This window comes from Rhizorhabdus sp. GW822-FHT03C02 (assembly GCF_058801765.1).
In genome coordinates this window covers 1-111519 of the sequence record NZ_JBXANN010000005.1, presented here as the reverse complement: position 1 = coordinate 111519, position 111519 = coordinate 1, and the positions used below count along the sequence as shown (strand labels likewise).

General features: G+C 67.2%; 105 protein-coding genes (1 of these 105 only partly in view). 49 read left to right on the top strand and 56 right to left on the bottom strand.

What is annotated here, in order from left to right:
• On the top strand, positions 1–993 hold the 3' end of the coding sequence (locus AC1RM6_RS14825; protein ID WP_493102494.1) for a TonB-dependent receptor domain-containing protein. Its footprint begins 1809 nt before the window's first position; only the last 993 of its 2802 coding nucleotides appear in the window; the start codon falls outside the window, past its left edge; its stop codon occupies positions 991–993.
• 20 nt (positions 994–1013) lie between these two features.
• Here AC1RM6_RS14825 and AC1RM6_RS14820 read toward each other — a convergent pair whose 3' ends face one another.
• The gene (locus AC1RM6_RS14820) at positions 1014–1331 is read right to left on the bottom strand and encodes a 2Fe-2S iron-sulfur cluster-binding protein (RefSeq protein ID WP_493102492.1); all 318 of its coding nucleotides are present in this window, start codon (positions 1329–1331) and stop codon (positions 1014–1016) included.
• Positions 1332–1406: 75 nt separating this feature from the next.
• Here AC1RM6_RS14820 and AC1RM6_RS14815 point away from each other — a divergent pair, with 75 nt between their 5' ends.
• From AC1RM6_RS14815 to AC1RM6_RS14780, 8 genes are all read left to right on the top strand, one after another.
• A complete protein-coding gene (locus AC1RM6_RS14815) occupies positions 1407–2051 on the top strand; it encodes a DNA-3-methyladenine glycosylase family protein (RefSeq protein ID WP_493102490.1) in 645 nt (214 codons plus the stop codon).
• A gap of 139 nt (positions 2052–2190) precedes the next feature.
• Complete coding sequence (locus AC1RM6_RS14810; RefSeq protein ID WP_493102488.1) at positions 2191–2442, top strand: DUF5818 domain-containing protein; 252 nt, start codon at positions 2191–2193, stop codon at positions 2440–2442.
• A 75-nt stretch (positions 2443–2517) separates the two neighbouring features.
• Positions 2518–4329 (top strand): ABCB family ABC transporter ATP-binding protein/permease, encoded by a 1812-nt coding sequence (locus AC1RM6_RS14805; RefSeq protein ID WP_493102486.1) that lies wholly within the window; start codon positions 2518–2520, stop codon positions 4327–4329.
• Positions 4330–4378: 49 nt separating this feature from the next.
• Positions 4379–5284, top strand: a complete 906-nt coding sequence (gene argB / locus AC1RM6_RS14800; RefSeq protein WP_493102483.1) for an acetylglutamate kinase — start codon at positions 4379–4381, stop codon at positions 5282–5284.
• 120 nt (positions 5285–5404) lie between these two features.
• Complete coding sequence (locus tag AC1RM6_RS14795; protein WP_493102481.1) at positions 5405–5701, top strand: YggT family protein; 297 nt, start codon at positions 5405–5407, stop codon at positions 5699–5701.
• The gene (locus AC1RM6_RS14790) at positions 5689–6009 is read left to right on the top strand and encodes an ACR/YggU family protein (RefSeq protein WP_493102935.1); all 321 of its coding nucleotides are present in this window, start codon (positions 5689–5691) and stop codon (positions 6007–6009) included. The genes AC1RM6_RS14795 and AC1RM6_RS14790 overlap by 13 nt, the downstream gene beginning before the upstream one ends.
• Positions 6006–6899 (top strand): bifunctional methylenetetrahydrofolate dehydrogenase/methenyltetrahydrofolate cyclohydrolase FolD, encoded by an 894-nt coding sequence (gene folD, locus AC1RM6_RS14785; RefSeq protein WP_493102479.1) that lies wholly within the window; start codon positions 6006–6008, stop codon positions 6897–6899. The genes AC1RM6_RS14790 and folD overlap by 4 nt, the downstream gene beginning before the upstream one ends.
• 28 nt (positions 6900–6927) lie before the next feature.
• On the top strand, positions 6928–7566 hold the full coding sequence (locus tag AC1RM6_RS14780) for a MarC family protein (RefSeq protein ID WP_493102478.1): 639 nt from the start codon (positions 6928–6930) through the stop codon (positions 7564–7566).
• A 9-nt stretch (positions 7567–7575) separates the two neighbouring features.
• On the opposite strand, the gene AC1RM6_RS14775 is transcribed toward AC1RM6_RS14780, so the two are convergent.
• Positions 7576–9375 carry an AcrB/AcrD/AcrF family protein gene (locus AC1RM6_RS14775; RefSeq protein WP_493102476.1) on the bottom strand — a complete coding sequence of 600 codons (1800 nt, stop codon included), beginning with the start codon at positions 9373–9375 and terminating at the stop codon, positions 7576–7578.
• Positions 9376–9524: 149 nt separating this feature from the next.
• Between AC1RM6_RS14775 and AC1RM6_RS14770 the strand changes: the two genes are divergently transcribed.
• Genes AC1RM6_RS14770 through AC1RM6_RS14760 form a run of 3 tightly spaced genes read left to right on the top strand, consistent with a single transcriptional unit; the run spans position 9525 to position 11649 of the window.
• Complete coding sequence (locus AC1RM6_RS14770) at positions 9525–9941, top strand: GtrA family protein (RefSeq protein ID WP_493102474.1); 417 nt, start codon at positions 9525–9527, stop codon at positions 9939–9941.
• Positions 9938–10912, top strand: a complete 975-nt coding sequence (locus tag AC1RM6_RS14765; RefSeq protein ID WP_493102472.1) for a glycosyltransferase family 2 protein — start codon at positions 9938–9940, stop codon at positions 10910–10912. Before AC1RM6_RS14770 ends, AC1RM6_RS14765 begins: the two co-directional genes overlap by 4 nt.
• A gap of 2 nt (positions 10913–10914) precedes the next feature.
• Complete coding sequence (locus AC1RM6_RS14760; RefSeq protein WP_493102470.1) at positions 10915–11649, top strand: class I SAM-dependent methyltransferase; 735 nt, start codon at positions 10915–10917, stop codon at positions 11647–11649.
• Here the strand turns inward: AC1RM6_RS14760 and AC1RM6_RS14755 are convergent.
• From AC1RM6_RS14755 to AC1RM6_RS14745, 3 genes are all read right to left on the bottom strand, one after another.
• Complete coding sequence (locus tag AC1RM6_RS14755; RefSeq protein ID WP_493102468.1) at positions 11577–13175, bottom strand: hypothetical protein; 1599 nt, start codon at positions 13173–13175, stop codon at positions 11577–11579. The two genes, AC1RM6_RS14760 and AC1RM6_RS14755, sit on opposite strands and share 73 nt — an antisense overlap.
• Before the next feature lie 73 nt (positions 13176–13248).
• On the bottom strand, positions 13249–15060 hold the full coding sequence (locus AC1RM6_RS14750; protein ID WP_493102463.1) for a hypothetical protein: 1812 nt from the start codon (positions 15058–15060) through the stop codon (positions 13249–13251).
• On the bottom strand, positions 15060–16586 hold the full coding sequence (locus AC1RM6_RS14745) for an NAD(P)/FAD-dependent oxidoreductase (protein ID WP_493102459.1): 1527 nt from the start codon (positions 16584–16586) through the stop codon (positions 15060–15062). Before AC1RM6_RS14745 ends, AC1RM6_RS14750 begins: the two co-directional genes overlap by 1 nt.
• Positions 16587–16717: 131 nt before the next feature.
• On the opposite strand from AC1RM6_RS14745, the gene AC1RM6_RS14740 reads away from it, so the two are divergent.
• Positions 16718–17851: a 2OG-Fe(II) oxygenase gene (locus AC1RM6_RS14740; RefSeq protein WP_493102456.1), complete on the top strand. Its 1134-nt coding sequence runs from the start codon at positions 16718–16720 to the stop codon at positions 17849–17851.
• A 37-nt stretch (positions 17852–17888) separates the two neighbouring features.
• Positions 17889–19475, top strand: coding sequence for a glycosyltransferase family 39 protein (locus AC1RM6_RS14735; protein ID WP_493102454.1), 1587 nt, complete (start codon positions 17889–17891; stop codon positions 19473–19475).
• Positions 19476–19510: 35 nt separating this feature from the next.
• On the opposite strand, the gene AC1RM6_RS14730 is transcribed toward AC1RM6_RS14735, so the two are convergent.
• Positions 19511–20731, bottom strand: coding sequence for an argininosuccinate synthase (locus AC1RM6_RS14730; protein WP_493102452.1), 1221 nt, complete (start codon positions 20729–20731; stop codon positions 19511–19513).
• 117 nt (positions 20732–20848) lie between these two features.
• On the opposite strand from AC1RM6_RS14730, the gene AC1RM6_RS14725 reads away from it, so the two are divergent.
• Positions 20849–21340: an EF-hand domain-containing protein gene (locus AC1RM6_RS14725; RefSeq protein WP_493102450.1), complete on the top strand. Its 492-nt coding sequence runs from the start codon at positions 20849–20851 to the stop codon at positions 21338–21340.
• Between the two features lie 196 nt (positions 21341–21536).
• The gene (locus tag AC1RM6_RS14720) at positions 21537–22322 is read left to right on the top strand and encodes an EF-hand domain-containing protein (protein WP_493102448.1); all 786 of its coding nucleotides are present in this window, start codon (positions 21537–21539) and stop codon (positions 22320–22322) included.
• Positions 22323–22404: 82 nt separating this feature from the next.
• On the opposite strand, the gene AC1RM6_RS14715 is transcribed toward AC1RM6_RS14720, so the two are convergent.
• Positions 22405–23853 (bottom strand): M20/M25/M40 family metallo-hydrolase, encoded by a 1449-nt coding sequence (locus AC1RM6_RS14715; RefSeq protein WP_493102446.1) that lies wholly within the window; start codon positions 23851–23853, stop codon positions 22405–22407.
• 185 nt (positions 23854–24038) lie between these two features.
• Between AC1RM6_RS14715 and AC1RM6_RS14710 the strand changes: the two genes are divergently transcribed.
• Together AC1RM6_RS14710 and AC1RM6_RS14705 are read left to right on the top strand one after the other, a co-directional pair.
• Positions 24039–25598, top strand: coding sequence for a phage baseplate assembly protein V (locus AC1RM6_RS14710; protein ID WP_493102444.1), 1560 nt, complete (start codon positions 24039–24041; stop codon positions 25596–25598).
• Positions 25599–25620: 22 nt separating this feature from the next.
• The gene (locus AC1RM6_RS14705) at positions 25621–25920 is read left to right on the top strand and encodes a PAAR domain-containing protein (protein ID WP_493102442.1); all 300 of its coding nucleotides are present in this window, start codon (positions 25621–25623) and stop codon (positions 25918–25920) included.
• 46 nt (positions 25921–25966) lie between these two features.
• Here AC1RM6_RS14705 and AC1RM6_RS14700 read toward each other — a convergent pair whose 3' ends face one another.
• A complete protein-coding gene (locus AC1RM6_RS14700) occupies positions 25967–26926 on the bottom strand; it encodes an alpha/beta fold hydrolase (protein WP_493102440.1) in 960 nt (319 codons plus the stop codon).
• 89 nt (positions 26927–27015) lie between these two features.
• Between AC1RM6_RS14700 and AC1RM6_RS14695 the strand changes: the two genes are divergently transcribed.
• Positions 27016–27915, top strand: a complete 900-nt coding sequence (locus AC1RM6_RS14695; RefSeq protein WP_493102438.1) for a LysR family transcriptional regulator — start codon at positions 27016–27018, stop codon at positions 27913–27915.
• A gap of 7 nt (positions 27916–27922) precedes the next feature.
• Here the strand turns inward: AC1RM6_RS14695 and AC1RM6_RS14690 are convergent, their stop codons facing one another.
• Positions 27923–28297 (bottom strand): winged helix-turn-helix transcriptional regulator, encoded by a 375-nt coding sequence (locus tag AC1RM6_RS14690; RefSeq protein WP_493102436.1) that lies wholly within the window; start codon positions 28295–28297, stop codon positions 27923–27925.
• 101 nt (positions 28298–28398) lie between these two features.
• Between AC1RM6_RS14690 and AC1RM6_RS14685 the strand changes: the two genes are divergently transcribed.
• The gene (locus AC1RM6_RS14685; RefSeq protein ID WP_493102434.1) at positions 28399–29517 is read left to right on the top strand and encodes an NADH:flavin oxidoreductase; all 1119 of its coding nucleotides are present in this window, start codon (positions 28399–28401) and stop codon (positions 29515–29517) included.
• A gap of 42 nt (positions 29518–29559) precedes the next feature.
• Here AC1RM6_RS14685 and mutS read toward each other — a convergent pair whose 3' ends face one another.
• Positions 29560–32211: a DNA mismatch repair protein MutS gene (gene mutS / locus AC1RM6_RS14680; RefSeq protein WP_493102432.1), complete on the bottom strand. Its 2652-nt coding sequence runs from the start codon at positions 32209–32211 to the stop codon at positions 29560–29562.
• A 93-nt stretch (positions 32212–32304) separates the two neighbouring features.
• Here mutS and AC1RM6_RS14675 point away from each other — a divergent pair, with 93 nt between their 5' ends.
• Positions 32305–34566, top strand: coding sequence for an NADP-dependent malic enzyme (locus AC1RM6_RS14675; RefSeq protein WP_493102429.1), 2262 nt, complete (start codon positions 32305–32307; stop codon positions 34564–34566).
• Between the two features lie 44 nt (positions 34567–34610).
• On the opposite strand, the gene AC1RM6_RS14670 is transcribed toward AC1RM6_RS14675, so the two are convergent.
• Positions 34611–35336, bottom strand: coding sequence for a hypothetical protein (locus AC1RM6_RS14670; RefSeq protein WP_493102427.1), 726 nt, complete (start codon positions 35334–35336; stop codon positions 34611–34613).
• 75 nt (positions 35337–35411) lie between these two features.
• Between AC1RM6_RS14670 and recF the strand changes: the two genes are divergently transcribed.
• Complete coding sequence (gene recF, locus AC1RM6_RS14665; RefSeq protein ID WP_493102425.1) at positions 35412–36503, top strand: DNA replication/repair protein RecF; 1092 nt, start codon at positions 35412–35414, stop codon at positions 36501–36503.
• Between the two features lie 80 nt (positions 36504–36583).
• A complete protein-coding gene (gene gyrB, locus AC1RM6_RS14660; RefSeq protein ID WP_493102423.1) occupies positions 36584–39061 on the top strand; it encodes a DNA topoisomerase (ATP-hydrolyzing) subunit B in 2478 nt (825 codons plus the stop codon).
• A 45-nt stretch (positions 39062–39106) separates the two neighbouring features.
• Here the strand turns inward: gyrB and AC1RM6_RS14655 are convergent, their stop codons facing one another.
• Together AC1RM6_RS14655 and AC1RM6_RS14650 are read right to left on the bottom strand one after the other, a co-directional pair.
• Complete coding sequence (locus AC1RM6_RS14655; protein ID WP_493102421.1) at positions 39107–39613, bottom strand: DUF1993 domain-containing protein; 507 nt, start codon at positions 39611–39613, stop codon at positions 39107–39109.
• A 183-nt stretch (positions 39614–39796) separates the two neighbouring features.
• Entirely contained in the window at positions 39797–40228 is a 432-nt protein-coding gene (locus AC1RM6_RS14650; protein WP_493102419.1) for a hypothetical protein, read from the bottom strand.
• A 58-nt stretch (positions 40229–40286) separates the two neighbouring features.
• Between AC1RM6_RS14650 and AC1RM6_RS14645 the strand changes: the two genes are divergently transcribed.
• The 3 genes from AC1RM6_RS14645 to AC1RM6_RS14635 all read left to right on the top strand — a co-directional run bounded on the left by AC1RM6_RS14645 (position 40287) and on the right by AC1RM6_RS14635 (position 44076).
• A complete protein-coding gene (locus AC1RM6_RS14645) occupies positions 40287–40598 on the top strand; it encodes a DUF3297 family protein (RefSeq protein WP_493102417.1) in 312 nt (103 codons plus the stop codon).
• An 8-nt stretch (positions 40599–40606) separates the two neighbouring features.
• Positions 40607–41482, top strand: a complete 876-nt coding sequence (locus tag AC1RM6_RS14640; RefSeq protein ID WP_493102415.1) for an aldose 1-epimerase family protein — start codon at positions 40607–40609, stop codon at positions 41480–41482.
• A 521-nt stretch (positions 41483–42003) separates the two neighbouring features.
• Positions 42004–44076, top strand: coding sequence for a transglycosylase domain-containing protein (locus AC1RM6_RS14635; protein WP_493102413.1), 2073 nt, complete (start codon positions 42004–42006; stop codon positions 44074–44076).
• On the opposite strand, the gene AC1RM6_RS14630 is transcribed toward AC1RM6_RS14635, so the two are convergent.
• Genes AC1RM6_RS14630 through AC1RM6_RS14620 form a run of 3 tightly spaced genes read right to left on the bottom strand, consistent with a single transcriptional unit; the run spans position 44077 to position 45837 of the window.
• Complete coding sequence (locus AC1RM6_RS14630; RefSeq protein ID WP_493102933.1) at positions 44077–44718, bottom strand: M48 family metallopeptidase; 642 nt, start codon at positions 44716–44718, stop codon at positions 44077–44079.
• A 49-nt stretch (positions 44719–44767) separates the two neighbouring features.
• A complete protein-coding gene (locus tag AC1RM6_RS14625) occupies positions 44768–45229 on the bottom strand; it encodes a YcgN family cysteine cluster protein (RefSeq protein WP_493102411.1) in 462 nt (153 codons plus the stop codon).
• Positions 45217–45837 (bottom strand): SCO family protein, encoded by a 621-nt coding sequence (locus tag AC1RM6_RS14620; protein WP_493102409.1) that lies wholly within the window; start codon positions 45835–45837, stop codon positions 45217–45219. The genes AC1RM6_RS14625 and AC1RM6_RS14620 overlap by 13 nt, the downstream gene beginning before the upstream one ends.
• Positions 45838–45909: 72 nt before the next feature.
• Here AC1RM6_RS14620 and AC1RM6_RS14615 point away from each other — a divergent pair, with 72 nt between their 5' ends.
• Positions 45910–46512 (top strand): ankyrin repeat domain-containing protein, encoded by a 603-nt coding sequence (locus tag AC1RM6_RS14615; protein ID WP_493102407.1) that lies wholly within the window; start codon positions 45910–45912, stop codon positions 46510–46512.
• Here the strand turns inward: AC1RM6_RS14615 and AC1RM6_RS14610 are convergent.
• The 10 genes from AC1RM6_RS14610 to AC1RM6_RS14565 all read right to left on the bottom strand — a co-directional run bounded on the left by AC1RM6_RS14610 (position 46507) and on the right by AC1RM6_RS14565 (position 52673).
• Positions 46507–46995 (bottom strand): MmcB family DNA repair protein, encoded by a 489-nt coding sequence (locus AC1RM6_RS14610; RefSeq protein ID WP_493102405.1) that lies wholly within the window; start codon positions 46993–46995, stop codon positions 46507–46509. The two genes, AC1RM6_RS14615 and AC1RM6_RS14610, sit on opposite strands and share 6 nt — an antisense overlap.
• 43 nt (positions 46996–47038) lie before the next feature.
• Positions 47039–47374, bottom strand: a complete 336-nt coding sequence (locus AC1RM6_RS14605; RefSeq protein ID WP_493102403.1) for a DUF1491 family protein — start codon at positions 47372–47374, stop codon at positions 47039–47041.
• Between the two features lie 10 nt (positions 47375–47384).
• Positions 47385–47867: a PaaI family thioesterase gene (locus AC1RM6_RS14600; protein WP_493102401.1), complete on the bottom strand. Its 483-nt coding sequence runs from the start codon at positions 47865–47867 to the stop codon at positions 47385–47387.
• A gap of 7 nt (positions 47868–47874) precedes the next feature.
• Positions 47875–48342, bottom strand: coding sequence for a PTS sugar transporter subunit IIA (locus AC1RM6_RS14595; protein ID WP_493102931.1), 468 nt, complete (start codon positions 48340–48342; stop codon positions 47875–47877).
• Positions 48343–48381: 39 nt separating this feature from the next.
• Positions 48382–48960, bottom strand: coding sequence for a ribosome hibernation-promoting factor, HPF/YfiA family (hpf, locus tag AC1RM6_RS14590; RefSeq protein ID WP_493102399.1), 579 nt, complete (start codon positions 48958–48960; stop codon positions 48382–48384).
• A gap of 61 nt (positions 48961–49021) precedes the next feature.
• Positions 49022–49732 carry a DNA polymerase III subunit epsilon gene (gene dnaQ / locus AC1RM6_RS14585; RefSeq protein ID WP_493102397.1) on the bottom strand — a complete coding sequence of 237 codons (711 nt, stop codon included), beginning with the start codon at positions 49730–49732 and terminating at the stop codon, positions 49022–49024.
• Positions 49693–50334: a dephospho-CoA kinase gene (gene coaE, locus AC1RM6_RS14580; protein ID WP_493102396.1), complete on the bottom strand. Its 642-nt coding sequence runs from the start codon at positions 50332–50334 to the stop codon at positions 49693–49695. Before coaE ends, dnaQ begins: the two co-directional genes overlap by 40 nt.
• Positions 50331–51209, bottom strand: coding sequence for a shikimate dehydrogenase (gene aroE, locus AC1RM6_RS14575; protein WP_493102394.1), 879 nt, complete (start codon positions 51207–51209; stop codon positions 50331–50333). Before aroE ends, coaE begins: the two co-directional genes overlap by 4 nt.
• Positions 51206–51805 carry a Maf family protein gene (locus tag AC1RM6_RS14570; RefSeq protein WP_493102392.1) on the bottom strand — a complete coding sequence of 200 codons (600 nt, stop codon included), beginning with the start codon at positions 51803–51805 and terminating at the stop codon, positions 51206–51208. Before AC1RM6_RS14570 ends, aroE begins: the two co-directional genes overlap by 4 nt.
• Before the next feature lie 46 nt (positions 51806–51851).
• Positions 51852–52673: a pyruvate, water dikinase regulatory protein gene (locus AC1RM6_RS14565; RefSeq protein WP_493102391.1), complete on the bottom strand. Its 822-nt coding sequence runs from the start codon at positions 52671–52673 to the stop codon at positions 51852–51854.
• A 303-nt stretch (positions 52674–52976) separates the two neighbouring features.
• Here AC1RM6_RS14565 and hemE point away from each other — a divergent pair, with 303 nt between their 5' ends.
• The 5 genes from hemE (at position 52977) to AC1RM6_RS14540 (ending at position 58137) form a co-directional block, all read left to right on the top strand.
• The gene (hemE, locus tag AC1RM6_RS14560) at positions 52977–54029 is read left to right on the top strand and encodes a uroporphyrinogen decarboxylase (protein ID WP_493102389.1); all 1053 of its coding nucleotides are present in this window, start codon (positions 52977–52979) and stop codon (positions 54027–54029) included.
• Between the two features lie 6 nt (positions 54030–54035).
• Positions 54036–54500, top strand: coding sequence for a CopD family protein (locus AC1RM6_RS14555; protein WP_493102387.1), 465 nt, complete (start codon positions 54036–54038; stop codon positions 54498–54500).
• Between the two features lie 231 nt (positions 54501–54731).
• Positions 54732–55988 carry a transcription termination factor Rho gene (gene rho, locus AC1RM6_RS14550; RefSeq protein WP_493102385.1) on the top strand — a complete coding sequence of 419 codons (1257 nt, stop codon included), beginning with the start codon at positions 54732–54734 and terminating at the stop codon, positions 55986–55988.
• Between the two features lie 77 nt (positions 55989–56065).
• On the top strand, positions 56066–56713 hold the full coding sequence (locus tag AC1RM6_RS14545; RefSeq protein WP_493102383.1) for a YjbE family putative metal transport protein: 648 nt from the start codon (positions 56066–56068) through the stop codon (positions 56711–56713).
• 407 nt (positions 56714–57120) lie between these two features.
• Entirely contained in the window at positions 57121–58137 is a 1017-nt protein-coding gene (locus tag AC1RM6_RS14540; RefSeq protein ID WP_493102381.1) for a choice-of-anchor A family protein, read from the top strand.
• A 121-nt stretch (positions 58138–58258) separates the two neighbouring features.
• Here AC1RM6_RS14540 and AC1RM6_RS14535 read toward each other — a convergent pair whose 3' ends face one another.
• From AC1RM6_RS14535 to AC1RM6_RS14525, 3 genes are read right to left on the bottom strand one after another with little or no spacing between them, the layout of a single operon-like run.
• Positions 58259–59227: a quinone oxidoreductase family protein gene (locus tag AC1RM6_RS14535; protein WP_493102379.1), complete on the bottom strand. Its 969-nt coding sequence runs from the start codon at positions 59225–59227 to the stop codon at positions 58259–58261.
• Positions 59224–59943, bottom strand: coding sequence for a dienelactone hydrolase family protein (locus AC1RM6_RS14530; protein ID WP_493102377.1), 720 nt, complete (start codon positions 59941–59943; stop codon positions 59224–59226). Before AC1RM6_RS14530 ends, AC1RM6_RS14535 begins: the two co-directional genes overlap by 4 nt.
• On the bottom strand, positions 59906–60391 hold the full coding sequence (locus tag AC1RM6_RS14525; protein ID WP_493102376.1) for a methylated-DNA--[protein]-cysteine S-methyltransferase: 486 nt from the start codon (positions 60389–60391) through the stop codon (positions 59906–59908). Before AC1RM6_RS14525 ends, AC1RM6_RS14530 begins: the two co-directional genes overlap by 38 nt.
• Before the next feature lie 137 nt (positions 60392–60528).
• On the opposite strand from AC1RM6_RS14525, the gene AC1RM6_RS14520 reads away from it, so the two are divergent.
• From AC1RM6_RS14520 to AC1RM6_RS14495, 6 genes are all read left to right on the top strand, one after another.
• On the top strand, positions 60529–60786 hold the full coding sequence (locus tag AC1RM6_RS14520; protein ID WP_493102375.1) for a DUF6489 family protein: 258 nt from the start codon (positions 60529–60531) through the stop codon (positions 60784–60786).
• A gap of 49 nt (positions 60787–60835) precedes the next feature.
• Entirely contained in the window at positions 60836–62113 is a 1278-nt protein-coding gene (gene mnmE, locus AC1RM6_RS14515; protein WP_493102930.1) for a tRNA uridine-5-carboxymethylaminomethyl(34) synthesis GTPase MnmE, read from the top strand.
• A 54-nt stretch (positions 62114–62167) separates the two neighbouring features.
• On the top strand, positions 62168–64018 hold the full coding sequence (gene mnmG, locus AC1RM6_RS14510) for a tRNA uridine-5-carboxymethylaminomethyl(34) synthesis enzyme MnmG (protein WP_493102374.1): 1851 nt from the start codon (positions 62168–62170) through the stop codon (positions 64016–64018).
• The gene (gene rsmG / locus AC1RM6_RS14505) at positions 64015–64647 is read left to right on the top strand and encodes a 16S rRNA (guanine(527)-N(7))-methyltransferase RsmG (RefSeq protein ID WP_493102373.1); all 633 of its coding nucleotides are present in this window, start codon (positions 64015–64017) and stop codon (positions 64645–64647) included. Before mnmG ends, rsmG begins: the two co-directional genes overlap by 4 nt.
• Positions 64644–65423, top strand: a complete 780-nt coding sequence (locus AC1RM6_RS14500) for a ParA family protein (RefSeq protein ID WP_493102372.1) — start codon at positions 64644–64646, stop codon at positions 65421–65423. Before rsmG ends, AC1RM6_RS14500 begins: the two co-directional genes overlap by 4 nt.
• A gap of 67 nt (positions 65424–65490) precedes the next feature.
• Complete coding sequence (locus AC1RM6_RS14495) at positions 65491–66375, top strand: ParB/RepB/Spo0J family partition protein (RefSeq protein WP_493102371.1); 885 nt, start codon at positions 65491–65493, stop codon at positions 66373–66375.
• Between the two features lie 21 nt (positions 66376–66396).
• On the opposite strand, the gene holA is transcribed toward AC1RM6_RS14495, so the two are convergent.
• From holA to AC1RM6_RS14475, 4 genes are read right to left on the bottom strand one after another with little or no spacing between them, the layout of a single operon-like run.
• On the bottom strand, positions 66397–67422 hold the full coding sequence (holA, locus tag AC1RM6_RS14490; protein WP_493102369.1) for a DNA polymerase III subunit delta: 1026 nt from the start codon (positions 67420–67422) through the stop codon (positions 66397–66399).
• Entirely contained in the window at positions 67419–67955 is a 537-nt protein-coding gene (gene lptE / locus AC1RM6_RS14485) for an LPS assembly lipoprotein LptE (RefSeq protein ID WP_493102367.1), read from the bottom strand. Before lptE ends, holA begins: the two co-directional genes overlap by 4 nt.
• A complete protein-coding gene (gene leuS, locus AC1RM6_RS14480; RefSeq protein WP_493102365.1) occupies positions 67952–70465 on the bottom strand; it encodes a leucine--tRNA ligase in 2514 nt (837 codons plus the stop codon). Before leuS ends, lptE begins: the two co-directional genes overlap by 4 nt.
• 18 nt (positions 70466–70483) lie before the next feature.
• Positions 70484–70936, bottom strand: coding sequence for a DUF3576 domain-containing protein (locus AC1RM6_RS14475; protein WP_493102363.1), 453 nt, complete (start codon positions 70934–70936; stop codon positions 70484–70486).
• Positions 70937–71136: 200 nt separating this feature from the next.
• On the opposite strand from AC1RM6_RS14475, the gene AC1RM6_RS14470 reads away from it, so the two are divergent.
• A complete protein-coding gene (locus tag AC1RM6_RS14470) occupies positions 71137–71847 on the top strand; it encodes a porin (protein ID WP_493102361.1) in 711 nt (236 codons plus the stop codon).
• An 81-nt stretch (positions 71848–71928) separates the two neighbouring features.
• Here AC1RM6_RS14470 and AC1RM6_RS14465 read toward each other — a convergent pair whose 3' ends face one another.
• Positions 71929–72414 carry a thiamine phosphate synthase gene (locus AC1RM6_RS14465; protein WP_493102359.1) on the bottom strand — a complete coding sequence of 162 codons (486 nt, stop codon included), beginning with the start codon at positions 72412–72414 and terminating at the stop codon, positions 71929–71931.
• 72 nt (positions 72415–72486) lie between these two features.
• Between AC1RM6_RS14465 and AC1RM6_RS14460 the strand changes: the two genes are divergently transcribed.
• Positions 72487–73155 carry a YggS family pyridoxal phosphate-dependent enzyme gene (locus tag AC1RM6_RS14460; protein ID WP_493102357.1) on the top strand — a complete coding sequence of 223 codons (669 nt, stop codon included), beginning with the start codon at positions 72487–72489 and terminating at the stop codon, positions 73153–73155.
• Positions 73152–74204: an enoyl-CoA hydratase/isomerase family protein gene (locus tag AC1RM6_RS14455; protein WP_493102355.1), complete on the top strand. Its 1053-nt coding sequence runs from the start codon at positions 73152–73154 to the stop codon at positions 74202–74204. Before AC1RM6_RS14460 ends, AC1RM6_RS14455 begins: the two co-directional genes overlap by 4 nt.
• 106 nt (positions 74205–74310) lie before the next feature.
• On the opposite strand, the gene AC1RM6_RS14450 is transcribed toward AC1RM6_RS14455, so the two are convergent.
• The 6 genes from AC1RM6_RS14450 to argH are packed head-to-tail and all read right to left on the bottom strand — an operon-like array spanning position 74311 to position 79758.
• On the bottom strand, positions 74311–75213 hold the full coding sequence (locus AC1RM6_RS14450) for a zinc transporter ZntB (RefSeq protein WP_493102353.1): 903 nt from the start codon (positions 75211–75213) through the stop codon (positions 74311–74313).
• Positions 75210–75968, bottom strand: a complete 759-nt coding sequence (locus AC1RM6_RS14445; protein ID WP_493102351.1) for a precorrin-2 dehydrogenase/sirohydrochlorin ferrochelatase family protein — start codon at positions 75966–75968, stop codon at positions 75210–75212. The genes AC1RM6_RS14450 and AC1RM6_RS14445 overlap by 4 nt, the downstream gene beginning before the upstream one ends.
• 11 nt (positions 75969–75979) lie before the next feature.
• Entirely contained in the window at positions 75980–76846 is an 867-nt protein-coding gene (gene galU / locus AC1RM6_RS14440) for a UTP--glucose-1-phosphate uridylyltransferase GalU (protein WP_493102349.1), read from the bottom strand.
• Positions 76843–78129: a diaminopimelate decarboxylase gene (lysA, locus tag AC1RM6_RS14435; RefSeq protein ID WP_493102348.1), complete on the bottom strand. Its 1287-nt coding sequence runs from the start codon at positions 78127–78129 to the stop codon at positions 76843–76845. The genes galU and lysA overlap by 4 nt, the downstream gene beginning before the upstream one ends.
• Positions 78130–78139: 10 nt before the next feature.
• The gene (locus AC1RM6_RS14430) at positions 78140–78385 is read right to left on the bottom strand and encodes a hypothetical protein (protein WP_493102346.1); all 246 of its coding nucleotides are present in this window, start codon (positions 78383–78385) and stop codon (positions 78140–78142) included.
• A complete protein-coding gene (gene argH / locus AC1RM6_RS14425) occupies positions 78382–79758 on the bottom strand; it encodes an argininosuccinate lyase (RefSeq protein ID WP_493102344.1) in 1377 nt (458 codons plus the stop codon). Before argH ends, AC1RM6_RS14430 begins: the two co-directional genes overlap by 4 nt.
• A gap of 16 nt (positions 79759–79774) precedes the next feature.
• Between argH and AC1RM6_RS14420 the strand changes: the two genes are divergently transcribed.
• Positions 79775–80326, top strand: coding sequence for a TlpA family protein disulfide reductase (locus AC1RM6_RS14420; RefSeq protein ID WP_493102342.1), 552 nt, complete (start codon positions 79775–79777; stop codon positions 80324–80326).
• On the opposite strand, the gene AC1RM6_RS14415 is transcribed toward AC1RM6_RS14420, so the two are convergent.
• The 3 genes from AC1RM6_RS14415 to AC1RM6_RS14405 form a co-directional block, all read right to left on the bottom strand.
• Positions 80310–80918, bottom strand: coding sequence for a DedA family protein (locus tag AC1RM6_RS14415; RefSeq protein ID WP_493102340.1), 609 nt, complete (start codon positions 80916–80918; stop codon positions 80310–80312). The genes AC1RM6_RS14420 and AC1RM6_RS14415 overlap by 17 nt on opposite strands.
• A gap of 153 nt (positions 80919–81071) precedes the next feature.
• Positions 81072–81908, bottom strand: coding sequence for a 2,3,4,5-tetrahydropyridine-2,6-dicarboxylate N-succinyltransferase (gene dapD / locus AC1RM6_RS14410; RefSeq protein ID WP_493102338.1), 837 nt, complete (start codon positions 81906–81908; stop codon positions 81072–81074).
• A complete protein-coding gene (locus AC1RM6_RS14405) occupies positions 81905–82576 on the bottom strand; it encodes a pyrimidine 5'-nucleotidase (protein WP_493102336.1) in 672 nt (223 codons plus the stop codon). The genes dapD and AC1RM6_RS14405 overlap by 4 nt, the downstream gene beginning before the upstream one ends.
• A gap of 211 nt (positions 82577–82787) precedes the next feature.
• Between AC1RM6_RS14405 and AC1RM6_RS14400 the strand changes: the two genes are divergently transcribed.
• Together AC1RM6_RS14400 and AC1RM6_RS14395 are read left to right on the top strand one after the other, a co-directional pair.
• Positions 82788–85016 carry a S8 family serine peptidase gene (locus tag AC1RM6_RS14400; protein WP_493102334.1) on the top strand — a complete coding sequence of 743 codons (2229 nt, stop codon included), beginning with the start codon at positions 82788–82790 and terminating at the stop codon, positions 85014–85016.
• Positions 85017–85222: 206 nt separating this feature from the next.
• A complete protein-coding gene (locus AC1RM6_RS14395; RefSeq protein ID WP_493102332.1) occupies positions 85223–87655 on the top strand; it encodes a S8 family peptidase in 2433 nt (810 codons plus the stop codon).
• 142 nt (positions 87656–87797) lie between these two features.
• On the opposite strand, the gene AC1RM6_RS14390 is transcribed toward AC1RM6_RS14395, so the two are convergent.
• The 7 genes from AC1RM6_RS14390 to AC1RM6_RS14360 form a co-directional block, all read right to left on the bottom strand.
• The gene (locus AC1RM6_RS14390; protein ID WP_493102331.1) at positions 87798–88151 is read right to left on the bottom strand and encodes a HesB/IscA family protein; all 354 of its coding nucleotides are present in this window, start codon (positions 88149–88151) and stop codon (positions 87798–87800) included.
• A complete protein-coding gene (locus AC1RM6_RS14385) occupies positions 88151–88642 on the bottom strand; it encodes an SUF system Fe-S cluster assembly protein (protein WP_493102329.1) in 492 nt (163 codons plus the stop codon). The genes AC1RM6_RS14390 and AC1RM6_RS14385 overlap by 1 nt, the downstream gene beginning before the upstream one ends.
• Entirely contained in the window at positions 88639–89841 is a 1203-nt protein-coding gene (locus tag AC1RM6_RS14380; RefSeq protein WP_493102327.1) for a cysteine desulfurase, read from the bottom strand. The genes AC1RM6_RS14385 and AC1RM6_RS14380 overlap by 4 nt, the downstream gene beginning before the upstream one ends.
• The gene (locus AC1RM6_RS14375; protein ID WP_493102325.1) at positions 89838–90914 is read right to left on the bottom strand and encodes a SufB/SufD family protein; all 1077 of its coding nucleotides are present in this window, start codon (positions 90912–90914) and stop codon (positions 89838–89840) included. The genes AC1RM6_RS14380 and AC1RM6_RS14375 overlap by 4 nt, the downstream gene beginning before the upstream one ends.
• On the bottom strand, positions 90911–91654 hold the full coding sequence (gene sufC / locus AC1RM6_RS14370) for a Fe-S cluster assembly ATPase SufC (RefSeq protein ID WP_493102324.1): 744 nt from the start codon (positions 91652–91654) through the stop codon (positions 90911–90913). The genes AC1RM6_RS14375 and sufC overlap by 4 nt, the downstream gene beginning before the upstream one ends.
• A 122-nt stretch (positions 91655–91776) precedes the next feature.
• Complete coding sequence (gene sufB, locus AC1RM6_RS14365; RefSeq protein WP_493102322.1) at positions 91777–93282, bottom strand: Fe-S cluster assembly protein SufB; 1506 nt, start codon at positions 93280–93282, stop codon at positions 91777–91779.
• On the bottom strand, positions 93279–93749 hold the full coding sequence (locus AC1RM6_RS14360) for an SUF system Fe-S cluster assembly regulator (RefSeq protein ID WP_493102321.1): 471 nt from the start codon (positions 93747–93749) through the stop codon (positions 93279–93281). The genes sufB and AC1RM6_RS14360 overlap by 4 nt, the downstream gene beginning before the upstream one ends.
• 373 nt (positions 93750–94122) lie before the next feature.
• On the opposite strand from AC1RM6_RS14360, the gene AC1RM6_RS14355 reads away from it, so the two are divergent.
• From AC1RM6_RS14355 to AC1RM6_RS14340, 4 genes are all read left to right on the top strand, one after another.
• Entirely contained in the window at positions 94123–95154 is a 1032-nt protein-coding gene (locus AC1RM6_RS14355; protein WP_493102319.1) for a quinone-dependent dihydroorotate dehydrogenase, read from the top strand.
• A 160-nt stretch (positions 95155–95314) separates the two neighbouring features.
• Positions 95315–97042, top strand: coding sequence for a gamma-glutamyltransferase (gene ggt, locus AC1RM6_RS14350; protein ID WP_493102317.1), 1728 nt, complete (start codon positions 95315–95317; stop codon positions 97040–97042).
• Positions 97043–97179: 137 nt separating this feature from the next.
• A complete protein-coding gene (locus AC1RM6_RS14345; protein ID WP_493102316.1) occupies positions 97180–98952 on the top strand; it encodes an AMP-dependent synthetase/ligase in 1773 nt (590 codons plus the stop codon).
• 92 nt (positions 98953–99044) lie between these two features.
• Complete coding sequence (locus AC1RM6_RS14340; RefSeq protein ID WP_493102314.1) at positions 99045–100097, top strand: helix-turn-helix transcriptional regulator; 1053 nt, start codon at positions 99045–99047, stop codon at positions 100095–100097.
• A gap of 17 nt (positions 100098–100114) precedes the next feature.
• On the opposite strand, the gene AC1RM6_RS14335 is transcribed toward AC1RM6_RS14340, so the two are convergent.
• From AC1RM6_RS14335 to AC1RM6_RS14310, 6 genes are all read right to left on the bottom strand, one after another.
• On the bottom strand, positions 100115–102526 hold the full coding sequence (locus tag AC1RM6_RS14335; RefSeq protein ID WP_493102312.1) for a ligase-associated DNA damage response DEXH box helicase: 2412 nt from the start codon (positions 102524–102526) through the stop codon (positions 100115–100117).
• 355 nt (positions 102527–102881) lie between these two features.
• Positions 102882–103487 carry a LolA family protein gene (locus AC1RM6_RS14330; RefSeq protein ID WP_493102310.1) on the bottom strand — a complete coding sequence of 202 codons (606 nt, stop codon included), beginning with the start codon at positions 103485–103487 and terminating at the stop codon, positions 102882–102884.
• A 130-nt stretch (positions 103488–103617) separates the two neighbouring features.
• On the bottom strand, positions 103618–104304 hold the full coding sequence (locus AC1RM6_RS14325; RefSeq protein ID WP_493102308.1) for a class I SAM-dependent methyltransferase: 687 nt from the start codon (positions 104302–104304) through the stop codon (positions 103618–103620).
• Positions 104301–105539: a BtaA family protein gene (locus AC1RM6_RS14320; protein ID WP_493102306.1), complete on the bottom strand. Its 1239-nt coding sequence runs from the start codon at positions 105537–105539 to the stop codon at positions 104301–104303. The genes AC1RM6_RS14325 and AC1RM6_RS14320 overlap by 4 nt, the downstream gene beginning before the upstream one ends.
• Before the next feature lie 106 nt (positions 105540–105645).
• Positions 105646–107526: a CocE/NonD family hydrolase gene (locus AC1RM6_RS14315; protein WP_493102304.1), complete on the bottom strand. Its 1881-nt coding sequence runs from the start codon at positions 107524–107526 to the stop codon at positions 105646–105648.
• Positions 107527–107635: 109 nt separating this feature from the next.
• The gene (locus tag AC1RM6_RS14310; protein ID WP_493102302.1) at positions 107636–109990 is read right to left on the bottom strand and encodes an FtsK/SpoIIIE family DNA translocase; all 2355 of its coding nucleotides are present in this window, start codon (positions 109988–109990) and stop codon (positions 107636–107638) included.
• A 142-nt stretch (positions 109991–110132) separates the two neighbouring features.
• Here AC1RM6_RS14310 and AC1RM6_RS14305 point away from each other — a divergent pair, with 142 nt between their 5' ends.
• Positions 110133–111353, top strand: a complete 1221-nt coding sequence (locus AC1RM6_RS14305; RefSeq protein WP_493102300.1) for an FAD-dependent monooxygenase — start codon at positions 110133–110135, stop codon at positions 111351–111353.
• The last annotated feature ends 166 nt before the right edge of the window (positions 111354–111519 follow it).

The following is a 111519-nucleotide window of genomic DNA, read 5'->3' as shown; positions in this document are numbered from 1 at the left end:
ATCGAGGTCGCGCTGGCGGGGCGGCACGAGGATTATTCCGATTTCGGCACCACCAACACCGGCAAGGGCTCGATCCGCATCGAGCCGGTCCGCGGCTTCGCGGTCCGCGGCACCGCCAGCACCGGCTTTCGCGCGCCGACCCTGCAGCAGCAGCATTATTCGTCGGCGAGCACGATCAATGTCGGCGGGGTGTTGCTGCCGGTCCAGGCGCTCCCGGTCGATTCACCCGCTGCGATCGCGCTCGGCGCGACCCCGCTCAAGGCCGAGAAATCGACGAATTTTTCCGCCGGTTTCGTCTTCAACGCGATCCCGCGACTCAACCTCACCATCGATGCCTATCAGGTGAAGATCCGCGACCGCATCCTGCTGTCCGAAACCCTGCAGGGCGCCACCGTGATCAACGTGCTGCGCGCCGCCGGCATCACCGCTTCGGCCGGCGGATTCTATTTCTCCAACGCCGCCGACACCCGCACCCGCGGCCTCGACATCGTCAGCACCTACCGCGCCGGGCTGGGCGATCTCGGCAGCGCCAATCTCAGCCTGTCGGCCAATTTCAACCGGACCGTCTTCACCCATGTCGACCAGCCGCCGGCCGCCCTCGCCGCCGCCGGACTGGTGCTGATCGGCCGCTCGAAACAGGGCGACTTCACCAAGGGCACCCCGCGCGACAAGTTCATCGCCAACATCAACTGGATCAGGAACGCGTTCTCGCTGAACCTGCGCGCGACCCGCTATGGCAGAATCACCCAGGTCCATCCGACGACGCCATCGCTCGACGCGGTCATCCACCCCAGGGTCATCGTCGATCTCGAGGCCGGAATCGATCTGACCGCGGCAATCAAGCTGTCGGCAGGTGCGAACAACCTGTTCAACACCTACCCCGACAGACTGGTGCCGGCGCTGCAGGGCAACGGCTTCTCGCTCTACAACCAATATTCGCCTTATGGCGTCAGCGGCGGCTTCTATTATGCGAAGGCGACCTTCGGCTTTTGAAGCACCGCCGCCGAAGAAGCTCAGTCTTCCGGTGCGATCGTGATCATCAGCCCGTCGAGTTCGTCGGTCATCGCGATCTGGCAGGACAGGCGCGAACGCTCGGTGCGGTGATCCGAACTGTCGAGCAGGTCGTTCTCGTCTTCGCTCATGTCGGGCAGCAGGCCGGCAAAGGCATCGTCGACATAGATGTGGCAGGTCGCGCAGGAGCAGCAGCCGCCGCACAGCGCGAGCAGCTCGTCGATGCCGTTGTCGCGGACGACCTCCATCACCGACAGGCCGGTTTCGGCCTCGATGACCGATTCATCACCGTCGCGCGTGACGACCACCAATTTCGGCATTAACTCGCTCCCCAAGCATCGACTCCTGCCGGCTATGTGTCGCGCAGAGTCCACGAAATCAAGCGGAGAACATCTATGGGCCTGTCGGCGGAGCAATTGCGCAACGGGCTGGACGCGCTGGCCCGGATCGAACCGCTGCTCGCGGACCGGCTCGACCGGATCGGCTATCCCGAACCGCGCATCCGCGATCGCGGTTATCAGACGCTGCTGCGCACGATCGTCGGCCAGCAGGTCAGCGTCGCCGCCGCCGCCTCGATCTGGAGCAAGCTGGAGGCCGCCGTCGGCGCCGGGCTGGCGCCCGAGGCGGTCGCGGTCGCATCCGATGAATTGCTGCGCGGCGCCGGCCTGTCCCGACAGAAGGCGGGCTATGCCAAGAGCCTCGCTGGCCATGTCGCCGACGGATCGCTCGATTTCGGCGCGCTGCCCGCCGACGACGAGGAAGCGATCGCCGCGATGACCGCGATCAAGGGGATCGGCCGCTGGTCGGCCGAGATCTACCTGCTGTTCGCCGAAGGGCGCGGCGACATCTGGCCGGCGGGCGATCTCGCGGTCCAGATCGAGGTCGGCCAGATCATGGGCCTGCCCGAACGGCCGAGCGAACGCGCGACCCGGGCGATCGCCGAAGCATGGCGCCCGCATCGCGGCGCTGCGGCGGTGTTCACCTGGCACGCTTATTCGCACCGGCTCAACGCGAACAAGGCCAGCAAATTGCCGCTTTAGTGTTGCTCTTGAGCAACGCGCCATACGCAATTTGCGTAGTGTAACCCCTATGCCACAAAGCCATTGCTGCGGGGCACAACAGGTATAAGCTGCGAGTCGGAGAGGGTGGCACTGAGATGAGTCTCGGGAGATCACTTGCATGGCCGACCAGATCATCAAATCCCCACCGCGGCGCGACGGCGCCGACGGCAGTTGCTCAGAAATCGGCCGGCTGGTCTGCCGCGACAGCTGCTATGCGCTCGAGGGGCTCGACGGTGTCGCCGTCTGGCTCGAGATGGACCGGATTCCGATGCACCTGATCGAACAGCAGGTCTCGATCGAAGGCCGGCGCTATGGCCGCAACCTGATCGCGGTGCACTCGATCGGCCCCGCCCTGATCGGCAATGGCTGAGCCGGCATAGCAACCCGCTCGAATAAGCGGCGGCGCCGCTTCCGCTGTGCGCCGACCATGCCTATCTAGGCGTTGATGCCACCGCAAACGCCCTCCAGTCCCGGCCACCCCGAAAAGGGCTTCGCCACCCTTCGCCGCTTCCTCCCCTATCTGTGGCCCGCGAACGAGCCGGGGCTGCGAATGCGGGTGGTCGTGGCGATGGTGCTGGTGCTGGCGGCGAAGGCCGCGACCTTCACCATGCCGTTCGCCTACAAGGCGGTGATCGACCGGATGGCGCCGGGCATGGAACCCGCGGTCGGCCTCGCGATGGCGCTGGTCTTCGCCTATGTCGCCGCGCGCTTCGGCGGGGTGTTCTTCGACAATATGCGCAACGCGGTGTTCGAACTGGTCGGCCAGACGGCCGCCCGGCGGCTGGCGGTCGAGATCTTCCGACACATCCATGCGCTGTCGCTGCGCTACCACCTCGAACGGCGCACCGGCGCACTCACCAAGATCGTCGAGCGCGGCACCAAGAGCGTCGACATGATGCTCTATTTCCTGTTCTTCAACATCGGCCCGACGATCTTCGAACTGGCCGGGGTCTGCATCCTCTTCTACGTCAAATATGGCCCGGGCCTGGTCGTCGCCACCGTCGTCACGGTCGCCGCCTACATATTGTTCACCCAGAAGATGACCGAATGGCGGAGCAGAGTCCGCCGCGACATGATGGAGCACGACACCCGCGCCGGCGCGCGCGCGGTCGATTCGCTGCTCAACTACGAGACCGTCAAATATTTCGGCGCCGAGGCGCGCGAAGCCGAGCATTACGACCATGCGGTCGCCGCTTACGCCAAGGCCGCCAGCAAGAATGAGCGTTCGCTGGCGCTGCTCAACATCGGCCAGTCGCTGATCACCAACCTGATCCTCGGCGGGGCGATGGCGTACAGCGTGTGGGGCTGGTCGGTCGGCAAGTTCACCACCGGCGACATCGTCTTCGTCAACACGCTGCTCAACCAGCTTTTCCGCCCGCTCGACCTGCTCGGCATGGTCTATCGTGAAATCCGCCAGGGCCTCATCGACATGGAGGCGATGTTCGGGCTCGCCGACACCCCCGCCGAGATCGTCGACATCGACGGCGCCCCCGATCTGGCGGTGAATGGCGGCGCGGTGCGTTTCGAGGATGTCCATTTCGCCTATGAACCCGACCGCCAGATTCTCAAGGGCATCGACCTGTCGGTGCGCCCCGGCGGCACGCTGGCGGTGGTCGGCCATTCGGGCGCTGGCAAGTCGACCCTCGCCCGGCTGCTGTTCCGCTTCTACGACGTCACCGCCGGCCGGGTGACGATCGACGGCCAGGACATCGCCCGCGTCTCCCAGGCGTCGCTGCGCCGCCAGATCGGGATCGTCCCGCAGGACACGGTGCTGTTCAACGATACGATCGCCTATAATATCGGCTATGGCCGCGACGGCGCGCGCCAGGACGAGATCGAGGCTGCCGCGCGCGGCGCCGCGATCCACGATTTCATCCTGTCGCTGCCGCAAGGCTATGCGACCCGGGTCGGCGAGCGCGGGCTCAAGCTGTCGGGCGGCGAGAAGCAGCGCGTGGCGATCGCCCGCACCCTGCTCAAGGATCCGCCGATCCTGATCCTCGACGAAGCGACCAGTGCGCTCGACAGCCGCACCGAGGCCGAAATCCAGGCGACGCTGCGCGGCGTCGAACATGGCCGCACCACGATCATCATCGCCCACCGGCTGTCGACGGTCGCCCACGCCGACGAGATCGTGGTGATGGACGCCGGCCGCATCGCCGAACGCGGCACCCACAGCGAACTCCTCGGGCGCGGCGGCCTCTATGCCGACATGTGGATGCGCCAGGCGACCGAACGCGCCGAACTCGAGGACGCGTAGCGCCCGACCACATTGTACGTCGTTCCACCCTCCGCTAAGGGCTCGCCCCATGTCGATCGATAACGCCCCCGACCCCGCCCTGCTGCTCAAGGCCGAGACGCTCGTCGAAGCGCTGCCCTTCATGCAGCGATATGCCGGCGAGGTCTTCGTCGTGAAATATGGCGGCCATGCGATGGGCGATCCCGAGGCGGCGCGCGACTTCGCCGAGGATATCGTCCTGCTCAAGGCGGTCGGCATCAATCCGGTCGTCGTCCATGGCGGCGGGCCGCAGATCGGCAAGATGCTCAAGACGCTGGGCATCGAGAGCAGCTTCGTCGACGGGCTGCGGGTGACCGACGCCGAGACCGCGAAGGTCGCGGAGATGGTGCTGTCGGGATCGATCAACAAGGAGATCGTCTCCTGGATCACCCAGGCCGGCGGCCGCGCGGTCGGCCTGTCGGGCAAGGACGGCCGGCTGGTCATCGCCGAGAAGGTCAAGCGCACGACCCGCGATCCGGATTCCAATATCGAGAAGGCCGTCGACCTCGGCTTCGTCGGCGAGCCGGTCGAGGTCGACCGGCGCGTGCTCGACACGCTGTCCAAGGCGGGCATGATCCCGGTGATCGCCCCGATCGGCATCGGCGAGGACGGCCACACCTATAATATCAACGCCGACACGATGGCCGGGGCGATCGCGATCGCGCTGGGCGCCGCCCGGCTGTTCCTGCTGACCGACGTCGCCGGCGTGCTCGACAAGGAAAAGCAGCTGATCCGCGACCTGACCCCGATCCAGATCGCGGGCCTGCGCGAGGACGGCACGATCCAGGGCGGGATGATTCCCAAGCTCGAAACCTGCGTCGACGCGGTCGAGGGCGGCGTCGATGCCGCGGTCGTCCTCGACGGTCGGATCCCGCACGCGATGCTGATCGAGGCTTTCACCAAGCGCGGCGCCGGCACCCTGGTGTGGACCGATTGAGATCGGCCGGCGGCGCCCGATCGCCGATGCCCGGGCGTCGCTGCAATCACATATGATCCGCACCGGTTGCGGCCGGGCGGCCGTTCCCGTTAGAAAGAGCGCCCTCCACAAGGAATCGTGATGCTCGTCCTGCTTCTGAACATCGTCAACATGCTGCTCGGCGTGCTGCGCTGGATCATCATCATCCAGGCGATCATGTCCTGGCTGGTCGCGTTCAACGTCATCAACACCTATAACGACTTCGTCCGGTCGGTGCTCTACGCGCTCGACAAGATCACCGAGCCGATCTACCGGCCGATCCGCCGGATCATGCCCGATTTCGGTGCGCTCGATCTGTCGCCGATGGTGGCGCTGCTGCTCGTGATCATCCTGCAGATGGTGCTCAACCAGGCGATCCTGTCGGCATCGGGCTTCTGAAGCCCTGGACTGTCCTCGCCGACGGCGTCGAGATCGCCGTCCGCGCGACGCCCAAGGCGCAGCGCGACCAGATCGCCGGCGTGATCGCCACCGACGACGGACGGCACTGGCTGTCGCTGCGGCTGGCGGCGCTGCCCAGCGACGGCGCCGCCAATGACGCGCTGATCGGACTCCTCGCGCGCGAACTGGGTGTGCGCAAGGCCGATATCGCGCTGGCCAGCGGCGCGACCTCGCGGCTAAAGAGGCTGCATATAGCAGGGCATCCGGAGCGGCTCGACGCCGCCCTCGAGAGGTTGATCGGACAATGAGCGCGGACATCATCGACGGCAAGGCATTTGCGGCGGGCCTGCGCGAGCGGGTCGCGGGCTTCGTGCCCGGATTCAAGGCGGCCGCCGGCCGCGCGCCCGGGCTGGCGGTGGTGCTGGTCGGTGAGGATCCGGCGAGCCAGGTCTATGTGCGGTCGAAGCACAAGGCGACGATCGAGGCCGGGATGGAGAGCTTCGAGCATCGCCTGCCGGCAACCGTCGGCCAGGACGAGCTGGTCGCGCTGGTCCAATCGCTCAACGCCGACCCCGCCGTCGACGGCATTCTCGTCCAGCTGCCGCTGCCCGATCAGATCAACGAACAGCTGATCATCGCGACGATCGACCCCGACAAGGATGTCGACGGCTTCAACATGATCAATGTCGGCCGGCTCTCGATCGGCCTGCACGGCTATGTGCCCTGCACCCCGCTCGGCTGCATCATGCTGCTCAAAGACCGGCTCGGCGATCTGTCGGGTCTCGACGCGGTGGTGGTCGGCCGGTCGAACATCGTCGGCAAGCCGATGGCGCAGCTGCTGCTCGCCGAAAATTGCACCGTGACCATCGCCCACAGCCGGACGAAGGACCTCGCCGATGTCGTGCGCCGCGCCGACATCGTCGTCGCCGCGGTCGGCCGGCCCGAGATGATCCGCGGCGACTGGATCAAGCCGGGTGCGACCGTGATCGACGTCGGCATCAATCGGGTGCCGGGCGCCGAGCCGGGCAAGACCCGGCTGGTCGGCGACGTCGCCTTTGCCGAGGCGCAGGCGGTCGCGGGCGCGATCACCCCGGTGCCGGGTGGGGTCGGACCGATGACGATCGCGGTGCTGCTGCGCAACACCCTCGTCGCCGCGCACCGGCTGGCGCGGGTACCGCTCGAAAAGGGCGCGATCTGATGCGGGCACCGATCGGGGTACCATCGCCATGATCGCGATGTTCCTCTCGGCGTTCGTGACCCTGTTCGTCGTCATCGATCCGCCGGGCTGCGCGCCGATCTTCGCCAGCCTGACCTCGGGCGCGTCGAATGCGCAGCGTCGGGCGATGGCGATCCGGTCGAGCGCGATCGCCAGCGTGCTGCTGCTGCTGTTCGCGCTGGTCGGCGAGGTGTTGCTGCGCACCCTCGGCATCAGCCTCGACGCGTTCCGCATCGCCGGCGGGATCATGGTGTTCCTGATCGCGCTGGAAATGGTGTTCGAGAAGCGCACCGAGCGGCGCGAAGGCCGTGCCGAGGAGATCAGCAAGAAGGCCGCCGAGGAGCATCGCGAGATCGAGGATATCTCGGTCTTCCCGATGGCGATCCCGATGATCGCCGGTCCCGGCTCGATCGCGACGACGATGCTGTTGGTCTCGCGCAGCCATGGCATAGAGCAGACGGCGATCGTTATCGCCGCGCTGATCTCGGTGCTGGTGCTGACCCTCGCCGCGTTGATGGCGGCCGGCCCGATCATGCGGGTGCTCGGCCCCAAGCTCGAAGCGATGATCACCCGGGTGCTCGGCGTGCTGCTCGCCGCGCTTGCCGCGCAGTTCGTGATCGACGGGGTGAAGGCGAGCTTCGGTCTGTAACCGGTCAGGTCACCCCACCAGCCGCCACAATTTATAAGGCGAATTCTTCGGCAGATCGACCGGCGCCAGCCAGGCCGGCACCTTGCCGCCACGCAGCTGGACATAGAAGCCCAGCGGATCCTGCGCGGCATAGAGCGTGGTCTCGGACATGCCCGGACAGACCAGCAGCAGCGTCGCATGGTGGCGGCGCATCACCTCATGCGCGACCTCGGGCGAGGTCGCCCGGAAGGCGCGGTGGATGTCGAGGATCGCGGCGCCGTTGCGGTGATAGGGCCCGGCGATCGCGCTGTGTTTGGTCATCGCGATCAGACGCGGGCCGAGATCGACATGGGTCAGGATCGTCGCCGTGGGCAGGTCGCGCAGCGCGCTGAGCGCGGGCAGGGTCGGACAGCGCCGGTTGGCGAGTTCGACCTTGTTGGTCGGTTCGACATTGGGATTGCCCTTCGCGGCGGGCTTCGCCGGCTTGGGCACCATCTCGGTCGCGAACTCGACCGCGAGTCCCGAGACGAGCAGGAAAGCGAGGGTCGGGCCGGCGATGCGCAGCAGGCTGTTGCGGGCGTTCATCAGCGCGCTCATCAGCGGCCAGCCGACCGCGGTCGCGCCGAGCACCGCCAGCATCTGCGCCTGCGGGGCATAGCGCGACTGCCACAGCATCATCGCGGTCGAGAAGAGCCCGAGCAGTGCGATCGTGCCCCAGGGCGCGCCGAGCGGGGTGCGCCGCGCACGCCAGGTCGCATAGATCGCGCCGATCACCCCGACCACCGGCAACGCCGCGATGTCGAGCGCGTCGCGCCATGGCTTGGTGTAGAGCGGCTTCACCTCGCGGATGTTGCGGAACCAGAGCTTGTCGAGCTCGGGCGAGATATGTTCGGGGCGGCCGAGGCATTGCGGGAAGAGGCCCGCGAAGCCGGCCGCGACGATCCCCCCCGCGCCGAGCGCGAGCGCGAAGCGCGCGAGCCGCCGCTCGGCCGGAACCAGCGCGATCAGGAACAGCAGCGCGGCGACCCCGAGCATCGACGAGAGATAGACCGGGGTGAAGGCATCGCAGATCAGCGCACGATTGTCGTTGGAGGCGAATCCCGCGAAGATCAGCGCGCAGCCGCCGCCGAGCGCGACCGCATAGGCGCGCAGCCGGTCGACCTGCTCGCGCTCCCACACCCAGCGCAGCACCACCGCCGCGCCCGCCATCGCCATCGACGGCAACAGTTCGAGCCCGATGCCGAGCGAGACCGCGGTCGCCAATGCGACGAGGATCCCGCCACGGCGCTGTTCGGGGTCGGTCAGCCCGGTGACCGCGAGCATCAGCATCGCCAGCTGCCAGCCATGATGGTCGATCCGCAGCGGCATCCACATGAACAGCGCGGTCTGCGCGCACAGCAGCAGCGCGAAGGCGAGCACATAGGCCAGCGGCGCGACCAGCCGGCGGACCGCGACGATCATCGCCCAGAGCGTCGCGGCGAAGGCGAGCATCGGCGCGATCGCGGTCGCGATCTGCTGACCCTTATAGGCGCCGAACAGCGGCTCGCCGATCAGCAGCAAGGCCGCGATCGGCAGGTCGACGATCCGCGACCAGTGGATGCTCGCGCCCGCCGGCGGATCGAGCTTATACTGGCGCAGATCATACCAGCCCTGGCCGTGGAGCCAGGCCTGAACCTGGGCGAGGCGCAGATTGTCGTCGGTGTCCGACAGCGCGAGCCAGCGGATCGCACCCCATTTATAGGACAGGAAATAGATGACGGACCCGGCGAGCAGCAGCCAATAGGCGCGACGCCAATGTCGTTCGAGGAACGCAATTACCCTGTCTTCCACCCGGTGCCCCGTCGCTTTGCCTGCGTCGTGGGCTAGGACGATCGGACGGCGCGGGCAAGCGGATCGGTCGGACAAGCGTGATCGAAGTCCGCCGTTCGACGTCGCGCCGCTTGAGGCGCGGACGCTTTTGTGAAAAGAGCGCAATCCACATGCGCAGTTCCCAACTATTGAATGCCGAGCGCCTGGCGCTGCTGGGCCAGCTGTTCCGCTATGGCATCAGCGGCCTGCTCGCGAGCCTCGTCAATATCGGCATCTACCATGTCGGGGTGAAGACGCTGCACCTCGATCCCAATCTCGCCTGGACGGTGGGCTTCCTGGGCGCGGCGACGGTCGCCTACATCATCCACAGCCAGTGGAGCTTCAAAGGGCATGGCAGCCGCGACAATCTGTGGCGCCAGACGACCCGCTTCTTCATCGTCTCGCTGATCAGCTTCGCGCTCAACAGCTTCTGGGTCTGGCTGCTGGTCAAGCATTTCGCGCTGCCGACCTGGTCGCCTTATCCGTTCGCGCTGTTCGTGACGCCGCTGCTGATCTTCTGGCTCAATCGCCAATGGGTTTTCGAATGACGCATCCGCTGATCTCCCTCATCGTGCCGGTGAAGGACGAGGAGGCGGCGATCGGGCCGTTCCTCGCGCGGGTCGCACCGATCCTCAAGGGACTGCACGAACCCGACGGCTCGTCGCCCGACTGGGAGATCTTGTTCGTTGACGACGGCAGCAGCGATGCGACGCTGGCGGCGATCATGCTCGCCAACCAGGCCGACCCGCGGGTCAAGGCGCTGTCGCTGTCGCGCAATTTCGGCAAGGAGGCGGCGCTGTCGGCGGGCCTCGACAATGTCACCGGGCTGACGGTGGTGCCGATCGATGTCGACATGCAGGATCCGCCCGAGGTGATCGGCGAGATGATCGCCAAATGGCGCGAAGGCCATGAGGTCGTCTATGGCGTGCGCCGCAACCGGATGACCGACAGCCTGCCCAAAAGGCTGACCGCGGACCTTTATTATCGCGCGCACAACTGGCTCTCGATGGACAAGATCCCCGAACATGCCGGCGATTTCCGATTGCTCGACCGGCGGGTGGTCGAGGTGATCAAGCGGATGCCCGAGCGCAACCGCTTCATGAAGGGGTTGTTCGCCTGGTCGGGCTTCCGCCAGACTGCCGTCGAATATGACCGCGCCGAACGCGCGATCGGCGAGACCAAGTTCAACTATTGGAAGCTGTGGACGCTGGCGATCGACGGCATCACCTCGGCCTCGACGCTGCCGTTGCGCGTGTGGAGCTATATGGGCGCGGTGATCGCGTTCCTCGCGCTGGTCTACGCGCTTTATCTGGCGGTGCGGACGATCGTGTTCGGGGCCGATGTCGCGGGTTATCCCTCGCTGATGGTGGCAATCCTGTTCATGGGCGGGGTGCAGCTGCTGTCGCTGGGGGTGCTCGGTGAATATGTCGGCCGCATCTTGGTCGAGACCAAGCACCGGCCGATCTATATCGTGCGCGAACGGATCGGCTGCACCGCGCCCGACGGGAAGGACGACTGAAGATGGACCGCGCCGTCTATGACCGCATGGCCGAGATCGATGCCGATCATTGGTGGTTCAAGGCCCGCCGCCGGATCATCGCCCGGCTGATCGAGACCTTCCGCCCGAAGCCCGGCCCGCTGAAGATCCTCGAGGTCGGCTGCGGCACCGGATCGAACCTGTCGCTGCTGCAGAATTACGGCGTCGTCGACGCGATCGAACCCGATGACGGCGCGCGCGCGCTCGCCGAACGGCGCAGCGGGCTGACGATCAAGGGCGGCTATCTGCCGCACGGGGTTCCGCTCGAGGACGGCTATTACGACCTGATCGTGCTGTTCGACGTGCTCGAACATATTCCCGAGGATGTCCCCGCGCTGTCGGCGCTCCGCGACAAGCTGGCGCCCGGCGGCCGCATCCTGGTGACGGTGCCGGCGATGCCGTCGCTGTGGAGCGCGCACGACGTCGCCCATCACCACCAGCGCCGCTACACCAGGGCGACGCTGACCCGGGTGTTCCGCGAGTCCGGGCTGACCCCGAAGCATGTCAGCCATTTCAACAGCCTGCTGCTGCCGGTGGTGATCGCGGTGCGCGCGCTCGGCAAGCTGACCGGGCGCGAAGGCGGCGACGATGCGATGCCCTCGAAGCCGGTGAACGCGATCCTGACCGCGATCTTCGGCGCCGAGCGTCACTGGGTGGCGACGGTTCCGGTGCCGATCGGGGTATCCATGGCCATGGTCGCGGAACCGACGATCCGGTAGAGCGCGCCGCGCTCGCCGCCGTTCCAGACCAGCTTGAGCGACGGGTCGTTGGCCGGCCAATGGTCGCGGGTCGCGTCAATCAGCCAGAGATAGTCGAACGCCTGGCGCGGGAAGAGCGCGATCGAGCTTTCGATGCTGCGCGCGGTACGGGCGCGGCAGCGGCGCGGCCGCATCACCTGGGTCGGATCCTCCGAATAGCCCTTGGCGGCCTTGTACTTGATGCTGAGCAGCTGCGCGCCGGGCATCGTCCACTGGCCGTTGACGAAGGCCTCGCGCCGCTCGATCGCGATTGCGCCGAGATGCTCCATGCGCGGCGATTCCCACATGCCGAGGCAGGGCAGGTCGACCAGCACGAACAGCCGCGATCCGCGTGCGACATGGTCGAGCGCCTGAAGCTGCGCCTCCTGGTGGGTGGCGAAGGCATCGAAGCGGACCGTCGACAGATAGAGCCGATAGCCGAAGACGATCAGCGCCAGGGCCGCGACCGCGTTGAGCGCGACGCGGTTGGTGAAGCGCGGCACCACCGCGATCACCCCGATCGCGACCAGATAGGGCGCGAGCCGCATGTCGGCATAGGCCGATCCGATGACGATCCGCGGCATCACGATATAGGTGATGATCAGGATCAGGGTCGCGACGCCGAGCATGCGGCGGATGCGGAAGCCCAGCCCGATCATCCCGAACAGGATCATCACGATCAGCGCCGACACCAGCCCGATGTCGAAATTCATCCAATGGTTGCGCAGCGACGAGACCAGATAGACATATTTGGCGACCCAGTTGAACCAGTCGGTGGTCTCGCCGGCGACCGCGCCGCTGCGCCAGGCGAAGTTGAGCAGCAGCGGCGGCGCGACCGGCAGGCAGTGCAGGCCGCCGTAGAAAAGCGACTGGACGACGCTGCGCCCCTGGTCGCGCATCCGGATGATCTCGGCGGCGAACACGAGCAGTCCGAGCACCCCCCAGGCGAAGCCGTGGGCGACCCAGATGACCACCCCGATCGGCACGAACATTATCGCGCGCAGGCGGATGCGATCGATCCGTGCCAGATAGAGCCACAGCGCGAAGGCGTTGAGCACCAGCGCCATCGCGAAGACATAGTTGATGAAGCCCCACTGGAACGGCCAGCAATAGGCGAAGGGCGCGACGAAACCCGCGGTGGCGGGCAGCCGTCCATGGACCTCGCGTGCGACCAGCAGCAGCCCGAGCAGGGTGAGGGCAGGGACCGCCATCACGATCAGCTTCACGCCGAGTTCGATCCCGAAGATCTTCGCCATCGGGATGATCAGCAGATCGACCCCGAGATTGCCCATCAGCGCCCATTTGAAATCGAAGAAGCGCTCGCGCAGCGGCGAGTCCCCCGGGGCCAATTCGACCGCATAGCGGCCCATATGGCCGAGCAGGTCGACCAGCGGCGGGATCTCGGGCCGGATCAGCGGGATGATACAGGCAAGGGTCAGCGCCGCGACATACCACGGGCTGGTCCACCAGCCTTCGGGTGGCGTCTGGTGCGGCGCGGATCGGAACATCGAATCCCGCCTTATTTCGCCGCGCCCCGCGCTGCAAGCGCCGCGATCAGCCTTCGTGACCGGGCGCTGCGATTCAGCTGCGCTTGCGCCAGAGCCTGAGGGTGCTGCCCGGCAGCGGCACCGGTTCGAGCCAGCCCGGCGCCTTGTCGGCGAGAAGCTGCGCCATGAAGCCGTGCGGCGCCGCCTTGCGGTAGGTCGCAGCCTCGGCGGCGTCGGGATCGATCAGCACATAGGCGGCGTCGACCTGGTCGATCACCCGGTGGGCATCGTCGGCCGATCCGAGGAAGGTCTCGATCGTACGGCGAAGCGCCGCAGGATTGCGGTGATAGCCCGCCGCCGGAAAACTGTGCGGCGTATGGACGATCAGGTCCGGACCGATGTCGATCGGTGCGAAGATATAGGATGCCGGCAGCCGGTCGAGCGCGCCATAGCGGTCGCAGCCGCCGGGGCATGCGGGTTTCGGCTTCGGCGCCTTTGCCGACGCCGCGGGTTCGGCGGGGGCGAGCATGCCGGCGACCGCCGCCGCCGCGACCGGGGTCATCCCCAGGATCGCCGCCGCCGATCCGACGACGCGAAACGCCATGCGCGGCGAGCGCGAGACCCGATCCAGAATCAGCGCGAGCAGCGACGCGATCCCCGGCAGGGCGAAGCCATGCGCCACCGTGCCGGCGCGCTGGACCATCAACGACACCGCCATCGCCGCGCCGCCGAGCAGGATCATCGTCATCCAGTTGGCCGCGGCACGCGGATCATGGCCCCGCGCGCGATGCCAGCCGAAGCCGGCGCCGGCGAGGCCGAGCAGCGGCGACAGCAGCAGCATGCCGCGCATGCCGGCCTCCTGCTCCCAGACCGGGCGGCCTTCGAGCACGTTCATATACCAATATTGGCGGGTGACCGGATCGAGCGCACCGAACGGCCCGGCGAGGCAGGCCGGCGCGCTGTGGACGAACAGCACGAGGCCGGCGGCGGTGCCGAAGGCGATGATCGCGGCATGGACCAGCCGGTTACGGCCGACCAGCGGGCCGGTGGCGACGATCGCGGCGATCGCGACCCCGCCGAGCAGCCCGAGATAGCCGACCGACATCGCGTCGCAGTCGGGCTCGCCCCAGCGCGCCATCGCATGGGTCGACGCGAACAGCGCGACGCAGCAGAAGCCGAGCGCGACGGCGAAGCCGTGAAGCCGCTCGGCATGGCGCGGATCGATCAGGAAGCGGACGATCAGCAGCCCGAACATCGCCGCCAGCAGCGGCAGCGCTTCGAGCGAGATCGAGACCCAGATCGCCGCGAACAGCCCGGCGAACAGGCCGCTGCGCAGCCGGCGCCGGTCGAGCAGCGCGGCGAGGGTCGCCATCGCCATCGCCGCCTGCCAGCCATGATGGTCGATCCTGAGCGGCAGGGTATGGAACAGGATCAGCGGGCTGCACGCGACGAGCAGCGGCGCCAGCATGGCCGCCATTTCGCCGGCCACCCGGCGGGTGACCCGCGCGACCATCGCCATGATCAGGCCAAGGGTGACCAGCGGGACGACGACCGATGCCGCGGTCTCGGCGAGCGCGGCGCCGACGAACGGACGCAGCAGCAGGATCAACCCGGCCAGCGGCAGGTCGACGAGCCGCGACCAGTGCATGTGGAAACCATGTGGCGGGTCGAGCCGATATTGGTCGACGTTGAACCAGCTCTGCCCGCCCAGCCAGTCGCGCACCTGCTGGAGGCGCATATAATCGTCGGTGTCCCACATCCGCAGGCCGTGGATATGGCCGGCCGAGAACCAGAGCATCATCGCGCAGGCGGCCAGCCAGGGGCCGAGCACCGCCAGCACCAGCCGGCGGGGAAGGGGATGGGTCCAGTCCGGACCCTGCCAGCGCTCGCCCTGGATCGAGTCCATCAGGCGGCCTTCAGCCGGGTCGGCACCAGCCGCTCGGAGCGCAGCGCCGCGGCGACCCCCTGGTCGTCGCCTTCCTCGCCGGCCTCATGATATTCGGCGTCTTCGTTGACCGACCAGACGTCATGCCGACGGTGGCCGGCGACGATGTTCTTCGCGGTCAGCATCGCGGTCATCATCGCATGGTCCTGGTTGTTGTAGCGATGCATGCCGTTGCGGCCGACGAAATGCAGCGTCGGGTAGCGCGCCTCGAGCTCCTGGCGGATCGCATCGACATTGGCGGCATAGGTCTCGTCATAGACCGGATAGGCCTTCTCCTGCCGGACGACGGTGCCGCCGACGACCTGGGCGGGGTCGCACAGACCGAGCGTGGCCAGCTCGCGGGTGGCCAGCGCGACGAGCTTGTCGTCCCCGGCATTCCACAGGCCATCGCCTTCGAAGCAGAAATATTCGAGGCCGACACAGGCCAGGCTGTCGTCGGGCACCATTTCGGGCGACCAGCTCCGGAAATTCTGGATGCGACCGACCTTCACCTTCGAATCATGGATGTAGATCCAGTTGTCGGGAAACAGATCCTCCGACCGGATCATCAGCGCCACCGTCAGGAAGTCGCGATAGCCGAGCGCCATCGCCTGCGGCATCGTCGCGGGCAGCGGATGGAGCCGCGCGGTGAGTTCGCGCATCGGCGCCGAACTCACCAGATGATTTGCGGTCAGCACGGTGATCCGGCCATCCTCGCCGGTGACCGACACCCGCCAGATGCCGGCATTGTCGTCGAAATTCGCCTGCAGCAGCTTGTGGCCCATCAGGAAGCTGCCACCCTGTTCGACGATGCGGTCGCGCGCGGCGTCCCACATCATGCCCGGGCCCTTGCGCGGATAGCGGAAGGTCTCGAGCAGGGTCTTGGCGCCCATGCCGTCATTGGGCTTCTTGTTGAGGCCCAGCGAGCGCCTGATCCCGTCGAGGACCGCGCCGCCCAGGCTCAGTCCCTTGATCCGTTGCGCGGCCCAATCGGCCGACATGTCCTCGCACGGCATGCCCCAGACCTTTTCGGTGTAGGTCTTGAAGAAAATGCCGAACAGCCGCGACCCGAACTGGTTGGTGACCCATTGGTCGAAGCTGCGCACATCCTTGTGGGGAAACGCCTTCCAGCGGAAATAGGAGAGCATGCAGCGGGTCGATTCCCACAGGCCGAGATTCCACAGCGCCTCGAACGCGCGCAGCGGATAGCTGTAAAATTTGCCCTGGTAGAAGATCCGGCTCATCCGCGGCCGCTCGATGAAATCGTCCGGCAGCAGCTCGTCCCACAAGGCGACGACCTCGCGCGATTTCGAGAAGAAGCGGTGCCCGCCGATATCGAAGCGAAAACCGTCATGTTCGACAGTGCGGCTGATCCCGCCGACCTGGACCGGGTCCTTTTCGACCAGGATCACCGAACGACCCTGTTTGCCGAGCATATAAGCGGTGGTGAGTCCGGCCGGGCCCGCCCCGATGATCGCCACGTCGACATGCTGCTGCGGCCGCGCCATATTTCCGAATCCCTGCGGTTCCTGTTCAGGGTCCGCATTTGCCGCACCAGCCGCTAATTCATGGTTAACGCGCGCCGGTTCGGCCCGCTGACGAACTAGGCTCTTGTCGGAACCGACGCTAAACCCGGTACATGACCCATGTCCTTCAGCCGGGCGAGCCGGCGCCCTGGTTTCACGCAGCCGCCTTGGGCGGCAATCCGAACTATGCCTTCTCGTCAGCGGCCGGGCGGCCGATCCTGATGCTGTTCCTTGGCAGCGCGGCGACGCCCGAAGGCCCTGCCGCGCTCGCGCAACTGGCGCTCCACCGGGCGCTGTTCGACGATCGACGCGCTTGCTTCTTCGGCGTCAGCGTCGATCCGAAAGATGCGGCGGAGGGCCACATTGCCCAGCTGCTACCGGGGGTACGGTGGTTTCTCGATCATGACGGCGCGGTTTCGCGCCGGTACGGCGCCCTCGGCGAGCCAAGGGAAGGCACGCGCCCCTATCGTCAGCATTGGCTGCTGCTCGATCCGGCACTTCGGGTGCTCGCAGCCGCGCCGATCAGCGAAGGCGCGGCGATGCTGCGCCGGCTGGCCACGCTGATCGAAACCGGCGCCGAGGAATTGCCGGCACCGGTGCTCGTCGCACCGCGCATCCTCGAACCCGAATTATGCGCACGGCTGATTGCGCTGTATCGCGAAAAGGGCGGCGAAGACTCGGGCTTCATGCGTGAGGAGGCCGGAATGACCGTCCTCAAGGTCGACCATGATCATAAGCGCCGCGCAGATCATATGATAACGGACGAGGCACTGATCGATGCCTTGCGCATACGCCTGCGCGACCGCCTCAAACCTTTGATCGCACGCGCCTTCCAGTTCGATGTAACCCGCATCGAACGCTGGCTTGTGGCCTGCTATGACGGCGAGGATGGTGGCGGCCATTTCCGGCCGCACCGCGACAACACCACCAAGGGCACCGCCCACCGCCGGTTCGCCTGCACGATCAACCTCAACGCCGGCGACTATGATGGCGGCGACCTGCACTTTCCCGAATATGGCAGCCGCCTCTACCGGGCGCCGACCGGCGGCGCGGTGGTGTTTTCCTGTTCGCTGCTCCACGAGGCGACGCCGGTAACGCGCGGACAGCGCTATGCCTTCCTGCCCTTTTTTTACGATGACGCCGCCGCGCAGCTGCGCGAACGCAATCTCGCGCATGTCGCCCCCGAGCTGAAGGGCTATCGCGCGGGGCTCGCCGACCGGCCGGCGCAGGAGGAGGCCGGGGCATGACATTGTGACACAGGCCGGCTTGCCCTAAGCGCGGCCGATGAACGTCGCTTCGCTTCTCACCCCCCGTCATGGCTGGCTGCTGCTCGCACTGCTGATCGCCACGGTCGGGATCGGCCTGCGCGGATGGGGGATCGGCCAGGAACCGATGTGGCTCGACGAGGCCTATAGCGCCTATGCCGCATCGAAGGGCTGGGCGTTCCTGTGGGAGGCGGTGCCGCGCTACGAGACCCACCCGCCTTTCTATTATTCGCTGTTGCGCGGCTGGACGCTGATCGCCGGCGACGGACTGGTGGGACATCGCGCGCTGGGCCTGGCGTGCGGGATCGCCGCGCTGCCGGTGATCGGCGCGGCGGCGCATATGGCGGCGCGGGCAGCGGGGCTGGCCCCGCGCGCGCTGCCGATCGCGGTCGCCGCGGTCGCGCTGGCGGCGGTGTCGCCGATCCTCGTCGAGATGAGCCGCGAGGTGCGGCCCTATCCGGTGATGATCCTGACTTATGGCTGCGCCTGCTGGGCGCTGCTGCGGATCGCGGCGCGCAGCACGGCGGGGCAGCCGCTCGCGGGCCGGGCCTTCGCGGCCTATCTGGCGACGAGCGCGCTGATGCTGTGGCTCCACAATATGGGGCCGCTCTACGCCTTCGCGATGGGGCTGGCGTTGCTGGTGCTGGTGATCCGCCGGGGCATGACCCGTGCCGACTGGCTGTGGCTGGTCGGCGGGCATCTGATCGTGCTGCTGGTCTGGACGCCGGCGCTGATGATCCTGCTCGACCAGGCGCCGACCTGGATCAGTTCGACCTGGCTCAAATTCCAGACCGCCAATCTGTGGCGGCGGGTGACCGTGATCTATGCCGGGCCGACCGACGAACTGCGGATCGCCGCGGCGCTGCTGCTGATTGGCGGCGTCGCCGCGCTGCGCCGGACGCCGCGGATCGCGATCGCGCTGCTGCTGCTCATGCTGGTGCCGGTGACGGTGTCGCTGATCCTGTCGGCGACGGTCGCACCCGTGTTCATCGTGCGGACGATGACCGCGCTCGCCGGCCCCGGGCTGGTGCTGATGGCGGTCGGCGCCGGCGGATTCGGCGGGCCCGGCCTCGGCAGGCTGGTGCGCTGGCCGATGCTCGCCGCGCTGCTGTGGATGGTCGGGCACCAGGCGGCGATCGATATCGGCGCGCGCCAGGGCAAGCCGATGGAGGACTGGCACAAGGTCGCCCGCTGGATCGCGCCGCGCTTCCGGCCCGGCGACCAGATCTTCACCTATCCCAATGAAAGCGCACTGCCGCTCGGTCGGGCGCTGCTCGACCTCGGGCTCGAAATGCCGATCCGGGCGATCCCGACCGACGTGCCGACGCTCGATCCGCCGCCGGGCAGCTGGTATGTCAGCGGATCGCGCGGGGTGCCCTCGCTCGACCGCGCCCATCTGCGCGCGATCGCGACCGAGCCCAGGACGCGCGCGGTGCCGACGATCTGGCTCGTGCGCGGCGGCCCCTGGGCCTATGACAAGGGCGACGTCTTCGTCGAGGAACTCACCGCAGCCGGACGGACCAAGATCGGGCAGTTCTTCCAGTGGCCGGCGGACGTGGTGGGGTTGCGGCGGATCGAACCGACAGCACCCGCACCGAAGAGATAGACGGCTCCGGCTTTCGCCGGAGCCAGGATCGGAGCTTAGCGCCCGTCGCGACGCCCCAGCAGGCGCAGGCGCAGCGCGTTGAGCTTGATGAAGCCCGCCGCGTCGCGCTGGTCATAGGCGCCGGCGTCGTCCTCGAAGGTGACGACCTTTTCCGAATAGAGCGTGTAGGGCGACTTGCGGCCGACGACATAGACCCCACCCTTGTAGAGCTTGAGCCGGACGGTGCCGGTGACCTTCTCCTGGCTATGGTCGATCGCCGCCTGCAGCATCTCGCGCTCGGGGCTGAACCAGAAACCGTTGTAGATCAGCTCGGCATAGCGCGGCGCCAGCTCGTCCTTGAGATGCGCGGCGCCGCGGTCGAGGGTGATCTGCTCGATCCCGCGATGCGCGAGATGATAGATGGTGCCGCCCGGGGTCTCGTACATGCCGCGCGACTTCATGCCGACATAGCGATTCTCGACCAGGTCGAGCCGGCCGATGCCATGGGTCTTGCCCAGCTCGTTGAGCTTGGCGAGCAGCGATGCCGGCGACAGCGCCTCGCCGTCGATCGCGACCGCATCGCCGCGCTCGAAATCGATCGTGATGAACTGGGGGGCGTCGGGCGCATCCTCGGGATTGTTGGTGCGCGAATAGACATAGTCGGGGACCTCGTCCCACGGATTTTCGAGCACCTTGCCCTCGGACGAGGTGTGGAGAAGATTGGCGTCGGTCGAGAAGGGCGACTCGCCGCGCTTGTCCTTGGGCACCGGGATCTGATGCTGTTCGGCATATTCGATCAGCCGGGTGCGGCTGGTCAGGTCCCATTCGCGCCACGGCGCGATCACCTTGATATCGGGCGCGAGCGCATAATAGCCGAGTTCGAAGCGGACCTGGTCGTTACCCTTGCCGGTCGCACCATGGCTCACCGCATCGGCACCGACCATCTTGGCGATCTCGATCTGGCGCTTGGCGATCAGCGGCCGGGCGATCGAGGTTCCGAGCAGATAGAGCCCTTCATAGAGCGCGTTGGCGCGCATCATCGGCATCACATAATCCTTCACGAACTCCTCGCGGAGATCGTCGATGAAGATATGCTCGTCCTTGATGCCCATCAGCTTCGCCTTGGCGCGGGCGGGCTCGAGTTCCTCGCCCTGGCCGAGGTCGGCGGTGAAGGTGACGACCTCGCACTGATAGGTCTCCTTCAGCCATTTGAGGATCACGCTGGTGTCGAGACCACCCGAATAGGCCAGCACGACACGCTTCACGTCATTCGACATTCGAGATCTCCAAGAGTGACCCACCGCCAGCGGGCGCGGCGCGCCTTGCCATGCAGCGTTCCACTGTTCAAGCATGAGCTGAGGGCGAGACACTCCTAAGAGCGGGATATGACGAACATGAGTAGGCGTATGGCGTTGGCGGTCTGGACCATCGCGGCGATCGCGTCGCCGGTCTGGGCGCAATCGGCTGGCACGATTCCGAATTCGCGCGCGGGCCTCGACCAGATGATCGCGCAGCGTTTCCCGACCGTCGACACCAACCATGACGGCGCGATCGACCGGATCGAGGCCGCCGAAGCGCTGGGGATCGTCGGCCAGAAGGCGCGCGGCCAGGCCAATGTCCCGATGTTCGGGGTCGAAACCGGTGCCGATGGCCGGCCGCGCTTCACGATCGATCAGCGCGCCTTCGGATCGGCGGGCGGGCTCGACATGCTGTTCGAACATGTCGACCGCAACCATGACGGTCTGATCCAGCTGTCCGAGGTCCAGGCCGCCGCGCGCCAACGCTTCGACGCCGCCGACCGCAATCACGACGGCAAGCTGAGCCAGGCCGAAATGCAGCAGGCCAAGGGCGAGATATTGCTGCTGCAGCAGTCGCTGGGGATGTAGAACGGTCCGGGAGACGATCTTCACCGGATATCCCACGGCGATATTTCAACGCCGAAACATGAATGCAGCGTCGAACTACGCAAACATGAATCACGTTGTAGAGCGATCGACAGGACGGGACGGCGCGTTCCCCTGTGTCGCCGGCCCGTCCGCCTGTTTCGCCCAAGTTTTTCGTGGTGTTTCGAGAGGATCCGACATGAATCGCAAATATCTGATGATCGGCGGTGCCGGGCTGGCGACGACGCTGGCGGCGGCGATCGCGATCGCCCAGCCGGCGCCGCCTGCGGCCCCGCCCGGCCCGCCGGTTCCCAAGACCCGCGCCGAGCTGCAGGCGATGATCGCCCAGCATTTCAAGGCGGCCGACACCAACAATGACGGCGTGGTCACCAAGGCCGAACTCGACGCCGCGCGCGACAAGATGCGCGAGAAGATGAAGGCCGAGTTCGAGGCGAAGCGCGTCGCGCGCCGCGCCGAGATCTTCGCGATGCTCGACAAGGACAAGAACGGGTCGCTGTCGAAGCAGGAATTCACCGCCCCGCCGCCGCACCCCGAGGGTGGCCCCGACATGCCGCCGCCTCCGCCGGGCGGCCCCGAGGGTGGGCCCGGCAGGGATGGGCCGGGCAGGGACGGGCCAGGGCACGAAGGTCCCGGTGGACCCGGCAAATTCGGTCATGGCGGCCCCGACGGCCATCGCATGGGCTGGCGTCATGACGGCCCCGGCCCGATGCGCGGACCCGGCATCGAAGAGGGTCTGGGTTTCGGCGACCGCTGGTTCGATCGCGCCGATACCAATCATGACGGCAAGCTGACTCTCGCCGAGGCCTCGGCCGGTCCGCTGGCGCGCTTCGACCTGCTCGACACCAACAAGGACGGCACGATCAGCGATGCCGAGCGCGATGCCTTCCGTTCGGTGGTGCGCGGGATGAACCGGGGCGACCGCGACCATGACGATCGTCGCGGGGGTCGCGGCGGCGACCGGTGATATGATGTCGTAACCTCATGCCGATCGAGGGCGCCGACGAGCCGTTCGTCGGCGCCCTTTTCGTTTCAGTCGAACGTGGCGATCACCATGGCGTGTCGGCGTAGCTCTTCACTAGTTCGGTCAGCAGGTCGCGGCCGGTATAGACCGCCCGTACCGAAGCACGTTCGTTGAGGCCGTGGGTGCCGTTGCCGTCGGGATCGCTGAACATGCCCGGCGGGCCGTAGGAGGGGATGCCGATCGCCTCGAGGAAGATGCCGTCGGTGGCGCCGGTCGACATCACCGGAACCAGCGGCACCCCCGGATAATATTTGGCGACGAGCCTTTCGGCGGGACCGATGATCCGCGGATCGAGCGGCGGCGGCACCGCCAGCGGCCCGCGCTCCTGCTCGGCCTTCACCACGACCTTCGGATCGCCGATCGCCGCGGCCAGGGCGGCGCGGGTGCCTTCGACGCTGTCGCCGGGGAATATCCGGCAATTGACATTGGCGCCGGCGCGCTGCGGCAGCGCGTTGTTGGCATGGCCGCCGTCGAGCAGCGTTGCGACGCAGGTGGTGCGCAGCATCGAATGGAAGCCCTTGTCGCGGTTGAGTATCGCCTCGGCCGCCTTGTCGGCCGGATCCTTCGATATCGCGACCATGGCCTGGCCGATCTCGTCGCCGCGGGCGGCGCCGGCCTTGGCGAAATAGGCGCGGGTAGTCGGGCTGAGCTGGACCGGAAATTCGAGGTCGCGGACCTTCACCAGCGCATCGGCAAGTTCATAGATCGCATTGTCGCGCACCGGCGCCGAGCTGTGGCCACCGGGATTGGTCGTCTCGAGCCGGTAATTCTGCGCGGACTTCTCGCCGACATGGATATTCGCGGTGAGCAGCTTGCCATGGCCGTCGGAACGGCCACCGCCACCCTCGTTGAGCGCGAACTGCGCCGCGATCAGGTCGGGCCGGTTCCTGGCCAGCCACTGCGCGCCGTTGAACGGTGAGCCCCCTTCCTCGCCGCAGGTCAGCGCGAGCTTGATCGTCCGCTTCGGCTTGTAGCCCGACGTCTTGAACCGCATCATCGCGTCGATCCAGATCGCGTCCATCGCCTTCATGTCGGCGGCGCCGCGGCCGTAGAAATAGCCGCCTTCCTCGACCATCCTGTACGGGTCGCGCACCCAGTCGGCGCGCTTGGCGGTGACGACGTCGAGATGGCCGAGCAGCAGCATCGGCTTGGCGGTCTTCGAACTGCCCGGCAGGACGACGACGAGGCCGCCTTCCTTGGGATATTCGGGAACCGAGAAGAGGGTGATCGCGCCGTCGTCATAGCCCGCCTGGCGCAGATGCCCCGCGACCTTGTCGGCAAGCGCGGTGCAGCTGCCGCTGGTGGCGCTGGTGTCGGTTTCGACCAACTCCTGATAAAGGGCGCGGAAGGCGAGCTGGTCGGGACGAAGCGCCGGCGAGGCAGACGCCTGGTTTTGCGCCTGCGCCGCCGCGATCGGCGCCAATGGCTGTGCCAGCACCGCAAGTCCGATCGCCCAGCCGCCCGTCCATTTCATGCCCCGACCTCCGCCCATGTTCCGAGACGTGGAGATGAGCATGGGATGGCGGCGATGGAAAGCCCCGGCGCCGGATATAGCCGATCCGGGTGGCGGCAATTCGCGGGCTTCGCACATTCCCACCGCCGGAAAAGGGCCTTAGCCTCGACGTAAGCGCATCCCGATCGCAGAAGGACAATCCGTTCATGGCCTCGACGCTACCGACCCCCGCTATGGATGGCCTCGTCGGGTTGACCATCCTGAGCAACGGCACCCCGATCGACACTGGATGGCGGATGATCGCGGTCGACATCCACTCGAATATCAACGAGCTGCCGTCGGCGCGGCTGGTGATCGCCGACGGCGATGCCGAGCGGGGCTATCCGGTCAGCGAAAGCGACGCGCTGGCCCCGGGGGCGACGATCGAGATCGCGATCGGCTATGGTGATCAGACCAGGCCGGTGTTCAGCGGCATCGTCCGCCGGCAAGGGCTCGACATCGAAGAGGGCGGCGCGCGGCTGATCGTCGACGTGATCGACCGCGCAACCGCGATGCTGTCCAGCGCGCGCGACAGGCTGTTCGGCGCCATGCGCGACAGCGAGCTGATGGAGCGGCTGATCGGCGCGAACGGGCTCAAGGCAAGGGTGACGCCCACCGCCACGATCCGGTCGGCGACGATCCGATATCGCGCCTCCGACTGGGATCTGATGCTGGCGCATGCCCGCGACAATGCGATGGTGGTGATCGCCGCCGGCGGCACGGTGACGGTCGCCGTTCCCGATCGCGACCAGGTGCCGGCGCTGGCGCTCACGCAGGGCGAGACGATCTTCGGTTTCCGCGCCGATTGGGACGGCGGCGACACCGATCCGCTGGCCCGGGTCCGGGGAGAAATCCGTTTCCAGGGCAGTGCCCTGGCACGTCCCGGCATGGTGGTGAGGCTCGCCGGGGTTGGCAAACGCTTCGACGGCGATGTCTATGTCGCGGGTGTCGATCATCAGATCGCCGACGGCAACTGGATGACGACCGTCCGTTTCGGCATGCCGCCTAGCCCGTCGGCGGTGGCCGTCGATCGGACGACCACGGGCGGTTGCACGGCAAATCTGCTGGTCGGCGTAGTGACGCGGAACGACGATCCCGAGGACACCGGCCGGATCGAGGTCAGCCTGCCCGCGCTGGAGGCGGACGGAGCCCGCCTATGGGCACGTTCGAGCAGCTTCCACGCGTCGCACGGCAGCGGCGCGCTCTTCCTGCCCGAGATCGGCGACGAGGTGCTGGTCGGCTTTCTCGATGACGATCCGCAGCAGCCGGTCCTGCTCGGGAGCCTGTACGGCCGGGCCAATCCGCCGCCGGTCGCGCCCGGAGCAAACAACGACCGCAAGACGGTCGTCACGCGATCGCAGTTGCGGATCGACCTGTTCGACGATGCGAAGGCGATCGAGATCGCGACCCCGGGCGGGCAGCGCCTGCGCATCGACGATGATGCGGGAACGATCCTGCTGGCCGACGCGAACGGCCATCGCATCGTCATGGGCAAGGACGGAATCACCATCGATAGCGCGAACGCGCTACGGATCGGCGCGGTCGACGACCTCATGATCGCCGCGAACGGGACATTGTCGCTCAGCGGCGCACAAGGCGTGAAGATCGCCGGCCTGAACATCGACGCCGATGCCCGGATTCGATTTTCGGCGCACGGCAATGCCGAAGCGAAACTGACCGCATCGGGCGAGACGACCGTGCAGGGCGCCATGGTGATGATCAATTGATCGTGACGAAAGGAACGGGCCGATGCCGCTAGCCGCACGACTGACCGACATGCATGTCTGCCCGATGACCACCCCCGGCGTACCGCCGATCCCCCATGTCGGCGGGCCGATCGCCGGGCCGGGCTGCCCAACCGTGCTGGTCGGCAAGCTGCCGGCCGCGGTGCTGGGCGATATGTGCGTCTGCATAGGGCCGCCCGACACGATCGCCGCCGGATCCTCGACGGTGATGATCGGTGGCAGGCCGGCCGCGCGGATGGGCGATGCCACCGCGCATGGCGGCAGCATCGCATTGGGCCTGCCGACGGTGATGATCGGAGGGTGATCGGCGGCGCCGGCGATCATCGTCGCCGGCGCCGCCGATCGAGGCCTTATCTGCGGTCGAGGAACGTCCGCACCGCCTTCACCGTCGCGACCGGCTGCTCTTCCATCAGCCAGTGACCCGCGCCCTGGATGACGCCGCCGGTGACATCGGTCGCCGCGAAACCGGCAACCGTGGCCATCGTCGTGCCGAAGGATTTTTCGCCGCCGAGCGCCAGCACCGGCATTGCCAGCTTGCCCTGCGCGAGAAAGGCATGATCGTCGATCGCGTCCTGATCGAACGCCGCGAACTGAGCGAAGCCCGCGTGCATCGCCCCGGGGCGGGCATAGAGCGCGGCATAATGCTGGCGCGACGCCTCGTCGAAATTCTTCGGATCGGCCGAGAATTCGTTCCAGAAGCGATCGAGATAGATGCGCTCGCGGCCGGCGACGAGCCGCTCCATGTCGGGCCCACCGAAGCGGAAATGCCACAGCAGCGGATTTTTGAGGATCTCCTCCCAGGGGCCGACGCCGGGCAGCGGCGCGTCCATCAGCACCAGCTTCGTCACCCGGTCGCGGTGCTGGGCGACGAACGCATAGGCGACCATATTGCCGATATCGTGGCCGACGACGTCGACCTTGCCGACCTTGAGCGCATCGAGCAGGCCGGCGATATCCTGGCCCTGGGTCTTCTTGTCATAGCCACCGGCCGGCCGGGCGGAGAGGCCCATGCCGCGCAGATCGGGAACGATCACGCTGTGGTCGCGGGCCAGGTCGGCGGCGAGCGGTGCCCACATGTCGCCGGTTTCGCCATAGCCATGGATCAGCACGACCGCCGGCCCCGAACCGCCGACGCGGACATGGAGGGTGGTGCCGTTGGTCGCAATATCCTTCACCTGGAAGGCCGTGGGAAAGGCTGGAACCTCGGCAGAGGCCGGCGTGGAGACGATCGGTGCCGCAAGGGCGATCGCGGCGGCGGCAAGAAACGATCGGAACATCGGCTTCACTCCCAGATGGAGCGGCGCCGACATGGCGCCTTCCCCCGGCAGCGGAGATGCGCCACTTGCATCGTTCGCACTAGTCGGCGAAATTCGAATCTGGTTTCCGGAAAAACCGAACGATGATCAAGCTCGACGGCCTTGCCACCTTTCTCGCGATCGTCGACGCCGGATCGATCAGCGGCGCCGCGCGGCTGCTCGGCAAACCCAAATCGGTGGTGAGCGAACGGCTGGTCGAACTCGAACGCGAACTCGGCACTCGCCTGATCCAGCGATCGACCCGCAAATTGTCGCTGACCGAGGATGGCACGACCTTCCTGCCGCGGGCGCGGACGATCCTGCGCGAGACGATCGAGGCTTCGACCGAACTCAACGACCGGCGCGGGCGGCTGGCCGGGCCGCTGCGGATATCGGCGCCGGTCGGATTCGGGGTGCTGCATCTCGGCACGGCGATCAGCCGCTTCCTCGCCGACCATCCCGAAATCGACCTGACCCTCGATCTCGACGACCGCTTCGTCGATGCCGCCGCCGACGGCTATGATGCGGTGATCCGCAGCGGCACGATCGCCGACACCCGACTCGTCGCCAAGCGGCTGGCGACGATCAGGCGGCTGATGGTCGCATCGCCCGCCTATCTGGCCGCACACGGCACCCCGACCTGCCTCGAGCAGCTCGAGGCGCATCGCGGCATCCTCTACGCCAACCGTGAGGCCGACTGGCGCTTCGCCGGCGAGCATGGCTGGAGCGTGGCGCGACCGCGCGCGGTACTGCGGGTCAATAACGGCCTGGTGATCCGCGACGCGGCGATCGCCGGGCTGGGGATCGGACTGCTGCCCCGCTTCTTCGTCGACGAGCCGCTGCGCGACGGTCGACTCGTGGCGATCGACATCGGCCGCCAAGCCGAAGGCGCCGAATTGTGCGTGGTCTATCCGCGCGACCGCACCGCGTCGGCGAAGGTTCTGGCGCTGGTCGAGAGCCTGCGACGCAGTTTCGGCGATCCGCCTTATTGGGACCGTTCATGATCGCCCGTCACGCCGCCGCCATGCGCCGGTCGAACGCGTCGCGCGCCACCTCCACCGCGGGAAGATTGGCCAGCGTCCAGGCGTAGAGCGCCTTGAACGGATCCTGCAGCGTTCGCCCCAGCGGGGTGATCTCATATTCGACCGCCACCGGGGACGCCGGGATCACCCGGCGCGACAATAGCCCGTTGCGCTCGAGCCGCCGCAGGCACTGGGTCAGCGCCTTCTGGGTGACGCCCTCGAGCTGCCGCTTGATCGCGTTGAAGCGGAGCGGCCCGGCATCGAGCACGGTGAGGACCATCATCGACCATTTGTCGGCGATCTGATCGAACAGCACCCGGCTCGGGCAGTTCGATGCGAAATGTTGCGGGTCGCACAGGTTCATGACGGTTTCCTCGAATATACCTGATGACCTTGGAGTGCCTCATTGACACCAGGTCTACAAAATATACCTACTGGTGGTTCGCCGCAATGGAGCCTTTACGAATGTCCTCCGAAGACACCGCCACGCTGTTCCGTCCCTTCCAAATCAAATCGCTCAAGCTCAAAAATCGTATCGTCATGGCGCCGATGACCCGCGCCTTCGCGCCGGCCGGCGTGCCGGGCCGGCCACAGGCCGATTATTATCGGCGGCGCGCCGAAGGCGAAGTCGGCCTGATCCTGTCCGAAGGAACGGTGGTCGACCGCCCCGCATCGCGCAACGATCCGGGCATTCCCTTCTTTCACGGCCCGGCGGCGCTCGATGGCTGGAAGCGAGTGATCGATGCGGTCCATGCCGCCGGCGGACGCATGGGCCCGCAGATCTGGCACACCGGTTCGACGAAGAGCTTCAAGGACTGGGCGCCGGATGCACCGGTCGAAAGCCCCTCGGGGCTGCTGGCCCCGGGCAAGCCGCGCGGGGTGGCGATGAGCGAGGAGGCGATCGCCGACAGCGTCGCCGCATTCGCCCGCGCCGCCGCCGATGCGAAGCAGCTGGGGTTCGACACCGTCGAGATCCACGGAGCCCACGGCTATCTGATCGACCAGTTCTTCTGGTCGGGTACCAACGAGCGCAGCGACCGGTTCGGCGGCACCACCATCGCCGAGCGCGCGCGGTTCGCCGCCGAGGTGGTGCGCGCGATCCGCGCAGCCGTCGGCCCCGACTTCCCGGTCATCCTGCGCGTGAGCCAGTGGAAGCAGCAGGACTATGCCGCGCGGCTGGCCGAAACCCCGGCCCAGATGGCCGACTGGCTGGGCCCGCTGGTCGAGGCCGGTATCGACATATTGCACTGCTCGCAGCGCCGCTTCTGGGAACCCGAATTTCCCGAGATCGACGGCGAGGACGGTCTCAACTTCGCCGGCTGGGCGAAGAAGGTCACCGGCGCGCCGACGATCAGCGTCGGCTCGGTCGGCCTGTCGGGCGATTTCCTCGGCGCGTTCGGCGGCGAAAGCTCGACCGCCACGCCGCTCGATCGCCTGATCGCGCGGATGGAACGCGACGAGTTCGACCTGGTGGCGGTCGGACGCGCGCTGATCAGCGATCCGTCATGGGTCGCCAAGATCCGGCAGGACGATCATGCCGGCCTGAAGAATTTCGACGCATCGGCGCTGGCCGAACTGGTCTGATCGATCGGGTCGGTGGCGGGCACGCCGCCACCGACCCCCGCATCATTCCTCGCTGGCCACCCGCTTGAGCCGGTAGAGCAGTTCGAGCGCTTCGCGCGGGCTGAGCGCGTCGGCGTCGATCGAGTCGAGTTCGGCGCGCAGCGGATCGGGCGCCGCCTCCGCCACCGCCGCGGCGGCGGCGGCCGCGAACAGCGGCAGGTCGTCGAGCCCGGCCGCGAGCCCGCCGGTCGCCACCCGCCCGGCCTCCAGCCGCTTGAGCACGTCCTTGGCGCGGCCGAGCACCGCCGGCGGCAGACCCGCGAGCTTGGCGACGGCGATGCCGTAGCTGCGATCGGCCGGCCCCTCGGCCAGTTCGTGCAACAGCACCAGCTCGCCCTTCCATTCGCGCGCACGGACATGGTGGAGCGAGAGCGCATCGAGCCGCTCGGCGAGGCGGGTCAGCTCATGATAATGGGTCGCGAACAGGCAGCGGCTGCGGTTGATGTCATGGACCGCCTCGACCACCGCCCAGGCGATCGCGAGCCCGTCATAGGTCGAGGTGCCGCGGCCGACCTCGTCGAGGATCACGAAGCTGCGCTCGGTCGCCTGCGCCAGGATCGCCGCGGTCTCGACCATCTCGACCATGAAGGTCGACCGGCCGCGGGCGAGATTGTCCGAGGCGCCGACCCGGCTGAACAGCCGGTCGACGATACCGAGCGTCGCCGAGGTCGCGGGCACCGGGCTGCCGGCCTGGGCGAGGATCGCGATCGCTGCATTCTGGCGCAGGAAGGTCGATTTGCCGCCCATGTTGGGACCGGTCACCAGCCACAGCCGCCCGGTTTCCGACAGGCAGCAGTCATTGGCGACGAACCGCCCGCCCTGCGCCGCGACCGCCGATTCGACCACCGGATGGCGGCCCCCGCGGACGTCGAAGCAGTTGTGATTTTCGAACAGCGGCCGGGTCCAGCCGCCCTCGACCGCGCGTTCGGCGAGCGCCGAGCCGACGTCGAGCCGGGCGAGCGCGTCGGCGGTCGCCGCGATCGGCGCGGTGCGGCCGAGCGCGGTCGCGATCAGCTCCTCGAGATGCGCCGCTTCGGCGGCGAGCGCATGGCCTCCGGCCTGGCCGACCCGCATCGCCTGCTCGTGGAGATCGGGGGCGTTGAAACGCACCACCCCGGCCAGCGTCTGGCGGTGGGTAAAGCCCGAATCCGCAGCCATCAGCGGATCGGCATGTTTCGCCTGAACCTCGATATGATAGCCGAGCACGCCATTGTGGCGGATCCGCAGCGAGCCGATCCCGGTCTGCTGGCGATAGCGCGCTTCCAGCGCGGCGATCGCGCGGCGCCCCTCGCCGCCCTGGCCGCGCAGCTCGTCGAGCGCCGGGTCGAAACCCTCGGCGATATAGCCGCCCTGCGCGGTGTCGATCGGCGGCGCGGGAACCAGCGCGCGGCGCAGCAGGTCGACCAGCTCGCCATGGCCGAGGAAAGCCGGCAGCAATTCGTGGAGCAGCGGCGGGGCCGGGGCGATCTTCGCCAGCATCTGATGGAGCTGGAAACCCTGGTCGAGCCCGTCGCGCAACTGCCCGAGATCGCGTGGACTACCGCGCCCGGCGACCAGCCGTCCGAGCGCGCGGCCGATATCGGGCAGCGCGCGCAGGGTGGTGCGCATCCGGTCGCGCAAGATGCCGTCGCCCTCGAACAGGGCGACCAGGTCGAGCCGCGCTTCGATCGCGCCGCGATCGGTGAGCGGCGCCGAAAGATCGGCGGCGAGCAGCCGCGCGCCGGCGCCGGTGACGCTGCGGTCGACCGCGTCGAGCAGGCTGCCCTTGCGGGTCCCGCTCTGGCTGAGGGTGATTTCGAGGCTCTCGCGGGTCGCGGCATCGATCATCATATGATCGGCGATCTCGCGGCGCCGCGGCGGCTGCAGGAAGGGAAGGCTGCCCTGGCCGGCGCGCTCGAGATAGGCGAGCAGCGCACCGGCGGCGGCAAGCTCGGCGCGGCCGAACGCGCCGAAGCCGTCGAGGGTCGCTACCCCGAGCAGCGATTTCAGCCGCGCCTCGCCCTTGATCGAATCGAAATGCTCGCGCGGCCATGTGACGGCGTCCTGTGGCGCATCGTCGAGATCCTCGGGGCAGACGATCTCGGCGGCGCCGAGCCGGGCGAGTTCGGCGTCGAACGCCGACGGCAGCAGCGCGACGATCTCGAACCGGCCGGTCGAGATGTCGGCGGCGGCGAGCCCGAGGCGGCGGTCCGATCCTTGTCCGACCGACCCGACCGCGACCAGCCAGTTGGCGGTGCGGGCGTCGAGCAGCGCCTCCTCGGTCAGGGTACCGGCGGTGACGACACGGACGATCGCGCGGCCGACCAGCGCCTTCGACCCCATACGCTTGCGCGCCTCGGCGGGGCTTTCGGTCTGTTCGGCGATCGCGACCCGGTGGCCGGCCTTGATCAGCCGGGCGAGATAGGCTTCGGCCGAATGGGCGGGGACCCCGCACATCGGGATCGGTTCGCCGTCATGCTCGCCGCGCGCGGTCAGCGCGATGTCGAGCGCGGCCGAGGCGATCTTCGCATCGTCGAAGAACATCTCGAAAAAGTCGCCCATCCGATAGAAGAGCAGGCAGTCGTCGGCCCCGGCCTTCAACTGCAGATATTGCGCCATCATCGGCGTCGGCTGGGAGGTTTTCGCGGGCGTGTCGGTTTTCGTGCTTCGGGCCATGCGATGGCTGATAGCGGCTTGTGATGGCCGCAGCCATGCCCCAAAAGGCGTCCGTGCAGATCAGACGCCGCGGGCGTGGCGGGGGGGATTCAGATGAGCGAGAGCAAGGTCCAGTTTTCCGATCGGGAAGCTTTGTTTTTCCATTCGACCGGGCGGCCGGGCAAGATCGAGATCATCGCCTCCAAGCCGATGGCGACCCAGCGCGACCTGAGCCTCGCTTATTCGCCGGGCGTCGCGGTGCCGGTGCGCGCGATCGCCGAGGATCCGGCGACCGCCTATGACTATACCGCCAAGGGCAATATCGTCGCCGTCATCTCGAACGGCACCGCGATCCTCGGCCTCGGCAATCTCGGCGCGCTCGCCTCGAAGCCGGTGATGGAAGGCAAGGCGGTGCTGTTCAAGCGCTTCGCCGACGTCGATTCGATCGACATCGAGCTCGACACCGAGGATCCCGAGGCCTTCATCAACGCGGTCGCGCTGATGGAGCCGAGCTTCGGCGGCATCAACCTCGAGGACATCAAGGCCCCCGAATGTTTCATCATCGAGCAGGCGCTCAAGGAGAAGATGAACATCCCGGTGATGCATGACGATCAGCACGGCACCGCGATCATCGCCGCCGCCGGCCTGATCAATGCCGCCTTCCTGACCGGCCGGGCGATGAAAGACATGACCGTGGTGGTCAACGGCGCCGGCGCCGCCGCGATCGCCTGCACCGAACTGATCAAGGCGGTCGGCGTGCCGCACGACCAGGTGCTGCTGTGCGATTCGAAGGGCGTGGTCTATCAGGGCCGCACCGAGGGCATGAACCAGTGGAAGTCGGCGCATGCGGCCAAGACCGACAAGCGCACCCTTTCCGAGGCGATGAACGGCGCCGACGTGTTCCTCGGCCTGTCGGTCAAGGGCGCGCTGACCCCGGAGATGGTCAAGACGATGGCGCCGCACCCGATCATCTTCGCGATGGCCAATCCCGATCCCGAAATCACCCCGCCCGACGCCAAGGCGGTCCGCCCCGACGCGATCGTCGCGACAGGCCGTTCGGACTATCCGAACCAGGTCAACAACGTGCTCGGCTTCCCGTTCATCTTCCGCGGCGCGCTCGATGTGCGCGCGACCGGCATCAACCAGGAGATGAAGATCGCGGCCGCGCAGGCGCTTGCCGAACTGGCCCGCCAGCAGGTGCCCGAGGAAGTCGCCGCCGCCTATGGCGGCGCCGCGCCGACCTTCGGTCGCGACTATATCATCCCGGCGCCGTTCGATCCGCGGCTGATGGAGATCGTCCCGTCGGCGGTCGCCCAGGCGGCGATGGACACCGGGGTCGCGCGCAAGCCGATCCTCGACATGGCCGAATATCGCCAGAGCCTGAAGGCGCGGCTCAACCCGACCACGTCGGTGCTGACGATGGCCTATGAGACCGCGCGCGCGCATCCCAAGCGCGTCGTCTTCGCCGAGGCCGAGGAAGAGGTGGTGCTGCGCGCCGCGATCCAGTTCAAGAACAACGGCTATGGCACCCCGGTGCTGGTCGGCCGCGACGACGTGTTCGACAAGCTCAAGGCGCTCGGGGTCGACGATCCCGAAAGCTACGAGCTGCACAACAGCCGGGTCTCGCCGCTGGTGCCGCGGATGGTCGACTATCTCTACGACCGGCTGAAGCGGCGCGGCTATCTGCGCCGCGAGATCGAGGTGATGGTCAACCAGGACCGCAACATCTTCGGCCCGCTGCTGATGGCGCTGGGCGAGGCCGACGCGATGGTCACCGGGGTCACCCGCACCTATTCGGCGAGCTACCGCCAGGTCCGCCACATCATCGATCCGGCCCCCGGCCAGCAGCCCTGCGGCATCCATCTGTTCGTCGGCCAGAACCACACCACCTTCCTCGCCGACACCACCGTCAACGAGGCCCCGACCTCCGAGGAACTCGCCGACATCGCCGAGCAGACCGCCGCGGTCGCCAAGCGCATGGGCCATGAGCCGCGGGTCGCGTTCATGTCCTATTCGACCTTCGGCAACCCGCCGGGGAGTTGGCTCGATACGATCCGTGGCGCGGTCGCGATCCTCGACGAGCGCCGGCCGAGCTTCGAATATGAAGGCGAGATGGCCCCGGACGCGGCGCTCAACCCGTCGATCATGAAGAATTATCCGTTCTGCCGCCTGTCGGCCCCCGCCAACATCCTGGTGATGCCGGGTCTGCAGTCGGCGAACATCTCCGCCAAGCTGCTGCGTGAACTCGGCCGCGGCACGATGATCGGGCCGATGCTGGTCGGGCTCGAAAAGCCGGTCCAGATCGCGACGATGTCGGCCACCGCCACCGAACTGCTGACGCTCGCCGTCCTCGCGGCATCCGGCATCGCCAAGTAGGCCTCTTTTTCACCCCTCCCTTGAAAGGGAGGGGTGATTTTTTCCTACTGGTGCGCATTCTCCACGGCTTCGGCCTTCATCGCCGCGACCAGTGCCTCGACCGTCCGCGGCTCCGCCGGAATCCGCAGCCGTGACGCCGGCACCTCAGCGGGTTCGGCACGATCGAGGCAGAAGCGGCCGCCGACGTCGATCGGGGTGCCGAGCGCGAAGATGCTGCGGGTTTCGGCGATCAGTTCGGGAACCGCCGGGCCGATCATCACCGCGGCGGGGACCAGCGCGGCGTTCATGAACTGCTCGAGCGCCTGGCCCACCGGCTTCAGCGCGGGGTCGGTGCTGATCACATAGTCCGCGGCCTTGGCGGGATCCGAATCGTCGAGCCCCCGCACATGATAGACCCGGCCCTGCCGCCCGCCCACGCTCGCCGCGCCGCCGGGCTCGATCTTCAGCCCGGCCGGCTTCATCGCGCCGCCCTTGAGCATATCCTTGAAGATCGGCGGCACCACCTGGTCGACCGCCGCGCCGACATCCTCGATCCGCGCGACCATCGGCTTGCCGTCGAGATCGCCGACGATGAAGAACGTCCCGCCGATCAGCAGGCCATAGTCGCTGGCATCGCTCTCGCCGATCCGCGCGTCGCCATTGTCGGCGACCTCGATCACCAGCTGCTTGGTCTTGGCGGCGTCGAAATAGATCGCGCGCAGCCCGGCATCGGCGGGCGCCGTCGCGGCGAGCAGGGCCGCCAGCAGAAACCCGTTCCGAAACACATGCATGGCACCCTCCGCTTTCCATCCGCATGGAGCACGGCGCATGCTTTCCCTCAACCGCAAATTCGCCCAAGAGGGGCCATGGCCGTCCTCCGCCTGACCCTCACCGATTTCCGTTCGCACCGCGCACTGGGTATCGACGCCACCCCGGGGTTGGTGGTGCTGACCGGCGACAACGGCGTCGGCAAGACAAACATGCTCGAGGCGGTGTCGTTGCTGAGCCCCGGCCGCGGGCTGCGCGGGGCGCTGCTGTCGGAGATGGCGCACAATGCCGGCGCCGGCGGCTTCGCGATCGCCGCGCGGCTCGACGCCGGCGGCGGTGCGCCGATCGAGATCGGCACCGGCACCACCTCGGCCGCGCCCGAACGGCGGCTGGTGCGGATCAACGGCGCCAACAGCTCGGCGAACAAGCTTGGCGAATGGGCATCGGTGCTGTGGCTGACCCCGGCGATGGACCGGCTGTTCGTCGACACCCCGGGCGGACGGCGGCGCTTCCTCGACCGGCTGGTGCTCGCGCTCGAACCCGCCCATGCCCAGCATTCGACCCGCTACGAGGCGGCGACCCGCGCACGCAACAAGCTGCTCGGCGAGGGCCGCACCCCCGACCGCGCCTGGCTCGACGCGCTCGAGGCGGCGATGGTCGAACATGGTGCCGAGATCGGCCGCGCGCGCGCCGATGCGGTCGCGGCGCTGATGGCGCTGCTCGACACGATGCCGGCAGGGCCGTTCGCACGGCCGGGCATCGCGATCGGCGGGTGGCACTATCGCGACGCGCAGGCGCTGGCCGACGAATTGCGCGCCGGCCGGCCGCGCGACGCGGCGGCGGGGCGGACCCTGGCCGGCCCGCACCGCAGCGACCTGATCGTCACCCATCTCGGCAAGGGCCAGCCCGCCGAACACAGCTCGACCGGCGAGCAGAAGGCGCTGCTGCTCGCGATCATCCTCGCCCATGCCGATCTCGTCGCCGGGCGCACCGGACGGCGGCCGATCCTGCTGCTCGACGAGGTCGCGGCACATCTCGATCCCGGACGACGCGCGGCGCTGTTCGACCGGCTGGCGGCGGCCGGCGGCCAGGTGTGGATGACCGGCACCGAACCGGCGCTGTTCGAGGAGGCCCCGGCGGTGCAGCGGCTGCACCTCGAGGATGGCGAAATCCGCCGGCTGATCCTGTGACGATCGGCGCGACGACGGTCCGGCCGAGTCGCATGCCCATTTTGCTTTAGTTTCGACGGGTCCGCGCCTATATAATCGGCATGACTGACGAACCGCAGAACACCCCCAACGAAAACAGCTATGGCGCCGATTCGATCAAGGTCCTCAAGGGCCTGGACGCGGTGCGCAAACGTCCCGGCATGTATATCGGCGACACCGACGACGGATCGGGCCTCCACCATATGGTGTTCGAGGTCTCCGACAACGCGATCGACGAGGCGCTCGCCGGCCATTGCGACCGGATCGTCATCACCCTGAATCCCGACGGATCGGTCTCGGTCGAGGATAATGGCCGCGGCATCCCGACCGGGATCCACAGCGAGGAAGGCGTCTCGGCGGCCGAGGTCATCATGACCCAGCTCCACGCCGGTGGAAAATTCGACAACACCAACGACGCCAACGCCTACAAGGTGTCGGGTGGCCTCCACGGCGTCGGCGTCTCGGTGGTCAACGCGCTCAGCGACGTGCTCGACCTGACGATCTGGCGAGACGATGAAGAACATTATATGCGCTTCCAGCGCGGCGACGCGGTCGCGCCGCTCAAGGTCGTCGGCCCTGCCAACGGCAAGAAGGGCACCAAGGTCACCTTCACCCCCTCGGCCGACACCTTCAAGATCACCGAGTTCGATTTCGACAAGCTCGAGCATCGCTATCGCGAGCTGGCCTTCCTCAACTCGGGGGTGCGGCTGTTCCTGATCGACGCCCGCCATGCCGAGGAAAAGCAGGTCGAACTGTTCTATGAAGGCGGCATCGCGGCCTTCGTCAAATATCTCGACCGCACCAAAATTCCGCTGATGCCCGAGCCGGTGGCGATCCACGGCCAACGCGACGATGTCGGCATCGACGTCGCGCTCGAATGGAACGACAGCTATTATGAGCAGGTCCTCTGCTTCACCAACAACATCCCGCAGCGCGACGGCGGCACCCATCTCGCGGCGTTCCGCGCCGCGCTGACCCGCACCCTCAACAACTATGCCGAGAAATCGGGCGCGCTGAAGAAGGAGAAGGTCAGCCTCACCGGCGACGACATGCGCGAGGGGCTGACCGCGATCGTCTCGGTCAAGCTGCCCGATCCGAAATTCTCGTCGCAGACCAAGGACAAGCTGGTCTCGTCCGAGGTCCGCCAGCCGCTCGAAAGCCTGATGGCCGACAAGATGGTCGAATGGCTCGAGGAAAATCCGCAGCATGCCCGTTCGATCATCCAGAAGGTGATCGACGCCGCGGCCGCGCGCGAGGCCGCCCGCAAGGCGCGCGAGCTCACCCGGCGCAAGGGGGTGATGGACATCGCCTCGCTGCCCGGCAAGCTTGCCGACTGCCAGGAGCGCGATCCGTCGAAGTGCGAACTGTTCCTCGTCGAGGGTGACTCGGCCGGCGGTTCGGCCAAGCAGGGACGCAACCGCGAGAATCAGGCGATCCTGCCGCTCAAGGGCAAGATCCTGAACGTCGAGCGCGCCCGCTTCGACCGGATGCTGTCGTCGAAGGAAGTCGGCACGCTGATCCAGGCGATGGGCACCGGCATCGGCCGCGACGACTTCAACCTCGAAAAGCTGCGCTACCACAAGATCGTCATCATGACCGACGCAGACGTCGACGGCGCGCATATCCGCACCCTGCTGCTGACCTTCTTCTACCGGCACATGAAGCCGATCATCGAGGCCGGCCATCTCTATATCGCCCAGCCGCCGCTCTATAAGGTCAGCAAGGGCCGCTCGGAGGTCTATCTCAAGGACGATTCCGCGCTCGACGAATATCTGGTGACCGCGGGTCTCGGCCTGATGGTGCTCGAGACCCAGGGCGGCGCGCGATCGGGCGAGGATCTGCGCACCGTCGTCGAACATGCCCGGCGGATGCGCTCGCTGATGCGCTTCGTGCCGCGGCGCTACGATCCCAAGATCGTCGAGGCGCTTGCGCTGACCGGCGCGCTCGCGCCCGATGCCGGCGACGCCGCGCACCGGGCGTCGGCCAGCGCGGTCGCCGCCTGGCTCGGCAACACCGATCCCGAAGCGGCCTGGTCCGGCGAAGTGTCGGAGGAGGGCGGCTATCATCTGCGCCGGCTGTGGCGCGGGGTGACCGACCACCACATCATCGACGCCGCCTTCGTGCGCTCGGCCGAGGCGCGCAAGCTCCACACGCTGGCGTCCGAACAGGCCGAAAGCTTCGCGACCACCTCGCGGCTGGTGCGCGGCCGCTCGATCCAGGCGGCCGATGGTGACGATTCGGACGACGTGCCCGATACCCGCGGCACCGCGATCAACAGCCCCGCCGAACTGCTCGAGGCGATCCTCGCCGCGGGCCGCAAGGGCATGTCGGTCCAGCGCTACAAGGGTCTGGGCGAGATGAACGCCGAACAGCTGTGGGAAACCACGCTCGATCCGGCCAACCGCGCGATGCTCCAGGTCGAGATCCAGCAGGCCGACGTCGCCGACGAGATCTTCACCCGGCTGATGGGCGACGTCGTCGAACCGCGCCGCGAGTTCATCCAGGACAATGCGCTGTCGGTCGCCAATCTCGACGTCTGACGGGATGGGGCGGTCCGCCGTCCCATCCCCGACCATTGCGACGCGTCAGATGCCGCCGAGATAGTCCATCTTGCCGATCGGCGCGCCCTTCGACCGCATGATCGCGTAGGCGGTCACGACGTGGAAGAAGAAGTTGGGCAGCCCGAAATTGTTGAGATGGTCGATCGCGGTCGCGCGGAATTCGTTGCTCGGAGTCTTCAGCACGACTTCGGCCTGTTCGCGACCGTCGATCGTCGCCGGGTCGATGCTGTCGAGATAGGCGATCGTCCGCGCGATCCGGTCGAGCAGCTCGGCAACCGTCTTCTCTTCGTCGGCAAAGCTCGGCGGGGTAGCGCCGGCCAGCCGCGCGGCAACGTTTTTCGCGCTATCGCTCGCCATCTGGATCTGGCGGGGCAGCGGCAGCATGTCGGGCGCCAGCCGCGCGTCGAGCCATTCGGCTTCCGTGATCGGCGTCGCCGCGAAATGATCGGCGCTCTTGATCACGACCCGGGCGAGATTTTCGAGCGCGCGGCGAAAGACCGGAAGCGAAGCCTGCGAGAGCGTGAGAGCCATGGGCATGTCCTTGAGGGAAGAGTGCATCGGTAGCGCCGACAGATCGGCGCTCGGGCACCATGTTTCAACTCGGTCCGCGACATTGCGCCGCGGAAAAACAAATCGCCCGCCTGCCGGGGGGACTGGGCAGGCGGGCGACCGGCCGGCTGCGGCAAAGGGGAACCGCGCCTTCGGGGAAAGGGATCAGCGTGCCAGCGTCGCGACCGCGGCGATCTGGTTCGGGCTGTAGCCGAGGTCGCCCAGGCTGCGGGCGATCTCGGACACGTCGGCTCGGCGGCGCACCTCGCACACGAACCGGCGCAGCGTATCGAGGCGCGGATCGGCGAGCGGCAGGCTGGAGCCGGCTCCGGTCGCACGGCGCAACAGCCGCGCGAACCAGCCATTGCCCTGCGCCATCTCGCCGGCTTCCTTGATCGCGATCGCCACGACCTTCCATTCGAGCGGAGAGAAGAGCGCGGTCGCTTTCATACCGTTTTTCGCCGTTCCAACCATGAAATCCTCCATCATCTTGATGGCCTTTTCGTCGAGTTGCGCACGCTTCGCTGTGATCTCGGCCACAGGCGAAACAATTTGGCTGAAAAATCCGCTGACCGCGTTCTCGACGCCGGGTGGCATGCGGGGACGAAGGCGGCTAAAGCCTGCCGCCATAGACCGTAAAGCGGATGAATGGACCATGACCGAACCGACCGACACCCCCGAGACCGAAGCCGCAGCGGCCCCCGCCGAAGCCGCCGTCGCCGATACGCCGCCGGATCGGCTCTCGATCCATCCGTCGAGCCCCTATTTCGGCGGCGATCTGCTCGAACGTGGCATCGGCATCCGCTTCAAGGGCGTCGAGAAGACCAATGTCGAGGAATATAGCATCAGCGAATCCTGGGTCCGGGTCGCCGTCGGCAACACCCGCGATCGCAAGGGCAACCCGCTGACGATCAAGCTGCAGGGCCCGGTCGAAGCCTATTTCCGCGACATCGCCGACCAGGCCTGACAATCGCGATGGTCGTCCGCATCGCCTCCGGCCGGCTCGCCGCCGAGATCGCCGCCGAAGGCGCGGAGCTGGTGCGGCTGACCGATCTCGCGACCGGCGACGAACTGTTGTGGGACGGCGATCCGGCCTTCTGGACCGGACATGCACCGATCCTGTTTCCGATCGTCGGCACGCTGCGCGACAACCATTATCGTTGGCAGGGGCGCAGCTATGAACTGCCCCGCCACGGCTTCGCCCGCCGCCGCACCTTCGCATTGGTCGCGCAGGATGCGGCGTCGGTCACCTTTCGGATCGAGGCCGATGCCGCAAGCCGCGCGGTCTGGCCGTTCGACTTCGCGCTCGACATGCGATTCGCGATCGGCGGCGACCGGCTGGAGATACGCGCGACGGTGACCAACCGCGGCGACGGCCCGATGCCGGCAAGCTTCGGCTTCCATCCGGCGCTGCGCTGGCCGCTGCCGGGCGGGGCGGTCAAGGCCGACCATGCCATCCTCTTCGACCGCGACGAACCCGCACCGGTGCGGCGGCTCGACGCCGACGGGCTGGTCATGCCCGAAAGCTTCGCGACCCCGATCGAAGGACGCCGCCTCGCGCTCGACGACAGCCTGTTCGCCGGGGACGCGCTGATCCTCGACCGGCCGGTCAGCCGGGCGCTCACCTATGGCGCACCCGGCGCGACCCGGATCGCGGTCGATTATCCCGACATGCCGCAGATCGCCTTCTGGATGAAGCCCGGCGCCGATTATCTGTGCATCGAGCCATGGCAGGGCCATTCGGATCCCGCCGGCTTCGACGGCGAGATCGGCGACAAGCCGGGGATGGTGACGATCGCCGCCGGCGAGGCCCGCGATTTCATGATGGGATTGCGGCTGCTCGCAGCCTGACCGCGGCATGGCCTGACGATCAGGCTGCTGTGGTCCGGTCCCGATACGCTGGAACCGGACCACGGGCCGCCTGACGCTTCGCAGGCCCTTCCCGGGGGGCGCCACGGCCCGAAGGCGGCGGCGATGGAAGGACGTCGAAAAATGCCCAACAGGGGCAGGGGACGCCACGCAACTTACAAAAGCCGATGCAACCGATACACGCCAACTAAGCCCGCGACCGCGCGTCCGAAGTGACGAGGATCACAATGGCGGCAAAGTGCGAAAATTTTACAATCGCATGTGGTTAATCGACGATAGGCATGATTTTCACGACCGGTTGAGCCCCTCTTGCTGCCCATCGGGCCGCGACCGCCGTTCAGCGCTCCGCAACCCGGGAACCGCTAGGCGCAATGCGATTCGGCCGCGGGATTTCGGCCGGGATATGGGGCATATGATGCTTGGCAGTCGTCCGGATAAGCGATAGGTCCGCCAGCCACGATGCCGCGCGCAACCACTCTCCGGAACCGGGACAAGATGTCGTCATGAGCTGGGCGAAGAAGGCCGCCAAATATGCGCTGTTCGGGGCGCTGGCGGGCCTGGGGGCCCTGATCATCGCGGTGCTGATCGCGATGGCCTCGCTCCCCGGCTTCAACGAACTCAAATCGAGCCCCAACGGTCAGATGGTGCGCGTTCGCGCCGCTGATTCATCGGTGATCGTCGCGCTCGGGCCGAGCTATGGCGACTGGCTCACCGGCAACCAGATCCCCGACGTCATGAAGAAGGCGATGGTCGCGGTCGAGGATCGCCGCTTCTACATGCACCCCGGCATCGACCCGGTCGGCATGGCGCGGTCGGTGTGGGTGGCGTGGGAACGCAAGGGCACCGGCCGGCGGCTCCAGGGCGCCTCGACGATCACCCAGCAGCTCGCGCGCAACATCTTCCTGACCAACAGCTATGACATCGGCCGCAAGTTCCGCGAGATCATCCTGGCGCTGGCGATGGAGCGCAAATTCTCGAAGGACCAGATCCTCGAACTCTATCTCAACCGGGTCTATTTCGGTGGCGGCGCCTATGGCATCGACGCCGCCAGCCGCAAATTCTTCGGCCATCCCGCCAACAAGCTGAGCCTGGGCGAGGCCGCGATCATCTCGGGGCTGGTCAAGGCGCCCTCGCATTATTCGCCGACCGCCGACCGCGAGGCTGCGGTCGACCGCGCCAAGGTCGTGCTCGAGGTGATGCAGGATGCCGGCGCGATCACCCCCGAAGAGGCCGCCAAGGGCGACCCCGACAAGGTCCAGCTCGCCCCCGAGACCGATCAGAACGCGGTGCGCTATTTCACCGACTGGGCGCTTGCCCAACTCGACGACCTGATAGACGAACAGGTCGAGCCGATCGACGTCTGGACGACGATCGACCCGATGATGCAGGCGGCCGCCGATCGCGCCATCCGCGCCAACGCCCCCGACGGCGCGCAGGGTGCGCTGGTCGCACTCGACCGCGACGGTGCGGTGCGCGCGATGGTCGGCGGCAAGGACTATGTCTCGTCGATCTACAACCGCGCCACCGCCGCCCAGCGCCAGCCGGGATCGGCATTCAAGCTGTTCGTCTATCTCGCGGCGATGGAATCGGGGCTCAAGCCCGACACCCCCGAGGTCGACGAGCCCGTCCAGATCGGCGACTGGAGTCCGCGCAACAGCAACCGCCAGTTCGCCGGCAATATCGACATCCGCACCGCCTTCGCCTTCTCGATCAACACCGTCGCCGCCAAGCTCGGCTCGCAGGTCGGTTTCGACGCGGTGGCCGACATGGCGAAGCGCTTCGGGATCAGCACCCCGATCAACACCCATCCGTCGATGGTGCTCGGCACCTCCGACGTCCGCCTGATCGACATGACCCGCGCCTTCGCCGCGGTGTCGCGCAAGGGCGTCGCGGTGGTGCCTTACGGCATCGTCAAGGTGACCACCGCCAAGGGCACGACCCTGTACGAGCATCAGTCCGACGACAATCGGGTGCTGGTGGCCCCCTGGGTCGCCGCCGAGATGACCGACTTGCTGCAGACCGCGGTCAACACCGGCACCGCGCGCGCCGCCCAGATCGGCCGTCCGGTCGCGGGCAAGACCGGGACCACCTCGTCGAACAAGGATGGCTGGTTCCTCGGCTTCTCGAGCGGGATCACCACCGGAGTCTGGATGGGCCGCGACGACGCCAAGGCAATTCCCGGGCTGCAGGGCGGCCGCGCGCCGGCGCGCGCCTTCGCCGATTTCATGCGGGTCGCGGTCGCCAAGCGCCCGGTCGAGGCGTTCGAGACCCAGGTCACCCTGCCCGAATGGCAGCTCGAGCCCGATGACGAGGCCTATTTCGGTCAGCCGACCGACGGCGTTCCTGCCGAGGCCGATCCGATGGACAGCGCGCTCGACGCCGCGGGCGTGCCCGAGGAGGGCGGCGCGACGCCGCCGGCCGTCCAGCCCGGTCCGCCGCCGGCCGACACCGCCGCAACGCGGCCGGCCGCTCCGACCCCGAAGCCGGCGGCAGCGAAGCAGCAGCTCGACCAGCAGTGGCTGGATGGCGTGATCGGTCGCGGCGAACGGCAGCCGGCAAAGCCGCCGCGGCAATAATCAGACGTCGCGACCGAGCCAGTAGAGGCTCGACCCGTGCGCGCGCAGCCAGGCGCGCTCGGCGCGCGGCTGGCGGCCGAGCAGGCGCGCGACCGCGTCGTGGAAGGCGGCGCTATGGTCCATGTGGAGCCGGTGCGCGACCTCGTGCGCGACAGTCGCCTCGAGCACCGCGGGCGGCGCCAGGATCAGCCGCCAGCTGTAGCGGATATCCCCGGTCGACGAGCAGCTCCCCCAGCGCGCGCGCGGATCGGCGACCGAGATCCGGCCGATGCCGACTCCCGCCAGCGCCGCGAAGCGGCGTGTCTCCTCCTCCAGCCGTTCGGCGGCGAGCTTCCTCAGCCAGCGCAAGACCCGCGGGGCGAGCAGTTCGGCGGGCCCCGCCACCAGCAGCCGGTCGCCGTCGCGGCGCACCCCGCGCCCAGCGCCCATGTCGATCCGCAGCAGCTCGCCGGCGACGCTCAGTTCCATGCCGTCGACGATCGGCCGCGGACCGGGCAGCGCGGCCAGCGCGGTCTCGACCCATTCGCGCTGGCCCTCGACCCACCGCATCGCGTCCTTGAGCGAGCTGCGCTTGGGCAGCACCAGCCGGACGCCGCCGTCGCGCGGATCGACCGACAGCCGCATCCGCCGCGCCTGCGCCATCCGACGGACGATCAGCGGCCGGCTGCGGCCGCCACCGGTGAAGACGAGATCAGAGGTCGCGTTCGACAAGATGATGCTCGAGATCGCCGGCCTCGTCCTCCGACACCGTCCAGCCGCGCACCGAGATTCCGGCGCGATGGACCGATTCGGGATCGCCGGTCAGCAGCGGATGCCAGTCGGGCAGCGGCAGCCCCTCGTCGAGCAGCCGATAGGCGCAGGTCGACGGCAGCCAGTCGATCTGGCGCAGCTTGGCCGGGGTCAGCCGCACGCATTCGGGGACGAACATCCGGCGATGCTTGTAATCCTTGCACTGGCCCGAGCGGCGGTCGAGCATCCGGCAGGCGACGTTGGTCGCGAGCAGTTCGCCGGTCTCCTCGTCCTCGAGCTTGTGCAGGCAGCATTTTCCGCAGCCGTCGCACAACGACTCCCATTCGGCGCGGCTCATCTGGTCGAGCGTCTTGGTCTCCCAGAAAGGCGGCTGTGCGGACGTCAGGCCGGTCATCTGGTCCATTTCGCCATTTCGGCGGCGATCGCCTCGGGCTTCTCATCCTGGGGGATCAGCGCCAGCGGCGCGCCGGTGGGATCGAACAGCACCGTCTGGCGCGAATGGTCGACCAGATAGCCATCGGCCGAACCACCCTCCTGCTTCTTGTAGTAGATCGCATATTCCTTTGCGACCGCCGCGATCTCGGCCTCGCTGCCGGTCAACCCGATCAGCTTGGGATGAAAGGCGCTGACGAACTGCTTGAGCACCGCCGGGGTGTCGCGGGCAGGATCGACCGAAATGAAGATCGGCCGGATCTTCGCCGCGATCGCCGGTTTGTCGGCCTCGAGCCGGCGATAGCCCTTCATCAGATTCTGGACATCGACCGGGCAGACGTCGGGGCAATAGGTATAGCCGAAATAGATCAGCCGATATTTGCCCGCGAAATCGCGGTCGCTGACCCGATGACCGTCCTGGTCGGTCAGGGTGAAGGGCCCGCCCAGCCTGGTGCCCTCGAGCGGCGGGGTCGTCGGCCCACCGCTGCAACTGGCGAGCAGCGGCGCCAGGGCGAGCAGGCAGGCGGCCAGCCGCAGCGCGCGCGAGGATGCGGGATTGTTCATGGTAGCAGCAGCCATGCTTTGCTATGCCCCCGGTTGCAAGATCGGATGCGTGGATCGGACGGGAGCGATATGGTTGGTGGCCGGCTGATGGCAAAGAGCCTTTTGAAGATCGTCGGCGCGGCGACGCTGGCCCTGGCGGTGACGGCACCGGCCGCGGCGCAGTTTTCGGCGAGCTATAAATTCCTCAAGGCGGTTCGCGACGCGAACGGCGACGATGCGACCAAGGCGCTCGAAGGATCGGGCTCGACGCTCGTCAACACCCGTGACCCGAGCAGCGGCGACGCCGCGCTGCACATCACCATCGGCCGACGCGACCTGACCTGGACCAGCTTCATGCTCGGCAAGGACGCGAACCCCAATATTCGCAACAATGCCGGCGACACCCCGCTGATCGTCGCGGCGCGGATCGGCTTCATCGAGGGCGCGACCCTGCTGCTGTCGCGCGGCGCCTCGATCGACCTGCCCAACACCGGCGGCGAGACCGCGCTGATCATCGCGGTCCAGCAGCGCGACCTGCCGATGGTGCGCTTCCTGCTCGGCAAGGGCGCCGATCCCAAACAGGCCGATCGCATCGCCGGCAAGTCGGCGCGCGACTATGCCGCCGAGGATGCGCGCGCGTCGGTGATTCTCAAGCTGCTCGACGATACGCCAGCGGTGGCGAAGCCGAAAATGTCCGGGCCAAAATTATAGGCCCTGCTCGCCGAACGGATCGAGATCGCCCCATAGCCGCCGTGCCGATCGTCGCGCGAACCGCAGGGTCTCGGCCTTGCGGCGCGCGCCCGGGAGCGGACGGTAGAGCGGTTCGCGCAGGATCGCCGCATCGTAGCGATCGGCGCAGATCAGTCCGGCGACGTCGGGGCGGAACGCCTCGGTCGCGAATGGCGACAGATCGAAGCCACACGGCACCGCCCAGAAGAAGCGGTCGCAATAATCGAGATAATCGGGCCATTTGCCGTCACCGAGCAGGTCGGCACGCGACACCTTGATCTCGACGATGGTGATGATGCCCTTCGGATCGATCGCCATCACGTCGGCCCGCCGGCCATTGCCGAGCGGCACCTCGACCAAAGGCGCCATCTGGTGGCGCAGGAACAGCCGCGCCACCCCGCGCGCGACGTCCTGCGCGACGAGCGGAACCGGTGCGAGGGCAAGGCTTTCGGGGTCGGTCGCCATGGGTCGACACTAGAACAAGACGGGAACGGTTGAAACCGGATTCCTATAGCATCGCCGCCGCGAGCGCCTCGGCCCGGGGATGGTCGAGTTCCACCACCCAGAGATCGGGATCGGACCGGCGGCGTCGGGCGATATAGTCCGATGCCGCTCCGGGCTCCGCGAAATCCTTCGGGCCGACCGGTTCGAGCGCGTGGCCGGCATCGAAACGCCAGAGCCGCTCGACGATGCGCCGGGTGACGCCGCGGTCGGCGATGACGAGCAGGATCGCGCCGGCGATCGCATCGCCCCTGGCCAGCACCATCGCCGACCCGCCTTCGCCTTCGATCCGGCGGATCATCGCCGACACCAGCATCCCCGAGGCCGCCCGGGCTTCGATCATCGTGCCTCGATCATGATGGCCGGGCGTAGCCGGGCAGGGTGGCCAGCGCGATGCGCGAGCGCATGAAGGTGCCGGTACCGCGCGCGACCTCGTCGCCGTCGGCATCGATCAGCCGGGCGTCGGCGACCAGCACCCGCCGGCGCCCGCTGACCCACCGGCCCTCGGCGACGAGGTTGCCCTTGTGGATCGGACGGGTCAGGAACAGGTTGAACGCCGTGGTCAGCAGGAAATGGTCGGTGATCAGGCTGTTCGCCGCATAGAAGGCGGCGTCGTCGAGCATCTTGAAATAGGTCGTGCCATGGACCGCGCCGGCGGCATGATAGACGCTCTCGTCGACCAGAAAGTGAATGCGCGCAAAGCCTTCGCTGACGATCTCGAGCCGCGATTTGAAGATGTTGTTGATCGGCGCCGCGGCATAGAGCTGCTCGAGCGCGCGATAATGCGCATCGGCCCCCGAGGGCGCCCCCGAACCTGCCGGCCCTTCGCCCGCCACCGGCCGATCAGGCCGCGTTGCGCGCTTCGTCGGAGGCGAACAGCGCGTAGAGCGCGTCGTTCGATCCCGCGCCGCGCAGCTTGGCGACGAACGCCTTGTCGCGCATCCGCCGGCTGACCCGGGCGAGCGCCTTGAGATGCTCGACCCCGGCGTCGACCGGCGACAGCAGCATGAACACCAGGTCGACCGGAAGATCGTCGATCGCCGCGAAATCGACCGGGGCGGTGAGTCGCCCGAACACCCCGATGACCTTGTCGAGTCCTTCGATCCGGCCATGCGGGATCGCCACGCCGCCACCGAAGCCGGTCGATCCCAGCCGCTCGCGCTCGGCGAGCTTCTCGACGATCAGCTTGGCATCCTTATCCACCAGCTTGGCAGCGATAGCCGCAAGCTGCTGGAAAAGGGCTTTTTTATTAGGGGCGACGATGGCGCCCTGAAGCGCCTGCGGCACGAGCAGGTCGCTCAGGTCGTCCATCGATTTGGCAGTGGTCATTCGACGAGCTTCTGTCCCCCCTCAGGCCGCCCGGCTCGGTTCCACCCAGCCGATTGTCCCATCGGTGCGCCGATACACCATATTGAAGGCGCCGGTACCAGAATTTCTGAACAGCAGCGCGTTGGTGTTGCGCAGGTCGAGCATCATCACCGCATCGGACACGCTCGCATCGGGCACGTCGACCCGGGTTTCGGCGATCACCACCGGATTGTCGGTGAGAACCTCCTCGTCGGCCGGGGCATCGAACACCGTATAGCCGGCATTGTCGTCGATCGTCTCGAGCACCGGCGCGGCGGCGCCGTTGCGGCTCTTGAGGCGCTTCATATAACGGCGGAGCTGGGTTTCGATCCGATCGGCGGCCTGGTCGAAGGCCGGATGGGCCTCCATCGCATGGCCGGTGCCCTTGAGGATCACGCCGTGCATAACATGGGCGACGATATCGCAGGAAAATCCGTTGCCATGCTGTCCTCGACCGAAGGTGACATGGGCCGAAAGGCTGCGGGAAAAATATTTGTCGGCAACCGCTTGAAGCCGTTCCTCGACATGGACTCGCAGCGCTTCGCCGGTGTCCACCTGATGTCCCGAAACACGGATTTCCATCTCTACCTCCAATCTTATGCTGGACCGGCACCGCGTGCAGGCCCGCTGTTCAAGCTCTCCGCTAGCTCGCGACACCCTCCAGCCAGAGGGCATCTTTGAGACCAGCTATAAAGTGTCTGTGCTTCTCCAGTTCCTCCTCGCTTGCGATATGGGGTCTCGCCGGCCGAACAACAGCCTGTGGCCGCGGATGGACGGGATCGAGCGAGACGGTGATCGGCCCAGTCGCTTCAACCTCTTCGGTTTTCAGCAAAAGTCCGATCTGCCGGCCGCCGGTCAGCTCGACATAGAGCTGCGCCAGCAACTGCGCGTCGAGCAGCGCGCCATGTTTGACGCGGTGGCTGCGGTCGATGCCATAGCGGCTGCACAGCGCGTCGAGGCTGTGCTTGGCGCCCGGATGCGCCTTGCGGGCGATCGCCAGCGTATCGATCATCCGGCCGAGATCGATCTCGGGATGGCCGCAGGTCTTCAGTTCCCAGTTGAGGAAGCCGAAGTCGAAGGTCGCATTATGGGCGATCAGCGGGCTGTCGCCGAGAAATTCGAGCAGCGCCTGGGCCTGCGACGCGAACAGCGGCTTGTCGCTGAGAAAGCGTTCGCTCAGCCCGTGCACCGCCTCGGCCTCGGCCGGCATCGAGCGTTCGGGATGAAAATAGCAGTGGAAGCTGTTGCCGCTCTCGACCCGATTGATCAGTTCGATGCAGCCGATTTCGACGAGTCGATGCCCGTCCGCGGCGCTTAGCCCCGTGGTTTCCGTGTCGAAGACGATTTCGCGCATGAGCGACAATATCGGACTCCATGCGCCGCTAGGCAAGCGATGAGATGCCGGACCTGTCGATGGGTGCGCTCGCGGCTCACCCCGGTGTCGATGACGAAGTCGGCGCGTGCGCGCTTGACATGATCGGGCACCTGCAGCGCGCGGATATGCTTGAATTTGGCTGGATTCATATTCGGCCGCGCCAGCACCCGCCGGCGCTGCCGCCAGCCTGGCGCCGATACCACCACCGATGCATCGACGCTGCGCCACCCCTTCTTTTCGAACAGCAGCGGGATATCGAGCACGACGATCGGCCGCGATCGGTGGCGACTCAGGAATTTGCGGCGCGACTCGAGCAGCACCGGATGGATCAGCCGTTCGAGTCGGCGCAGCGCCTCGCGGTCGCCGAGCACATGGCGCGAGAGCACCGCACGATCGATGCCGGCCGGGGTGGCGGTCCCGGGGAACAGCGCCTCGATCGCCTCGACTAGCGCGCCGCCGGGTCCCTGGAGCCGGTGGACCTCGGCATCGGCATCATAGACCGGCACCCCGGCGCGCGCGAACATCGCCGCGACGGTGGACTTGCCCATGCCGATCGATCCGGTGAGGCCCAGCAGGATCATGCGGTCAATTTCGCCCGCAAGGCGGCATCGCCGTCCCGCGGCGCCGGTACGCCGAAGAAAAGTTCGAACGCCTCGGCGGCCTGGCCGATCAGCATCGCCAGCCCGTCGATCGTTTCCAGCCCCCGTGCACGCGCCTGCGCGAGCAACGGGGTCTCGAGCGGGTCATAGACGATATCATAGACCACCGACCCCGGCGGCACATGGCTGAAGTCGACCGCCAGCGGCGGCTTGCCAGTCATACCGAGCGGGGTGGTGTTGACGATCAGGTCGAACAGGCCGGTACGATCGTCGAAAGCGAAATCCGTGGGTTCGGCGAAATGGCTGAGAGGAACGACGAGCTCGCCGGTCCCGAAATCCTCGTTCGGTGCGAAGCTGGCCCGCAACATCCGCGCGGCATCGAGATCGCGCGCGACGACGACGACGGTGAAGCCGGCGTCGTGGAGCGCGAGCGCGATCGCCTTTGCGGCACCGCCGGCGCCGAGCAGCCGCGCCATCCGAAACAGGTGCGGCTGCTTCAGAAAGGATCTCAACGGCTCGAGAAATCCAGCATAATCGGTATTATAGCCGACGAGCCTGTCACCTTCCGGCCGCACGCAATTGACCGCGCCGATCCGCTCGGCGGCGCTGTCGATCCGGTCGAGCAGCGGGATCACCGCCTGCTTGTGCGGAATGGTGATGTTGCAGCCGCGCCAGGCCGGGTCGATCCGGCGCGCTTCGAAATAGCTGACAAGATCCTGCGACCGGATATGAGCCGCGCGATAATCGGCCGCGATTCCCGCCGCTTCGAGCCAATATTTGTGGATCAGCGGCGACTTGCTGTGGCCGATCGGGTCGCCGATCACCTCGGCATAGGGCGTACGATTGTCGAGGCTCATGCCGCCAGGATTCCGCGCACGCGCAGATAGTCGAGCAGCGGCAGCAACGGCAGCCCCTGGATCGTGAACTGGCTGCCCTCGACCTTGGCGAACAGCTGGATCCCCGGCCCCTCGATCCGATAGCCGCCGACGCAGCCGGCGATCGCCGGCCATTCGGCATCGAGATAGCCGTCGATGAACGCATCGCTCATCGTCCGCATATGGAGGCGCGCGACATCGACATGGCGCCACACCGGTTCGCCGGCCTGGCAGATCACCGCCGCGCTGAACAGGCTGTGGCGGGTCCCCGCCATCCGCCGCAGCAGGTCGCGCGCTTCGTCGCGGGTCGCGCTCTTGTCGACCATCGTGCCGTCGTCGAGCGCGACCGTCGAATCGCAGCCGAGCACCAGTGCGGTCGGATGGCGGCGCGACAACTTGGTCGCCTTGAGCTCGGCGAGCGCATCGGCGAGCTGGCGCGCGTCATGGCCCTCGCGGCGCAACGCGAGCTTCATGCCGTCTTCGTCGACGCCGGCGGCTTCGGCGCGATGGGGCACCATCGCCGCGTCGAGCATCGCCCGTCGCGCGGTCGACTGCGACGCTAGGATCAGCGATGTCATGCCGGCCTTCTTTCTTCCCGGGCCGCAGGCCCGCTAGGTTCGGATATCATTCGGGGCCGATGCCCTGCTTTTCGTTGACCAGATTGATGATCGCGGCCGCGGTCTCTTCGATCGAGCGGCGGGTGACGTCGATCACCGGCCATCCCTGGTCGGAGAAGATCCGCCGCGCGAACGCCAGTTCGGCCGCGACCGCTTCCTGGTCGACATAGGCGGTTTCGGGCGACTGGTTGAGCGAGAGCAGCCGGTTGCGCCGGATCTGGATCAGCCGGTCGGGGCTGGTGGTGAGCCCGACGATCACCGGATGAACGAGCTGATAGAAGGACGGCGGCGGCGGCGATTCCATCACCAGCGGCACATTGGCGACCTTGTAGCCGCGATTGGCGAGATAGATCGAGGTCGGCGTCTTCGACGATCGCGACACCCCGGTCAGGACGATGTCGGCCTCCTCCCAGTCTTCGGGCGCGATGCCGTCGTCATGCGCGATCGTGTACTGGATCGCATCGACCCGCGCGAAATAGGCGGCGTCGAGGATGTGCTGACGCCCCGGTCGCGCGATCGCTTCCTGGCCGAGCAGGCGCGACAGCGCCTCGATCACCGGGTCGAGCGCCGAGACGATCGGCAGCGACAGGGCATGGCACCGCGATTCGAGCCGCTTGCGGACATCGTTGTTGACCAGGGTGAAGATCACCAGCCCCGGGCGCTGGGCGATTTCGAGCATGATCCGGTCGAGATGGCCGACCGAGCGCACCATCGGCCAGAAATGCTTGATCGTCTCGACCCCCTCGAACTGGGCGAGCCCGGCCTTGGCGATATTCTCGAGCGTCTCGCCGGTCGAATCCGACAGGAGGTGGAGGTGGAGCCGAACCATCGATGCGTTCACCGCTGGATGAGTCTGTGGAAAACCATGGTGATGGCGCTAGCGGAAAGCACGGGATCGTTTCAAGCCGGGCATCGATCCCCGCTGAGCCTGCGGCCATTCGACACTTCATCCACAGATCGTCCACTGGGGGACGAGCCTGTGGATAATGGGAATGGAATCAATGACTCGGTGAAGGACGGGCGCTTTGCATGAGTCAAGCTGTTGGCAATCACGCCAACTGTGAATAAACCCCGCGATCCAACGGCCTACAAACACTTCAGTTCCTAATTCTTAGAATCTTAAAGGAAGAATATGGTTGCGCGCCTCGCCTCCGAAGCCCCCGAGGGCGCCGACCGCGCCCTGCTCGCCGTGCTCCGGGGTGAACGCCGCGACCCACCGCCAGTGTGGCTGATGCGTCAGGCCGGACGCTATCTTCCCGAATATCGTGCGCTTCGGGCTGAAAAGGGCGGATTCCTCGCGCTCGCCTATGACAGCGACGCGGCGTCGGAGATCACCCTGCAACCGATCCGCCGCTTCGGATTCGACGGGGCGATCCTGTTTTCGGACATCCTCGTGATTCCGCACGCGCTCGGTCAGGATCTCTGGTTCGAGACCGGCGAAGGCCCGCGGCTCGCCCCGAAACTGGTCGATCATGCGCTCGAGAATCTGGTCGCGGCCCCCGAACGGCTCGATCCGATCTTCGAGACTGTGCGCAAGGTTCGCGCGCAACTGCCGGACTCGACGACTTTTCTCGGATTCGCCGGCGCCCCCTGGACCGTCGCGACCTATATGGTGGCGGGGCAGGGCAGCAAGGAACAGGCCGAAACCCGGCGTCTCGCCTATCGCGATCCGCAGGCTTTCGAGGCGATCATCGACCGGCTGGTCGACGCGACCGTGTCCTATCTGCGCCGACAGATCGATTCAGGGGTCGATGCGGTCCAGCTGTTCGACAGCTGGTCGGGGAGTCTCGCGCCAGCCGAATTCGAACGCTGGGTGATCGCGCCGACCGTGGAGATCGCCAAGCGACTCCATGCGTCGCACCCGGGGACACCGGTGATCGGCTTTCCGAAGGGCGCCGGCGGCAAGCTTGCGGCCTACGCCCGGGAGACGGGTGTCGATGCGGTCGGACTCGATGAGACGGTCGATCCGTCATGGGCCGACGCGAATCTGCCCGAGGGGCTGCCGGTCCAGGGAAATCTCGATCCGCTGGCCCTGATCGCCGGCGGATCCGCGCTCGATCGGGCGATCGATCGGATCAGGGGGGCTTTTCCAACGCGGCCACATGTGTTCAATCTGGGCCATGGCATCCTGCCCGACACCCCGATCGCCCATGTCGAACATCTGCTCGCGCGTCTGCGCGGCTGAGCGGCGATGATGATCGAGGGCGGCCTGCCGATGGGCTTTCTGGGCAATGCCTATCCCTGGGTAAAGGCCGGCCATGTCATCTTCGTCATCTTCTGGATGGCGGGGCTGTTCATGCTGCCGCGCTTCTACATCTACCATTGGGCGAGCAAGCCGGGATCGCCCGAGGATCGCGCCTGGGTCGAGCGCGAACGGCGGCTGCGATCGATCATCATCACCCCGGCGATGGTGATCGTCTGGATCTTCGGGGTGACTCTGGCCTTCGACCAGGGACTGTGGACCACGCCCTGGTTCCTCGCCAAATTCGCGACGGTGTTCGCGCTGAGCGGATTCCATGGCTGGGCGGTCGGCTATGGCCGCAAGATGGCGGCGGGCTATCGCGCGCCGTCGGACAAGTCGCTCAGGCTGATGAACGAGATTCCCGGAATCGCCACCGCGGTGATCGTGATCCTCGTGATCGTGAGACCGTTCTGACCCGCGCTTGAAGCGAAGGATCGCCGTCACCACATCCATCCCATCGCCGCGGCCTCCCCGGGGGAGTCACGGACCGTGCGGCGGTGGCGCGTCATCGCTTGACTTGAATCGCCGCCGCGCTTACCGCGGATTCAGAACAGGCCTCCCATTCGAGTGAGGCTTTTTTTCCAGCTCGCTATCGCTATTCGCGCACCATTGGCGGCCCAATTTCCAGGACATCAGGAAAAGTCCATGCATCTCAAGGACCTCAAGAAAAAAAGCCCGGCCGAACTGGTCAGCATGGCCGAAAGCCTGGGGGTCGAAAGCGCATCGACGATGCGCAAGCAGGATCTGATGTTCGCGATCCTCAAGGTCGAGGCCGAGAATGGCGAGCAGATCATGGGTCTCGGCACGATCGAGGTTCTCCCTGACGGTTTCGGCTTTCTGCGCAGCCCCGAGGCCAATTATCTCGCCGGTCCCGACGATATCTATGTCTCGCCGAACCAGGTCCGCAAATTCGGCCTGCGCACCGGCGACACCGTCGAAGGCGAGGTCCGCGGTCCCAAGGACGGCGAGCGCTATTTCGCACTCACCCGGTTGATCTCGATCAATTTCGACGATCCCGACGTCGTCCGCCACCGGGTCAACTTCGACAATCTGACCCCGCTTTATCCGGAAGAGAAGCTGGTCCTCGACACCTCGGATCCGACGGTGAAGGACAAGTCGGCGCGGGTGATCGACATCATCTCGCCGCAGGGCAAGGGCCAGCGCGCGCTGATCGTGGCGCCGCCGCGGGTCGGCAAGACCGTCCTGCTCCAGAACATCGCGAAGGCGATCACCGACAATCATCCCGAGGTCTTCCTGATCGTCCTGCTGATCGACGAGCGGCCCGAGGAAGTCACCGACATGCAGCGCTCGGTGAAGGGCGAGGTGATCTCCTCGACCTTCGACGAACCTGCCCAGCGCCACGTCCAGGTCGCCGAGATGGTGATCGAGAAGGCCAAGCGGCTGGTCGAGCACAAGAAGGACGTCGTGATCCTGCTCGATTCCATCACCCGCCTCGGCCGCGCCTACAACACGGTGGTGCCGAGCTCGGGCAAGGTGCTGACCGGCGGCGTCGATGCCAACGCGCTGCAGCGGCCGAAGCGTTTCTTCGGTGCGGCCCGCAACATCGAGGAAGGCGGTTCGCTCTCGATCATCGCGACTGCGCTGATCGACACCGGCAGCCGCATGGACGAGGTTATCTTCGAAGAGTTCAAGGGCACCGGCAACTCGGAAATCGTCCTCGACCGCAAGGTCGCCGACAAGCGCATCTTCCCGGCGATGGATGTCGGCAAGTCGGGTACCCGCAAGGAAGAGCTGCTCGTCGACAAGGGCAAGCTGTCGAAGATGTGGGTCCTGCGCCGCATCCTGATGCAGATGGGCACGATCGACGCGATGGAATTCCTGCTCGACAAGATGAAGGATTCGAAGACCAACGAGGATTTCTTCGACTCGATGAACCAGTAGGACGGCGATCGCCGGCCCGCGCACGGGCCGGCACCGACATGGCTCGACACCGGCCGAAGTTTCGCTACGGATAGGCCATGCTCGAGCTCTGGAATCACATCGTCGCCGATTTTTCGAACATCGGCTCGCCTTCGGCGCTCGCCGCGTTCGGCCAGGTGCTGATGATCGACGTCATGCTGGCGGGCGACAATGCGATCGTCGTCGGTGCGCTCGCCGCCGGCCTGCTCGCCAAACAGCGCAAGCAGGTGATCCTGATCGGGATCATAGCCGCGCTCGTGCTGCGGATCATCTTCGCGATCGGGGTCAGCGCGCTGATGAACATCGTCGGCCTGGTGCTCGCCGGCGGCCTGCTGCTGCTGTGGGTCGCCTGGAAGATGTTCCGCGAGCTGCGCAGTTCGACCGGACATGGCGAGGATCCGACGGCGCATGACGGGGTTCCCCAGCCCAGGAGCTTCCTGGGGGCGGCCTGGTCGGTGGCGCTTGCCGATGTTTCGATGAGTCTCGACAATGTCCTTGCGGTGGCCGGTGCGGCCCGCGAGCATCCCGGCATATTGGTGATCGGCCTGCTGCTGTCGGTCGCGCTGATGGGGATCGCCGCCAATCTGATCGCCCGCTATATCGAGCGTTACAAATGGATCGCCTATGTCGGTCTGCTCGTGATCCTCTATGTCGCGGTCAAGATGATCTACGAAGGCGGCCATCAGGTCCTGCCATTCCTCAACTGAGTTTCGGCACCGGTTTTGAGCCGGGGCCATTGTCCTTTGCTTGATTCTGCTTGGCCGGAATGCGGTGAGCTGCGCTCATTTTCTTGATTCTACGGCTACGACCAAAGTCTAATCATGAATTGATCTCAAGTAATACTGTAGAATATTTCAAAGTATTATGGCGATATGCGTGTCGGTTAACTTTACAATCGCGCAGTGTCGGATTTTTTTACAGTATGGCTTGCGTGGATTTGCTGTATTTACCCAAGAAGTAACAATTTTTTACTGGAGAAATTCGGGAGGGCTTGCTAGGGGCGCATCATAAGGTGCCGTATTGGAATCCATCGCGGCGCACCAAACAAGCTTAGTCGGGGCATAAGATGCGCATTTCTCGTGTTTTTCCAATGCTTTTGGCCGGTGCGTTGCTGGTGGGCGGCGCGAATCAGGCCGATGCCGCGCTGCTCTCCGGCGTGAATGCGCTGAAGGAATGGAATCTCATCGTCTTCAACAATGTGACGTCGAGTTCCGAGGTCGAGGGCCGCAGCTTCATCGGCGGCAATCTCGACGGCAACTCGTCCAACTATAATATCGCGCCGGGCAACATCGCCTCGCAGAACAACAATCCGGCGCTGACCGTGGTCGGCAACGTCACCGGCGGCACCAAGAATCTGAACAATGCCGGCGGCGCCAATATCGGCGGCAATCTGGCCAGCCAGAACGGATTCAACCTCAACGGCGGCAACCAGACCCTCAACATCGGCGGTAGCTCGACGCAGACCAACATCAACCAGAATACGGTCAACGCGAACAAGGGAGCCAGCTTCACCAACGAGTTGATCGCGCAGCGCGATCTGCTGGTCTCGTCGCTCGGTTCGGGCACCAACGGCCTGGCGTCGAACCTGAAGGCGCTGACCAACACCGGCACCGGCACGATCGCCAATAACCGGCTGACGATCAACGCGACCAACGCCAACGCCCTCAACGTGTTCAGCGTCACCTCGTCGCAGCTCGACAGCATCGGCGAATTGTCGGTGACCAACGCCAGCGGCGCGACGACGGTGATCAACGTCTCGGGGACCAACATCACCCTCAACGACAATTTCATCAGCCCGGCGTCCGAGCTTGGCCGCAACGTGATCTGGAATTTCTACGAGGCGACCTCGCTGTCGCTGAGCACCGCCTTCTACGGCACGATCCTGGCGCCCAACGCCGCGGTCACCACCAGCAACTTCGTCGAAGGTACGCTGGTCGCCAACTCGCTGGTCCAGAATGGCGAAGTCCATATGGACAGCTTCCAGGGCGATCTGTCTTCGGTCGGCGGCAGCGTCTCGGCGACCCCCGAGCCGAGCACCTGGGCGATGCTGATCCTGGGCTTCGGCCTGATCGGGGCGATCCTGCGCCAGCGCCGCCCCGCGGTGACCGTGCGGCCCGCCTTCGCCGGCTGATCGACGGCATAGATGATGTAAAAGGGAAGGGGCCCGCTTCGGCGGGCCCCTCCTTTTTGTCTCGACAGGATCGTTCCCGGAAGAGCCGGCGAGCCCTCCAGGAGAGCGGCTCAGGGCGCCATCAGGGGATCAATACGGTCGATCCGGTGGTGCGGCGCCCCTCGAGCGCTCGATGTGCCTCAGCGACGTCGCCAAGGGCAAAACGCTGACCGATATTGATACGGATCGTTCCCTTCTCGATCGCCTCGAACAGATGCGCGGCGACGCTGCGTTTCTCCTGCGGGGTCGGCATATAATCGCCCATGGTCGGCCGGGTCACGAACAATGAACCATGGCGCAGCAGCTCGAGCGGCGCGAACGGCGGTACCGCGCCCGACGCATTGCCGAAGGTGATCAGCAGTCCGCGGCGACGTAGCGAATTCAGCGACGCGTCCCAACTGGCCGCGCCGACGCCGTCGAAGCTGACATGCACACCCTCGCCATCGGTGGCGGCGCGGATCTTGGCAGCCAGTTCCTCATAGCCACCATGGAGCGCGACATCGGCGCCGGCCTGGCGCGCGATATCGGCCTTCGCTTCCGAACTGGCATGGGCGATCACCCTGACGCCGATCGCGTGGAGCCACTGGACGAGGATCTGTCCGGTGCCGCCGGCAGCGGCGGTGACCAGCGCGGTCTCACCGGGCTTGATCTCGGCGCAGCGGAAGATCAGCGCCTCGGCGGTGAGACCCTTGGTCATTGCCGCCACCGCGATCTCGTCGCTGATCGATTCCGGCAGCGCGATCAGGCTGTCGGGATCGGCGATCGTCGCGCTGGCATAGCCGCCCTTTGTGTAGACCCGCTGCCCGACGGCGAAGTCGGTCACGCCCTCGCCGATCGCCACGATCGTCCCGGCGCCTTCCTCGCCGAGCAACAGCGGAAGCTCGCCGGGGTAGAGGCCGGTTCGGCGATAGGTGTCGATGAAGTTGAGCCCGACCGCGCTGTGGCGGACGAGCAGCTTGCCCGGCGGCGGTGCGCCGGGATCGAACGTCTCGCGTTCGATCACCTCGGGCCCGCCAAAGGCCCGGGCGATCATCCGATAATCGCCGCTCAAGCGAGGTGCTCGGCGAAGAAGGCAGCGGTGCGGCCATCGGCCAGCTCGGCGGCGGCATCGTCGCGACGCTTGCCGAAGGTCGTCGCGAAGCCATGGTCGAGCCCGACATAGTCGTGGAGCGTCACCTTGGGATGCGGATCGAGCCCGTCATGCATCGCCTTCTGCGATTCGGGAGAGACGAAACCGTCGCTGGTCGGAATATGCAGCATGAGCGGGCGGGCGATCGCCTTGGCCTCGCCGAGCAGCCCATCGATCCCCACCCCATAATAGCCGACGCTCGCATCGATGTCGGTGCGGGCCGCGGTCTTGTAGGCGAGCCGGCCGCCGAGACAGTAGCCCACTGCGCCGACCTTGCCGCCGTCGACGAGTTTGCGGGCGGCGTGGATCGTCGCTTCGATGTCCCGGATTCCCAGATCCTGGTCGAACTCGCCGAACAGGCCGAAGCCGCGCTGCATTTCCGCCTCGACATCGGGATCGAGTTCGATGCCGGGTTCGATCCGCCAGAACAGGTCCGGCGCGATGGCGAGGTAGCCCTGCGCCGCCCATTGATCGCATTTGGTACGGATGCCGGGGTTCACCCCGAAAATCTCCTGGATCACGATGATCGCGGCGGTCGGCGTGCCCTGGGGCTCGGCGACATAGGCACCGAACTGCGCCGCGCCGTCCAGGGTGGTGATCTCAATCGTCTTGCCCACGAAACAGGTCCTTTCGTTCATGATTCAGCAGCCACTGCTTGGCGGATATGCCTGCACCGGCCGAATAATGGCCGATCGCACCACCGCTGCCGGTCACGCGGTGGCAGGGGACGACGATCGGGAATGGGTTGCGGCTGCAGGCCTGGCCAATCGCGCGCGGACCCGATGCGGCGATCCGGGCGAGTGCACCATAGCTGAGCTGGTCGCCATAGCCGATCGCCATGATCGCCGAGCGCAGCGCATTGCCCCGCTCGCTCGCCAGTGGGGCAAGCGGAAGGTCGAAGATGTGCATTCGGCCGGCGAAATAGCCTGCAAGCTGCTCCAGTGCCTCGCGAACGGGCGCGTCGGGATCGCCATCGAGCGGCGGTGCGTCAATGCCGGGAGCGAGGATGTGGATCGCACGCACATGCCGGGCGTCGCCATCGATCAGCACCAGGCCGATCGGCGAGGGGAGGGTCGCTTGTGCCATTGCCGCTTGCCTGCGATAACCCCAAAGCGATGGGAGGGAGACCGAGCGTCTCCCGGCCCGAGATCGCCTATTGCCTAAGCGCCTGACCGGCCAGTTTCAACGCCTTTGGGAGGATGCCCGATGAAAGTTGCACGCGCATGAAAGTGACGTTCGACGTCGACTGCACCCCGGAGGAAGCCCGCCGGCTGATGGGACTGCCCGATCTTACCCCGCTGCATGACATCTATCTCGATCGGATGAAGCGGATGGTCGAAGAGGGGGTCACCCCTGACACGCTCGAGGCGATGATGCGAAGCTGGATGCCGATGGGCGAAACCGGTTTCTCGATGTGGCGATCGATGATCGATCAGATGGGTGGCGGCGCGGCACGGCCTCCGCATGATTCGGGCAAATAGCCGTCCGGTGGTCATGGCACGACGCGAATAGCGGTCTTTCGCGATGATGATCGACGACACGATCTACGCCTTGTCGAGCGGCGCGCCGCCGGCGGGGATCGCGGTGGTGCGGATCAGCGGGAGCCGAGCAGGCGCGATGCTCGATCGTTTTACCGGAGGACGTCGCCCGGCTCCGCGCCAAGCCGTCTTGCGCGCGTTGCGCGATCCCGCCGACGGCGGTCTGCTCGATCAGGCACTGATCCTGTGGTTCCCGGGTCCGGCGACCGCCACCGGCGAGGATCTCGCCGAGCTTCATCTGCATGGCGGCCGCGCGGTGGTTGCGGCGATATTGACCTGCCTTGGCCGCGAACCCGGACTGCGCGCGGCGACCGCGGGTGAATTCACCCGACGGGCCTTTTCCAACGGGCGGATCGATCTGATCGAAACCGAGGCGCTGGGCGATCTGCTTGCTGCCGAGACCGAGGCACAGCGCCGCAACGCGATTCGATTGGCCGATGGCGCACTGAGCCGGGCGGTCGAGGCTTGGCAAATGCAATTGCTGAGCCTGTCGGCGCGGATCGAGGCGGCGCTCGATTTTGCCGATGAGGAGGATGTCGCGCCGCCCGACATCGCCGCTGATCTCGCGCGGCTGGCGGGGGAGATCGAACGGTGGCGCGGCAGGCCGGCGGTCGAGCGGCTGCGAGATGGGGTGAGGGTGGTGCTGGCGGGACCGCCCAATGCCGGCAAGTCGACCCTGCTCAACGCGCTGGTCGGCCGCGAGGCGGCGATCGTCACGCCGATCGCCGGCACCACGCGTGATCTGGTCGAGGTGCCGGTCGCAATCGGAGGGGTCGCCTTTCTGCTCACCGATACGGCGGGGCTGCGCGACGATACGAGCGACCTCGTCGAGGCAATTGGCGTTGAGCGAGCGCAGCGCGCGGTCGAAACCGCCGATATCCTCTTGTGGCTGGGCAACCCCGACGAAGCCCGCGATCGGTCGCGGATAGCGGTGGGCGCGAAAGCCGATCAGCGGTCGCTCGATCCAGGGGCGTATGACGTGGTCCTGTCGGCCACGACCGGCGCCGGCATCGACCATCTGATCGCGATGTTGATCGAGCGAGCCCATCGGTTGCTCCCCGTCGAAGGCGAGGTGGCGCTCAATGCGCGGCAGCGTCTCGCGATCGATGGAGTCGCCGCCGGCCTCGCCGAAGCAATCGCCGGGGATGATCTGATTCTCGTTGCCGAATCGCTTCGCGCCGCGCGCCATGCGATCGACGGGCTGACCGGCAGGGCCGGGACCGAGGCGCTGTTCGACTCGCTGTTCGGTGCCTTCTGCATCGGCAAGTGATGTTTCACGTGGAACAATTTTGACTTGAGCGCGCCTATTTCGTAGCGCGGCGTCATGCAGGACTATTTCGATGTGATCGTGGTCGGTGGCGGCCATGCCGGCTGTGAAGCAGCGGCTGCCGCGGCGCGTATGGGCGCGCGCGTCGCATTGCTCAGCATGCAACGCGCCATGATCGGGGCAATGTCGTGCAACCCGGCGATCGGCGGGCTCGGCAAAGGCCACCTCGTTCGTGAGGTCGATGCCTGCGACGGCCTGATCGCGCGGGCCGCCGACGCGGCGGCGATTCATCATCGTATGCTCAACAGCAGCAAAGGCGCGGCGGTCCAGGGGCCGCGGGTCCAGGCCGATCGCCGGCTCTACAAGGCTGCGGTTCAGGCGTTGCTCGATGAACAGGCGGGACTCGACATCATCGAAGCGACTGCGCAGGCGCTGATCGTCAGCGACGGCAAGGTGTCGGGCGTCCAACTGGGTAACGGCCGCCGGGTCGAGGCATCGGCGGTCGTGCTTGCGACCGGCACCTTCCTCGGTGCCCGCCTTCACTTCGGCATGGAGACGGTCAGCGGTGGCCGGGTCGGGGAGGGCGCTGCGGTTGAGATGGCGTCTCAACTGCGTGCGCTCGATCTGCCGATGGGGCGCCTGAAGACCGGGACGCCGCCGCGGCTCGATGGCCGGACGATCGACTGGTCGCGGCTCGAGCGCCAGGCCAGCGATGACGCGGCCTGGACTTTTTCGGCGATGACCGAGCGGCGGCTGGTACCGCAGCTCGCCTGCGCGATTACCCGGACCAACCAGCGCACCCATGATGCGATCCGCGCCGGCCTCGACCGGTCGCCGCTTTACTCGGGGGCGATCGAGGGACTGGGGCCGCGCTATTGCCCGTCGATCGAGGACAAGGTCGTCCGCTTCGGCGATCGCGATGGCCATCAGATCTTCCTCGAGCCCGAGGGCCTCGATGATGCAACCGTCTATCCCAACGGCATCTCGACCTCGTTGCCGCTCGACGTTCAGCAGGGTCTCCTCGCGACGATCGCCGGGCTCGAGCAGGTGCGGATCGTTCAGCCGGGCTATGCGGTCGAATATGACTTCATCGACCCGCGGGCGCTCGACCTGTCGCTTGGCCTGCGCGCGATGCCGGGTCTGTTCTGTGCGGGCCAGATCAATGGCACCACCGGCTATGAAGAGGCCGCCGCGCAGGGGCTGGTCGCGGGGATGAATGCGGCGGCTTTTGCCGCCGACCGGCCGCCGATCCATTTCGATCGGGCGACGAGTTATATCGGGGTGATGGTCGACGACCTCACGCTTCAGGGCGTGACCGAGCCTTATCGGATGCTGACCGCCCGCGCCGAATATCGGCTGCGGCTGCGGGCCGATAATGCGCCGACACGGTTGACCGAATGGGCGATCGGACAGGGCGCAGTCGGCGCGGCACGTCGTGCCTCACACGCCCTTGTAGCGACCGCGCGCGAACAACTTGTCACGCTGTTGCAGCAGCAGGTCGCAAACTCGCAGCAGGTGGCACGCGTCGGAGCGGCCATCGTCGATGATGGCGTGCGCCGTCCGCTCTATGACTGGCTGCGGTTTGCCGAGGTCGACCGGCGCCATGTTGAGACGCTCGCTGAACTGCCTGCGATCGCCGATGAGCTTGTTGAGGAGGTGATTCAGGATGCTCGCTATGCACCCTATGTTGCCCGTCAGAATGAAGAGATCGCACGCATCCGCGCCGATGCCGGCGTCTCGCTGGCGGCGATCGCCGACTATCGCATGATCGGCGGGCTCTCCAATGAGATGGTCGAGCGACTCAACGGCGCCATGCCGCCAGACCTTGCCGCGGCGGGACGCGTTCGTGGGATAACCCCTGCCGCGCTGACCGCGATCATGCTCCACGCGCGAAAGCTTGCCGCATGACCGAAGATGAAGCCCAGGCATGGCTCGGTCAGCGTGACGATGTTCCACGTGAAACATTGGGGCGGCTGAGCCACTTCGTCGAGCTTGTTCTCGCCGAATCGGCGAAGCAGAACCTCATCTCCGAAGCGAGCAAGGCGGTGATCTGGTCGCGCCACATCGTCGACTCGGCCCAGTTGCTCGGCTCGACGCCCGGTGAAGCGAAGAGCTGGCTCGATCTTGGGTCGGGTCCCGGCTTTCCCGGTATCGTGATCGCCATCATCCGGCCAGACCTCGACATCATGCTGGTCGAATCGCGGCGCAAGCGGATCGAGTTTCTCGAACATGTCCGCGAATCGCTGGGTTTGACGCGGGTGTCGGTCGCGGGATCGCGGCTCGAAACGATCGCGCCCAAGCCGTTCGACGTCATCAGCGCGCGCGCATTCGCGCCGCTCGATAGGCTTCTGCCACTTGCCCACAGTTTTTCCACAGCCAAAACGCGCTGGCTGCTGCCAAAAGGGCGAAGTGCTGCCATCGAACTGGAAGCAGTTCAGAGTTCGTGGCAGGGTGGTTTCCGGATCGAGCCGAGCCTGACCGATCCGGACGCGGCGATCATCGTCGCCGACAATGTTCAGCCAAAGGGACGTCGATGATCCGTATCGCCATCGCGAACCAGAAGGGTGGGGTGGGCAAGACCACCACCGCCATCAATCTCGCGACCGCCCTGGCAGCGACCGGGTGGCGGGTGCTGTTGATCGATTTCGATCCGCAGGGCAATGCCTCGACCGGCCTCGGGCTTGACCAGTCGAGCCGGGTTCATTCGAGCTACGAACTGCTGCGCGGCGATGTGACGATCGAACAGGCGGCGGTACCAACCAAGGTTCCGCGGCTCGATATCGTCACCGCGACCGTCGACCTGTCGGGTGCCGAGATCGAACTGATCGACGTCGAGCGGCGCGCGCACCGGCTGCACAATGCGATCGCGCCGTCGGAAGGGCGCTGGGACGTCTGCCTGATCGACTGTCCGCCGTCGCTCGGCCTGCTCACTGTCAACGCGCTGGTCGCCGCCAACATGATGCTGATCCCGCTCCAGTGCGAGTTCTTCGCGCTCGAAGGGTTGAGCCAGCTGCTCCAGACGATCGAGCGGGTGCGCGAGCGTTTCAACCCGCAGCTGTCGATCCTGGGGGTCGCGCTGACCATGTATGACCGCCGCAATCGGCTGTCCGAACAGGTTGCCGCCGATGTCCGCGCCGTGCTCGGCGATGTCGTGTTCGACACCGTCATTCCGCGTAACGTCAGGCTATCCGAGGCGCCGAGTCATGGCCTGCCGGCGCTGATCTATGATTATCGCTGCCCGGGTTCGGAAGCCTATATCGGCCTTGCCCGCGAATGCATCGCCCGGCTGACCAAGACCGCGCAGGCGGCGTGAACGACCGCCGGCTGCAACGATATCGCAGCCGCTTGAGACCTTCTTTGAAGAAAGACCGAGACCGAGAATGAGTGCCGAACCGCCACGCAGAGGATTGGGCCGGGGGCTGTCGGCCCTGCTGGGCGAAGTCGAGCGCGAACAACCCGTTTCGCCCGGCGCGACGCGCGCGCCCGGTGTCCAGACCTTGCCCGTCTCGCAGATCGAGCCGCACCCTGGCCAGCCAAGGCGGATCTTCGACGAAGAGGCGCTCAACGAACTTGCCGAATCGATCGCCGCGCGCGGGCTGATCCAGCCCATCGTCGTGCGGCCCTTCGGCCAGGGCTATCAGATCGTCGCCGGTGAGCGCCGCTGGCGTGCGGCCCAGCGGGCCAGGCTGCATGATGTTCCGGTGATCATCCGCGAGCTGTCCGACGTCGAGACGCTCGAACTGGCGATCATCGAGAATATCCAGCGCCAGGATCTCAACGTCATCGAGGAAGCCGAGGCCTATCAGCGGCTCACCAACGAGTTCGGCCACACCCAGGAAGTGCTCGGCAAGCTCGTCAACAAATCGCGCAGCCATGTCGCCAATCTGTTGCGCCTGCTCGACCTGCCGAGCCCCGTGCGCCTCGCGCTCGCCGCCGGCACTCTCAACATGGGTCACGCCCGTGCCCTGATCACCTCGCCCAATGCCGAGGAGCTGGCGCGGGAGGTGATCCGCCGCGACCTGTCGGTGCGCGATACCGAGAAGCTGGCGCGCGCCAACAAGAATCCGCCGGCGCCGAAGAAGCCGGCTGCCGAACCCAAGACTCCCGACGCCGATATCGATGCGCTGCAGCGCCATCTCGGCGACATATTGGGGCTCAAGGTGGCGATCGACCATGCCGGCGGATCGGGCAAGGTGGTGATCAACTATTCGACGCTCGACCAGCTCGACCTGATCTGCCAGCGGCTCAGCGGCGAACCGATCTGAGTCTCGGAAAGCGGCGGCGGCCTAGCGCCGCCGCTTCGCCGCCGCCACGCGGGCGAGGGTGATCGCCTCTTCCTCGACCGCGATCATGCCGACACTGCCCGAGCGTTTGAACGCGCGTTCGACCTCGGCGAGGCGCTGGGTGGCGGTGGCGATCGCTTCGGGGGTCCAGCGCGCGAGCAGGCCCGCGACGATCTTCTGATCCTTCCAGAAGATGCCACGCCCGGCCGACCCCATCACCGCGTCGATGCTCTGGCCGGCGGCGACCTCGGCGCGCAGCGGCGCGATCTGGGCGAGCCGGCGCAGCAGGGCCCGGACCAGACCGATCCCTTCGGTCGCACTGATCAGCGACAGCTCGCTCGAGACCTTGTCGGGCTGACCACCCATCACCGCCTCGACGATCGTCGAGAGATCGCCTTCGTCGGTGCTGGCACCGACCGCATCGAGCATCGCGCCGTCGACCGTCTTGGGCTCCTCGGCGGTGGCGTCGGCATAGAGCGCGAGCTTTTCGAGTTCGCGGGTCATCAGCGCACGGTCGGCGCCGGTTGCCGCGGCGATCCGCCGCGCCGCGTCGCCTTCGAGCCGCAGATGGAGTCCGCGCGCGATATCGGCGGCGGCCTGGTCGGCCTTCATGCCCTCAAGCTGGTAGCTGGCATAGGCAAGCCCGTGCGGGCTGGCGAGGACAAGCTTCAACAGCTTGGAATCCTTGCGTAAATTCCCTGCGATTACCAGCACAGGGTTGCCAGCCGAGCCCGCCTCGAACAGCGCCTCGACGGCGTCGACGATCTCGTCGCCGGCCGGGTCTACCCGGATATAGCGGGCGCCGCCGAACAGCGAGATCGAGGCGGCCTCGTCGGCAAGCAGCGCCGGATCGCCCTTGAGCGCGCTGCCGGTGAGGTCGATCCGCTCGGCATCGGCGCCGAGCTTGCGCGGCAGCCGGGTGCCGAGGTCACGCGAACTGGCTTCGTCGGGGCCGTAGAGCAGGAACAGGCGGCAGGCAGGGTCGGCGGCGTCGAGCGCCCGGGCGATCTGGGCGGCGTCGGCCTTCACTTGCCCCCGCCGGCGCCGGCCCCCGACCCGGTTTCGCCGCGGCGTGCATAGGTGGCGACACGCGCGACGATCTGGTCGGCGAGTGCGGCGCTCAGCCGCTCGAGCGCGGTCTGTTCGGCGGCGATCGTCGCATAGCCCGATCCGGTGACATCGATGCCGGCATCGGCGCTCGCGGTCTGGTCGAGCAACACCCCGCCGGTCGCGACATCGACTAGACGGTAGCGCGCGCGCAGCACGCGCCGCTCGCGGGTGATCGCATTGTCGCGGCGGACGCCGAAGCCGGTGATATTGTCGTCGAGCTCGACCTCGAGCCGATAGCGCGCGGGGCTGCCGTCGCCGCGATGCAGCCGGTCGACCAGCGCATTATGGACGAGCCAGCCCTTCTGGTCGCCGATCGGCGCCACCTCGACCGCCGACAGCGTCTGCGCCACCGTGCCCGCTCCGCCGCCGCCGTAGAGCGGCCTGAGGCCGCAGCCGGCGAGGGCAAGCGCCAGCATAGGCGCGACGAGCAGGGCAGGGGAGCGCAGGGTCATGCGACGATGTTCACCAAACGATCGGGAACGACAATCACCTTCTTCGGTGCAGCGCCCGCTAGCAGCGCCTGGACCTTGTCGGATCCCAACGCCAATGCCTCGAGATCGGCCTTGGCGGCGCCCTTGGCGGCGGTCAGCGTGTCGCGCAGCTTGCCGTTGACCTGGACCGCGATCGTCACCTCGTCGTCGACCAGCAGCGCCGGATCATGATCGGGCCACGGAGCGTCGGCGACCAGGCCCGGTTCGCCGAGCCGGCTCCAGGCCTCTTCGGCGATATGCGGCACCATCGGCGCGATCAGCCGCACCAGCGCGCGGGCGGCCGCGGTGCGGCTTGTCGACGCCGGCGCCTTCTCGATCGCATTGGCGAGGCCATGGACCTTGGCGACCGCGCGGTTGAAGCCCAGGCCTTCGATATCGGCGGCGATACCGGCGATCGCGCGGTGCAGCGCCTTGTCGAGATCCTTGTCGGTGCCGGTGGCTTCGCCTTCGGCTGCGTCGGTGATCCGCCACAACCGGTTGATGAAGCGCCAGCAGCCTTCGATTCCGGCTTCGGTCCATTCGAGGTCGCGCTCGGGCGGGCTGTCCGACAGCATGAACCAGCGCACCGCATCGGCGCCATATTGGTCGACGATCGGGCCCGGATCGACGGTGTTCTTCTTCGACTTCGACATCTTCTCGATGCGGCCGACCGTGGCCGGTCCGCCGGTCGCGACGACGATGCCGTTAGAAACCTCTTCGGGCGACAGCCAGACGCCGTCGCTGTCCTTATAGGTCTCGTGGGTCACCATGCCCTGAGTGAAGAGGCCGGTGAACGGCTCCTTGACCGAGATCTTGCCGATCCGCTCGAGCGCGCGGGTCCAGAAACGGGCGTAGAGAAGATGCAGGATCGCATGCTCGACCCCGCCGATATACTGGCCGACCGGCAGCCATTGCTCGGCGACCTGGCGGTCGAACGGCTTGTCGTCGGGCTGGCTCGCGAAGCGGATGAAGTACCAGCTCGAATCGACGAAGGTGTCGAGCGTGTCGGTCTCGCGCCGCGCCGGGCCCTTGCAGGCCGGGCAATCGACATGCTTCCACGTCGGATGGCGATCGAGCGGGTTGCCGGGAATGTCGAAGCTGACATCCTCGGGCAGCACCACTGGCAGGTCGGCCTTGGGCACCGCGACCGGGCCGCAATTCTCGCAATGGATGATCGGGATCGGCGTGCCCCAGTAACGCTGGCGGGACACGCCCCAGTCGCGGAGTCGCCACACGGTGGTGCCGGTGCCCCAGCCTTCGGCCTCACCGCGCGCGATCACCGCCGCCTTGGCGTCGTCGACCGTCATGCCGTCGAGGAAACGCGAATTCACGATCTTGCCGGGGCCGGTATAGGCCTCGTCGTCGATCGGCACCGCGGCCTCCTCGGGGGAGGGGGCGACGACGCGGGTGACCGGCAGCGCATATTTACGCGCGAAGTCGAGATCGCGCTGGTCGTGCGCCGGGCAGCCGAAGATCGCGCCGGTGCCATAGTCCATCAGCACGAAATTGGCGACGAACAGCGGCAGCTTCCAGTCGGGGTCGAGCGGGTGGGTCACCGACAGGCCGGTGTCGAAACCCTTTTTCTCGGCGGTCTCGATCTCGGCAGCGGCGGTGCCGGTGCGCTTGCAGTCGGCGATGAACGCCTGCAGCGCCGCATTGTCAGCCGCCAGCGCCTGCGCGATCGGATGATCGGCCGCGATCGCCGCGAAGCTCGCGCCGAACAGCGTGTCGGGGCGGGTAGTGAACACCTCGAACCGATCGACATTGTCCACCGCCCGATCGAGCCGGAAGGTGAAGCGCATGCCCTGCGACTTGCCGATCCAGTTCTCCTGCATCGTCCGGACCTTCTCGGGCCACTGGTCGAGCGTCTTGAGCCCGTCGAGCAACTCCTCGGCGAAGTCGGTGATCTTGAGGAACCACTGGCTCAGCTTGCGCCGTTCGACCAACGCGCCCGATCGCCAGCCGCGACCGTCGATCACCTGCTCATTGGCGAGCACGGTCATGTCGACCGGATCCCAGTTGACCGCCGATTCCTTGCGATAGACCAGGCCCGCCGCGTAGAGATCGAGGAACAGGGCCTGTTCCTGGCCATAATAATCGGGTTCGCAGGTCGCGAGCTCGCGGCTCCAGTCGAGCGCGAAGCCCAATCGCTTCAGCTGCTCGCGCATCGCTGCGATATTGGCGCGGGTCCAGGTGCCGGGATGGACCTTCTTTTCCATTGCCGCATTTTCGGCGGGCATCCCGAACGCATCCCAGCCCATCGGATGGAGCACTTCATAGCCCTGCATCCGGCGGAACCGGGCGAGCACGTCGCCCATCGTATAGTTGCGGACATGGCCCATATGGATGCGCCCCGACGGATAGGGGAACATCTCGAGGACATAGGCACGCGGCTTGGCACTGTCGTCGGATGCGTGGAAGCTGCCTTCGCGCTCCCATACGCCCTGCCAGTGCGCGTCGGCCTTCACATGGTTGAAACGCGCGTCATTCATGAGGTGATGCTGGTCCGCTTATCCGGCGATGGTGGCGCGGCGCAGGTCGCGCGCCTTGGTGAGGATGATGTCCTCGAGCTTCTGTGTGGTCGCGGCCTGGACCGGCGCATCGACCCAGTTGCCGTTGGCGAGCACCTGACGGACCGGCGACACCCGAACCGCATCGGCGCGCAGATCGGCGTCGAGGATGGTCACGGTCAGCTTCATGCGCTCGGCCGGCTGGTTGGGATTCACATACCAGTCGGTGACGATCACGCCGCCATTGGAGTCGCTCTGAAGCAGCGGCATGAACGACAGCGTCTCCAGCGCGGCCTTCCACAGATAGGCGTTGACGCCGATCGTGGTCACCTTCGAAGCGGCGACGTCGGATGCCACCCGCAGCTTCTTGCCGCCGCCGCCACCGCAGGCCGAAAGGCTTGCGGCGCCAATGATCAGGGCGATGGCGGTCGCGGTGCGAGCGGGCTTGAACATGCGTGAAATCCTTGGGCCTTCGGTAAAGTCGGGCCGTTATAGATGCTCTGGTGCAAGCGGCAAGCAAAGTCATGCAGCCGGATCGGCGCACGCGCGTTGTGGAGTCTGTGCAACAGGCGGAAAAATTTGGGAAAGGCGGGTGGAAAGCGTTCGCACGCCCGTGCTAAGGCCGATCTCAACTGGAATTGAGTCTTATTTGAATGACCTACAGGGGGATCATAGCAGGGCAGATTGCCGCCGCGTTTGCGGCGTTGACCCTGTTCGCCCTGCCGGTGGCGGCGCCCGCGGCGCAGACCTCCGAGCCCAAGGTCAAGATCATCAAGAAACGGGCCGCTTCGATCGGCTTCTTCACTCCGGCGGCATCGGATGCGCATCGCACCGCGTTGTTCGAGCGCGGCGGACTCGACGGGGCCAGCTTCCGCTTCACCCCCTCGGGCAGCGGCCGTCGTCCGGTGACGGTGGCGATTCGCGCGCGGACCAATTCGAAGGCGACTGCCGCCCGCGGCCCGGTTGCGGTCGCCAATGCGTCGGTCCCCGGCATCGATGCTTCGGCCTACAGCCTGGGCGCGTCGATCGGCTGGAAGCGGTTCGCGCTCGACGGCGACATTGCCCGGGTCGATGGCGGCCTGATTCCCGAGAGTCGCGAAATGGCCGATCTCGGTGTCAGCTATAACGCCGCCAAGTGGAGCACCCGCCTGATGTTCGGCACCGAGCGGGCCTCGGCGCGGACCCAGCTGACCGGCCCGGCCGAGGCGCTGTCGGTCGATCTGGGTGGTTCCTATTCGATCACCAACAATCTCGAGGTTGGCGGCGGGCTGCGCTACAAGTCGCAGCGCGAGCGGTTTGACCTCTCGAACGACCAGCGCCGCGACAGCCAGGCTGTCTATGTCGGGACCGCTTTCCGCTTCTGATCTTCCTGATTGAAACGATCCTCATCCCGGCGGACTTCGGGATGTCGGTCGTCATGCGCGAACCGTTGCCGCGAATCCTGATCACCCCCAGGCGTCGATCGCTGCCCAGCCATGGGCGCCCATCCGCATCAGCCGGGCGCCGCGCCGCGCGTCGACACCGCCGAGCGCGATCAACGGCCGGCGGGTCGCCCGTGCCAGCGCCGCGAATCCAAGCGGTCCCAATCCCGGCGCGCCCGGATGCGACCGGGTCGGAAAGACCGGCGAGACCAGGATCGCCGCCGCACCCGATCGCTCGGCGGCGCGAATCTCGCGCCGGTCATGCGCGGGGGCGGTGCCGAAGCGCGGCGCACCTGCCAGGCGATGGTGGAGCCCGTCGGCCGTCGGCCAGCCCTCCGTAGCCGCGACCAGCAGCACCAGGCCGCGCCGACGTGCGATCCGTCGGACCCTGTCGAACAAGGCACGCCGTTCGGCCGTTCGCAGCCGATAGTGGCGCAGGATCACCCCCGATCCGCGCGGCAGCCGGGCGAGCGCCGGCCATAGACCATCGCCCTGGCGCTCGTCGGTCATCATCCAGAGCCTGGGGAGGGCCCGGAACCGGGTGGGGTGGCGAAGGGTCATCACCGCCTCTATAGCACGGCAATGCCGACGATCGACCCGACCCAAAGCCCTCTCCAGGCGGTGCGCGACCGCATCGCCCATATCGCCGGAATCGCCGGCCGCGATCCCGCGACGATCGAGCTGATCGCGATCTCCAAGACCCAGCCGGTCGAGGCGATCGCCCCGCTGATCGCCGAAGGCCAGGCGAGCTTCGGCGAAAACCGCGTACAGGAGGCCGAGGATAAATGGCCGGCGCTGATCGCCGCGCAGCCGGTCCGTCTCCATCTGGTCGGCCAGCTCCAGTCGAACAAGGCGGCCGAGGCGGTCGCGCTGTTCGACGCGATCCACTCGGTCGACCGGCCGTCGCTGATCGACGCGCTCGCCCGCGCGATCGACAAGGCGGGCAAGCGCCCCGACTGCTTCATCCAGGTCAATATCGGTGAGGAGGCCCAGAAGGGCGGCTGTGCGATCGCCGATCTGCCGGCGATCCTCGCCTCGGCGCGCGACGCGGGCCTGCCGGTGGTCGGACTGATGGCGGTGCCACCCGCCGATGTCGAGCCGGCGCCCTATTTCGCGCTGCTCGCCAAGCTCGCCAAGCGCCATGAACTGGCCAAGCTCAGCATGGGCATGTCCGCCGATTTCGAGACCGCGGTGATGCTCGGCGCCACCCATGTCCGGGTCGGCTCGGCGCTGTTCGGGGCGCGCGGATGAGCGTCGGGGTCCGCTTCGCGGTCGACGGCCAGGTCGGCCGGATCATCCTCGATCGCCCCAAGGCGATCCACGCGCTCACTTTGGCGATGTGCGAGGCGATGACCGCCCAGCTCGTCGCCTGGATCGGCGACGATCGGGTGGCGCTGGTGATCGTCGAGCATGGCGAGGGCCGCGGTTTCTGCGCGGGCGGCGACGTGCGTTTCCTCTCGGCCGAGGGCGCCGCCGACGGCAGCGATGCGCGCGCCTTCTTCCACGCCGAATATCGGCTCAACCATTTGATGTTCGTCTACCCCAAGCCGATCGTCAGCTTCATGGACGGGATCACCATGGGCGGCGGAGTCGGCATCGCCGCGCCGGCGCGCTACCGGATCGCCACCGAAAACACGCTGTGGGCGATGCCCGAGACCGGGATTGGGATGTTCACCGATATCGGCGGCGGCTGGTTCCTGTCGCGGCTCGAAGGCGCGCTCGGCGCCTTCCTCGCGCTCACCGGTGCGCGGCTCGATGCGGCCGAGACGCTCGCGCTCGGCCTGGCGACCCATCATGTCCCGGCCGACGCGCTGCCCGCGCTCAAGGCGGCGATCGTCGCCGATCCCGCCGCGATCGATCGGCTTCTCGCCGAAGCCGCGACCACCCCGCCGCCGGCGCGGATCGAGCGCAACCGTGAGCGGATCGACCGGCTGTTCGGCCATGACCGCTATGAGGATATCGTGGCGGGCCTTGCCGAGGATCCGTCCGACTGGGCCGCCAAGGAGCTGAAGACGCTCCGGGCGAAGTCGCCATCGGCGTGCAAGATCTCGCTCGAACTGATCCGGCGCGGGGCGACGCGCGGCGATTTCGCCGAAGAGATGGCGGCCGAATATGCCCTCGCCACCCGGGTCGCGGTCGCCCCCGATTTCCGCGAGGGCGTGCGCGCGCTGCTGATCGACAAGGACAACAGCCCGCACTGGCGCCCGCCGAGCCCCGAGGCGGTCACCGACGAGATGATCGCGGCGCTGTTCGCGCCCTTGCCGGCCGATGAGGCCTGGACGCCCGAGCCGCTTGAATAGTTTGATGCCTCCATTTCCGTTCGTGTCGAGCGCAGTCGAGACACGCATCGGTGGTGGAGCGTGTCTCGACTGCGCTCGACACGAACGGGATTAAGGTCCGAACCGCTTAACTTTTGAACCAGCGCGCGACGACGAAGTAGAGCGTAACCCCGACCGCCACCGCCAGCGAGAATCCGGTCACCGCCCAGAAGGACAAGGGGTGGTGGGCATAGGGGATGCCGTCGACATTCATCCCGAACAGCCCGGTGACGAAGGTCAGCGGCAGGAAGATCATCGCGACGATCGCGATCACCAGCGAGCGGCGGTCGATCCGCTCGGCGCGTAGATCGGTGATCTGCTCGTGGAGCAGCGCCGATCGCTCGCGGACCGCCTCGAGCTCCTCGGCCATCCGCGCGAAGCGGTCGGCGGCCTCGCGCAGGTGGATGCGGTCGTCATCCTCGATCCAGGCGGTGTCGAGCAGCGCCATCGTCTCGAGCGCCTGGCGCTGCGGCACCACGAACCGGCGGTAGCTGATCGCCTCGCTGCGCGCCTCGGCGATGTGGCGGCGGAGTTCATAGGCACGCTCGCTGGTCAGCGCGACCTCGCAATCGTCGACCGAATCGCCGAGATCGGCGACCACCGGGTCGAGCTGGTGGGTGATCTTGATCGCCAGCGCGGCGATCAGGTCGCCGGGATCCTTGAAGGCGCCCGAATCCATCTTGGTGCGCAGTTCGTCGATTCCCGCGAGCCGGCGGAAGGTCACCGATATCACCCGGCCAGGCTCGGCCCAGAGCCGGATCGACACGAGCATGTCGCCCTTGTCGTTCTGATTCTGGCGCAGCCCGCGCATGTTGATCAGCGTGCCCTCGTCGAGCGGCTGGCAGCGCGGCCGGGTTTCGATCGCGGTCAGCGCGATCCGGGCGGTCAGCGGCAGATTCTGGGCGTCGAGCCAGCGCTGGGTCTCCTCCTCACGGCCATCGAGATGGACCCAGCAAAAGCCGTTCTGCTTGATTTCCCAGCCGCGCGTCATGGTTGCTCCAGATCGATCGAAAGCCCCGGTTCGAGCGATGCGGGCGCGGCCGCACACAGCCGGACGGCATCGGCGCGGGCACGGTCGAGGATCGCGGCCGGCGCATCCGCCCGGTGGTAGATGCGGTCGGCCTGGCCGAGCAGCCTGGCCTCGCCGAGGGTGAGGTCGTCGGGATCGGCGGATCGCAGCCCGATCGTGACCAGCCGCGCCGCCGCCGTTGCGGCGGGATCGGTGAGCCAAGCCTCGACCCGGTCGTGCGATCCGGCCGACAGCGGGTCGAGCGGCCCGTCGATCGCGGCATCGATCGCCCGGCGGCGATCGGCCGGTTCGGGCCAGCGCGCGCGGATCGCGTCGCGCGCCGCAAACAGGGCCTGGGCGAGCGCGCCGAGCGAAGCCGGCAGCAGCGCCTCGATCCGCTGGCGCAGCGCCTTGGCGAGCCCGGCGGAGGCGCCGCCGGTGCCGATCGCGATCAGCACCGGGCTGCGATCGACGATCGCCGGCATGGTGAAGTCGCACAGGTCGGGCCGGTCGGTCACGTTGACCAGAATGCCCTGCGCGCGCAGCCGTTCCGCGGCCGCGGCGGCTTCGTGCGCATCCTCGACCGCGACGATCGCGATCCGCGCCGCGGCGCTCTCGTCGGCGACGATCCCGCCGGCGCGCTCGATCAGCCGGCGCTTGGCGGCAGCGGCATCGCCGTCGCCGACCAGGATCACCGGCTTTCCCGAAAGCTTCAGAAAGACCGGCAGGCTGTCCATGGGGCCGGGGCCTAGAGCGTCTTGATGAACGCCCGGATCGAATCGGCGATTTCGGGCCGCTCGAGCGCCAGCGCGACATTGGCCTGGATGAAACCGGCATTGTCGCCGCAATCGTGGCGGGTGCCGTCGAAGGTCTGGGCGTGGAAGGGCTGGACGCCGATCAGCTTCTCCATCGCGTCGGTCAGCTGGATCTCGCCGCCCGCGCCGCGCTCGCCCTTGTCGAGCAGGTCGAAGATGTCGGGCTGGAGGATATAGCGGCCGACGATCGCCAGGTTCGACGGCGCGGTGCCCTGCGGGGGCTTTTCGACCATCCGCTTGATCTCGGTCACCCGCCCGTCGATCAGGCCGGGGTCGACGATGCCATATTTGTGGGTCTGGCTGGCGGGCACTTCGAGCACCGCGACGACATTGCCGCCCTTGGCCTCATAGGTCTTGCTCATCTGCGCGAGGCAGGGCGAGGCCGGGTTCCACAGCAGTTCGTCGGGCAGCAGCACCGCGAACGGCTCGTCGCCGACCAGCTCGCGCGCGCAGGCGACCGCATGGCCCAGGCCGAGCATCTGCTGCTGGCGGACGAAGGCGGCCTTGCCGGGGGCGAGGCGAGTCTGTTCGAGGATGTCGAGGAAGGCGGTCTTGTTCTTGATCGCGAGGTCGGTCTCGATCTCGAAGGCGCGGTCGAAATAATCCTCGATCGATCCCTTGTTGCGGCCGGTCACGAAGATCATCTGCTCGATCCCCGCGGCCTTCGCTTCGTCGACCGCATATTGGATCAGCGGCCGGTCGACCACCGGCAGCATCTCCTTGGGCACCGCCTTGGTCGCGGGCAGAAAGCGGGTGCCGAAACCGGCGACCGGGAAAATGGCTTTGCGTACCGGCTTCATGCGATCTCCTCATCCAACCAGGGCGGCAGCGTGTCGGCCGCGATCAACGCTTCGAGCGGCTGCCGATTCCGGACTATCGCCCAATTGTGACCGGACACCAGAACTTCGGGGGTCAGCGCGCGCGAATTATAAGTATTCGCCATCGTCGCGCCATAGGCGCCGGCGGTCATGAAGGTGACGAGATCGCCCGCCTGCACCGCATCCATCGGCCGCTTCTTGGCGAAGGTGTCGCCGCTTTCGCAGATCGGCCCGACGATATTGGCGGTCATCGCCGCCCCATCGGGGGTGACGCTGCGGATGTCGTGCCACGCGTCGTAGAGACTGGGGCGCATCAGATCGTTCATCGCCGCATCGACGATCACGAACGGGTCGGTGACGCCCGGCTTCACCCGGATGACCCGGCTCAGCAGCACCCCGGCATTGCCGACGATCACCCGGCCGGGTTCGAAGATCAGCCGGACGTTCCAGCCGCGGGTCACCTCGCGCACCATCGCGCCATAGGCGTCGGGCAGCGGCGGCACCGGCTTGGCCGGATCATAGGGCACGCCGAGCCCGCCGCCGAGATCGGCGGTGACGATGTCGTGGCCGGCGGCGCGCAACTCGGCGATCATCGCCCCGACCTTCTCGAACGCCGCGCGCGAGGGGCCGAGGTCGGTCAGCTGGCTGCCGATATGCACCGCGATCCCGCGAACCTTGAGTCCGGGCAGTTCGGCGGCACGGGCATAGGCCGCCATCGCCCGGTCATAGGCGACCCCGAACTTGTCCTCGGCGCCACCGGTCGAGATTTTGGCATGGGTGCCGGCGACGACATTGGGATTGACCCGGAACGCCACCGGCGCGGTCGGGCCCATCGCCAGGGCGACGTCCGACAGCATCTCGGCTTCGGGTTCGGATTCGATGTTGAACTGATAGATGCCGCGGTCGAGGGCGAGCCGCATTTCCTCGGCGGTCTTGCCGACCCCCGAAAACACGATCCGCTCGGCCGGGACCCCGGCGGCGAGCGCGCGCAGCAATTCGCCGCCCGAGACGACGTCGGCGCCGAACCCGGCCTTCGCCAGCGTCGCGACCACCGCGCGATTGGGGTTGGCCTTGATCGCAAAGGCGATCAGCGGACCTTGTTCGCCCGATTCGACGCCCGCCAGCGCGGCCTTGAAGACATCGGCATGGCGTTCGATCGTCGCGGTCGAATAGACATAGACGGGGGTGCCCACCGCCTCGGCGATCGCGGGCAGCGGAACGTCTTCGGCGTGCAGGACGCCGTCCTTGAGCGTGAAATGGTCCATGGGTCTCTTGTCAGCCCGGCGGGGGCAGGTTGAAACGGTCGTCGGGGCGCTCCTCCGACTTGCGGAGGACATCATCGGTGCGCTGCGGGCGCGATTCGACCGGCGGCTTGAGCAGCGCGTTGATGTCCGGCTGGATCGCCGCGGTTGCGGGCTTCTGCGGCATCGCATGGCCTTCGGCGGGCTTGAGCACCTCGCGACCGCCGCAGCCGGCAAGCGCGAGCATCAGTGCGGCGGCGGGGAGCAGTCTCGCCGTCATGACGCGATCCCCAGCGCGGCCTTGGCGTCGGCGATCCGCGCGCGCACCTGGTCGGGGGCGGTACCGCCATGGCTCGCCCGGCTCGCGACCGAGGCATCGACCGACAGCGCCGCATAGACCCGGTCGTCGATCCGCGGATCGATCGACTGCAACGCCTCGATCGGCAGCCTGTCGAGCGCCAGCCCCTCGCGTTCGGCCAGCTTCACCGCGGTGCCGGTGATGTGGTGCGCCTCGCGGAACGGGATATCGGCGATCCGCACCAGCCAGTCGGCCAGATCGGTCGCGGTCGAAAAGCCCGCTTCGGCCGCCTGGCGCAGCCGCGGGGCGTTGAAGGTCACGGTCTCCACCATGCCGGTCATCGCCGCGATGGACAGCGCCAGCAGGTCGTGCGCCTCGAACACCGGCGGCTTGTCGTCCTGCATGTCCTTCGAATAAGCGAGCGGCAGCCCCTTCATCGTCATCACCAGCGCGGTCATGCAGCCGGCGATCCGCCCCGAATGGCCGCGCACCAGTTCGGCGGCATCGGGGTTGCGCTTCTGCGGCATGATCGACGACCCGGTCGAATAGGCATCGGGCAGCGACACGAACGCATAAGGCTGGCTTGCCCAGATGATGAATTCCTCGGCGAGCCGCGACAGATGGAGCGAGGCCTGGGTCGCCGCCATCAGATAATCGAGCGCGAAGTCGCGGTCGGACACCGAATCGAGCGAATTGTCGGTCGGGGCGTCGAAACCGAGCGCCGCCGCGGTCGCGTGGCGGTCGATCGGAAAGCCGGTGCCGGCGAGCGCGGCCGCGCCGAGCGGGCAGCGGTTGAGCCGGGCGCGGGCATCGGCGAAGCGGCTGCGGTCGCGGCCGATCATCTCATAATAGGCCATCAGATGATGGCCGAGGGTGACCGGCTGGGCGACCTGCAAATGGGTGAAGCCCGGCATCACGCTCGCGGCATGTTCTTCGGCACGGATGACCAGCGCGGTCTGGAGCGCGGCGAGCCCGGCCTCGACCGAATCGATCGCGTCGCGGACCCACAGTTTGAAATCGGTCGCGACCTGGTCGTTGCGCGACCGCGCGGTGTGGAGCCGGCCGGCGGCGGGGCCGATCAGCTGGGCGAGCCGGGTCTCGGTCGCCATGTGGATATCCTCGAGCGCCAGATCGACCGGCACACCCTGTGCGCGATATTCGGCCTCGATCGTCGCCAGCCCACCCGAAATCGCCTCGGCATCGGCCTGGCTGACGATCTTGCGGTCGGCGAGCATCGCGACATGCGCCTGCGATCCGGCAATGTCCTGTCGCCAAAGCCGCTTGTCGAAGGGTATGGAGGCGTTAATCTCACGCATCACCGCGGCGGGCCCTTCCGCGAAGCGCCCTCCCCACATCTTGTTGGAGTCTTCCGTGCGGCCGCTAATTGCCTGTCTCCTCGCGCTCGCGCTGGTCGCCTGCGATAGTAAACCCCAACAGTCACCGCAAGGCGGCGTACCGCCCGAATCGGTCGGTCGGGTCGATATCAGTCAGCGGGGCAAGGAAATTCCCGCGATTCCGTTCGTCGCACCCGGCGGCGGGCCCGCCAGCCTGGCGCAATTTCGCGGCAAACCGCTGATGGTCAATCTCTGGGCGACCTGGTGCGCGCCGTGCAAGGCGGAGATGCCGGCGCTCGATGCGATCGCGCAAAAGGAGGCCGGCCGCTTCCGGCTGATCACCGTCAGCCAGGATCTCGAAGGCGCCAAGGTCGTCACCCCCTTCTTCCAGAAGGAGGGATTCAAGGCGCTGCCGCAATATCTCGATCAGCAGAATGTGCTGATGGAGGCGTTCCAGACCGACACGCTGCCGACGACGATCTTCTTCGACGCGCATGGCAAGGAGCAGTGGCGGGTGATGGGGGCGATGGACTGGGGCGGCGCGGGCGCGAAGAAGCTGATCGACGACGCGCTCAATCCGCCGGGCTGATCGACCCGCCGGCGGCTTCGGCAGTGGTGGTGCGTCTGCGATGCCGCCGCCACAGCACCCATAGCAGGATGCAGGCTCCCACGGTCGGCACCGCGATCAGCAGTTCGGTCTTGTAGGGCAGGAGCCTTGCGAGCAACCGGTCGACCACCGGTCCGAACCGATAGCCGATCGAGGTGAACACCGCCGACCAGATCAGCGCGGCGACGATGTTGAGCGCGATGAATCGCCGATGATCGATCCGGGTCAGCCCGATCGCGATCGGGCTGACCGTCCGCAGCCCGTAGAGGAAGCGGAACACCAGGATATAGGCGGTGGGATAGCGCTCGATGAAGCCGACCGCGCGCGCGAAGGCGGGACGCTGCCGGGTGCGGGCCACGAACGGCCGGTCGCGGAAGCGGCGGCCGAGGAGGAAGAAGATCTGGTCGGCGAAAACCGCGCCGACGCTGCTTGCCATGAACGCGGCCCAGGGCGGCATCAGGCCGCGCTGCGCCATCACCCCGCCCGCGACCGCCGCGGTCTCGCCCTCGAAGCCGGCCCCCAGCGCGACCGCCCAGGGGCCATAATGTTGCACGAGATCGCCGATGAAAGACATCCACCGCACCATAGCGGGGCGGGGCAGGGTGGCCAGCGGCGTTTGCGCGCGCTCTTCCCCTCGTCATCCCGGCGAAGGCCGGGATCTCAGGCGGTAAGAACGCGCGCCGTCGTCATGAAATCCGGCCGCCGATGGGACAGCCGGACATTCGGCTCAATCCCGCAGCAGCTCGTTGATCCCGGTCTTCGACCGCGTCTGCGCATCGACCCGCTTGACGATCACCGCGCAATAAAGTCCCGGACCGCCATCCTTGCCAGGCATCGATCCGGGCACGACCACCGAATAGGCCGGCACCCGGCCGTAGACGATCTCGCCGGTCGCACGATCGACGATCTTGGTCGACGCGCCCAGATAGACGCCCATCGACAGCACCGCGCCCTGTTCGACGATCACGCCCTCGGCGACCTCCGATCGCGCGCCGATGAAGCAGTCGTCCTCGATGATCACCGGGCCCGCCTGGAGCGGCTCGAGCACCCCGCCGATGCCGACCCCGCCCGACAGATGGACGTTGCGGCCGATCTGCGCGCAACTGCCGACCGTGGTCCAGGTGTCGACCATGCTGTTCTCGCCGACGAACGCGCCGAGATTGACGAAGCTTGGCATCAGCACCGCACCCTTGGCGACATGCGCGCCGCGCCGGACGATCGATCCGGGCACCGCGCGGAAGCCCGCCTGGCGGAACTCGGCCTCGCCCCAGCCGGCGAACTTGCTCGGCACCTTGTCCCACCAGTGCGCGGTTGAATTGCCGCTGCCCGGGCCACCGGCGATCAGCTCCATGTCGTTGAGCCGGAACGACAGCAGCACCGCCTTCTTGAGCCACTGATTGACCGTCCAGCCGCCGTCGGCGCCCTTTTCGGCAACCCGGCGGGTGCCGGCGTCGAGCGCGAGCAGCGCCTCCTCGACGGCGTCGCGCACCGCGCCCTTGGTCGAAAAGCCGATCGAGTCGCGGTCTTCCCACGCCTGTTCGATCACGGTCTGCAGATCACTCATTCCATATCCCCTGTCAGTTCGTGCAGCCATTCGCTGAGATCGCCGATCTCATAGTCGATGAAGCTGCTGTCGGCGCCGTGGGCGCCATATTCGGATCCATTGTTGATCCACACCGTCGTCATCCCGATCGCCTTGGCCGGCTTCAGGTTGCGCGCCATGTCCTCGACGAACAGCGCGGTGGTCGGATTGACCGCAAGCGCCTGGGTCATGCTCGCATAGCTGCGCGGATCGGGCTTGGGCTGATAGGCGCAGGCGTGGATGTCGTGAATCGCCTCGAAGCTCTTCGACAGCCCGAGCTTGGCGAGGACGCGCCCGGCATAGTCGGCATCGCCATTGGTGAAGATCAGCTTGCGCCCGGGCAGTTTCGCGATCGCGCGCACCAGTCGCTCGTCCTCCTGCAGCACGTCCATCTCGATATCGTGGACGAAGGCGAGGAACTCGTGCGGGTCGATGTCGTGGGTCTGCATCAGCCCTGACAGCGTCGTCCCATGTTCGTGGAACAGCCGCTTCTGGACCTCGTGCGCCGCCTGCGGATCGAGCCCGAGCAGCCGCTGGACATAAAGGCCCATGCGGACGTCGATCAGCCCGAACAGGTCTGCCGATGCCGGATAAACTGTGTTATCCAGATCGAAGATCCAGCTTTGAATATGGCTTAGACCGGGGGGCATGGCGCCGCGGACTAGCCGGTCGGTGGGGCGACCGCAACCATTTCGGGCCGGATCGGGGGGACGTCGCCGCTTGAGCATGGCGCAGCACGCGGCTGCCACGTCCCTGCGCGATTGTTGGGGGGCGTAGATGCGTAGGATTGCGAAGCGCGTGCGCGGGGGCGCCGCGATATGGCCTGTATTGCTGTTGTCGGCTTGCGGTGGTGGCGGCGGCGTGAACTCGACGCCGGCACCGACCGGTTCGGCCACGGCCACCCCGACGCCCACCCCGACGGTCAGTGCGACGCCGACCCCGACGCCGGCACCAGCCCCGACGATCGCCACCAGCAATGTCGGCAATATCAATTATGACGATGCCGAATATCGCCGGTCGAACACCGCGGTCGCGGCCAATGCGCTCGCGGGCTACAGCCAGGGCGCGACCGGCGCCGGGGTCAAGATCGCGATCGTCGATTCAGGGCTGACCGACGTGAACGGCCAGTTCACCGGCCGCATCGATTCGGCGAGCACCGACATCGTCGCGAACCGCGGCATATCCGATCCCAACGGCCATGGCACTTCGGTCGCCGCGATCGCCGCCGCAGCGCGCAACGGCAGCGACATAGCGGGGGTCGCGTTCGGCGCGACCCTGCTGATCGAGCGCACCGATTCGGTGAACAGCTGCACCGCCACCGGCTGCCAGCACAGCGATTCGAACATTGCCCGCGCGATCGACTATGCGCGCACCAACGGCGCGAAGGTGATCAACATCTCGCTCGGCGGCAGCGCCCCGAACAGCGCCCTGCTGACCGCGGTGCGCGCCGCGGCGGCGGCGGGTATCATCACCGTCATCTCGTCGGGCAACGAAGGCGCTGCGGCACCCGATGCCTTCGCTCAGCTCGCCGGCGACACCATGGTCGCCGGCATGGTGATCATCGCCGGTTCGCACGACGCCGCCGGCAATGCCTCCGGCTTCTCGAACAAGGCCGGCGGCTATGGCCAATATTATCTGACCGCGATGGGCGATTTCGCGCGCACCTTCGATCAGAACGGCGCCTATTGGCTGCCGCAGGGGACCTCTTATGCCGCGCCGGCGATCGCGGGTGCGATCGCGCTGATCGCCCAGGCCTTCCCGACCCTGACCGGCCGGCAGATCATCGATCTTCTCTACGCCACCGCGACCGATGGTGGTGCGGCCGGGGTCGACAGCATCTTCGGCCATGGCCTGCTCAACCTCACCAAAGCCTTTCAGCCGCAGGGGGCGCTGAGCCTCGCCGGCAGCAGCATCGCGATCACCACCCAAAGCGAGGCGATACTCGGCACCGCGATGGGGGATGCCAGCCAGACCGGGGCATCGCTCACCACCGTCATCCTCGATGGCTATGGCCGTGCCTTCACGATGAATCTCGGCGGGACGCTGGCCTATCAGCCGCGCAGCCGGCAGCTGGGGGCCTCGCTGGTCGGGGACATGCGCGCGACCGGCTTTTCGACGGGGGCGGTCGCTGTCTCGCTCAACATCGCCCGCAATGCGCGGGCACAGCCGGCCGCCGATATCCGAAAGCTAGGCCTCAGCGACACCGACGCCCGCGCCGCGCGGATGATCTCGGGCCGGGTTGCGGCGAAGCTCGGCGCGCGCACCGATGCGCTGTTCGGCTTCGCCGAGGGCGCCGGCCGGCTGGCGGCGATGCTCGACGGCCGCGCCGACCTGCCCTTCATCGTCGCGCATGAACCCGATGCGACCCCGGGCTTCGTCACCCGCAACGGCCAATCCTTCGCGCTGCGCCGCGACCTCGGCTTCGCCGGGGTGACGGTGGCAAGCGAGCGCGGTGTTGCCAACCGTCTCGGCAGCGCCGACCTGCGGATCGGGCGCGATGCCGGTTACCAGAGCGCGAGCATCCGGCTCGACCGCCGCTTCGGCGCGCTGTCGCTGTCGGGCGGGATCGCGATGATGCGCGAGACCGGAATGGTGCTCGGTGCGCGCTTCGGCGCGGCGCTGGGCGGCGGCGGGGCCACCACCCGGCTGGCCGATGTCCGTGCCGAATGGGCGCTGGGCCATGGCTGGTCGCTGGCGGCGGCGGCGCGCCAGGGCTGGACCCGCGCCGACACCGGCGGCGCGCTGGTCAGCGGCCGCCTCGCGGTCGACGCCTTCGCGCTCGACATCGCGAAGCTCGGCTATGATCAGCGTTTCGGCTTCCGGATCGCCCAGCCGCTGCGGGTCGAGCGCGGCGGTTACGACCTCGATCTTCCCACCGGCTATGATTATGCGACCGGGGTGACGAGCTATTCGCGCGAACGGCTGGGCCTGGCGCCTGCGGGCCGCGAGATCGACGCCGAGGCCAGCTATGGCCGGCGGCTGGGGGCAGGCTGGATCGACGCCAATCTGTTCCTGCGCCGCCAGCCCGGCAATTTCGCCACGGCACCCACCGACAGCGGCGGGGCGATTCGCTACCAGGCCGCGTTTTGAACATTCGCGGCTGCGCGATGGATAGCGATTGCAAAGGATTGCAACGCCATCGACCCTCCCGCCGGAAATTTATCGTTTGATTCCATGATGTCGACATGACCGACCGATCCGGCTTGGCGATCGCGGCGGCCATGGCTCGGTGCATCCAAGATTTTGTTAACCATAAACTGCGAACGCTCCGCCGGTAATTTGTTTCGGAGCGTTTCATGCGTAACCATCGGGCCGCCGCGCGCAGCTGCGTCAGTGTCTTGCCGTTCCTCGTCCTCGCCGCCTGTGGTGGCGGTGGCGGCGTCAACTCGACTCCAACCCCGACCGGTACGGCATCGACGACGACGAGCGCGCCGACCCCGACGCCTACTCCGACCCCGACCCCGACCCCTACTCCGACGCCGACCCCGACCCCGACCCCGACCCCGACCCCGACCCCGACCCCGACTCCTACACCAACGCCCACCCCGACACCCACGCCAACCCCAACTCCTACACCAACCTCGACACCTGCGGTCGCCACCCGCAATGTCGGCAACATCAACTACAATGATGCCGAATATCAGCGCTCGAACGCGGCGACGGCCGCCAACGCGCTGGCGGCCTACAGCCAGGGCGCGACCGGGGCCGGGGTCAAGATCGCGATCCTCGATTCGGGCGTGACCGACGCCAAGGGCCAGTTCACCGGCCGCATCGATTCGGCGAGCACCGACATCGTCTCGAACCGCGGCATCACCGACGAGAGCGGCCATGGCACCTCGGTGGCGGCGGTGGCCGCGGCCGGGCGCGACGCATCGGACATATTGGGGATGGCGTTCGGCGCGACCCTTTTGATCGAACGCACCGATTCGGTCGGCACCTGCGCCAGCAGCACCGGCTGCCAGCATAGCGACAGCTCGCTGGCCCGCGCGGTCGACTATGCGCGCACCAATGGCGCGAAGGTGATCAACATCTCGCTCGGCGGCAGCGCCGGCAACAGCACTTTGGTGTCGGCGGTCCGTGCCGCGACCCAGGCGGGGATCATCGTCGTGATCTCGGCCGGCAACGACAGTGCGGCGTCACCCGACGCTCTCGCGCTGATGGCCGCCGACAGCCAGATGAACGGCATGGTGATCATCGCCGGCTCGCATGATTCGACGGGGGCGATCTCCAGCTTCTCGAACAAGGCCGGCGGCTATGGCCAATTTTATCTCGCCGCGCTCGGCGATCGCGCGCGCGCGTTCAGCAACGACGGCAGCGACTATTATTATTCGGGAACCTCCTACTCGGCGCCGGCGATCGCCGGCGCGATCGCACTGCTCGAACAGGCCTTCCCGACCCTGACCGGCAAGCAGATCGTCGACCTTCTTTATGCGACCGCGACCGATGCCGGCAGCACGGGCGTCGACGATGTGTTCGGGCGCGGTATCCTCAACCTCACCAAGGCGTTCCAGCCGCAGGGATCGACTAGCCTGGCGGGCAGCGCGACCCCGGTATCGACCGGCAACAACGCCGTGCTCGGCACTGCGATGGGCGACGCGAGTCAGACCGGTGCGTCGGTCGGTGCGGTCGTCATCGACGGCTATGGCCGGGCCTTCACGATGAATCTCGGCGGCAGCCTCGCGCATGCACCGCTCAGCCGGCCGCTGGGGGCGGCGCTGGTCGGCGACATGCGCGCGACCGGCTTTTCGGCGGGGACGGTCGCGGTCTCGCTCAATATCGCCCGCAATGCGCTGGCGCAGCCGGCCGCCGATATCCGAAAGCTGGGCCTCAGCGACACCGACGCCCGCACCGCGCGGATGATCTCGGGCCGGGTCGCGGCGAAGCTCGGCGCGCGCACCGACGCGGTGTTCGGCTTTGCCGAGGGTGCCGGGCGGCTGGCGGCGATGCTCGACGGCCGTGCCGACCTGCCCTTCGTCGTCGCGCGCGAGCCTGACGCCACCCCGGGCTTCGCCACCCGCAGCGGCCAGTCCTTCGCACTGCGCCGCGACCTCGGCTTTGCCGGGGTCACCATCGCCAGCGAGCAGGGGGTAGCGAATCGCATGACCGCGACCGAATCGCGGATCGGCCGCGGCCGCGACGATGCCTATCAAAGCGCGAGCATCCGGCTCGACCGCCGTTTCGGCGCGCTGTCGCTGTCGGGCGGGATCGCGATGATGCGCGAGACCGGGACGGTGCTCGGTGCGCGCTTCGGCGCGGCGCTGGGCGGCGGCGGGGCCACGACCCGGCTGGCCGATATCCGCGCCGAATGGGCGCTGGGCCATGGCTGGTCGCTGGCCGCGGCGGCGCGCCAGGGCTGGACCCGCGCCGACACCGGCGGCGCGCTGGTCAGCGGCCGCCTCGCGGTCAACGCTTTCGCGCTCGATATCGCGAAGGTTGGTCAGGACCAGCGTTTCGGCTTCCGGATCACGCAGCCGCTGCGGGTCGAAAGCGGCGGCTATGATCTGAATCTCCCTACCGGCTATGACTATGCGACCGGGGTGACGGGCTATTCGCGCGAGCGGCTGGGCCTGGCGCCTGCGGGCCGCGAGATCGACGCCGAGGCCAGCTATGGCCGGCGGCTGGGGGCGGGTTGGATCGACGCCAATCTGTTCCTGCGCCGCCAACCCGGCAACTATGCCACCGCGCCCACCGACAGCGGCGCAGCCATCCGCTACGCGGCGAGCTTCTGAGGCGGCCTATTGGGGGAGCATGGCTCCTCGACACCGTCATGCTGAACTTGTTTCAGCATCCACTCTTCAGCTCGGGAACGTTCCCCCGTGACACGGTGGATGCTGAAACAAGTTCAGCATGACGAAAGAAAAGTGATTGAATTCAGACCGTAAAACTCTCACCGCAGCCGCAGCTGCCCTTGGCGTTGGGATTGGCGAACACGAAGCCCGCGGTGAAATCATCCTCGACCCAGTCCATCGTCGAGCCGATCAGATAGAGCAGCGATCCGCCGTCGACATAGAAGTCGCCGCCCGACGTCACGATCTTCTCGTCGAAAGGATCGGCCTCGGTCACATAATCGACCGAATAAGCGAGTCCCGAACAGCCGCGGCGCGGGGTCGACAGCTTGACGCCGATGGCGTCTGCCGGCGCGCTCGCCATCAGCGTGGCGATGCGGGCGTCGGCCGACGGGGTGAGGATCAGCGCGGCGGGTCGGGTGCGGGTGGTGGTGGCCATCAGAGCATTCCCAGTTCGAGCTTGGCTTCGTCGGACATCTTGCCCGGATCCCAGGGCGGATCCCAGATCAGGTTGACCTCGGCCGACCCGACCCCCGGCACCGCGCCGACCCGAAGCTCGACCTCGCCCGGCATCGATTCTGCGACCGGGCAATGCGGGGTGGTGAGCGTCATCGTCACCAGCACATGATTGTCGGCGGTGATATCGACCCCGTAGATCAGGCCGAGTTCGTAGATGTTCACCGGAATCTCGGGATCGTAGATCTCCTTGAGCGCATCGATCACGCCTTCGTAGAGATCGCCGCCCGGCTCGCCTGCGGCTTCGGCCATCGGCTTGGCCTGCAGGAAGCCTTCGAGATAGTCGGGCTTGCGTCCGGCTTCGTCGGCGGCTTCGCCCTTCATCGCGTCGAGATCGACACGCGCCTTGGGCGGCGGGGCCACCGCGGTGACCTCCTCGACATCGAGGTTGTGAGGTTGCTGTTCGTCCATCATCCGAAAATCCGCGTCACCCGTTCGATTCCCTGTATCAGCGCCGCGACGTCGGCCTCGCCATTATAGATGCCGAAGCTGGCGCGCGCGGTCGCGGGGATGTCGAGATGCTCCATCAGCGGCTGGGCGCAATGATGCCCGGCCCGGATCGCGACTCCCCCTTCGTCCAATATGGTGCCGATGTCGTGCGGATGCACCCCCTCGATCGCGAAACTCACGATTCCGGCGGCGTCGTCGGGCCCGAACAGCGTCACGCTGTTGATCGCGCCGAGCGCGGCGCGGGCCTGCGCGACCAAGGCGACCTCATGCGCGTGGATCACCGGCAGGCCGATCGCCTCGACATAGTCGATCGCGGCATGGAGGCCGAGCGCGCCGACGATGTTGGGCGTGCCTGCCTCGAAACGCTGCGGCGCGGGCGCCCATGTCGTTTTCGCGAAGGTCACCCGGTCGATCATCGATCCGCCGCCCTGCCAGGGCGGCATCGCGTTCAGGATCTCGCCTTTGGTCCACAGCACCCCGATCCCGGTCGGGCCGTAGAGCTTGTGCCCCGAAAAGGCGTAGAAGTCGCAGCCGATCGCCTGCACGTCGGCGCCGATCCGCGGCACCGCCTGGCAGCCATCGATCAGGATCTTCGCCCCGACCCGATGCGCGAGCTCGGTCGCGCGCTTCGCGTCGAGCACCGATCCGAGCACGTTCGAGACATGCGCGAAGGCGACCAGCTTATGTTGCTCGGTCAGCATCGCCTCGGCGGCGTCGAGATCGATCTTGCCGTCGGCGGTGAGCGGGCAGACGTCGATCGCGACTCCGGTCCGATCCTGGATCAGCTGCCACGGCACGATATTGCTGTGATGCTCGAGCTGCGACAGCAGGATGCGGTCGCCCGCCTTCAGATTGGCGACGCCCCAGCTCTGCGCGACGAGGTTGATCGCCTCGGTCGCGCCGCGCACGAACACGACTTCGTCGGCCGACCGTGCATTGATGAAGCGGGCGACCCGCTGGCGTGCGGCCTCATAGGCGATCGTCATGTCGGCCGAGCGGCGATAGACGCCGCGGTGGACGGTCGCATAGTCGCGGGCATAGGCGGTCTCGATCGCGTCGATCACCGCGCGCGGCTTCTGCGCGGTCGCCGCGGTGTCGAGATAATGCCAGCCCGCCTCGATCGCCGGAAAATCTGCGGCCCAGTTGGTGGCGGCGGCGTTCATGCGCGTTCGTCCAGCCAGGCGTCGACATCGGCCATGAAGGCCTCCCTCACATCGTCCTCGCCGATCCGGTCGATCGCATCGGCCATGAAGGCATGGGTCAGCAGCACCTTCGCCCGCTCGGGGGTGATGCCGCGGCTCTGCATGTAGAACAGCGCGCGATCGTCGAGCTCGCCGACGGTGGCGCCATGCGCGCATTTGACGTCGTCGGCGAATATCTCGAGCTCGGGCTTGAGGTTCACCGTCGCGGTGCGCTTGAGCATTAGCCCGCGCAGCGACTGTTCGGCGTCGGTCTTCTGCGCGTCGCGCGCGACCTCGACCCGCGCCGCCATGCTGGTGGTCGCCTTGTCGTCGGCCACCGCGCGCCACGGCTGGCGGCTGCTGCCCTGCTCACGGGCATGGCGGACGACGATCGCGGCGTCGTGGCGCTGGCTGTGGCGCGCGAGCAGCGCGCCGCCATGCTCGGCAAAGGCACCGGGCCCGTCGAGGACGATATGGCCGTCGATCCGGCTGCCGCCGTCGCCGGCGCCGAGCACGGTCGTCACCAGGCTCGCGCCCGCGCCGACCGTCGCCTCGTCGCGCAGCGAGGTGAAGCCGCTCGCCTGGACGATCCGGATCGCCCGCATCAACCGTGCCGAGCGGCCAAGCTCGATCCGGGTCAGCGCATTCGCCCAGCCGTCGCCGACATAGGTCTCGACGATGCTCGCCTGCGCATCTTCGGCCAGCACGATTCGCGCGGGCAGATGGCTGGCGCCGCCGGTCGCGACATGGACGATCTCGATCGCCCCCTTCGGCGTCGCCTCGTCCTTGCCCAGCGTCAGCGTCCAGCCGGGGCCGGTCGCGAGCTTCGCGAGCGGATGATCGGATACGGCCTCGGTCGGGCCGACGACCACGGGTCCGGGGGTGCTGGCGGTCGCGTCATAGCGACCGTCGACGAACAGCAGCCGCGGCCCGCTGCCGATCCACCGCGGTTCGATCGCGGTGCCCGACGCGCGCGCCTCAGCGAGCGCGGGCAGGGCGGTCAGATCCGACCAGCGCCACGCTTCGTCGCGCGAGGTGGGGAGGGCGAGGGTCACGCCGCAATCGCCCCATAGCCCTCGCGCTCGAGTTCGAGCGCCAGTTCGGCGCCGCCCGTGCGCACGATCCGCCCCGCCGCCAGCACATGGACGAAGTCGGGTTTCACATAGTCGAGCAGCCGCTGATAATGGGTGATCAGCAGCACCGCCTTGTCGGGCTTGCGCATGATCATGTTGATGCCGTGGCCGACGGTGCGCAGCGCGTCGATGTCGAGCCCCGAATCGGTCTCGTCGAGGATCGCCAGCTTGGGATCGATGATCCCCATCTGGACCATCTCGTTGCGTTTCTTCTCGCCGCCCGAGAAGCCGACATTCACCGCGCGCTTGAGCATGTCCATGCTCAGCCCGAGCTCGTCGGCCTGTTTCTTGGCGCGCTTGAGAAAATCGCCGCCCGACAGCGGCGCCTCGCCGCGCAGCCGGCGCTGGGCGTTGAGCGCTTCGCGCAGGAACTGGACGTTGGAGACGCCGGGAATCTCGACCGGATACTGAAACCCCAGGAACAGCCCGGCGGCGGCGCGCTCGTGCGGCGCCAGCGTGAGCAGATCCTGGCCATCGAAGGTCGCGCTGCCCTCGGTCACCTCATAGCCGGGGCGGCCCGACAGGACATAGGACAAGGTCGACTTGCCGGCGCCGTTCGGCCCCATGATCGCATGGATCTCGCCCGGTTCGATCGTCAGCGACAGCCCCTTGAGGATGGGCTTGCCGTCGATTTCGGCGTGGAGGTTTTCGATCTTCAGCATTCTATTTCCTGTCGTCGTGCCAGCGCAGGCTGGCATCCATGTCTCTCTCCACGAACGCTGCCTTATGCGGCAACAGCCATGGACCCCAGCCTTCGCTGGGGTGACGGTGATGGGTTGGATACTTAACCAACCGAGCCCTCGAGGCTGATCCCCAGCAGCTTCTGTGCCTCGACCGCGAACTCCATCGGCAGCTGCTGGAGCACTTCCTTGGCGAAGCCGTTGACGATCAGCGCCACCGAGGCCTCCTGGTCGAGGCCGCGCGACATCGCGTAGAAGAGCTGATCGTCGCTGATCTTCGAGGTGGTCGCCTCATGTTCGATCTGCGCCGAGGGGTTCTTCACCTCGATATAGGGGACGGTGTGCGCCCCGCACCGGTCGCCGAGCAGCAGGCTGTCGCACTGGGTGTGGTTGCGCGCGCCCTCGGCGGTCGGGCCGACCCGGACGAGCCCGCGATAGGTGTTGTCGCTGCGTCCGGCCGAGATTCCCTTCGAGACGATCGTCGAGCGGGTATTCTTGCCGAGATGGATCATCTTGGTGCCGGTGTCGGCCTGCTGGCGGTTGTTGGTGACCGCGACCGAGTAGAATTCGCCGACGCTGTTGTCGCCGGCGAGCACGCAGCTCGGATATTTCCAGGTGATCGCGCTGCCGGTTTCGACCTGGGTCCAGCTGACCTTGCTGTTGCGGCCCTGGCACAAAGCGCGCTTGGTCACGAAATTATAGATGCCGCCGCGGCCTTCGGCATCGCCCGGATACCAGTTCTGGACGGTCGAATATTTGATCTCGGCATCGTCGAGCGCGACCAGTTCGACCACCGCGGCGTGGAGCTGGTTTTCGTCGCGCATCGGCGCGGTGCAGCCCTCCAGATAGGAGACATGGCTGCCCTTGTCGGCGACGATCAGGGTGCGTTCGAACTGGCCGGTATTCTCGGCATTGATCCGGAAATAGGTCGACAGCTCCATCGGGCAGCGCACCCCCTCGGGGATGTAGACGAAGGTGCCGTCGGAGAAGACCGCGCAGTTGAGCGTGGCGAAATAATTGTCGTGCATCGGCACGACCTTGCCGAGCCAGCGCTTCACCAGATCGGGATATTCGCGGATCGCCTCGCTGATCGAGCGGAAGATGACTCCGGCCTTCTCCAGTTCGGCGCGGAAGGTCGTGGCGACCGAGACGCTGTCGAACACCGCGTCGACCGCGACCTTGCGCGCGCCTTCGACCCCGGCGAGCATCTTCTGCTCCTCGATCGGGATGCCGAGCTTCTCGTAGACCCGCAGGATTTCGGGATCGACCTCGTCGAGCGAGGCCGGGCCGTCCTTCGCCTTGGGCGCGGCGTAATAATAGGCGTCCTGATAGTCGATCGGCGGCACGTCGAGCTTGGCCCAGTCGGGCGGGGTCATCGTCAGCCAGAGGCGATAGGCCTTCAGCCGCCATTCGAGCATCCATTCGGGCTCGTTCTTCTTCGCCGAGATGAAGCGGACGGTGTCCTCGCTCAGCCCCTTCGGCGCGAAATCCTGCTCGATGTCGCTGGTGAAGCCCCATTCGTAATTCGATGCGCGGTCGGCGGCCTCGTGCGCGGCCTGGTTCTTCAGCGGCGCGCTGCCAGTGTCGATGCTGGTGTCGATATCGGTCATGCGCCTACTCCCGGCTGCAATATTTCGGCCTGGATCGTCGCAGCCTGGGTCAACGCAGGCCGGCTCGCACCCGCGAGGGTGGCGAGGCTGACCCCGCCCAGCGCGCCGCGGATCGTGTCGTTGACCATGGTCCAGTGCGGCTTGACCCGGCAGGCGCCTTCGAGGCCGCAATCATGGCGATGGTCGTCGACGCAGGCGGTCATCGCGATCGGTCCCTCGACCGCCTCGATGATGTCGGCGAGGCTGATCGCGGCCGGGTCGCGCGCCAGCGCGAAGCCGCCGCCGGTGCCGCGCGCCGACACCAGCAGCCCGGCGGCGGCGAGCCGGCCCATCAGCTTCTGCGCCGTGGGCAGCGGCACCCCGGTCTCGTCGGCGAGCAGGTTCGCGCTCAGCCGCTCGACGCCCTCATGGCGCGCGGCGGCGGACAGCATGACCACCGCATAATCGGCAAGGCTCGATAATCGCATGGCTAACCCTGAAGACCGATCGGTCAAAAAGTCCAATCGGATTGATTCGATCCGATTGCCAATTGGGCGCACAAGGCCGCGGGGTCAAGGGCCTCTACCGGCGAATTGCGGGAGATGGCAAGGCGGGAAGCTTCGGGGGGCATGCCGGGGCAAAATCGACCCGACCGGCGCGAGGCCGGTCGGGCCAGGTGTGAGGGCGGCGAATTAGGTGCCGTCCCTCGGGTCGCCTCGGGATCATGTCGTGCCGACGGGGCCGGATAAGACCGCCAGCACATGCCCAAACCGATACAGGCGCGATCATCGGCGAACATCCCTCATTTGGGGGGGAAGCGAGCAAGGATGACGCGGGCGCGAAGCCGGGTTAAGCGGAGCCATGTCCGTCTATGCCGCGCTCCGCCCTTTGCTGTTCACCCTCGACGCCGAGCGCGCGCACCGGATGACGATCCGCGGGCTGCGGCTGAAACCGGTGCTGGGCCTGCCCGATCATGATCCGCGGCTGGCGATCCGCGTCGCCGGGATCGACTTCCCCAATCCGGTCGGCCTGGCCGCGGGGTTCGACAAGGACGCCCAGGTCCCCGATCCGATGCTCGGCCTGGGCTTCGGCTTCGTCGAGGTCGGGACGCTCACCCCCTTCCCGCAGGCGGGCAATCCGCGCCCGCGGCTGTTCAGGCTCGTCGAAGACCGTGCGGTGATCAACCGGATGGGATTCAACAATGGCGGGCAGGCGGCGGCCTATGAGCGGCTGCTGCGCCGCCGCGACCGGCCCGGCATCGTCGGAGTCAATATCGGCGCCAACAAGGATGCCGCCGACCGCATCGCCGACTATGCCAATGGCGTGAAGGTGATGGCGGGAGTCGCCCGCTACCTGACCGTCAACATCTCCTCGCCCAACACCCCCGGGCTGCGCGCGCTCCAGGATCGCGCCGCGCTCACCGACCTTCTCGCCGCGGTGCGTGCCGCGCGCCCTCAAGGCGGCCCGCCGATATTCCTCAAGGTCGCGCCCGATCTCGAGCCCGCCGATATCGACGACATCGCCGCGGTGCTCGCCGACCAGCCGCTCGACGGGCTGATCGTCTCGAACACCACGATCGGCCGGCCGCCGCTCAAATCGGAGCATGCCGGCGAGGGTGGGGGCCTGTCGGGCGCGCCGCTGCGCGACCTCGCGCTGGCCCGGCTCGCCGATTTTCGCAAGGCGACCGGCGGCGCCGTTCCGCTGATCGCCGCCGGCGGCATCGCCACCGCCGAAGACGCCTATGCCCGCCTCCGCGCCGGCGCGAGCCTGGTCCAGCTCTATTCGGCCTTGGTCTATGAGGGGCCGGGATTGGCCCAACGGATCAATGCCGGTCTGGTGAAGTTGCTCGACCGCGACGGTTTTGCGACCATCGGCGACGCCATCGGGGCGTAGAGCTTCCCCGCCCTGAAAGGGAGGGGATCGAGGGGGGCGCGCAGCCAGGGGCTCGATGCCCTTGGCGCAGCTTTTTCGGAACGCTGGGAGGCTCGCTACGCTCGCGACCCACCCCCGGCCCCTCCCTTGCAGGGAGGGGAGAAGAAGCTAAGGTCTGCTCATGCTGCACCGCGCCATCGCCCTCGTCGCCCTCGTCCTCTCCTCGACCACAGCCCTCGCCCAGCCGATGGTCTCGGCCGCCGATCCCCGCGCCGCCGCGGCGGGGGTCGAGATATTGAAGAAGGGCGGCACCGCCGCCGATGCGGCGGTCGCGATGATGCTCGCGCTCGGGGTGATCGAGCCCGGCCATTCGGGCATCGGCGGCGGCGGCTTCATGGTCTATCACGATGCGAAGACCGGCAAGATCAGCAGCTATGATGCGCGCGAGGCCGCGCCGGCTGCGGCCGACGGTCGCTGGTTCTACGGCGCCGACGGCAAGCCGATGGGGATCCGTCAGGCGATCCCCGGCGGACGCAGCGTCGGCGTGCCCGGCGAGCTGCGGCTGATGGAGGCCGCGCATGCCGAACATGGCAAGCTGGCATGGAAGCAGCTGTTCGTGCCCGCGACGAAGCTCGCGCGCGACGGCTGGGCGATCACCCCGCGCTTCAACAATTTCCTGACCCGGATGCCGGCGACCGGCTTCTTCAACGACTGGGCCAAAGCCTATCTCTACACCGCCGACGGCCAGGCCAAGGCGGTCGGCACGGTGGTGAAGAATCCCGAACTCGCCGCCTTCTACGACAGGATCGCCCAGCATGGTCCGGGCTATTTCTATGTCGGCCCCTCGGCGCAGACGCTGGTCGCGACCGTCAACGGCGCCGCGCGCAACCCGTCGAAGATGACGACCGGCGATCTCGCTTCCTACCAGGTGCGCGAGCGCCCGCCGGTCTGCGCGACCTATCGCACCTACAAGATCTGCGGCATGGGGCCGCCCGCCTCGGGGCCGACCATCGTGCTGATGATCCTCAAGCAGCTCGAACGCTTCGACATGGCGAAGCTCGGCAAGGATTCGCCGGTCGCCTGGCATCTGTTCGCCGAAAGCTCGCGGCTCGCCTATGCCGATCGCGATACCTGGCTCGGCGATCCCGACTATGTGAAGGTCCCGGTCGAAGGGCTGCTCGCGCCCGATTATATCGCGGCGCGGTCGGCACTGATCTCGCCCGACGGCACGATGGCGACCGTCGCCCCCGGCACCCCGGCCGGTGCGCCCGCTTTCCAGCGTGCCGATCTGCAGCCCGAACATGGCACCTCGTCGCTGACCGCGGTCGATCGCTGGGGCAATGTCGCCGAGGCCACCGTCACGATCGAAAGCGTGTTCGGATCGGGCCAGAGCATGAACGGCATCTTCCTCAACAACCAGCTCACCGACTTCAACCTGGTGCCGGAGAAGGACGGTTATCTCACCGCCAACCGGGTCGAGGGCGGCAAGCGGCCGCGCAGCTCGATGTCGCCGCTGATCGTCTATGATGCGGCGGGCAAGGTTCGCCTCTCGATCGGCGCCGCCGGCGGATCGACGATCATCGCCCAGGTCGCCAAGGCGCTGGTCGGGGTGCTCGACTGGAAGCTGACCGCGCAGGACGCGATCTCGCTCGGCCTGCTCTATGCGCCGGCGCCCGGCGGCGTCGCCGAGAAGGACACCCAGCTCGAGCCGATGCTGCCCGCGCTCGCGGCGCTCGGCGAGCATCTCGAGGTCATGCCGCTCGGGCTCAAGGCCAATGCGATCGAATGGCGCGACGGCGCCTGGGCCGGTGCCGCCGACCCGCGCAGCGAGGGCGTGTCGATGGGCGTCGACGGCAAGGTGGTGAAGCCGGCGGCGCAGGCGCTCCAGCGCGACCGGCCGTCCGAGTAACCCCGCGTCGGCGGCGGGCGGCGCGATTTGCACCATGCTCCGCCTCGATTTTGGCTGTAACGCGTTGTCTCTATCCATGGCGGTGCCCCCCGGCCTATAGCCGGATCAGAGGCGCATAGACGCGGTCAGGAGAGACGATGCGGGTTTTCGAGCATTTCCCGAACCTGGTGACCATGTTCTTCACGCGGGCGCAGGAAAATGGCGACAAGCCTTTCCTGTCGGCGAAGAAGGACGGCGCCTGGGTCGCCATCAGCTGGGCCGAAACGGCGCGGCAGGTCGCGTCCTTCGCGCGCGCGCTGCGCGCCGAAGGTCTGAAGCCCGGCGACCGGGTGGTGCTGGTGTCCGAGAACCGGCCCGAATGGTGCATCGCCGATCTCGGAATCATGGCGGCGGGCTGCGTCACGGTGCCGACCTACACCACCAACACCGAGCGCGATCACGCGCATATCCTCGAGAATAGCGGCGCGCGGGCGGCGATCGTGTCGAATGCGAAGCTGGCCCAGACGCTGCGCCCGGCGATCGTCCGCTCCTCGACCTGCGAGCTGCTGATCGCGATCGATGCGGTGCCGGCGGGTGGCGTGCGGATCGTGTCGATGGCCGATATGACCGGCGACCGCGATGTCGACGTCGCGGCGGTGCGCGGCGAGACCAATTTCAGCCGCGATGACCTTGCCTGCCTGATCTACACCAGCGGCACCGGCGGCGCGCCGCGCGGGGTGCGCCAGCATCATGGCGCGATCCTGCTCAATGTCGCCGGCTGCATCGACATCATCGCCAATGATTTCTTCTGGGGCGACGAGGTGTTCCTGTCGTTCCTGCCGCTCAGCCATGCCTATGAACATTCGGGCGGCCAATATCTGCCGATCGGGCTGGGTGGGCAGATCTTCTATGCCGAAGGGCTGGAAAAGCTCGCCGCCAATATCGAGGAGGTCCGGCCGACGATCATGGTGGTGGTGCCGCGGCTGTTCGAGTTGCTGCGTGCGCGGCTGATCAAGACCGTCGAGAAACAGGGCAAGGTCGCCCAATATCTGCTCGACCAGGCGCTGGTGATCGGCAAGCGCGAGACTCCGCGGCTCGCCGACCTGCCGATGCGGCTGGCGGTCAACCGGCTGCTCAAGCCCAAGGTCGCCAAGCGCTTCGGCGGCCGGATGAAGGCGCTGGTGTCGGGCGGCGCGCCGCTCAACCCCGATATCGGTCAGTTTTTCGGCTCGCTCGGGCTGACCCTGCTCCAGGGCTATGGCCAGACCGAATCGGGCCCGGTGGTCGCGTGCAATCGGCCGGCGGCCGGAATCAAATATGACACGGTCGGGCCGCCGCTGAAGGGGGTCGAGGTCAAGATCGCCGAGGATGGCGAGATCCTGATCCGCGGCGAGCTGGTGATGCACGGCTATTGGCGCAACGAGGCCGAGACCGAGCGCGTGCTCAAGGACGGCTGGCTCCATTCGGGCGATGTCGGCCATCTCGACGAGAAGAACCGGCTGATGATCACCGACCGCAAGAAGGATCTGATCGTCAACGACAAGGGCGACAATGTCGCGCCCCAGCGGATCGAGGGGATGCTCACCCTCCAGTCCGAGATCGCCCAGGCTGTCGTATGGGGCGACCGGCGGCCCTATATTGTCGGACTGATCGTGCCTGATGCCGAGTGGATGGTCGAGTGGGCGAACGCCAACGACTATAAGGCCGATTTCGGCGCGCTGAAGGAATTGCCCGAGTTCCAGCGGGCGCTGATGGCGGCGGTCGACCGGGTCAATCGCGATCTCTCGGTGATCGAGAAGGTCCGCCGCATCGCGATCGCCGACGAGCCCTTCTCGATCGAGAACGAACAGATGACCCCGTCGCTCAAGGCGCGCCGCCATGCGATCCGCGCGGTCTATGGTCCGCGGCTCGACGCCCTCTACAAGGGTTGATGGGCAAAGGTTAACAACCGTGACGCAGACGTTTCAATCACTTGGCCCGGGTGAACGATTGCGTTAATCCACAGGCTGGGGGACCTGGGGGCATGTTTTCCGACCGTATCGACGACGCGATCTATGACGCGGGACTGAATGACGAGGCGATGCGCGCGCTCGGCGACCTGCTGTCGGCCGAACTCGACGCGCAGGGCTGCTGGGTGCAGCGCGTCCATCCGGCGAACGGTGAGATGCTGACCGCGTCGGGGTTCGACATCGTCGCCGACAACGATATCTATATGGAGCGCTTCTACAGCATCGATCCCTGGCTGGCGAAGGGGATGAGCCTCGGCGCAGACCAGGCGCACAGCCTCGACAGGCATATCGCGCTGGGCGGCTTCCTCAGCGGCGAATTCTACAATGAATATCTGCGGCCGCGCTCGGACTATGCGCATTGCATGGGCGCGCATTTCACCTTCGACGGTCAGCCTTATGCGATCTCGCTGCAGCGGACCCGCGAGGCGGGCGCGTTCAGCCTGGAGTCCGAGGCACGGCTCGACCGGATGCTGCCGCATCTCAAGCGCGCGCTGACCACCCATTGGCGGCTGCGCCACCAGGCCGACCAGATCGCCCGGCTCGAACTGGCGCTCGAGGCCGAGCCGCTGACGATGCTGATCGACCGCGGCTTCGGCCTGTTCTGGTCGAACCGCCCGGTCGATGCCGATTCCGACTGGCCGTTCCGCCTGACCGCGGTCGGTGGCCGCCAGCGCCTGTCGTCGACCACCGCGATCGGCCGCGCGATCCGCGAGGCGACCGCCGGCGGTGCCGCCCAGAGCAACATCGTCCGCGCCGGCCGCTGGGTGGTCGAGGTCGATCCGGCGCTCGATCCGCCGAGCGGCCGGCCGATGGCGCTGGTCCGGCTGCGCGACACCGACGGCGAGGCCGCGCGCCGGGTGCGCCGCGCCGGCGCGCATTTCGGCCTGACCGGCTCGGAGGAGCGGCTCTGCGCCAGTTTGATGCGCGGCCTGTCGTTGCAGGACCATGCCGATCTGGCGGGCACGATGATCTCGACGGTGCGGTCGCACCTCAAGAGCCTGATGGCGAAGATGGGCGTGTCCCGGCAGGCCGAAGTCGTCGCCGTATTGGCCGAAATGGGGCGCTGACGGGCGATAGCGCCGGTTTACTCCCGCATCGCCTCGGCTGCCAGGGCATCCGCTTCGATCAGCAGCGCATCGTCGGCGGTCCCCTGCGCGACCGTCTCGCGGCCGATCAGCACCAGCACCGGCACCGCCAGCGGCGACACGCGGTCGAGCGCGACATGGACGATATGGCTGGCCGCCCGCTCGATCAGCGCGCCGAGCCGCCCGACGTCGGTCATCTTCAGCCGGGCATCGGCCCAGGCCGCGTCGAGCAGCAGATGGTCGGGTTCGTAGCGGCGCAGCACGTCGTAGATCAGGTCGGTCGAGAAGGTGACCTGGCGCCCGGTCTTCTTCTTGCCCGGATGCTGGCGCTCGACGAGCCCGCCGATCACCGCGACCTCGCGAAAGGCGCGCTTGAGCAGCGCCGATCCCTCGACCCACTGGACGAACTCCTCCTCGAGGATCTCCGCGGAGAACAGGGCGGCGGGGTCGGTCACCGGGTGCAGCGAGTAACAGGCGAGCGCATAGTCGCTGGCGACGAAGCCGAGCGGCATCAGCCCCGCGCTCTCCATCCGCCGGGTGAGCAGCATGCCGAGCGACTGGTGCGCGTTCCACCCTTCGAAGCTGTAGATCACCCAATAATGCCGGCCCTGGTGCGGAAAGGTCTCGACCAGCAGCTCGTCGGGGGCGGGGAGGCGCGAGCGGCGGCCCTGGGCCTCGAGCCATTCGCGGACATCGGCGGGAAAGCGCGGCCATTCGGCGGGCTCGTGGAGATAATGGCGGACCCGGTCGGCGAGATGGGTCGAGATCGGCATGCGCGCGCCGCCATAGGTCGGGATTCGCGCCGGCTTGGCGGTGGCGCGGACCAGCAGGTCGGTGCCGTCGATCTTCTGCACCTCGAGCGCGAGCCCCATGAAGAAGAAGCAGTCACCCGGCGACAGCGTCGCCGCGAAGCCTTCCTCGACCTTGCCGAGGCTGCGGCCGTTGCGGAAGCGCACGTCGAGCATCGGCGCCTCGACGATGATACCCGCGTTGAGCCGGTGCTGCGCGGCGAAATTGGGGTGGCTGATCCGCCAGCGCCCGTCGGGATCGCGGGTCAGCCGGCGGAAGCGGTCATAGGCCTTGAGCGCATAGCCGCCCGAGGCGATGAAATGGAGCACCCGGTCGAAGATCTCGGGGGTGAGCGTCGCATAAGGCGCGGCGCGGTTGATCTCGGCGTGCAGATCCTCGGCGACGAACGGCCCGGCACAGGCGATCGCCATCACGTGCTGGGCGAGCACGTCGAGGCTGCCGGCCCGGAACGGATCGGCGTCGAGTTCGCCGGCCTCGATCGCGTCGAGCGCGGCGCGACCCTCGAGATATTCGAAGCGGTTGCCGGGGACGAGCACCGCCTCGCTCGGCTCGTCGAGCCGATGGTTGGCGCGGCCGATCCGCTGGAGCAGCCGCGAGGCGCCCTTGGGCGCGCCCATCTGGATCACCAGGTCGACATCGCCCCAGTCGACACCGAGATCGAGGCTCGCGGTCGCGACCAGCGCGCGCAGCCGGCCGTCGGCCATCGCGCCTTCGACCTTGCGGCGCGCCTCGCGGCTCAGCGATCCGTGGTGGATGCCGATCGGCAGCCCCATCGCATTGGCCTTCCACAGATCCTGGAAGATCAGCTCGGCGAGGCTGCGGGTGTTGCAGAAGATGATCGTGGTGCGGTGGGTCTCGATCTCGGCCATCACCTGCGCGATCGCGTAGCGCCCCGAATGGCCGGCCCAGGGGATGCGGTCCTCCGGGATCAATATGTCGATCCTGGGCGGCGCGCCGGGATCGCCCATCACCAGCGCGACCCGCTCATAGTCGCCGTCGCCCGACAGCCAGCCGCGATAGCTGTCGGGATCGGCGATCGTCGCCGACAGCGCCACCCGGCGCATATCGGGGGCAAGCGTCGCCAGCCGCGCGATCGACAGCGCGAGCAGGTCGCCGCGCTTGCCGGTGGCGAAGGCATGGACCTCGTCGATGACGATCGTCTTGAGCGACGCGAACATCGTCAGGCTCTCGGGATAGGAGAGCAGCAGGCTCAGCGACTCGGGGGTGGTCAGCAATATCTGCGGCGGCTTGGCGCGCTGGCGCGCCTTGCGGTCGGACGGGGTGTCGCCGGTGCGGGTCTCGACCCGGATCGGCAGCGCCATTTCCTCGATCGGGGTCAGCAGGTTGCGCTGGACGTCGACCGCGAGCGCCTTCAACGGCGAGACATAGAGGGTGTGCAGCCCGTCCTGCGGCGCCTCGACCAGTTCGGCCAGCGTCGGCAGGAACCCCGCCAGCGTCTTGCCCGACCCCGTCGGCGCCACCAGCAGCGCATCCCGCCCCGCCCGTGCCGCCGCCAACATCTCCCGCTGATGCCGCCTTACATCCCACCCCTTCGCGGCGAACCAGTCGGTCAGGACGGCGGGGATGGGGACATCGGGCATCAAGGGCACAGATATGTGGTGCCGAACCCACCGAGGCAACCACAGCCATTTTATGGCGCTGAGTGGTGTCAGGCCGAGGCGAAAATAGTGAATTTCGAGACCCGGCGCGCAGCGTACTTCCGTACGTGAGCACCGGAGCGCAGAAAGGCGCTATTTGCAGCCCGGCATGACGCCGCTCAGCGCCATAAAATAGAATGGCCCTTGCTCCGGGGGCGAGGAGCAAGGGCCGACCTAGCGTTCGTCACGCAGGCGGGTCACGAAGGGGAACCCGGGCAACAGGGGGGAATCCCGGGGGCCTCGTGGCCGCTGAAGGGGTATTAGGCTCCCAACCCTGTCGCCCGGATGAACGGTCCGATTATTTTCCCGGACCCTTCGGCCGTGGGTCGTCCCAACGGAACGCCCTGTCGGAAATCGGCCCGCCATAACGCTGATTCGTCAGCCGGACGGTCGACCGGCCGTTCTGCGCATCGAGCACGCTCCAGCCCTGCAGGACGAGGCCGCCCGGGCCCGATCCGGGGGCGAAGGCGATGCTGATCGTCCCGAATTCGGGATGTTTGGGGTCGCGGCCCTCGATCATGATCGTGCCGGCGACCGGGCTCGGAACGACCCGGGCGAAGCGCGACAGGTCCTTGCTCGGGTCGATCAGCGCCGACAGCGGCGATCCGCCGACCGGCCAGCGCGACACCTGCCGCACCGAATAGTCGATCATCGTCAGCCAGTTGCCGTCGCCGACGATCAGCAGCGGCACCCCCTTCTGATATTCGAAGCGGACCTTGCCCGGCTGGCGCAGGGTGAGGGTGCCGGTCACCGCCTTGCCGTTGCGGTCGGTCTGGATGAAGCTCGCGGTCAGCGTGGTGATGCCGCGCAGATGCCCCTGAACCTGCGCCATCGTCGCATTCTGCGCGACGGCCGGGCTGGCGAGGGCGACCGCGGCAACGATCGGAACGAGAAACGGGCGCATGGCGGTCCTGAACTGACAGAGGGGCGACCGCCTTTGGACGGTCGCCGCTGAATTGGGAATGAAGGCGAAACGTTACGGCCCGCCAATGTTTCCCATAGAGCCGGGATGCGCGTCGAAGACAACGTAGCCTTTAGATCTTGTGGGCGCTGTCCAGCACCGCCGACCAGGCATAGCCGCGGCGGATCGGCTTCCAGGCGAGCATCAGCCGGTGGCGCGCGGCGACGATGTTGAGCGCCGACGCCAGCTCGGCGCGCGGGGTGACGTCGAACTTGGCGAGCCAGACAAACAGCAGCCGACGAAACGGCGCGGGCAGGCGCTCCTGCTGGCCGAAATCGACCAGGTGCAGGCGACCACCGTCGGCGACTATCGCGGTCGCCATGTCGATCGCCGCGCGCCAGTCGGGGATCATCGACAGCGTGTAGGACAGGAAGATCCGGTCGAACGCCGGCACGCCGAACAGCGCGGCGGGGTCGAAGCCGGTGGCATCGCCCTGCGCCAGCCGGATGCGGTCGCCCAGGCCGGCGCGGTCGATATTGGCCCGCGCGGTCGCGAGCATCTCGGCCGAGATGTCGAGGCCGAACAGCCGCGTCTGGGGGTAGCGCCGCGCCGCCTCGATCAGGTTGCGGCCGGTGCCGCACCCGACCTCGAGCAGCGTGGCGCCGGCCGGCGGATCGAGCGCGCGGATCATCGCGTCGCGGCCGAGCAGATAATATTTGCGGCTGAGGTCGTAGATATGCCGCTGCCGGCGGTAGATGCGGTCCATCCGCGCCGCATCGTCGGCGACGGGGGCATCGGCGGCCGGCAGCGCGACGGTCATGCGTCGGCCAGCACGTAGAGGTGCATCCCGCCATAGATCGACGAGCGGTCGCGGCGGGTGAAGTCGCGCGAGGCGACTTCTTCGTAGCGCCAGCGGCCGAGGATCGCCTCGGGCACCCGGCCGGGGAGCAGGGTCGGTTCGGCGGCGGTGCGGAAGATCACCCGCGCGCCGGGCCGCGCGGTGCGGCCGATCTGGGTCCAGAGCTGGGTCAACTGCTCGTCGGTCATCCAGTCCTGCGCGTCGAGCAGGACATAGCGGTCGCGGCTCGCATCGGGACAGCCCGCCAGATAGTCGATGAAGTTCATGTGGAGGATCTCGACCCGGTCGACCCGTTCGGTCACCGCGCCATAATTGTCGGCCTCGAGATAGGGCGGGACCGGCGCCGCCGGGCCTTCGCCATAGCCTTTGCCGAACGCCTGCCAGGCGAAATAATTCTGGCCGATGTCGAAATCGCAGGCGAGCTTCTCGGTCCGGTCGCGCAGCACCTTGATCATGCCCTCGGGCTCGTCGCCGAGCAGCGCGCGATATTGCGCCGGCGGGATGCCGAGCCCGAACAGCGAGGCGGGATTGCTCGCCAGCCAGCGGACGAAGCGCTTCTCGAACATCGGCGCGAAACGGGTCTCGAAGATCGCGCGCTGCTCATCGATCGAATTGGCGGCGAGGATCTCGCGCGGGTCGATCCCGTAGAGCCGGGCGAGCAGCTGGGTGCCGCCGATGAAGCGGCCGAGCAGCCCGCGCCGGTAGATATTATGCGCGAAGCCGTCGATCCGCTGCCGCCCGATCAGGTCGCGACCCTCCCAATAGCGGCGCGAGGTCTCGTCGAGATGCGGCGCGACATGCTCGCGATAGGCGGCGACATTTTCGGGCCGGTTGGCCTCGCCGAAGAAGCGGTGGAAGCTGGCATGGTCGGGCAGGTGCCGCGCCGCGACCAGCTTGAGCCGGTTGAGCGCGACATGCGCGGTGTTGAGATCGACCGCGCTGATCTTCGCGGGGCCTGCGGTCAGATAGGACAGGACGTTGCAGCCGCCGCTGGCGATCGTCACCAGATGCGAATCGGGCCGAAGCTGGAGCGCCTCGAGATCGACCGCGGGGTCCTCCCAGATCTGGGCATAGACCAGCCCGCGAAAGGCGAAGGTGAAGGCGCGCTCGAGCAGCCCTTGCTTGCTCAGCTGTTCGTGACGGTGGACCGCCTCTCCCAGCCCCTTGCGGTTCCTGCGCGCCAGTGCGGTGTCCATCAAAGCCTCCATCGTGATGGAAGCACGCGGTACGACAATCGCAAGTCGGGTCGGTGACGACTATTCTACAAAGCTGTGACGGTGGGATCGTCGCCGTCAGCCGGCGTCAGTCCGCCACCACCGGCAGCAGCACCGCGCTGGCGCTGACGCCGCCGACCGACACGCTCTGGGTCGCCTTTTTGTAATCGCCCGGCTTGGCGAAGAAGATGTTCGACACATAGCTTTGCGGGTTGCGGTCGTAGAGCGGGAACCAGCTCGACTGGATCTGGACCATGATCCGGTGCCCCGGCTGGAAGCTGTGGTTCACCGTCGGCAGCTCGAACCGGTAATTCTCGACCTTGCCGGGTTTGAGCGCATGCGGCTTGTCGAAACCGTCGACATAGCGGCCGCGGAAAATCTCCATGCCGACGCCGAGCTGATAGCCAGCGAGCTTCGGATCGGCGGTCAGCTCGTCGGGATAGACGTCGATCAGCTTGACCACCCAGTCGCTGTCGGTGCCGCTGGTCGCCGCGAACAGGTCGACCATCGGCCGGCCGAGGATATGGACCGCGCTGGTCAGCGGTGGGGTGACATAGGTCAGCACGTCGGGGCGGCCATCGGCGAAGCGCTGGTCGGCGACCAGCCAGGGCTTCCACACGTCGCCGTCGCCCCAATGGACCGGGCGCGGCACGAACGGCACCGGCTTGGCCGGGTCGGAGACATAGCTGTCGGCGGTCTTCGCGGCGGGCTTGTCGAAACCGAGGCCGAAGCCGGGTTCGAGATAGAGCGGGGTCAGCCTGGTGTCGAAGATCCCCGCGGTCGGCTGCCAGCGGTCGACCCCGGTCTCATAGGTCAGCACCGGCGGGGTCGATGCCGCGGGGGCGCCGTCCTTGAGATACTGGTCGAGGAACGGCTTCATCACGTCGCGGCGAAACTGGAGCGCGGTGTCGCCGGCGAAGCGCAGATTCCCGAGCGACGATCCGTCATAATTGACCCCCGAATGGCGCCACGGGCCGACCACCAGGTGGAGCTTGCCATCCTTATCCTTGGGCTTGAGCGCGCGATAGACCGCCGGCGCGCCATAGCTGTCCTCCTGGTCCCACTGGCCGACCACCAGCATCGTCGGCACGGTGAACGGACGCTTGGCGAGCAGCTTGTCGAGCGCCTGCTCCTGCCAATAGGCGTCATAGGCAGGATGCTCCTGCATCTTGCGCGCGGCGGGCAGCGTGTCGAGGCCATAGGCTTTCACATAATCGCCCGCCGATCCGGTCTTCAGCCACAGATCATATTGGTCGCCGCTGCCCGATGCGACCTTGTCGCCGTCGCCCGACTGCGCGGTCTGGCCGGTGAAATAATCATAGGCCGGCTGGCGGAAGGCGCCGTTGTGGAACCAGTCGTCGCCCATCCAGCCGTCGACCATCGGGCTCATCGGCACGACGGCTTTCAGCGCCGGATGCGGGTCGATCGTCGCCATCAGCGTGGTGAAGCCCGGATAGGAGGATCCGGTCATCCCGACCCGGCCATTGGTTTCGGGGACATTCTTCACCAGCCAGTCGATCGTGTCATAGGCGTCGGTGGCGTGGTCCACCGCAGTATCGTTGAGCGGCCCGCGCAGCGGCCGGTTCATCACATAATCGCCCTCGGACTTGTTGCGCCCGCGGACATCCTCATAGACCCGGATATAGCCGCCATCGACGAAGGTCGCGTCGGAGATCGGCAATATCTCCTCGATCTTCTGGCTCGGGTTGCGGCTGGTGGTCTTGCTCGCATTATAGGGGGTGCGGGTCAGCAGGATCGGCGCGTTGGCGGTGCCCTTGCGCATCACGATGACCGCGAACATCTTCTTGCCGTCGCGCATCGGGATCATCACCTCGCGGCGGATATAATCGGCCTGGGGGGTCGTCGCGGTGAAGCTCGGCGGGATATCGACCGCCATCGGCGGCGTCTGCGCCGGCCCGGCGGTCGCGAGCGCCATCAACCCCAGTCCGGCCACCATCCGCATCGTCATATGATCACCCCTGCCTGAATTGTCATCCCGGCGGAGGCCGGGATCTCGGGAGGCAAGGGCGCGCGCTAACCTCCTGAGATCCCGGCCTCCGCCGGGATGACGAGCTAGTTTAACTCAAGAACCGCCCCAGATCGGCGACGTCGATCAGCACTTCGCGCCGGCCGACATGGTCGGGGGCGCTGACGATATCGTCCTTCTCGAGCCGCTCGATCAGCCGCGCCGCCGAGTTGTAACCGATCCGCAGCTGGCGCTGGAGCCAGCTGGTCGAGGCCTTGCGGTTCTCGACGACGAGCTGGATCGCGCGGCGATAGGTCTGGGTCTCGGGATCGTCGGGGCCGGCCGGCGCGCCCTCGAGCGCGAAGCCGCCATCCTCGGGCTCCTCGGTCACGGCGGTGATATAATCGGGGGTGCCCTGGCCGCGCCAATGGTCGGCGATCGCGCGGACCTCCTCGTCGCTGACGAACGGGCCGTGGACGCGGGCGATCTGCTTGCCGCCGGGCATGTAGAGCATGTCGCCCTTGCCGAGCAGCTGTTCGGCGCCCTGTTCGCCCAGGATCGTGCGGCTGTCGATCTTGCTGGTGACCTGGAAGCTGATCCGGGTCGGCAGGTTCGCCTTGATCACGCCGGTGATGACGTCGACAGACGGCCGCTGGGTCGCCATGATCAGGTGGATGCCGGCGGCGCGCGCCTTCTGGGCGAGCCGCTGGATCAGGAACTCGACCTCCTTGCCCGCGGTCATCATCAGGTCGGCGAGCTCGTCGACGATCACCACGATCTGCGGGAGCGGCTCATATTCGAGCTTTTCTTCCTCGTAGATCGGCCGACCGGTCTCGGCATCATAGCCGGTCTGGACCTTGCGGCCGAGCGGCTGGCCCTTGGCTTTGGCGTTGCGCACCTTCTCGTTGAAGCTGGCGAGCCCGCGCACCCCGACCGACGCCATCATCCGGTAGCGGTCTTCCATCTGCTCGACCGCCCATTTGAGCGCGCGCACCGCCTTTTGCGGTTCGGTCACCACCGGCGACAGCAGATGGGGGATGTCGTCGTAGATGCTCAGTTCGAGCATCTTGGGATCGATCATGATCATCCGGCACTGGTCGGGGGTCAGCCGGTAGAGCAGCGACAGGATCATGCAGTTGAGCCCGACCGACTTGCCCGATCCGGTGGTGCCCGCGACCAGCAGATGCGGCATCGGCGCGAGATCGGCGATCACCGGATCGCCGCCGATATTCTTGCCGAGCACCAGCGCCAGCCCCGACACATCCTCGAACGCATCGGAGGAGATCAGTTCGGACAGGACGACGCCTTCGCGCCGGGCATTGGGCAGCTCGATGCCGATCACCGTGCGTCCCGGGATCACCGCGATGCGCGCCGACATCGCCGACATGTTGCGGGCGATGTCGTCGGCGAGCGCGATCACCCGGCTCGCCTTGATGCCGGCGGCGGGTTCGAGTTCGTACATGGTGACGACCGGGCCCGGGCGGATCTCGGTGATCCGGCCCTTGACGTTGAAGTCGTCGAGCACGCTTTCGAGCAGCCGGGCGTTGCTCTCGAGCGCGGCCTTGTCGATCTTGTGCGCCGGATTCATCGGCGGTGGCGGCGCCAGCAGGTCGAGCGGCGGCAGCTTGTAGGTGTCGCCGAGCGGCAGTGAGCTCTGGCGATCGCGGGTCGCCGCCTTCGCCGAAGGCGTCGTCACCTTCGGGCTCGACGCGATCACCGGCGGCGGTGCGCTCGGTTCGTCCTCGTCGATCCGGGCGTGGCGCGGCGGCCGCGGCGGCACCGGCACCCGATCGATCGTCGCGATGTCGGCGGGATCATAATCCTCGTCCTCGTCATAGGTCTCGCGCGGCGCGCGGGCATAGGCGCCGCGGCGCAGCAGCCAGTCGCGCTCGTCGGCCATCAGCCCGAGCCCCCACAGCCACAGCGACAGGCCGGCGATCGCGAATAGCGCGGCGGCGGCGAGCCGCACCGCATTGGCGGCCAGCGGGTCGGCGATCTGGGCGAGCCCCAGGCCGATCAGCGCGGCGCCGCCGAGCCCGAAACTGCCGCCGAAGCCGGCGGGCAGTCCGGCGACCGAGCCGCCGCGGAACAGCGCCAGGCCGACGCCCAGCACGATCGCCGCGAGCAGCGCGACCAGCAGCGACCGGCCCCAGCGCCCGACCGGCGCGGCGCGCCACAGCCGGAAGCCCCAGATCAGCCCGAGCGGCAGCACCAGCGCGACCGGCAGCCCGAACAGGCTGAGCGCCAGATCGGCGATCCAGGCGCCGGGCGCACCGAGCACGTTGCGCTCGGGTCCGCCGGCGGCGGTGTTGAGCGCGGCGTCGGTGACATGATAGCTGATCAGGGTGAAGGCGAGCGCGATGGTGCCGCCGATCAGCAGCGCCGCGGCCAGGATTCCGCCCGCGCGCTGCCCCATGGTCCGCAACGTACCACCCGTCCTGCCTTGATCGACCGCTCTTGTCGCCATGTCCTGACTCCGGACGTCTGCGGGGGCGCCTGGCCGGCGTTGTGCCCCAAATGTTCCGATCGGCGGACAATGCGCATGGCTTGGACTCGCGGTCAAGCGAAGCCGCTTGGCGCTGCGGCGGATGAGGTTCTATGAGGGCGGCATGGAACGTCAGGACGTCATCATCCTCGGCGGCGGGCTGGTCGGCCTGACGCTCGGCATCGCACTTGCGAAACATGGGCTGGCGACCACCGTCGTCGATCCCGCCGATCCGGCGAAGACGCTGGCGGCGGGGTTCGACGGCCGCGCCTCGGCGGTGGCAAGCGCGCCGTGGCGCATGCTCCAGGCGATCGGGGTCGGCGCCCTGCTCGAGGGCAAGGGCTGCCCGATCGCGGGGATCAAGGTCCAGGACGGGCTCAGTCCCGAGGCGCTGACCTTCGAACCCGATGCCGCCGACGGTGCGCTCGGCCATATGTTCGAAAACCGGCTGCTGCGGATCGCGCTGCGCGAGGCGGCGCTGGCGACCGCGGGGTTGACCCTCGAAATCCCGATGAAGCCGGCGGCGGTCGAGCGCGATCGCGACGCGGTCCGCGTCACCCTGGCCGACGGCCGGGTGCTGACATCGTCGCTGCTGGTCGGTGCCGAGGGACGCCAGTCGCCGACCCGCGACGCCGCCGGCATCACCATCGCGCGCTGGAGCTATGATCATGTCGCGATGATCGTCTCGATCGCGCACGACAAGCCGCACGGCGCGATCGCCTATGAGATCTTCTACCCCAGCGGCCCGTTCGCGCTGCTGCCGCTGCCCGACGGCGACGACGGCAGCCATCGCTCGGCGCTGGTCTGGACGGTCGATGCGAAGGACGCGCCGGCGATGCTCGGCCTGCCCGATCGCGCTTATGCCGCCGAGGCTAAGAAGCGGATGGGCGACATGCTCGGCGACATCCGCATCATCTCGCCGCGGTCGAGCCATCCGCTCGGCTTCCACCATGCCGCGCGGATCACCGACAACAGGCTCGCGCTGGTCGGCGACGCCGCCCATGGCATCCATCCGATCGCGGGGCAGGGGGTCAATCTCGGCTATCGCGACGTCGCCGCGCTGACCGAGGTGCTGGTCGAAGGGATGCGGCTCGGCCTCGATCCCGGCGATGCCCAGCTGCTCGCGCGCTATCAGCGCTGGCGCAGCCTCGACACCTTCCTGGTCGCCTCGACCACCGACGGGCTGACCCGGCTGTTCGGGATCCCCGGCCGGCCGGCGCGCGCGGTGCGGCGCTTCGGGCTCGCCGCGGTCGAGCGGCTCGGCCCGCTCAAGGGCCGCTTCATGGCCGAGGCGCGCGGCGAGACCGGCGCGCTCCCGCGATTGCTTCAGGGGTTGGCCGTCTAGAGCATGTCCTGATCAGATTGATCAGGACATGCTCTAAAGAACGAAGAGCAAATAAGCCGGCGTTCAACCTTGAGCGGTGGTCTGCGCGTCGATAGCCATGGACCCCGCAACAAGATCCCATGGGGAGTGGATAGTGACCGCCGCTCTGCCAGAGTGAGGTTGCTGA

What these genes read in the sequence shown, in the direction of transcription:
- AC1RM6_RS14820 (WP_493102492.1), bottom strand. Translation starts at nt 1,331, where the DNA reads ATGCCGAAATTGGTGGTCGTCACGCGCGACGGTGATGAATCGGTCATC.
- AC1RM6_RS14815 (WP_493102490.1), top strand. Translation starts at nt 1,407, where the DNA reads ATGGGCCTGTCGGCGGAGCAATTGCGCAACGGGCTGGACGCGCTGGCC.
- AC1RM6_RS14810 (WP_493102488.1), top strand. Translation starts at nt 2,191, where the DNA reads ATGGCCGACCAGATCATCAAATCCCCACCGCGGCGCGACGGCGCCGAC.
- AC1RM6_RS14805 (WP_493102486.1), top strand. Translation starts at nt 2,518, where the DNA reads ATGCCACCGCAAACGCCCTCCAGTCCCGGCCACCCCGAAAAGGGCTTC.
- argB (WP_493102483.1), top strand. Translation starts at nt 4,379, where the DNA reads ATGTCGATCGATAACGCCCCCGACCCCGCCCTGCTGCTCAAGGCCGAG.
- AC1RM6_RS14795 (WP_493102481.1), top strand. Translation starts at nt 5,405, where the DNA reads ATGCTCGTCCTGCTTCTGAACATCGTCAACATGCTGCTCGGCGTGCTG.
- folD (WP_493102479.1), top strand. Translation starts at nt 6,006, where the DNA reads ATGAGCGCGGACATCATCGACGGCAAGGCATTTGCGGCGGGCCTGCGC.
- AC1RM6_RS14780 (WP_493102478.1), top strand. Translation starts at nt 6,928, where the DNA reads ATGATCGCGATGTTCCTCTCGGCGTTCGTGACCCTGTTCGTCGTCATC.
- AC1RM6_RS14770 (WP_493102474.1), top strand. Translation starts at nt 9,525, where the DNA reads ATGCGCAGTTCCCAACTATTGAATGCCGAGCGCCTGGCGCTGCTGGGC.
- AC1RM6_RS14765 (WP_493102472.1), top strand. Translation starts at nt 9,938, where the DNA reads ATGACGCATCCGCTGATCTCCCTCATCGTGCCGGTGAAGGACGAGGAG.
- AC1RM6_RS14760 (WP_493102470.1), top strand. Translation starts at nt 10,915, where the DNA reads ATGGACCGCGCCGTCTATGACCGCATGGCCGAGATCGATGCCGATCAT.
- AC1RM6_RS14755 (WP_493102468.1), bottom strand. Translation starts at nt 13,175, where the DNA reads ATGTTCCGATCCGCGCCGCACCAGACGCCACCCGAAGGCTGGTGGACC.
- AC1RM6_RS14750 (WP_493102463.1), bottom strand. Translation starts at nt 15,060, where the DNA reads ATGGACTCGATCCAGGGCGAGCGCTGGCAGGGTCCGGACTGGACCCAT.
- AC1RM6_RS14745 (WP_493102459.1), bottom strand. Translation starts at nt 16,586, where the DNA reads ATGGCGCGGCCGCAGCAGCATGTCGACGTGGCGATCATCGGGGCGGGC.
- AC1RM6_RS14740 (WP_493102456.1), top strand. Translation starts at nt 16,718, where the DNA reads ATGACCCATGTCCTTCAGCCGGGCGAGCCGGCGCCCTGGTTTCACGCA.
- AC1RM6_RS14735 (WP_493102454.1), top strand. Translation starts at nt 17,889, where the DNA reads ATGAACGTCGCTTCGCTTCTCACCCCCCGTCATGGCTGGCTGCTGCTC.
- AC1RM6_RS14730 (WP_493102452.1), bottom strand. Translation starts at nt 20,731, where the DNA reads ATGTCGAATGACGTGAAGCGTGTCGTGCTGGCCTATTCGGGTGGTCTC.
- AC1RM6_RS14725 (WP_493102450.1), top strand. Translation starts at nt 20,849, where the DNA reads ATGAGTAGGCGTATGGCGTTGGCGGTCTGGACCATCGCGGCGATCGCG.
- AC1RM6_RS14720 (WP_493102448.1), top strand. Translation starts at nt 21,537, where the DNA reads ATGAATCGCAAATATCTGATGATCGGCGGTGCCGGGCTGGCGACGACG.
- AC1RM6_RS14715 (WP_493102446.1), bottom strand. Translation starts at nt 23,853, where the DNA reads ATGAAATGGACGGGCGGCTGGGCGATCGGACTTGCGGTGCTGGCACAG.
- AC1RM6_RS14710 (WP_493102444.1), top strand. Translation starts at nt 24,039, where the DNA reads ATGGCCTCGACGCTACCGACCCCCGCTATGGATGGCCTCGTCGGGTTG.
- AC1RM6_RS14705 (WP_493102442.1), top strand. Translation starts at nt 25,621, where the DNA reads ATGCCGCTAGCCGCACGACTGACCGACATGCATGTCTGCCCGATGACC.
- AC1RM6_RS14700 (WP_493102440.1), bottom strand. Translation starts at nt 26,926, where the DNA reads ATGTCGGCGCCGCTCCATCTGGGAGTGAAGCCGATGTTCCGATCGTTT.
- AC1RM6_RS14695 (WP_493102438.1), top strand. Translation starts at nt 27,016, where the DNA reads ATGATCAAGCTCGACGGCCTTGCCACCTTTCTCGCGATCGTCGACGCC.
- AC1RM6_RS14690 (WP_493102436.1), bottom strand. Translation starts at nt 28,297, where the DNA reads ATGAACCTGTGCGACCCGCAACATTTCGCATCGAACTGCCCGAGCCGG.
- AC1RM6_RS14685 (WP_493102434.1), top strand. Translation starts at nt 28,399, where the DNA reads ATGTCCTCCGAAGACACCGCCACGCTGTTCCGTCCCTTCCAAATCAAA.
- mutS (WP_493102432.1), bottom strand. Translation starts at nt 32,211, where the DNA reads ATGGCCCGAAGCACGAAAACCGACACGCCCGCGAAAACCTCCCAGCCG.
- AC1RM6_RS14675 (WP_493102429.1), top strand. Translation starts at nt 32,305, where the DNA reads ATGAGCGAGAGCAAGGTCCAGTTTTCCGATCGGGAAGCTTTGTTTTTC.
- AC1RM6_RS14670 (WP_493102427.1), bottom strand. Translation starts at nt 35,336, where the DNA reads ATGCATGTGTTTCGGAACGGGTTTCTGCTGGCGGCCCTGCTCGCCGCG.
- recF (WP_493102425.1), top strand. Translation starts at nt 35,412, where the DNA reads ATGGCCGTCCTCCGCCTGACCCTCACCGATTTCCGTTCGCACCGCGCA.
- gyrB (WP_493102423.1), top strand. Translation starts at nt 36,584, where the DNA reads ATGACTGACGAACCGCAGAACACCCCCAACGAAAACAGCTATGGCGCC.
- AC1RM6_RS14655 (WP_493102421.1), bottom strand. Translation starts at nt 39,613, where the DNA reads ATGGCTCTCACGCTCTCGCAGGCTTCGCTTCCGGTCTTTCGCCGCGCG.
- AC1RM6_RS14650 (WP_493102419.1), bottom strand. Translation starts at nt 40,228, where the DNA reads ATGCCACCCGGCGTCGAGAACGCGGTCAGCGGATTTTTCAGCCAAATT.
- AC1RM6_RS14645 (WP_493102417.1), top strand. Translation starts at nt 40,287, where the DNA reads ATGACCGAACCGACCGACACCCCCGAGACCGAAGCCGCAGCGGCCCCC.
- AC1RM6_RS14640 (WP_493102415.1), top strand. Translation starts at nt 40,607, where the DNA reads ATGGTCGTCCGCATCGCCTCCGGCCGGCTCGCCGCCGAGATCGCCGCC.
- AC1RM6_RS14635 (WP_493102413.1), top strand. Translation starts at nt 42,004, where the DNA reads ATGAGCTGGGCGAAGAAGGCCGCCAAATATGCGCTGTTCGGGGCGCTG.
- AC1RM6_RS14630 (WP_493102933.1), bottom strand. Translation starts at nt 44,718, where the DNA reads ATGGCGCAGGCGCGGCGGATGCGGCTGTCGGTCGATCCGCGCGACGGC.
- AC1RM6_RS14625 (WP_493102411.1), bottom strand. Translation starts at nt 45,229, where the DNA reads ATGGACCAGATGACCGGCCTGACGTCCGCACAGCCGCCTTTCTGGGAG.
- AC1RM6_RS14620 (WP_493102409.1), bottom strand. Translation starts at nt 45,837, where the DNA reads ATGGCTGCTGCTACCATGAACAATCCCGCATCCTCGCGCGCGCTGCGG.
- AC1RM6_RS14615 (WP_493102407.1), top strand. Translation starts at nt 45,910, where the DNA reads ATGGCAAAGAGCCTTTTGAAGATCGTCGGCGCGGCGACGCTGGCCCTG.
- AC1RM6_RS14610 (WP_493102405.1), bottom strand. Translation starts at nt 46,995, where the DNA reads ATGGCGACCGACCCCGAAAGCCTTGCCCTCGCACCGGTTCCGCTCGTC.
- AC1RM6_RS14605 (WP_493102403.1), bottom strand. Translation starts at nt 47,374, where the DNA reads ATGATCGAAGCCCGGGCGGCCTCGGGGATGCTGGTGTCGGCGATGATC.
- AC1RM6_RS14595 (WP_493102931.1), bottom strand. Translation starts at nt 48,342, where the DNA reads ATGGACGACCTGAGCGACCTGCTCGTGCCGCAGGCGCTTCAGGGCGCC.
- hpf (WP_493102399.1), bottom strand. Translation starts at nt 48,960, where the DNA reads ATGGAAATCCGTGTTTCGGGACATCAGGTGGACACCGGCGAAGCGCTG.
- dnaQ (WP_493102397.1), bottom strand. Translation starts at nt 49,732, where the DNA reads ATGCGCGAAATCGTCTTCGACACGGAAACCACGGGGCTAAGCGCCGCG.
- coaE (WP_493102396.1), bottom strand. Translation starts at nt 50,334, where the DNA reads ATGATCCTGCTGGGCCTCACCGGATCGATCGGCATGGGCAAGTCCACC.
- aroE (WP_493102394.1), bottom strand. Translation starts at nt 51,209, where the DNA reads ATGAGCCTCGACAATCGTACGCCCTATGCCGAGGTGATCGGCGACCCG.
- AC1RM6_RS14570 (WP_493102392.1), bottom strand. Translation starts at nt 51,805, where the DNA reads ATGACATCGCTGATCCTAGCGTCGCAGTCGACCGCGCGACGGGCGATG.
- AC1RM6_RS14565 (WP_493102391.1), bottom strand. Translation starts at nt 52,673, where the DNA reads ATGGTTCGGCTCCACCTCCACCTCCTGTCGGATTCGACCGGCGAGACG.
- hemE (WP_493102389.1), top strand. Translation starts at nt 52,977, where the DNA reads ATGGTTGCGCGCCTCGCCTCCGAAGCCCCCGAGGGCGCCGACCGCGCC.
- AC1RM6_RS14555 (WP_493102387.1), top strand. Translation starts at nt 54,036, where the DNA reads ATGATGATCGAGGGCGGCCTGCCGATGGGCTTTCTGGGCAATGCCTAT.
- rho (WP_493102385.1), top strand. Translation starts at nt 54,732, where the DNA reads ATGCATCTCAAGGACCTCAAGAAAAAAAGCCCGGCCGAACTGGTCAGC.
- AC1RM6_RS14545 (WP_493102383.1), top strand. Translation starts at nt 56,066, where the DNA reads ATGCTCGAGCTCTGGAATCACATCGTCGCCGATTTTTCGAACATCGGC.
- AC1RM6_RS14530 (WP_493102377.1), bottom strand. Translation starts at nt 59,943, where the DNA reads ATGAACGAAAGGACCTGTTTCGTGGGCAAGACGATTGAGATCACCACC.
- AC1RM6_RS14525 (WP_493102376.1), bottom strand. Translation starts at nt 60,391, where the DNA reads ATGGCACAAGCGACCCTCCCCTCGCCGATCGGCCTGGTGCTGATCGAT.
- AC1RM6_RS14520 (WP_493102375.1), top strand. Translation starts at nt 60,529, where the DNA reads ATGAAAGTGACGTTCGACGTCGACTGCACCCCGGAGGAAGCCCGCCGG.
- mnmG (WP_493102374.1), top strand. Translation starts at nt 62,168, where the DNA reads ATGCAGGACTATTTCGATGTGATCGTGGTCGGTGGCGGCCATGCCGGC.
- rsmG (WP_493102373.1), top strand. Translation starts at nt 64,015, where the DNA reads ATGACCGAAGATGAAGCCCAGGCATGGCTCGGTCAGCGTGACGATGTT.
- AC1RM6_RS14500 (WP_493102372.1), top strand. Translation starts at nt 64,644, where the DNA reads ATGATCCGTATCGCCATCGCGAACCAGAAGGGTGGGGTGGGCAAGACC.
- AC1RM6_RS14495 (WP_493102371.1), top strand. Translation starts at nt 65,491, where the DNA reads ATGAGTGCCGAACCGCCACGCAGAGGATTGGGCCGGGGGCTGTCGGCC.
- lptE (WP_493102367.1), bottom strand. Translation starts at nt 67,955, where the DNA reads ATGACCCTGCGCTCCCCTGCCCTGCTCGTCGCGCCTATGCTGGCGCTT.
- leuS (WP_493102365.1), bottom strand. Translation starts at nt 70,465, where the DNA reads ATGAATGACGCGCGTTTCAACCATGTGAAGGCCGACGCGCACTGGCAG.
- AC1RM6_RS14475 (WP_493102363.1), bottom strand. Translation starts at nt 70,936, where the DNA reads ATGTTCAAGCCCGCTCGCACCGCGACCGCCATCGCCCTGATCATTGGC.
- AC1RM6_RS14470 (WP_493102361.1), top strand. Translation starts at nt 71,137, where the DNA reads ATGACCTACAGGGGGATCATAGCAGGGCAGATTGCCGCCGCGTTTGCG.
- AC1RM6_RS14465 (WP_493102359.1), bottom strand. Translation starts at nt 72,414, where the DNA reads ATGACCGACGAGCGCCAGGGCGATGGTCTATGGCCGGCGCTCGCCCGG.
- AC1RM6_RS14460 (WP_493102357.1), top strand. Translation starts at nt 72,487, where the DNA reads ATGCCGACGATCGACCCGACCCAAAGCCCTCTCCAGGCGGTGCGCGAC.
- AC1RM6_RS14455 (WP_493102355.1), top strand. Translation starts at nt 73,152, where the DNA reads ATGAGCGTCGGGGTCCGCTTCGCGGTCGACGGCCAGGTCGGCCGGATC.
- AC1RM6_RS14450 (WP_493102353.1), bottom strand. Translation starts at nt 75,213, where the DNA reads ATGACGCGCGGCTGGGAAATCAAGCAGAACGGCTTTTGCTGGGTCCAT.
- AC1RM6_RS14445 (WP_493102351.1), bottom strand. Translation starts at nt 75,968, where the DNA reads ATGGACAGCCTGCCGGTCTTTCTGAAGCTTTCGGGAAAGCCGGTGATC.
- galU (WP_493102349.1), bottom strand. Translation starts at nt 76,846, where the DNA reads ATGAAGCCGGTACGCAAAGCCATTTTCCCGGTCGCCGGTTTCGGCACC.
- lysA (WP_493102348.1), bottom strand. Translation starts at nt 78,129, where the DNA reads ATGGACCATTTCACGCTCAAGGACGGCGTCCTGCACGCCGAAGACGTT.
- AC1RM6_RS14430 (WP_493102346.1), bottom strand. Translation starts at nt 78,385, where the DNA reads ATGACGGCGAGACTGCTCCCCGCCGCCGCACTGATGCTCGCGCTTGCC.
- argH (WP_493102344.1), bottom strand. Translation starts at nt 79,758, where the DNA reads ATGTGGGGAGGGCGCTTCGCGGAAGGGCCCGCCGCGGTGATGCGTGAG.
- AC1RM6_RS14415 (WP_493102340.1), bottom strand. Translation starts at nt 80,918, where the DNA reads ATGTCTTTCATCGGCGATCTCGTGCAACATTATGGCCCCTGGGCGGTC.
- dapD (WP_493102338.1), bottom strand. Translation starts at nt 81,908, where the DNA reads ATGAGTGATCTGCAGACCGTGATCGAACAGGCGTGGGAAGACCGCGAC.
- AC1RM6_RS14405 (WP_493102336.1), bottom strand. Translation starts at nt 82,576, where the DNA reads ATGCCCCCCGGTCTAAGCCATATTCAAAGCTGGATCTTCGATCTGGAT.
- AC1RM6_RS14395 (WP_493102332.1), top strand. Translation starts at nt 85,223, where the DNA reads ATGCGTAACCATCGGGCCGCCGCGCGCAGCTGCGTCAGTGTCTTGCCG.
- AC1RM6_RS14390 (WP_493102331.1), bottom strand. Translation starts at nt 88,151, where the DNA reads ATGGCCACCACCACCCGCACCCGACCCGCCGCGCTGATCCTCACCCCG.
- AC1RM6_RS14385 (WP_493102329.1), bottom strand. Translation starts at nt 88,642, where the DNA reads ATGATGGACGAACAGCAACCTCACAACCTCGATGTCGAGGAGGTCACC.
- AC1RM6_RS14380 (WP_493102327.1), bottom strand. Translation starts at nt 89,841, where the DNA reads ATGAACGCCGCCGCCACCAACTGGGCCGCAGATTTTCCGGCGATCGAG.
- sufC (WP_493102324.1), bottom strand. Translation starts at nt 91,654, where the DNA reads ATGCTGAAGATCGAAAACCTCCACGCCGAAATCGACGGCAAGCCCATC.
- sufB (WP_493102322.1), bottom strand. Translation starts at nt 93,282, where the DNA reads ATGACCGATATCGACACCAGCATCGACACTGGCAGCGCGCCGCTGAAG.
- AC1RM6_RS14360 (WP_493102321.1), bottom strand. Translation starts at nt 93,749, where the DNA reads ATGCGATTATCGAGCCTTGCCGATTATGCGGTGGTCATGCTGTCCGCC.
- AC1RM6_RS14355 (WP_493102319.1), top strand. Translation starts at nt 94,123, where the DNA reads ATGTCCGTCTATGCCGCGCTCCGCCCTTTGCTGTTCACCCTCGACGCC.
- ggt (WP_493102317.1), top strand. Translation starts at nt 95,315, where the DNA reads ATGCTGCACCGCGCCATCGCCCTCGTCGCCCTCGTCCTCTCCTCGACC.
- AC1RM6_RS14345 (WP_493102316.1), top strand. Translation starts at nt 97,180, where the DNA reads ATGCGGGTTTTCGAGCATTTCCCGAACCTGGTGACCATGTTCTTCACG.
- AC1RM6_RS14340 (WP_493102314.1), top strand. Translation starts at nt 99,045, where the DNA reads ATGTTTTCCGACCGTATCGACGACGCGATCTATGACGCGGGACTGAAT.
- AC1RM6_RS14335 (WP_493102312.1), bottom strand. Translation starts at nt 102,526, where the DNA reads ATGCCCGATGTCCCCATCCCCGCCGTCCTGACCGACTGGTTCGCCGCG.
- AC1RM6_RS14330 (WP_493102310.1), bottom strand. Translation starts at nt 103,487, where the DNA reads ATGCGCCCGTTTCTCGTTCCGATCGTTGCCGCGGTCGCCCTCGCCAGC.
- AC1RM6_RS14325 (WP_493102308.1), bottom strand. Translation starts at nt 104,304, where the DNA reads ATGACCGTCGCGCTGCCGGCCGCCGATGCCCCCGTCGCCGACGATGCG.
- AC1RM6_RS14320 (WP_493102306.1), bottom strand. Translation starts at nt 105,539, where the DNA reads ATGGACACCGCACTGGCGCGCAGGAACCGCAAGGGGCTGGGAGAGGCG.
- AC1RM6_RS14315 (WP_493102304.1), bottom strand. Translation starts at nt 107,526, where the DNA reads ATGACGATGCGGATGGTGGCCGGACTGGGGTTGATGGCGCTCGCGACC.
- AC1RM6_RS14310 (WP_493102302.1), bottom strand. Translation starts at nt 109,990, where the DNA reads ATGGCGACAAGAGCGGTCGATCAAGGCAGGACGGGTGGTACGTTGCGG.
- AC1RM6_RS14305 (WP_493102300.1), top strand. Translation starts at nt 110,133, where the DNA reads ATGGAACGTCAGGACGTCATCATCCTCGGCGGCGGGCTGGTCGGCCTG.